Origin of the sequence: Burkholderia reimsis (genome assembly GCF_003294055.1) — a bacterium.
Taxonomy (GTDB): Bacteria; Pseudomonadota; Gammaproteobacteria; order Burkholderiales; family Burkholderiaceae; genus Burkholderia; species Burkholderia cepacia.
On the sequence record NZ_QMFZ01000003.1, the window covers coordinates 54,496 to 166,050 of the forward strand.

116 protein-coding genes, 5 tRNA genes and 1 pseudogene (2 of these 122 cut by a window edge) are annotated in these 111,555 nt (G+C 64.4%); 95 read left to right on the forward strand and 27 right to left on the reverse strand.

The window, feature by feature from the left end; translation table 11 throughout:
* From DPV79_RS05030 to nagZ, 19 genes are all read left to right on the forward strand, one after another.
* Positions 1–568 carry the 3' portion of a beta-ketoacyl-ACP synthase III gene (locus tag DPV79_RS05030; protein WP_042975163.1) on the forward strand. 422 nt of this gene lie to the left of the window's left edge, so only the last 568 of its 990 coding nucleotides appear in the window; the start codon falls outside the window, past its left edge; the stop codon is at positions 566–568.
* Between the two features lie 83 nt (positions 569–651).
* Complete coding sequence (fabD, locus tag DPV79_RS05035; protein ID WP_059695440.1) at positions 652–1,584, forward strand: ACP S-malonyltransferase; 933 nt, start codon at positions 652–654, stop codon at positions 1,582–1,584.
* A 36-nt stretch (positions 1,585–1,620) separates the two neighbouring features.
* Entirely contained in the window at positions 1,621–2,370 is a 750-nt protein-coding gene (gene fabG / locus DPV79_RS05040; protein ID WP_006476504.1) for a 3-oxoacyl-ACP reductase FabG, read from the forward strand.
* 144 nt (positions 2,371–2,514) lie between these two features.
* Entirely contained in the window at positions 2,515–2,754 is a 240-nt protein-coding gene (gene acpP, locus DPV79_RS05045; RefSeq protein ID WP_004197638.1) for an acyl carrier protein, read from the forward strand.
* Positions 2,755–2,921: 167 nt separating this feature from the next.
* Positions 2,922–4,154 (forward strand): beta-ketoacyl-ACP synthase II, encoded by a 1,233-nt coding sequence (fabF, locus tag DPV79_RS05050; RefSeq protein ID WP_113044925.1) that lies wholly within the window; start codon positions 2,922–2,924, stop codon positions 4,152–4,154.
* Positions 4,155–4,166: 12 nt separating this feature from the next.
* Entirely contained in the window at positions 4,167–4,631 is a 465-nt protein-coding gene (locus DPV79_RS05055) for a hypothetical protein (RefSeq protein WP_021159696.1), read from the forward strand.
* A 91-nt stretch (positions 4,632–4,722) separates the two neighbouring features.
* A complete protein-coding gene (gene rpoE, locus DPV79_RS05060) occupies positions 4,723–5,322 on the forward strand; it encodes an RNA polymerase sigma factor RpoE (protein WP_006490873.1) in 600 nt (199 codons plus the stop codon).
* 86 nt (positions 5,323–5,408) lie between these two features.
* Positions 5,409–6,026 carry a sigma-E factor negative regulatory protein gene (locus tag DPV79_RS05065; protein ID WP_027788009.1) on the forward strand — a complete coding sequence of 206 codons (618 nt, stop codon included), beginning with the start codon at positions 5,409–5,411 and terminating at the stop codon, positions 6,024–6,026.
* A gap of 5 nt (positions 6,027–6,031) precedes the next feature.
* The gene (locus DPV79_RS05070; RefSeq protein ID WP_021159694.1) at positions 6,032–7,084 is read left to right on the forward strand and encodes a MucB/RseB C-terminal domain-containing protein; all 1,053 of its coding nucleotides are present in this window, start codon (positions 6,032–6,034) and stop codon (positions 7,082–7,084) included.
* A gap of 16 nt (positions 7,085–7,100) precedes the next feature.
* Positions 7,101–8,603 (forward strand): DegQ family serine endoprotease, encoded by a 1,503-nt coding sequence (locus tag DPV79_RS05075; protein WP_113044926.1) that lies wholly within the window; start codon positions 7,101–7,103, stop codon positions 8,601–8,603.
* Between the two features lie 7 nt (positions 8,604–8,610).
* Entirely contained in the window at positions 8,611–8,847 is a 237-nt protein-coding gene (locus tag DPV79_RS05080; protein WP_027788006.1) for a glutaredoxin family protein, read from the forward strand.
* A gap of 199 nt (positions 8,848–9,046) precedes the next feature.
* The gene (gene lepA, locus DPV79_RS05085; protein ID WP_021159691.1) at positions 9,047–10,840 is read left to right on the forward strand and encodes a translation elongation factor 4; all 1,794 of its coding nucleotides are present in this window, start codon (positions 9,047–9,049) and stop codon (positions 10,838–10,840) included.
* A gap of 16 nt (positions 10,841–10,856) precedes the next feature.
* The gene (lepB, locus tag DPV79_RS05090; protein WP_027788005.1) at positions 10,857–11,750 is read left to right on the forward strand and encodes a signal peptidase I; all 894 of its coding nucleotides are present in this window, start codon (positions 10,857–10,859) and stop codon (positions 11,748–11,750) included.
* A gap of 153 nt (positions 11,751–11,903) precedes the next feature.
* Positions 11,904–13,142: a ribonuclease III gene (rnc, locus tag DPV79_RS05095; RefSeq protein ID WP_113044927.1), complete on the forward strand. Its 1,239-nt coding sequence runs from the start codon at positions 11,904–11,906 to the stop codon at positions 13,140–13,142.
* A gap of 60 nt (positions 13,143–13,202) precedes the next feature.
* Entirely contained in the window at positions 13,203–14,102 is a 900-nt protein-coding gene (gene era / locus DPV79_RS05100; RefSeq protein ID WP_027788003.1) for a GTPase Era, read from the forward strand.
* Complete coding sequence (recO, locus tag DPV79_RS05105; protein WP_021159687.1) at positions 14,089–14,925, forward strand: DNA repair protein RecO; 837 nt, start codon at positions 14,089–14,091, stop codon at positions 14,923–14,925. The genes era and recO overlap by 14 nt, the downstream gene beginning before the upstream one ends.
* Positions 14,922–15,698 (forward strand): pyridoxine 5'-phosphate synthase, encoded by a 777-nt coding sequence (pdxJ, locus tag DPV79_RS05110; RefSeq protein ID WP_113044928.1) that lies wholly within the window; start codon positions 14,922–14,924, stop codon positions 15,696–15,698. Before recO ends, pdxJ begins: the two co-directional genes overlap by 4 nt.
* Before the next feature lie 72 nt (positions 15,699–15,770).
* Entirely contained in the window at positions 15,771–16,199 is a 429-nt protein-coding gene (gene acpS, locus DPV79_RS05115) for a holo-ACP synthase (protein ID WP_059681836.1), read from the forward strand.
* Positions 16,200–16,215: 16 nt separating this feature from the next.
* Positions 16,216–17,244: a beta-N-acetylhexosaminidase gene (nagZ, locus tag DPV79_RS05120; RefSeq protein ID WP_021159684.1), complete on the forward strand. Its 1,029-nt coding sequence runs from the start codon at positions 16,216–16,218 to the stop codon at positions 17,242–17,244.
* A gap of 193 nt (positions 17,245–17,437) precedes the next feature.
* On the opposite strand, the gene DPV79_RS05125 is transcribed toward nagZ, so the two are convergent.
* The 3 genes from DPV79_RS05125 to earP form a co-directional block, all read right to left on the reverse strand.
* On the reverse strand, positions 17,438–18,823 hold the full coding sequence (locus DPV79_RS05125; protein WP_027788001.1) for a sigma-54-dependent transcriptional regulator: 1,386 nt from the start codon (positions 18,821–18,823) through the stop codon (positions 17,438–17,440).
* 269 nt (positions 18,824–19,092) lie between these two features.
* Positions 19,093–19,650, reverse strand: coding sequence for an elongation factor P (efp, locus tag DPV79_RS05130; RefSeq protein WP_011351421.1), 558 nt, complete (start codon positions 19,648–19,650; stop codon positions 19,093–19,095).
* A 128-nt stretch (positions 19,651–19,778) separates the two neighbouring features.
* Complete coding sequence (gene earP, locus DPV79_RS05135) at positions 19,779–20,963, reverse strand: elongation factor P maturation arginine rhamnosyltransferase EarP (RefSeq protein ID WP_113044929.1); 1,185 nt, start codon at positions 20,961–20,963, stop codon at positions 19,779–19,781.
* A gap of 76 nt (positions 20,964–21,039) precedes the next feature.
* On the opposite strand from earP, the gene uvrC reads away from it, so the two are divergent.
* From uvrC to DPV79_RS41970, 10 genes are all read left to right on the forward strand, one after another.
* Positions 21,040–23,085: an excinuclease ABC subunit UvrC gene (uvrC, locus tag DPV79_RS05140; RefSeq protein ID WP_113044930.1), complete on the forward strand. Its 2,046-nt coding sequence runs from the start codon at positions 21,040–21,042 to the stop codon at positions 23,083–23,085.
* A gap of 90 nt (positions 23,086–23,175) precedes the next feature.
* Positions 23,176–23,763: a CDP-diacylglycerol--glycerol-3-phosphate 3-phosphatidyltransferase gene (gene pgsA / locus DPV79_RS05145; protein WP_021163085.1), complete on the forward strand. Its 588-nt coding sequence runs from the start codon at positions 23,176–23,178 to the stop codon at positions 23,761–23,763.
* Between the two features lie 145 nt (positions 23,764–23,908).
* A tRNA-Gly gene (locus DPV79_RS05150) sits at positions 23,909–23,984 on the forward strand.
* A gap of 53 nt (positions 23,985–24,037) precedes the next feature.
* Positions 24,038–24,113 (forward strand) — tRNA-Gly (locus tag DPV79_RS05155).
* A gap of 51 nt (positions 24,114–24,164) precedes the next feature.
* Positions 24,165–24,240 (forward strand) — tRNA-Gly (locus DPV79_RS05160).
* A 100-nt stretch (positions 24,241–24,340) separates the two neighbouring features.
* A tRNA-Cys gene (locus DPV79_RS05165) sits at positions 24,341–24,414 on the forward strand.
* Between the two features lie 176 nt (positions 24,415–24,590).
* Positions 24,591–25,787, forward strand: a complete 1,197-nt coding sequence (locus tag DPV79_RS05170) for a site-specific integrase (protein ID WP_113044931.1) — start codon at positions 24,591–24,593, stop codon at positions 25,785–25,787.
* 13 nt (positions 25,788–25,800) lie between these two features.
* Positions 25,801–26,214, forward strand: a complete 414-nt coding sequence (locus DPV79_RS05175; RefSeq protein ID WP_113044932.1) for a very short patch repair endonuclease — start codon at positions 25,801–25,803, stop codon at positions 26,212–26,214.
* Between the two features lie 59 nt (positions 26,215–26,273).
* Positions 26,274–27,677 (forward strand): ATP-binding protein, encoded by a 1,404-nt coding sequence (locus DPV79_RS05180; protein WP_113044933.1) that lies wholly within the window; start codon positions 26,274–26,276, stop codon positions 27,675–27,677.
* Positions 27,674–28,651 (forward strand): O-methyltransferase, encoded by a 978-nt coding sequence (locus DPV79_RS41970; protein WP_133295614.1) that lies wholly within the window; start codon positions 27,674–27,676, stop codon positions 28,649–28,651. The genes DPV79_RS05180 and DPV79_RS41970 overlap by 4 nt, the downstream gene beginning before the upstream one ends.
* Here the strand turns inward: DPV79_RS41970 and DPV79_RS05185 are convergent, their stop codons facing one another.
* The 8 genes from DPV79_RS05185 to DPV79_RS05220 form a co-directional block, all read right to left on the reverse strand.
* Positions 28,652–29,767: a DNA cytosine methyltransferase gene (locus tag DPV79_RS05185; protein WP_113044934.1), complete on the reverse strand. Its 1,116-nt coding sequence runs from the start codon at positions 29,765–29,767 to the stop codon at positions 28,652–28,654.
* Between the two features lie 31 nt (positions 29,768–29,798).
* Positions 29,799–30,170, reverse strand: a complete 372-nt coding sequence (locus DPV79_RS05190) for a helix-turn-helix domain-containing protein (protein ID WP_113044935.1) — start codon at positions 30,168–30,170, stop codon at positions 29,799–29,801.
* A complete protein-coding gene (locus tag DPV79_RS41975; protein ID WP_133295615.1) occupies positions 30,167–30,769 on the reverse strand; it encodes a hypothetical protein in 603 nt (200 codons plus the stop codon). Before DPV79_RS41975 ends, DPV79_RS05190 begins: the two co-directional genes overlap by 4 nt.
* A gap of 2 nt (positions 30,770–30,771) precedes the next feature.
* Complete coding sequence (locus tag DPV79_RS05200; RefSeq protein WP_244321712.1) at positions 30,772–31,224, reverse strand: hypothetical protein; 453 nt, start codon at positions 31,222–31,224, stop codon at positions 30,772–30,774.
* Complete coding sequence (locus DPV79_RS05205; RefSeq protein WP_113044938.1) at positions 31,221–32,543, reverse strand: pyridoxal phosphate biosynthetic protein PdxJ; 1,323 nt, start codon at positions 32,541–32,543, stop codon at positions 31,221–31,223. Before DPV79_RS05205 ends, DPV79_RS05200 begins: the two co-directional genes overlap by 4 nt.
* Positions 32,543–32,905, reverse strand: a complete 363-nt coding sequence (locus tag DPV79_RS05210; protein ID WP_113045048.1) for a beta-hexosaminidase — start codon at positions 32,903–32,905, stop codon at positions 32,543–32,545. The genes DPV79_RS05205 and DPV79_RS05210 overlap by 1 nt, the downstream gene beginning before the upstream one ends.
* Before the next feature lie 50 nt (positions 32,906–32,955).
* On the reverse strand, positions 32,956–33,174 hold the full coding sequence (locus DPV79_RS05215; protein ID WP_113044939.1) for a hypothetical protein: 219 nt from the start codon (positions 33,172–33,174) through the stop codon (positions 32,956–32,958).
* A 455-nt stretch (positions 33,175–33,629) separates the two neighbouring features.
* Entirely contained in the window at positions 33,630–34,058 is a 429-nt protein-coding gene (locus tag DPV79_RS05220; RefSeq protein ID WP_113044940.1) for a transcriptional regulator, read from the reverse strand.
* A 109-nt stretch (positions 34,059–34,167) separates the two neighbouring features.
* Here DPV79_RS05220 and DPV79_RS05225 point away from each other — a divergent pair, with 109 nt between their 5' ends.
* The 39 genes from DPV79_RS05225 to DPV79_RS05410 all read left to right on the forward strand — a co-directional run bounded on the left by DPV79_RS05225 (position 34,168) and on the right by DPV79_RS05410 (position 66,431).
* Positions 34,168–34,356, forward strand: coding sequence for a hypothetical protein (locus DPV79_RS05225; protein WP_113045049.1), 189 nt, complete (start codon positions 34,168–34,170; stop codon positions 34,354–34,356).
* Between the two features lie 90 nt (positions 34,357–34,446).
* On the forward strand, positions 34,447–34,989 hold the full coding sequence (locus DPV79_RS05230; RefSeq protein ID WP_113044941.1) for a phage regulatory CII family protein: 543 nt from the start codon (positions 34,447–34,449) through the stop codon (positions 34,987–34,989).
* Positions 34,976–35,359 carry a hypothetical protein gene (locus DPV79_RS05235; RefSeq protein WP_113044942.1) on the forward strand — a complete coding sequence of 128 codons (384 nt, stop codon included), beginning with the start codon at positions 34,976–34,978 and terminating at the stop codon, positions 35,357–35,359. Before DPV79_RS05230 ends, DPV79_RS05235 begins: the two co-directional genes overlap by 14 nt.
* Before the next feature lie 260 nt (positions 35,360–35,619).
* On the forward strand, positions 35,620–38,127 hold the full coding sequence (locus DPV79_RS05240; protein WP_113044943.1) for a virulence-associated E family protein: 2,508 nt from the start codon (positions 35,620–35,622) through the stop codon (positions 38,125–38,127).
* A gap of 220 nt (positions 38,128–38,347) precedes the next feature.
* A complete protein-coding gene (locus tag DPV79_RS05245) occupies positions 38,348–39,121 on the forward strand; it encodes a zinc finger-like domain-containing protein (RefSeq protein WP_113044944.1) in 774 nt (257 codons plus the stop codon).
* A 247-nt stretch (positions 39,122–39,368) separates the two neighbouring features.
* Complete coding sequence (locus DPV79_RS05250; RefSeq protein WP_113044945.1) at positions 39,369–39,563, forward strand: hypothetical protein; 195 nt, start codon at positions 39,369–39,371, stop codon at positions 39,561–39,563.
* Positions 39,564–39,653: 90 nt separating this feature from the next.
* Complete coding sequence (locus tag DPV79_RS43030) at positions 39,654–40,184, forward strand: MarR family transcriptional regulator (RefSeq protein ID WP_208866706.1); 531 nt, start codon at positions 39,654–39,656, stop codon at positions 40,182–40,184.
* Complete coding sequence (locus DPV79_RS05255) at positions 40,129–42,171, forward strand: phage terminase large subunit family protein (RefSeq protein ID WP_341867598.1); 2,043 nt, start codon at positions 40,129–40,131, stop codon at positions 42,169–42,171. Before DPV79_RS43030 ends, DPV79_RS05255 begins: the two co-directional genes overlap by 56 nt.
* Positions 42,172–42,184: 13 nt before the next feature.
* A complete protein-coding gene (locus DPV79_RS05260; RefSeq protein ID WP_048248427.1) occupies positions 42,185–42,391 on the forward strand; it encodes a phage head-tail joining protein in 207 nt (68 codons plus the stop codon).
* Positions 42,388–43,881 (forward strand): phage portal protein, encoded by a 1,494-nt coding sequence (locus tag DPV79_RS05265; protein WP_113044947.1) that lies wholly within the window; start codon positions 42,388–42,390, stop codon positions 43,879–43,881. Before DPV79_RS05260 ends, DPV79_RS05265 begins: the two co-directional genes overlap by 4 nt.
* Positions 43,878–44,942, forward strand: a complete 1,065-nt coding sequence (locus DPV79_RS05270; protein ID WP_113044948.1) for a head maturation protease, ClpP-related — start codon at positions 43,878–43,880, stop codon at positions 44,940–44,942. The genes DPV79_RS05265 and DPV79_RS05270 overlap by 4 nt, the downstream gene beginning before the upstream one ends.
* Positions 44,943–44,972: 30 nt before the next feature.
* The gene (locus DPV79_RS05275; protein ID WP_113044949.1) at positions 44,973–45,953 is read left to right on the forward strand and encodes a major capsid protein; all 981 of its coding nucleotides are present in this window, start codon (positions 44,973–44,975) and stop codon (positions 45,951–45,953) included.
* A gap of 1 nt (position 45,954) precedes the next feature.
* Positions 45,955–46,242: a head-tail joining protein gene (locus DPV79_RS05280; RefSeq protein WP_034188730.1), complete on the forward strand. Its 288-nt coding sequence runs from the start codon at positions 45,955–45,957 to the stop codon at positions 46,240–46,242.
* Between the two features lie 2 nt (positions 46,243–46,244).
* Positions 46,245–46,775 (forward strand): phage tail protein, encoded by a 531-nt coding sequence (locus DPV79_RS05285; RefSeq protein WP_059554181.1) that lies wholly within the window; start codon positions 46,245–46,247, stop codon positions 46,773–46,775.
* Positions 46,765–47,289, forward strand: coding sequence for a hypothetical protein (locus DPV79_RS05290; protein WP_027787014.1), 525 nt, complete (start codon positions 46,765–46,767; stop codon positions 47,287–47,289). Before DPV79_RS05285 ends, DPV79_RS05290 begins: the two co-directional genes overlap by 11 nt.
* Positions 47,290–47,292: 3 nt before the next feature.
* Positions 47,293–47,973, forward strand: coding sequence for a phage baseplate assembly protein V (locus tag DPV79_RS05295; RefSeq protein ID WP_113044950.1), 681 nt, complete (start codon positions 47,293–47,295; stop codon positions 47,971–47,973).
* Between the two features lie 17 nt (positions 47,974–47,990).
* Positions 47,991–48,233, forward strand: coding sequence for a hypothetical protein (locus DPV79_RS05300; RefSeq protein ID WP_226127317.1), 243 nt, complete (start codon positions 47,991–47,993; stop codon positions 48,231–48,233).
* Positions 48,233–48,568, forward strand: coding sequence for a GPW/gp25 family protein (locus tag DPV79_RS05305; RefSeq protein ID WP_034195754.1), 336 nt, complete (start codon positions 48,233–48,235; stop codon positions 48,566–48,568). The genes DPV79_RS05300 and DPV79_RS05305 overlap by 1 nt, the downstream gene beginning before the upstream one ends.
* Complete coding sequence (locus DPV79_RS05310; RefSeq protein WP_113044951.1) at positions 48,565–49,461, forward strand: baseplate assembly protein; 897 nt, start codon at positions 48,565–48,567, stop codon at positions 49,459–49,461. Before DPV79_RS05305 ends, DPV79_RS05310 begins: the two co-directional genes overlap by 4 nt.
* Positions 49,451–50,029 carry a phage tail protein I gene (locus DPV79_RS05315; RefSeq protein WP_034195755.1) on the forward strand — a complete coding sequence of 193 codons (579 nt, stop codon included), beginning with the start codon at positions 49,451–49,453 and terminating at the stop codon, positions 50,027–50,029. The genes DPV79_RS05310 and DPV79_RS05315 overlap by 11 nt, the downstream gene beginning before the upstream one ends.
* Positions 50,017–52,014: a phage tail protein gene (locus DPV79_RS05320; RefSeq protein ID WP_113044952.1), complete on the forward strand. Its 1,998-nt coding sequence runs from the start codon at positions 50,017–50,019 to the stop codon at positions 52,012–52,014. Before DPV79_RS05315 ends, DPV79_RS05320 begins: the two co-directional genes overlap by 13 nt.
* A 15-nt stretch (positions 52,015–52,029) precedes the next feature.
* A complete protein-coding gene (locus DPV79_RS05325) occupies positions 52,030–52,809 on the forward strand; it encodes a tail fiber assembly protein (RefSeq protein WP_113044953.1) in 780 nt (259 codons plus the stop codon).
* Positions 52,810–52,893: 84 nt separating this feature from the next.
* A complete protein-coding gene (locus DPV79_RS05330) occupies positions 52,894–54,063 on the forward strand; it encodes a phage tail sheath subtilisin-like domain-containing protein (RefSeq protein WP_113044954.1) in 1,170 nt (389 codons plus the stop codon).
* A gap of 9 nt (positions 54,064–54,072) precedes the next feature.
* Positions 54,073–54,576, forward strand: a complete 504-nt coding sequence (locus tag DPV79_RS05335; protein WP_113044955.1) for a phage major tail tube protein — start codon at positions 54,073–54,075, stop codon at positions 54,574–54,576.
* Between the two features lie 96 nt (positions 54,577–54,672).
* Positions 54,673–54,975, forward strand: coding sequence for a phage tail assembly protein (locus DPV79_RS05340; protein WP_113044956.1), 303 nt, complete (start codon positions 54,673–54,675; stop codon positions 54,973–54,975).
* Positions 54,976–55,055: 80 nt separating this feature from the next.
* On the forward strand, positions 55,056–57,497 hold the full coding sequence (locus DPV79_RS05345) for a phage tail tape measure protein (protein WP_113044957.1): 2,442 nt from the start codon (positions 55,056–55,058) through the stop codon (positions 57,495–57,497).
* 10 nt (positions 57,498–57,507) lie between these two features.
* Complete coding sequence (locus DPV79_RS05350) at positions 57,508–58,386, forward strand: phage tail protein (protein ID WP_113044958.1); 879 nt, start codon at positions 57,508–57,510, stop codon at positions 58,384–58,386.
* Entirely contained in the window at positions 58,361–58,567 is a 207-nt protein-coding gene (locus DPV79_RS05355; protein WP_113045050.1) for a tail protein X, read from the forward strand. The genes DPV79_RS05350 and DPV79_RS05355 overlap by 26 nt, the downstream gene beginning before the upstream one ends.
* Before the next feature lie 9 nt (positions 58,568–58,576).
* A complete protein-coding gene (locus DPV79_RS05360; protein WP_113044959.1) occupies positions 58,577–59,626 on the forward strand; it encodes a phage late control D family protein in 1,050 nt (349 codons plus the stop codon).
* 76 nt (positions 59,627–59,702) lie between these two features.
* Positions 59,703–59,987 carry a phage holin family protein gene (locus DPV79_RS05365; RefSeq protein ID WP_113044960.1) on the forward strand — a complete coding sequence of 95 codons (285 nt, stop codon included), beginning with the start codon at positions 59,703–59,705 and terminating at the stop codon, positions 59,985–59,987.
* Positions 59,988–59,989: 2 nt separating this feature from the next.
* Complete coding sequence (locus tag DPV79_RS05370) at positions 59,990–60,484, forward strand: glycoside hydrolase family 24 protein (protein WP_113044961.1); 495 nt, start codon at positions 59,990–59,992, stop codon at positions 60,482–60,484.
* Positions 60,481–60,975: a DUF2514 family protein gene (locus DPV79_RS05375; protein ID WP_113044962.1), complete on the forward strand. Its 495-nt coding sequence runs from the start codon at positions 60,481–60,483 to the stop codon at positions 60,973–60,975. The genes DPV79_RS05370 and DPV79_RS05375 overlap by 4 nt, the downstream gene beginning before the upstream one ends.
* A gap of 170 nt (positions 60,976–61,145) precedes the next feature.
* Positions 61,146–61,931 carry a DNA adenine methylase gene (locus DPV79_RS05380; protein ID WP_034188709.1) on the forward strand — a complete coding sequence of 262 codons (786 nt, stop codon included), beginning with the start codon at positions 61,146–61,148 and terminating at the stop codon, positions 61,929–61,931.
* A 173-nt stretch (positions 61,932–62,104) separates the two neighbouring features.
* Complete coding sequence (locus tag DPV79_RS43825; protein WP_063802258.1) at positions 62,105–62,536, forward strand: PAAR domain-containing protein; 432 nt, start codon at positions 62,105–62,107, stop codon at positions 62,534–62,536.
* A 6-nt stretch (positions 62,537–62,542) separates the two neighbouring features.
* Positions 62,543–63,040, forward strand: coding sequence for a DUF4123 domain-containing protein (locus DPV79_RS05390; RefSeq protein WP_113044963.1), 498 nt, complete (start codon positions 62,543–62,545; stop codon positions 63,038–63,040).
* Positions 63,030–63,500, forward strand: coding sequence for a hypothetical protein (locus DPV79_RS05395; RefSeq protein WP_113044964.1), 471 nt, complete (start codon positions 63,030–63,032; stop codon positions 63,498–63,500). Before DPV79_RS05390 ends, DPV79_RS05395 begins: the two co-directional genes overlap by 11 nt.
* Positions 63,501–63,522: 22 nt before the next feature.
* A complete protein-coding gene (locus DPV79_RS05400) occupies positions 63,523–63,999 on the forward strand; it encodes a restriction endonuclease fold toxin 5 domain-containing protein (protein WP_425267347.1) in 477 nt (158 codons plus the stop codon).
* A gap of 12 nt (positions 64,000–64,011) precedes the next feature.
* A complete protein-coding gene (locus tag DPV79_RS43245) occupies positions 64,012–64,728 on the forward strand; it encodes an Imm52 family immunity protein (protein ID WP_027787037.1) in 717 nt (238 codons plus the stop codon).
* A gap of 224 nt (positions 64,729–64,952) precedes the next feature.
* Positions 64,953–66,431 (forward strand): sensor domain-containing diguanylate cyclase, encoded by a 1,479-nt coding sequence (locus DPV79_RS05410; RefSeq protein WP_113044965.1) that lies wholly within the window; start codon positions 64,953–64,955, stop codon positions 66,429–66,431.
* A gap of 195 nt (positions 66,432–66,626) precedes the next feature.
* On the opposite strand, the gene DPV79_RS05415 is transcribed toward DPV79_RS05410, so the two are convergent.
* Positions 66,627–67,973 (reverse strand): serine/threonine-protein kinase, encoded by a 1,347-nt coding sequence (locus DPV79_RS05415; protein WP_113044966.1) that lies wholly within the window; start codon positions 67,971–67,973, stop codon positions 66,627–66,629.
* Between the two features lie 254 nt (positions 67,974–68,227).
* On the opposite strand from DPV79_RS05415, the gene DPV79_RS42515 reads away from it, so the two are divergent.
* Both DPV79_RS42515 and DPV79_RS05420 read left to right on the forward strand, forming a co-directional pair.
* Positions 68,228–68,354 (forward strand) — tRNA-Ser (locus tag DPV79_RS42515).
* A gap of 170 nt (positions 68,355–68,524) precedes the next feature.
* Positions 68,525–68,968, forward strand: coding sequence for a GNAT family N-acetyltransferase (locus tag DPV79_RS05420; RefSeq protein ID WP_113044967.1), 444 nt, complete (start codon positions 68,525–68,527; stop codon positions 68,966–68,968).
* Between the two features lie 115 nt (positions 68,969–69,083).
* On the opposite strand, the gene DPV79_RS05425 is transcribed toward DPV79_RS05420, so the two are convergent.
* Together DPV79_RS05425 and DPV79_RS05430 are read right to left on the reverse strand one after the other, a co-directional pair.
* On the reverse strand, positions 69,084–69,632 hold the full coding sequence (locus tag DPV79_RS05425; protein ID WP_113044968.1) for a GNAT family N-acetyltransferase: 549 nt from the start codon (positions 69,630–69,632) through the stop codon (positions 69,084–69,086).
* A 58-nt stretch (positions 69,633–69,690) separates the two neighbouring features.
* Positions 69,691–70,311, reverse strand: coding sequence for a helix-turn-helix domain-containing protein (locus DPV79_RS05430; protein WP_060155987.1), 621 nt, complete (start codon positions 70,309–70,311; stop codon positions 69,691–69,693).
* Between the two features lie 165 nt (positions 70,312–70,476).
* On the opposite strand from DPV79_RS05430, the gene DPV79_RS05435 reads away from it, so the two are divergent.
* Both DPV79_RS05435 and map read left to right on the forward strand, forming a co-directional pair.
* Positions 70,477–70,713 carry a ParD-like family protein gene (locus DPV79_RS05435; RefSeq protein WP_021163089.1) on the forward strand — a complete coding sequence of 79 codons (237 nt, stop codon included), beginning with the start codon at positions 70,477–70,479 and terminating at the stop codon, positions 70,711–70,713.
* Positions 70,713–71,519, forward strand: a complete 807-nt coding sequence (map, locus tag DPV79_RS05440; RefSeq protein WP_059649281.1) for a type I methionyl aminopeptidase — start codon at positions 70,713–70,715, stop codon at positions 71,517–71,519. The genes DPV79_RS05435 and map overlap by 1 nt, the downstream gene beginning before the upstream one ends.
* Before the next feature lie 154 nt (positions 71,520–71,673).
* Here the strand turns inward: map and DPV79_RS05445 are convergent, their stop codons facing one another.
* Both DPV79_RS05445 and DPV79_RS05450 read right to left on the reverse strand, forming a co-directional pair.
* Positions 71,674–72,177 carry a GAF domain-containing protein gene (locus DPV79_RS05445; protein ID WP_021163091.1) on the reverse strand — a complete coding sequence of 168 codons (504 nt, stop codon included), beginning with the start codon at positions 72,175–72,177 and terminating at the stop codon, positions 71,674–71,676.
* A 102-nt stretch (positions 72,178–72,279) separates the two neighbouring features.
* Entirely contained in the window at positions 72,280–73,197 is a 918-nt protein-coding gene (locus DPV79_RS05450; RefSeq protein ID WP_021163092.1) for a LysR family transcriptional regulator, read from the reverse strand.
* Between the two features lie 109 nt (positions 73,198–73,306).
* Here DPV79_RS05450 and DPV79_RS05455 point away from each other — a divergent pair, with 109 nt between their 5' ends.
* Entirely contained in the window at positions 73,307–74,179 is an 873-nt protein-coding gene (locus tag DPV79_RS05455) for a pirin family protein (protein ID WP_027787992.1), read from the forward strand.
* 127 nt (positions 74,180–74,306) lie between these two features.
* A complete protein-coding gene (locus DPV79_RS05460; protein ID WP_021163094.1) occupies positions 74,307–74,792 on the forward strand; it encodes a GNAT family N-acetyltransferase in 486 nt (161 codons plus the stop codon).
* A gap of 22 nt (positions 74,793–74,814) precedes the next feature.
* Here DPV79_RS05460 and DPV79_RS05465 read toward each other — a convergent pair whose 3' ends face one another.
* The 3 genes from DPV79_RS05465 to DPV79_RS05475 are packed head-to-tail and all read right to left on the reverse strand — an operon-like array spanning position 74,815 to position 76,791.
* Entirely contained in the window at positions 74,815–75,684 is an 870-nt protein-coding gene (locus DPV79_RS05465; RefSeq protein ID WP_021163095.1) for a cytochrome c oxidase assembly protein, read from the reverse strand.
* Between the two features lie 10 nt (positions 75,685–75,694).
* Positions 75,695–76,141, reverse strand: coding sequence for a copper chaperone PCu(A)C (locus tag DPV79_RS05470; protein WP_027787990.1), 447 nt, complete (start codon positions 76,139–76,141; stop codon positions 75,695–75,697).
* A 14-nt stretch (positions 76,142–76,155) separates the two neighbouring features.
* Positions 76,156–76,791: an SCO family protein gene (locus tag DPV79_RS05475; RefSeq protein ID WP_021163097.1), complete on the reverse strand. Its 636-nt coding sequence runs from the start codon at positions 76,789–76,791 to the stop codon at positions 76,156–76,158.
* Between the two features lie 282 nt (positions 76,792–77,073).
* On the opposite strand from DPV79_RS05475, the gene otsB reads away from it, so the two are divergent.
* Together otsB and otsA are read left to right on the forward strand one after the other, a co-directional pair.
* Complete coding sequence (gene otsB / locus DPV79_RS05480; protein WP_111939660.1) at positions 77,074–77,826, forward strand: trehalose-phosphatase; 753 nt, start codon at positions 77,074–77,076, stop codon at positions 77,824–77,826.
* Positions 77,823–79,202: an alpha,alpha-trehalose-phosphate synthase (UDP-forming) gene (otsA, locus tag DPV79_RS05485; protein WP_059681850.1), complete on the forward strand. Its 1,380-nt coding sequence runs from the start codon at positions 77,823–77,825 to the stop codon at positions 79,200–79,202. Before otsB ends, otsA begins: the two co-directional genes overlap by 4 nt.
* Positions 79,203–79,280: 78 nt before the next feature.
* On the opposite strand, the gene DPV79_RS05490 is transcribed toward otsA, so the two are convergent.
* A complete protein-coding gene (locus DPV79_RS05490) occupies positions 79,281–81,113 on the reverse strand; it encodes an ABC transporter ATP-binding protein (protein WP_042977612.1) in 1,833 nt (610 codons plus the stop codon).
* 564 nt (positions 81,114–81,677) lie between these two features.
* On the opposite strand from DPV79_RS05490, the gene DPV79_RS05495 reads away from it, so the two are divergent.
* Together DPV79_RS05495 and DPV79_RS05505 are read left to right on the forward strand one after the other, a co-directional pair.
* On the forward strand, positions 81,678–82,742 hold the full coding sequence (locus tag DPV79_RS05495) for a glycosyltransferase family 4 protein (protein ID WP_027787985.1): 1,065 nt from the start codon (positions 81,678–81,680) through the stop codon (positions 82,740–82,742).
* A gap of 234 nt (positions 82,743–82,976) precedes the next feature.
* Positions 82,977–83,783, forward strand: a complete 807-nt coding sequence (locus DPV79_RS05505) for a hypothetical protein (protein WP_059486605.1) — start codon at positions 82,977–82,979, stop codon at positions 83,781–83,783.
* 253 nt (positions 83,784–84,036) lie between these two features.
* Here DPV79_RS05505 and gudD read toward each other — a convergent pair whose 3' ends face one another.
* Entirely contained in the window at positions 84,037–85,389 is a 1,353-nt protein-coding gene (gene gudD / locus DPV79_RS05510; RefSeq protein WP_048022991.1) for a glucarate dehydratase, read from the reverse strand.
* 359 nt (positions 85,390–85,748) lie between these two features.
* Here gudD and DPV79_RS05520 point away from each other — a divergent pair, with 359 nt between their 5' ends.
* Complete coding sequence (locus DPV79_RS05520; protein ID WP_021163105.1) at positions 85,749–86,510, forward strand: FadR/GntR family transcriptional regulator; 762 nt, start codon at positions 85,749–85,751, stop codon at positions 86,508–86,510.
* A 124-nt stretch (positions 86,511–86,634) separates the two neighbouring features.
* On the opposite strand, the gene DPV79_RS05525 is transcribed toward DPV79_RS05520, so the two are convergent.
* The 3 genes from DPV79_RS05525 to pdxY form a co-directional block, all read right to left on the reverse strand.
* Positions 86,635–87,783 (reverse strand): branched-chain amino acid ABC transporter substrate-binding protein, encoded by a 1,149-nt coding sequence (locus tag DPV79_RS05525; protein WP_113044970.1) that lies wholly within the window; start codon positions 87,781–87,783, stop codon positions 86,635–86,637.
* A 370-nt stretch (positions 87,784–88,153) separates the two neighbouring features.
* Positions 88,154–90,298, reverse strand: coding sequence for a phosphocholine-specific phospholipase C (locus tag DPV79_RS05535; RefSeq protein WP_113044971.1), 2,145 nt, complete (start codon positions 90,296–90,298; stop codon positions 88,154–88,156).
* 326 nt (positions 90,299–90,624) lie between these two features.
* Positions 90,625–91,485 (reverse strand): pyridoxal kinase PdxY, encoded by an 861-nt coding sequence (gene pdxY / locus DPV79_RS05540; RefSeq protein ID WP_042977705.1) that lies wholly within the window; start codon positions 91,483–91,485, stop codon positions 90,625–90,627.
* 173 nt (positions 91,486–91,658) lie between these two features.
* Here pdxY and DPV79_RS05545 point away from each other — a divergent pair, with 173 nt between their 5' ends.
* Positions 91,659–92,732, forward strand: coding sequence for an alpha/beta fold hydrolase (locus DPV79_RS05545; protein ID WP_113044972.1), 1,074 nt, complete (start codon positions 91,659–91,661; stop codon positions 92,730–92,732).
* A 36-nt stretch (positions 92,733–92,768) separates the two neighbouring features.
* Here DPV79_RS05545 and DPV79_RS05550 read toward each other — a convergent pair whose 3' ends face one another.
* Entirely contained in the window at positions 92,769–93,767 is a 999-nt protein-coding gene (locus DPV79_RS05550) for an LLM class flavin-dependent oxidoreductase (protein ID WP_048024384.1), read from the reverse strand.
* 639 nt (positions 93,768–94,406) lie between these two features.
* Here DPV79_RS05550 and hpnI point away from each other — a divergent pair.
* The 9 genes from hpnI to DPV79_RS05595 all read left to right on the forward strand — a co-directional run bounded on the left by hpnI (position 94,407) and on the right by DPV79_RS05595 (position 103,288).
* Entirely contained in the window at positions 94,407–95,582 is a 1,176-nt protein-coding gene (gene hpnI / locus DPV79_RS05555; protein ID WP_059486612.1) for a bacteriohopanetetrol glucosamine biosynthesis glycosyltransferase HpnI, read from the forward strand.
* Positions 95,583–95,718: 136 nt separating this feature from the next.
* On the forward strand, positions 95,719–97,161 hold the full coding sequence (gene hpnJ / locus DPV79_RS05560) for a hopanoid biosynthesis associated radical SAM protein HpnJ (RefSeq protein WP_309301883.1): 1,443 nt from the start codon (positions 95,719–95,721) through the stop codon (positions 97,159–97,161).
* A 3-nt stretch (positions 97,162–97,164) separates the two neighbouring features.
* Positions 97,165–98,049, forward strand: coding sequence for a hopanoid biosynthesis-associated protein HpnK (gene hpnK, locus DPV79_RS05565; protein WP_059681864.1), 885 nt, complete (start codon positions 97,165–97,167; stop codon positions 98,047–98,049).
* Positions 98,046–99,089 carry a lysylphosphatidylglycerol synthase domain-containing protein gene (locus tag DPV79_RS05570; protein ID WP_113044973.1) on the forward strand — a complete coding sequence of 348 codons (1,044 nt, stop codon included), beginning with the start codon at positions 98,046–98,048 and terminating at the stop codon, positions 99,087–99,089. Before hpnK ends, DPV79_RS05570 begins: the two co-directional genes overlap by 4 nt.
* A gap of 87 nt (positions 99,090–99,176) precedes the next feature.
* Positions 99,177–99,734 (forward strand): lipoprotein, encoded by a 558-nt coding sequence (locus DPV79_RS05575; protein ID WP_021163189.1) that lies wholly within the window; start codon positions 99,177–99,179, stop codon positions 99,732–99,734.
* A gap of 270 nt (positions 99,735–100,004) precedes the next feature.
* Positions 100,005–100,694, forward strand: coding sequence for an ABC transporter permease (locus DPV79_RS05580; RefSeq protein WP_021163190.1), 690 nt, complete (start codon positions 100,005–100,007; stop codon positions 100,692–100,694).
* Complete coding sequence (locus DPV79_RS05585) at positions 100,691–101,404, forward strand: ABC transporter permease (protein WP_113044974.1); 714 nt, start codon at positions 100,691–100,693, stop codon at positions 101,402–101,404. The genes DPV79_RS05580 and DPV79_RS05585 overlap by 4 nt, the downstream gene beginning before the upstream one ends.
* A gap of 20 nt (positions 101,405–101,424) precedes the next feature.
* Positions 101,425–102,225 (forward strand): ABC transporter ATP-binding protein, encoded by an 801-nt coding sequence (locus DPV79_RS05590; protein WP_021163192.1) that lies wholly within the window; start codon positions 101,425–101,427, stop codon positions 102,223–102,225.
* 22 nt (positions 102,226–102,247) lie between these two features.
* Positions 102,248–103,288: a GlxA family transcriptional regulator gene (locus DPV79_RS05595; RefSeq protein ID WP_027787973.1), complete on the forward strand. Its 1,041-nt coding sequence runs from the start codon at positions 102,248–102,250 to the stop codon at positions 103,286–103,288.
* Between the two features lie 700 nt (positions 103,289–103,988).
* Here the strand turns inward: DPV79_RS05595 and DPV79_RS05605 are convergent.
* A protein-coding gene (locus DPV79_RS05605; protein ID WP_113044975.1) for an IS5 family transposase occupies positions 103,989–104,806 on the reverse strand; the annotation gives its coding sequence in 2 pieces (ribosomal slippage) (positions 103,989–104,458 and positions 104,458–104,806; 819 coding nt in all).
* 139 nt (positions 104,807–104,945) lie between these two features.
* Positions 104,946–105,017: pseudogene (locus DPV79_RS43830) on the reverse strand (ion transporter); the annotation flags it as partial.
* Positions 105,018–105,265: 248 nt separating this feature from the next.
* Here DPV79_RS43830 and DPV79_RS05615 point away from each other — a divergent pair.
* The 6 genes in view from DPV79_RS05615 to astE are tightly spaced (at most 30 nt apart) and all read left to right on the forward strand, a layout consistent with a single transcriptional unit that may run on beyond the window.
* Entirely contained in the window at positions 105,266–106,498 is a 1,233-nt protein-coding gene (locus DPV79_RS05615) for an aspartate aminotransferase family protein (RefSeq protein WP_113044976.1), read from the forward strand.
* A 30-nt stretch (positions 106,499–106,528) separates the two neighbouring features.
* Entirely contained in the window at positions 106,529–107,581 is a 1,053-nt protein-coding gene (gene aruF / locus DPV79_RS05620; RefSeq protein WP_059498074.1) for an arginine/ornithine succinyltransferase subunit alpha, read from the forward strand.
* A complete protein-coding gene (gene astA, locus DPV79_RS05625) occupies positions 107,578–108,612 on the forward strand; it encodes an arginine N-succinyltransferase (protein ID WP_113044977.1) in 1,035 nt (344 codons plus the stop codon). Before aruF ends, astA begins: the two co-directional genes overlap by 4 nt.
* A gap of 7 nt (positions 108,613–108,619) precedes the next feature.
* A complete protein-coding gene (gene astD, locus DPV79_RS05630; protein WP_113044978.1) occupies positions 108,620–110,083 on the forward strand; it encodes a succinylglutamate-semialdehyde dehydrogenase in 1,464 nt (487 codons plus the stop codon).
* A 14-nt stretch (positions 110,084–110,097) separates the two neighbouring features.
* On the forward strand, positions 110,098–111,438 hold the full coding sequence (astB, locus tag DPV79_RS05635) for an N-succinylarginine dihydrolase (RefSeq protein WP_021163198.1): 1,341 nt from the start codon (positions 110,098–110,100) through the stop codon (positions 111,436–111,438).
* Positions 111,439–111,445: 7 nt separating this feature from the next.
* A protein-coding gene (gene astE, locus DPV79_RS05640) for a succinylglutamate desuccinylase (protein ID WP_208866708.1) crosses the window boundary here: on the forward strand, positions 111,446–111,555 show its 5' portion. It continues 934 nt past the right edge of the window; the window shows 110 of its 1,044 coding nt (coding positions 1–110); it begins with the start codon at positions 111,446–111,448; its stop codon lies off the right edge, out of view.

Below are 111,555 nucleotides of genomic sequence, written 5' to 3' on the forward strand. Positions count from 1 at the left end.
GCACCGCACCGCGCTCGTGGTGGGTGCGGAGACGTTCTCGCGCATTCTCGACTTCAAGGACCGCACGACCTGTGTGCTGTTCGGCGACGGCGCGGGCGCGGTGATCCTGTCCGCGTCGGAAGAGCCGGGCGTGCTCGGCAGCGCGCTGCACGCGGACGGCAGCTACTCGAACATCCTGTGCACGCCGGGCAACGTCAATCGCGGCGTGATCGACGGCAGCGCGTTCCTGCACATGGACGGGCAGGCCGTGTTCAAGCTCGCGGTCAACGTGCTCGAAAAGGTCGCGATCGAAGCGCTCGCGAAGGCGAATCTCGCGCCCGAGCAGATCGACTGGCTGATTCCGCACCAGGCCAACATCCGCATCATGACCAGCACCTGCCGCAAGCTCGGCCTGCCGCAGGAGCGCATGGTCGTGACGGTCGACCAGCACGGCAACACGTCGGCCGCGTCGATTCCGCTGGCGCTCGACGCCGCGGTGCGCGACGGTCGCATCCAGCGCGGCCAGCACGTGCTGATCGAAGGCGTCGGCGGCGGCTTCACCTGGGGCGCGTCGGTCTTCCGCTACTGATCCGCGGCGCGCGACGGCTGCGCGCGGATCCCACCGGCGCGCCATTCGTGCGCGCCGTCCGAATCGATTCAATTGGGGACGATATGAAATTTGCATTCGTATTTCCGGGGCAGGGCTCGCAGGCGGTCGGCATGCTCAACGCATTCGCCGATCTGGCCGTCGTGCGCGAGACGCTCCAGGAAGCGTCCGATGCACTCAATCAGGATCTCGGCAAGCTGATCGCCGAAGGCCCGGCCGAAGAGCTGAACCTCACCACCAACACGCAGCCCGTGATGCTGACCGCGGCCTACGCGTGCTATCGCGCGTGGCAGCAGGCGGGCGGCCCGGCGCCGTCGATCGTCGCCGGACACAGCCTCGGCGAATACACGGCGCTCGTCGCTGCCGGCGCGCTCGCGTTCAAGGATGCCGTGCCGCTCGTGCGTTTTCGCGCGCAGGCGATGCAGACGGCCGTGCCGGTCGGCCAGGGCGGCATGGCCGCGATCCTGGGTCTCGATGACGACACGGTGCGTGCGGTATGCGCGGAAGCCGCGGAAGCGGGTGTCGTCGAGGCAGTGAACTTCAATGCACCCGCGCAGGTCGTTATCGCAGGCAACAAGGCTGCGGTCGAAAAGGCCTGCGAGATCGCGAAGGCGAAGGGCGCGAAGCGCGCGCTGCCGCTGCCGGTGTCGGCGCCGTTCCATTCGTCGCTGCTCAAGCCGGCGTCGGATCAGTTGCGCGACTACCTCGCGAACGTCGACGTGAAGGCGCCGCAGATTCCGGTCGTCAACAACATCGACGTCGCCGTGGTCAGCGATCCGGCTGCGATCAAGGACGCACTGGTGCGCCAGGCCGCGGGCCCGGTGCGCTGGGTCGAGTGCGTGCAGCACATCGCAGGCACGGGCGTCACGCACGTGATCGAATGCGGTCCGGGCAAGGTGCTCGCCGGCCTGACGAAGCGCATCGACGGCAACCTGACGGGTGCGTCGGTGTTCGATCCGGCGTCGCTCGACGAAGCGCTCAAGCTGGTGACCGCCTGACGCGGCGCCTTTTCTCAAGAGACGGATATTCGATTCATGGACAAGACTCTCGATAAACAGGTTGCGATCGTTACCGGCGCATCGCGCGGCATCGGCCGTTCGATCGCGCTCGAACTCGCGCGCCTGGGCGCGACGGTGATCGGCACGGCGACGAGTGAGTCGGGCGCCGCTGCGATCACCGCGGCGTTCGCGGAAGCGGGCGTCACGGGTCGCGGTGCGGTGCTGAACGTCAACGACGCGGCAGCCGCCGAGGCGCTGATCGACGCGACCGTGAAGGAATTCGGCGCGCTGAACGTGCTCGTCAACAACGCGGGCATCACGCAGGACCAGCTCGCGATGCGGATGAAGGACGAGGACTGGGACGCGGTGATCGACACCAACCTGAAGTCGGTGTTCCGCCTGTCGCGCGCGGTGCTGCGCCCGATGATGAAGGCGCGTGGCGGCCGCATCATCAACATCACGTCGGTGGTCGGCTCGGCCGGTAACCCGGGTCAGGTCAACTATGCAGCGGCGAAGGCGGGTGTCGCGGGCATGACCCGTGCGCTCGCACGTGAAATCGGCAGCCGCGGCATCACCGTGAACTGTGTGGCGCCGGGCTTCATCGATACCGACATGACGAAGACGCTGCCGGAAGAACAGCAGGCCGCGCTCAAGACCCAGATTCCGCTCGGCCGCCTCGGCAGCCCGGAAGACATTGCCCACGCCGTCGCGTTCCTCGCATCGCCGCAGGCCGGTTACATCACCGGTACGACGCTGCACGTGAACGGCGGCATGTACATGTCGTAACGATTTTCGTTTACCATCCGCGCCGTATCCCGTTTTTCAGGCGGATCGGCGCTTGATCGACCATCAAGCCAACGCGCGTTTTGGCGTCAGCAAACCTGATAAAATGCGCGCACTTGTAAATCTGAACTTTCCCTCGGAGGGGTAATGGACAACATCGAACAACGTGTCAAGAAGATCGTCGCTGAACAACTGGGCGTCGCGGAAGCCGAGATCAAGAACGAAGCTTCGTTCGTGAACGACCTGGGCGCCGACTCGCTCGACACCGTCGAACTGGTGATGGCTCTCGAAGACGAGTTCGGCATGGAAATCCCGGACGAAGAAGCAGAGAAGATCACGACCGTTCAGCAAGCGATCGACTACGCTCGCGCAAACGTCAAGGCGTAACAGGCGCCTTTCGCGCTTGTCCGCCACGTCGCCGCGATCTTCGCGATTGACGCGCCATCCTGCCGGCCTCGCGCCGGACGGACTAACAGCCACAGGGCTCGCAGGGCTGGTTCCTGTGGCCACTGTGGCTTTTGTTTTTGTCATCCAATAATGGAAAAGAGGTTACCGTGAGCCGCCGTCGTGTTGTTGTTACAGGCCTGGGGCTGATTTCGCCTGTTGGCAATAATGTTGCCGACGGCTGGGCCAATCTCGTCGCCGGCAAGTCCGGCATTGCCACCGTCACGAAGTTCGACCCGTCGAACCTCGCCGTCCATTTCGCGGGCGAAGTGAAGGGGTTCAGCGCCGAGGAGTACATCCCGGCGAAGGAAGCCCGGAACATGGATACGTTCATCCATTACGGCATCGCCGCCGGTGTCCAGGCCATCAAGGACAGCGGGCTGGAAGTGAACGAAACCAATGCGGAGCGCATCGGCGTGCTGGTCGGTTCCGGCATCGGCGGCCTGCCGATGATCGAAGATACGCACCAGACCTACGTCGATCGCGGCGCGCGCCGGATTTCGCCGTTCTTCGTGCCGGGTTCGATCATCAACATGATCTCGGGTCACCTGAGCATCATGTTCGGCCTGAAGGGCCCGAACCTCGCGGCCGTCACGGCCTGCACGACCGGCCTGCACAGCATCGGCCTCGCGGCACGCCTGATCCAGGCCGGCGACGCCGACGTGATGGTCGCGGGCGGCGCCGAATCGACGGTGTCGCCGCTCGGCATCGGCGGTTTCGCGGCAGCGCGTGCGCTGTCGACCCGCAACGACGATCCGGCCACCGCGTCCCGACCGTGGGACAAGGACCGCGACGGCTTCGTGCTGGGCGAAGGTGCGGGCGTGATGGTGCTCGAGGAATACGAATCGGCGAAGGCACGCGGTGCGAAGATCTACGCGGAAGTCTCGGGTTTCGGCATGACGGGCGATGCGTACCACATGACCGCGCCGAACATGGACGGCCCGCGCCGCTGCATGGTCGCGGCACTGCGCGACGCCGGCGTGAACGCGGACGAGGTCCAGTACCTGAACGCGCATGGCACGTCGACGCCGCTGGGCGACAAGAACGAGTCCGACGCGGTGAAGGCGGCCTTCGGCGAGCATGCGTACAAGATCGTCGTGAACTCGACGAAGTCGATGACGGGCCACCTGCTGGGCGGCGCGGGCGGCCTCGAGTCGGTGTTCACGGTGCTCGCGCTGCACAACAACGTGTCGCCGCCGACCATCAACATCTTCAACCAGGACCCCGAGTGCGATCTCGATTACTGCGCGAATACCGCACGTGACATGAAGATCGACGTGGCCGTGAAGAACAACTTCGGCTTCGGCGGTACCAACGGCACGCTGGTGTTCAAGCGCGTCTGACGCCGCAGTCACTTGACGAGTCCATTCGATGCGCCGGCCGGGCGTCCGCAGCGCTTTGCGTTGCGGGCCTCGGCCGTGTCATATGTCGTGCTGGCCGCGTTCGTCGCGTCGGCTGCCGCGTCGGCCTACCTGTTCTGGGCGCCGCGCGCGGGCGCTGCCGCGGGCGCATGCGTGTCGGCCGTGACGGCCGCGCTGCTGGCCGTATGCGCCGCACGGGCCTGTGCCCGCCGGCTGCCGGCCGAGCTGCGAATCGACGCGTTCGGGGAAATCGCGGCGTTCGGCCGCACCGGGCGCCTGCTGGCCCGTGGCCGCGTGACGGGGCATGCGCACTGGAGCAGCCTGCTGCTGGTGCTGTCGGTCGGGCAGGGTGCCCGGCGAGCCCGGCCGCTGCTGATTCCGGCCGATGCGCTCGACGCCGCATCGTTCAGCGCGCTTTCCGTGCTGGCGAAGACGGCGGGCGCGGCGGGGCGGGCATGACGGCGGCGCGGTTACGTACCGTAACCAGCGTCCGGCGCGGGAACGTTACAATGACGCTCCGCGTTGCATCCCTAGTTAACGGATTTGTCAGGTGAGTGAAAAAGAAATCGATCAGGCTCTGGTCGAACGCGTACAGAAGGGCGACAAGGCGGCGTTCGAACTCCTGGTCTCCAAATACCACCGCAAGATCATTCGGCTGATCTCGCGCCTCGTGCGTGATCCCGCCGAGGTCGAGGATGTGGCCCAGGACGCGTTCATCAAGGCGTATCGTGCGCTGCCGCAATTCCGCGGCGAATCGGCGTTCTATACGTGGTTGTACCGAATTGCCGTCAACACGGCGAAGAACTACCTTGCGACGCAAGGCCGCCGGGCGCCGACCTCGACCGAGGCCGATGCGGAGGAAGCGGAAACTTTCTCCGACGCAGACCAACTAAGGGATATCAACACGCCTGAGTCGATGTTGATGAGCAAGCAGATTGCCGAGACGGTCAACGCTGCCATGGCTCTGCTGCCCGAGGAACTGCGCCAGGCAATTACGCTGCGCGAGATCGAGGGCCTGAGCTACGAAGAGATCGCGGAAATGATGGGCTGTCCGATCGGGACGGTCCGGTCGCGGATCTTCCGTGCACGCGAGGCAATTGCTGCCAAATTGCGTCCGCTGCTCGATACGCCCGAAGGCAAGCGCTGGTAAGCGCGACAGGCGGAGCGACGCGGGTCGGGGTCTAGTTACGGTTAGAGTCGTGAAGTCACGACGGGGTGTGCAAGATGGGGAGCATCATGGGGTCGGTCAATACGCAGTCGCAAGCGTGCTCGCGCGGCGAGCGCCTTTCCGCGCTGGTCGACGGCGAAATGTTCGATGGCCCGGACAACGGGCAGTTTCTGGCTGAGCTCAACCGCGCGGATCGCGCTGCGTGGGCCCATTACCACCTGATCGGCGATGCGCTGCGCTCGGACGAACTGGCGCTGTCGCCCGCGCTGAGCGTCGCGTTCACCGCGCGCATGTCGGCTGCGCTCGAAAGCGAGCCGCACCTGCTCGCGCCGGCGGCCGCGCCGGTCGCGCGCAAGCTGCTGTCGCTGCGCCGGCGCGTCGTGCCCGCGTTCGCGGTTGCCGCCGCGGCGGCCACGCTGACGTGGATCGTCGTCCCGCAAATGCAGACGGCCGGTGCCCCGGGCGCCGTCCAGGTCGCGTCGGCCGGTGCGCCGCAAGGCGGCAACCTGCAGCGCGTGACGGTTGCGCAGGCATCGGCCCAGCCGGGGCTGCAGGACGTCAACATAATCCGCGACGCCAGCCTCGACCAATACCTTGAAGCGCACCAGCAATTCGCGCAGCAGCCCGTCGTCACGGGTTCGATGCCGCTGATCCGCGCTGCCGTGACCACCACGCCAGGCCAATAAACCCGATGCGGACATTGCAGTTGAATCAAGCCATCTCCGGATGGAAGCGGCTGCCGGCCCTCCTGCTTTGCGCAGCCGCCCTGTTGTCCGTTCAATCCCTTCCCGCCAGCGCCCAGCAACCGGACGATCCCGTCGCGACCCGCAAGGGTGCCGCGGACTGGCTCGACCGCGTCCAGCAAGCGGCGCAGCAGCAGAGCTACGAAGGCACGTTCGTCTATCAGCGGGGCGGGTATGTGCAGTCGTCGCGCATTGCGCACGTCGCGTCCCGCGACGGCGAGTTCGAGCGCATCGAGACGCTCGACGGCAAGCCGCGCAAGCTGCTGCGCCACAACGACGAGCTGTACACGTTCGTACCCGAGCGCAAGCTGTGCGTGGTCGAGCGCCGTCAGACGCGCGACTCGTTCCCCGCGCTGCTCGGCGCGAGCGGCGAGCACGTGATGTCCGTCTACGACGCGAAGTCGCTCGGCAAGGATCGCGTCGCGGGGATCGACGCGCAGGTCGTCGAGCTCGTGCCGAAGGACGCATACCGCTTCACGTACAAGCTGTGGGCCGACGCGCGCACGGGGCTGCTGCTGCGTTCGCAGACGCTCGATGCGAACGATCATGTGCTCGAGCAGATCGCTTTCTCGCAATTGCAGACGGGCGGCGCAAGCGGCGACAAGGCCGCGATCGCGGCCGGCATGCGCAACCTGAGCGGCTGGACGGTCGTACGCCCGCCGGTCGCGACGGTCGACATGGAAGCGCAGGGCTGGCAACTCGCACCGAGTGTTGCCGGTTTCCAGAAGATTCGCGAAGTGCGTCGGCCGATGGCCGCGCGCGACGCGGGTGAGCCGCCGATTCCGGTCGATCAGGCCGTCTTCACCGACGGTCTCGCGACGATCTCGGTTTTCATCGAGCCGGCCGAAAAGAATACGCGCAAGGAAGGCGCGGGCAGCACCGGTGCAACGAACGTTCTCGTGAAGCGCCGCGGCGACTACTGGATCACCGTGCTCGGCGAAGTGCCGCCGGCTACGTTGCAGCAGTTCGCGTCTGCCATAGAATACAAGGCTTCCAAGTAACGCTACGGCTTCCGACATGATGAAACTCACGCTGCGCAAATGGCTCGCGGCGGCGGCGCTGTCTGCCTGCCTGCCGCTCGTGCCACATACCGCGGTCGCGGTGACGGCTCCCGCTGCCAGCCTGCCCGACTTCGCCGATCTGGTCGAAAAGGTCGGGCCGGCCGTCGTGAACATCCGGACCACCGCCAACGTACCGACGAGCAGCGGCCCGCGCGGGATGCTCCCGCCGGGCTTCGACAACGGCGACATGTCGGAATTCTTCCGGCGCTTCTTCGGCATTCCGCTGCCGCAGGCGCCCGGCAACGGTGGCGGCAATGGCGGCGGCAACCCGAAGAACGCGCCGGCGCCGGACAATCCGCCCGACACCGAACAGAATCGCGGCGTCGGCTCGGGTTTCATCGTGTCGGCCGACGGTTACGTGATGACCAATGCGCACGTCGTCGACGATGCGGACACCATCTACGTGACGCTGACCGACAAGCGCGAATTCAAGGCGAAGCTGATCGGCGTCGACGATCGCACGGACGTCGCGGTCGTCAAGATCCAGGCGTCGAACCTGCCGGTCGTCGCGATCGGCGATTCGAACAAGGTGCGTGTCGGCGAGTGGGTCGTCGCGATCGGTTCGCCGTTCGGCCTCGACAACACGGTGACGGCCGGCATCGTCAGCTCGAAGAGCCGCAACACGGGCGACTACCTGCCGTTCATCCAGACCGACGTCGCCGTGAACCCCGGCAACTCGGGCGGCCCGCTGATCAACATGCAGGGCGAGGTGATCGGCATCAACTCGCAGATCTACAGCCGTACCGGCGGCTTCATAGGCATCTCGTTCGCGATTCCGATCGACGAGGCGATGCGCGTGGCCGACCAGCTGAAGGCGACGGGCAAGGTCACGCGCGGCCGGATCGCGGTGGCGATCGGCGAAGTGACGAAGGACGTGGCCGATTCGATCGGGCTGCCGAAGGCGGAGGGCGCGCTCGTCAGCAGCGTCGAGCCGGGCGGCCCGGCCGACAAGGCGGGCATCCAGCCGGGCGACATTATCCTGAAGTTCAATGGCCGTTCGGTCGACACGGCGTCGGATCTGCCGCGCATGGTCGGCGACACGAAGCCGGGCACGAAGGCGACGGTCAGCGTGTGGCGCAAGGGTCAGGCACGCGATCTGCCGATCACGATCGCGGAAACGCCGGCCGAATCGACGGCGAAGGCCGAGCAGCGCAAGAACGCGCCGCAGAAGCCGCGCCAGGCCAACTCGCTCGGTCTGACGGTCAGCGACCTGACGGCGGAGCAGATGAAGACGCTGAAGCTGAAGAACGGCGTGCAGATCGACGGCGTCGACGGCCCGGCCGCGCGTGCGGGCCTGCAGCGCGGCGACATCGTGCTGCGTGTCGGCGACACCGACATCACGAACGCGAAGCAGTTCGCCGAAGTGACCGCGCAGCTCGATCCGCAAAAGGCGGTCGCGGTACTCGTGCGGCGCGGCGACAACACGCAGTTCGTGCCCGTGCGGCCGCGCCAGAAATAACGCGCCGATGTTCACGCTCTACGGCCGCGGCTGGTGCCACCTGTGCGACGACATGCGCGACGCACTGGCGCCGGTGGCGGCCGAATTCGGCGTTGCGGTCGATTACATCGACATCGATACCGATGCGGCACTCGTCGCCCGCTACGACGAGGACGTGCCCGTGCTGTTGCTGGACGGTGCGGAAGTGTGCCGCCACCGGTTCGACGCCGCGAAGGTGCACGACGCGCTCGCGGCCCGGCGCTGAAGCCGGGCTGCTGCCTTGCGGCGGCGCCTGGTACCGGGCTATGCCCGGCGGGTGGCCCCGGCAGGGTGCCGCGCGGGCCGGCGTTGGAAATACCGCCCGGCGAAGGCCTTTTCGGCTAAAATAAGCCGTTTTTTCACCGACTTACACAAGGCGTGCTCAGCGGTCGTCGAGCGCGCCTTTTTCGCTTGATCGGCACTGAATGGATCATATTCGCAATTTCTCGATCATCGCGCACATCGACCATGGCAAGTCGACGCTCGCGGATCGCATCATCCAGGTATGCGGCGGCCTCGCCGACCGTGAAATGGAAGCGCAGGTGCTCGACTCGATGGATATCGAGCGCGAGCGCGGCATCACGATCAAGGCGCAGACAGCCGCGCTGTCCTATCGCGCGCGCGACGGCAAGGTCTACAACCTGAACCTGATCGACACGCCGGGGCACGTCGACTTCTCGTACGAAGTCAGCCGTTCGCTGTCCGCGTGCGAAGGCGCGCTGCTGGTCGTCGATGCGAGCCAGGGCGTCGAGGCGCAGACGGTCGCGAACTGCTATACGGCGATCGAGCTCGGCGTCGAGGTCGTTCCCGTGCTGAACAAGATCGACCTGCCGGCCGCGAACCCCGAGAACGCGATCGAGGAGATCGAGGACGTGATCGGCATCGACGCGACCGACGCGACGCGCTGTAGCGCGAAGACGGGGCTCGGCGTCGAGGACGTCCTCGAAGCGCTGATCGCGAAGGTGCCGCCGCCGAAGGGCGATCCGGCCGCGCCGCTGCAGGCGCTGATCATCGACTCGTGGTTCGACAACTACGTCGGCGTCGTGATGCTGGTGCGCATCGTCAACGGCACGCTGCGTCCGAAGGACAAGATCAAGATGATGGCGACCGGCGCGCAGTATCCGGTCGAGCACGTCGGCGTGTTCACGCCGAAATCGCGCAATCTCGAATCGCTGTCGGCCGGGCAGGTCGGCTTCATCATCGCCGGCATCAAGGAACTGACGGCCGCGAAGGTCGGCGATACCGTCACGCATGCGACCAAGGCTGCCGCCGAGCCGCTGCCGGGCTTCAAGGAAGTGAAGCCGCAGGTGTTCGCGGGGCTGTATCCGGTTGAAGCGAACCAGTACGACGCGCTGCGCGAATCGCTCGAGAAGCTGAAGCTGAACGACGCGTCGCTGCAGTACGAGCCGGAAGTGTCGCAGGCGCTCGGTTTCGGTTTCCGCTGCGGCTTCCTCGGGCTGCTGCACATGGAAATCGTGCAGGAGCGGCTCGAGCGCGAGTTCGACATGGATCTCATCACGACCGCACCGACGGTCGTCTACGAGGTCGTGCAGAGCGACGGCTCGACGATCATGGTCGAGAACCCGGCGAAGATGCCGGAGCCCGGCCGCATTGCCGAGGTGCGCGAGCCGATCGTCACCGTGAACCTGTACATGCCGCAGGACTACGTGGGCTCGGTGATCACGCTGTGCGAGCAGAAGCGCGGCTCGCAGATCAACATGCAGTATCACGGCCGCCAGGTGCAGCTCACGTACGAGATCCCGATGGCCGAGATCGTGCTCGACTTCTTCGATCGCCTGAAGTCGGTGTCGCGCGGCTACGCGTCGATGGACTACGAGTTCAAGGAATACCGTTCGTCGGACGTCGTGAAGGTCGACATGCTGATCAACGGCGACAAGGTCGATGCGCTGTCGATCATCGTGCACCGCTCGCAGTCGCAATACCGCGGCCGCGAAGTGGCCGCGAAGATGCGCGAGATCATCCCGCGCCAGATGTACGACGTGGCGATCCAGGCCGCGATCGGCGCGCACATCGTCGCGCGCGAGAACATCAAGGCGCTGCGCAAGAACGTGCTTGCGAAGTGCTACGGCGGCGACATCACGCGAAAGAAGAAACTGCTCGAAAAGCAGAAGGAAGGCAAGAAACGGATGAAGCAGGTGGGTTCGGTCGAGATCCCGCAGGAAGCGTTCCTTGCGATCTTGCGCGTCGAAGACAAATAACAGGACTGTTCCTTTTATGAATTTTGCGCTGATTCTTTTTGTGCTCGTCATCTTGACGGGCGTAGCGTGGGTGCTGGACAAACTGGTGTTCCTGCCGCAGCGACGCAAGGCGGCCGACTCGGCGATCGAGGAGTTCGATCGCCAGCAGTCGCGCATCGACAAGCGTTTCGCGGATGAAAACGCGGTGCAGACGCGTTCGAAGCTGCGCGACGAAAAGCTGCGCCAGCCGTGGTGGCTCGAGTACACCGCGAGCTTCTTTCCGGTGATCCTGGCGGTGTTCGTCGTGCGTTCGTTCGTCGTCGAGCCGTTCAAGATTCCGTCGGGCTCGATGGTGCCGACGCTGCTCGTCGGCGACTTCATCCTCGTCAACAAGTTCGAATACGGGCTGCGCCTGCCGGTGACGAACACGAAGATCACGCAGGGCAGCCCGCTGTCGCGCGGCGACGTCGTCGTGTTCCGCTATCCGAAGGACGAGTCGGTCGACTACATCAAGCGCGTGATCGGCCTGCCGGGTGATACCGTCGCATACCAGGACAAGCAGCTCACGATCAACGGCCAGCCGGTGCCCGAAACGCCGCTGCCCGATTTCTTCGACGACGAGCGCCAGAATTACGCGAAGCAGTTCGAGGAAACGATCGGCAACAAGAAGAACGCGATCCTCAACAACCCGGCCGTGCCGCCGTTCGTGATGGGCGCATACGACTATCCGTTTCGCGACAACTGCACGTACAACAGCCGCGGCGTGATCTGCAAGGTGCCGCCCGGTCACTACTTCATGATGGGCGACAACCGCGACAACAGTGCGGACAGCCGCTACTGGGGTTTCGTGCCGGACCAGAACATCGTCGGCCGCGCGTTCTTCATCTGGATGAACTTCAGCGACCTCAAGCGCATCGGTTCCTTCAACTGATCGCATCCGGGTCACTCGCAATACGCGACGCACGGGCCGCGTCGCGTATTGCCGAACTACTTTAAGAACCGGCGGTAACACCGCCTCGTCACGCCTTTTCGCGTCCGGCCGTGCCGTTTCGGCCCGACCGGCGCCCGCGTTATACTCCTGCACATGCCCTTATCCCAGTTGGAAAGCCGGCTGCGCTACGAATTTCGCAATGCGGAATTGTTGCGCCAGGCTTTGACCCATCGCAGTCACAGTGCCACGCACAACGAACGGCTCGAGTTTCTCGGCGATTCCGTTCTGAATTGCGCGGTGGCTGCCCTTTTGTTCCAGCGTTTCAGCAAGCTGGACGAAGGCGATCTGTCGCGCGTACGCGCCAACCTCGTCAAACAGCAGTCGCTGTACGAAATTGCTCAGGCCCTGAATATCTCGGACGGCCTGCGGCTGGGCGAGGGCGAGTTGCGCAGCGGCGGGTTCCGCCGCCCGTCGATCCTCGCGGACGCGTTCGAAGCCATCATCGGGGCCGTGTTCCTCGATGGCGGCTTCGAAGCCGCCCAAGGGGTCATCAAGCGCCTCTATATCCCGATTCTCGACCACATCGATCCGCGCACGCTCGGCAAGGACGCGAAGACGCTGCTGCAGGAATACCTGCAGGGGCACAAGATCGCGCTGCCGACTTACACGGTGGTCGCCACGCATGGTGCGGCGCACAATCAGCAATTCGAAGTCGAATGCACGGTGCCGAAGCTCGACGTGAAGGTGTCGGGCTCCGGTGCGAGCCGGCGCGCGGCCGAGCAGGCCGCCGCGAAGAAGGCGCTCGACGAGGTGATGGCGGCCGCGCCGATGCTGGCCGCCAAGCCGAAGCGCTCGAAAAACGCGCGCGGGTCGAAGCATGTCGAACCCGAAATCGTGCCGGGCGTGAAGGGTGTGCAGGAAGCGCTCGACCTGCGCTCGCCGGAGCGCAAGGAACGCGCGGCGGCGCGCGAGGCGAGGGCGGCCGGTGCAGCGCCCGCGGCAACCGTGGCGACCGGTAATGAGCCGGCCGCGGCGCCGATGGCCGCGATTCGCGCGGCGCATGTCGACGCAGCTGCCGAGAAGGGTGAACGGGCGGCGAAGCCGGCGGTCGACAAGGCTGCCGAAAAGCCGGCAGAGAAGCCGGCCGAGCGACCCGACAAGGCCGCGGAGAAACCCGCCGAAGCCGTGCCCGCCGCACGCGGAGCCGACAAGCCGGCTGCCCAGGCCTCCGATCCGGCCCCCGCGTCCGCCGACAAGACTTCCGCCGGTACCGACTCCGCTTCGCGCACGGCTGCGCGCACGCGCGACACGGCGGCACCGGATTCCGAGACGCCGCCGGGCGGCGTGAGCCTCGCTGCCGCGCAGGCGCGCGTGGCCGATGCCGACCACTGAATTGCCCATCGATCGTGCCGCGCGCCGCGCGGCCGTTTCCGAACCTGTCTCCCAAACGATATGAACACTCCCGCTCCTACCGGTTTCCGTTGCGGCATGATCGCGATCGTGGGCCGCCCGAACGTCGGCAAGTCGACGTTGATGAACGCACTCGTCGGCCAGAAGATCAGCATCACGTCGCGCAAGGCGCAGACGACCCGCCACCGCATCACCGGCATCAATACGTTCGACGACGCGCAATTCGTGTTCGTCGACACGCCGGGCTTCCAGACCCGCCACAGCACCGCGCTGAACCGTTCGCTGAACCGCGCGGTCACGTCGACGCTCACGTCGGTCGACGTGATCCTGTTCGTGATCGAGGCCGGCCGTTTCGGGCCCGACGACCAGAAGGTGCTCGACCTGATCCCGCCCGGCATGCCGACGCTGCTGATCGCGAACAAGATCGACCGCGTGACCGACAAGGCGTCGCTGTTCCCGTTCATGCAGCAGATGAGCACGCTGCGCGAATTCACCGAGCTCGTGCCGCTGTCGGCGCAGCGTCCGGAAGACATCAAGCGCCTGCTGGACACGATCAAGCCGTACCTGCCGGAAGGCGAGCCGATTTACGGCGAGGACGAACTGACCGACCGCAGCTCGCGTTTCCTCGCCGCCGAAATCCTGCGTGAGAAGGTGTTCCGCTGGACCGGCGACGAACTGCCGTACACGAGCACCGTGCTGATCGACAAGTTCGAGGAGGAAGGGCGCCTGAAGCGCATCTTCGCGACGATCCTCGTCGAGCGCGATTCGCACAAGGCGATGGTGATCGGCAAGAAGGGCGAGAAGCTCAAGCAGATCAGCACCGAGGCGCGGATGGACATGGAGAAGCTGTTCGACGGCCCCGTGTACCTCGAGACCTTCGTGAAGGTGAAGAGCGGCTGGGCCGACAACGAGGCGGGGCTGCGTGCCTATGGGTACGAATGACGCACTGACGTCGACCGAAGACGCGGTGACGGCCGGCGCGAACGACGCGCCGTTGCCGGCACCGCCCGAACCGCCGCGCAAGGCGCGGCGCGCGACGTCTCGCACGTCCGATTTCCGCGTCGCCGAGCAGCCGGCGTTCGTGCTGCACAGTTATCCGTATCGTGAAACGAGCCTGATCGTCGACGTGCTGACGCGCGATCACGGCCGGCTCGCGCTCGTCGCGAAGGGCGCGAAGCGCCCGCACTCCGCGCTGCGCGGTGTACTGCAGACTTTCCAGCCGCTGCTGCTGTCGTGGTCGGGCAAATCCGAGGTGCGCACGCTGACGGGCGCCGAGTGGGTCGGCGGGATGCTGCCGCTCGGCGGCGACGGGCTGCTGTGCGGCTTCTACGCGAACGAGCTGCTCGTGAAATTCTGCGCGCGCGAGGATCCCCAGCCGCCGCTCTTCAACCACTACGTGCTGACCCTCACGCGCCTCGCCCACGGCGAGCCCGCGGTGCAGGTACTGCGCTCGTTCGAGCGCGTGCTGTTGCGCGAGACCGGCTACGCGATGGCGCTGAACCGCACGGTCGCGCGCCGCGCGGTCGAGCCTGACCGCCGCTACGTGTTCGATCCCGAGCGGGGCGTGCGCAACGCGGACGACGAAGTTCCGTCGCACTGGCCGGTCATTTCCGGGCAGACGTTGCTCGACATGGAGCAGGACGATTACCATCGAGCCCAGACGGTTGCGCAAAGCAAGACGCTGATGCGCTTCCTGCTGAACACCTATCTCGGCGGTACGCCGCTTGCCACGCGCCAGATCCTGATCGACCTGCAAAACCTATGAGCTTCTTCCTGACAACGCCCACCGCCATCGACCTCGGCGTGAACATCGACCACGTCGCGACGCTGCGCAATGCGCGCGGCACGACCTATCCCGATCCGATCCGCGCGGCGCTCGCCGCCGAGGAAGCCGGCGCCGACGCGATCACGCTGCATCTGCGCGAGGATCGCCGCCACATCGTCGATGCGGATGTGCGCAAGCTGCGCCCGCTGCTGAAGACGCGCATGAATCTCGAATGCGCGGTGACGGCCGAGATGCTCGATATCGCCTGCGAAGTGCACCCGCACGACGCGTGCCTCGTGCCCGAGAAGCGCGAGGAACTGACGACCGAAGGCGGGCTCGATGTCGCCGGCCGCTTCGAGGCCGTGCGTGCGGCGTGCAAGCAGCTTGCCGACGTGGGCGTGCGCGTGTCGCTGTTCATCGACCCGGACGAGACGCAGATCCGTGCCGCGCACGAAGCAGGCGCGCCGGTGATCGAGCTGCATACGGGCCGTTATGCCGAAGCGCACGACGAAGCCGAGCAGCAGCGCGAATACGAGCGCATCGTCGCGGGCGTACAGGCTGGTGCGCAGCTTGGCCTGAAGGTCAATGCCGGTCACGGGCTGCACTACACGAACGTGCAGCAGATCGCCGCGATCGACGGCATCGTCGAGCTGAACATCGGCCATGCGATCGTCGCGCACGCGATTTTCGCGGGCTGGGACAACGCGGTGCGCGAAATGAAGGCGATCATGGTCGCCGCACGCGTTGCCGCGCTGCATGGCGGCGCGCGTTGAAGATGAAAGGCCGCTGCGCATCGCACGTCATGCGTGACCCGGCTCAGCCGGGCCACACCGGCGCGTACTGACATGGCGATCTACGGCATCGGTACCGACATCGCGCAGGTGAGCCGCGTCGCGGCCGTGCTCGAACGCACGGGCGGCCGGTTTGCCGAGAAGGTGCTGGGCCCCGACGAGCTGCGCGTGTTCCATGCGCGCCGCGCCCGCTCCGAGGCGCGCGGCATCGCGTTCCTCGCGACGCGCTTTTCCGCGAAGGAAGCGTTCTCGAAGGCGATCGGGCTCGGCATGCACTGGCCGATGACGTGGCGTGCGCTGCAGACCCTCAATCACCCGAGCGGCGAGCCGTACGTGGTCGCGTCCGGCGAACTGGCCGAATGGCTTGCCGCTCGCGGCATCACGGCACGCGTGACGGTCAGCGACGAGCGCGACTACGCGGTGTCGTTCGTGATCGCCGAGACGGACGCCGCGCCTGCCCCTGTTTCCCGAACCTCCTCCTGACGGAATTCCCGATTCGATGAAAACGACTCCCGGCCCGGTCATGCTCGACGTCGTCGGCACGGCCCTGTCGCGCGACGATGCGCGGCGCCTCGCGCATCCGAATACCGGCGGCGTGATCCTGTTCGCGCGGCACTTCCAGAACCGTGCGCAACTGACCGCGCTGACCGACTCGATCCGCGCGGTGCGCGAAGACATCCTGATCGCAGTCGATCACGAAGGCGGGCGCGTGCAGCGTTTCCGCACCGACGGCTTCACCGTGCTGCCCGCGATGCGGCGCCTCGGCGAGCTGTGGGATCGCGACGTGCTGCTCGCGACGAAGGTCGCGACGGCCGTCGGCTATATCCTGGCCGCGGAATTGCGCGCATGCGGGATCGACATGAGTTTCACCCCCGTGCTCGACCTCGATTACGGGCACTCGAAAGTGATCGGCGATCGCGCGTTCCATCGCGATGCGCGCGTCGTCACGCTGCTCGCGAAGAGCCTGAACCATGGGCTGTCGCTCGCCGGGATGGCGAACTGCGGCAAGCATTTCCCGGGGCACGGTTTCGCGGAGGCCGACTCGCACGTCGCGCTGCCGACCGACGACCGCACGCTCGATGCAATCCTCAAGCAGGACGTCGCGCCTTACGACTGGCTCGGCTTGTCGCTGTCCGCGGTGATTCCCGCGCACGTGATCTACACGCAGGTCGACAAACGGCCGGCCGGTTTCTCGCGCGTGTGGCTGCAGGACATCCTGCGCGGGCGGCTCGGCTTCACCGGCGCGATCTTCAGCGACGACCTGTCGATGGAAGCCGCGCGCGAAGGCGGTACGCTCACGCAGGCGGCCGACGCCGCGCTCGCTGCCGGCTGCGACATGGTGCTCGTCTGCAACCAGCCGGACGCGGCCGAGGTCGTGCTGAACGGGTTGAAGGCGCGGGCAACGGACGAGTCGGTGCGACGCCTCAAGCGGATGCGCGCGCGCGGCAAGGCACCGAAGTGGGACAAGCTGATCGCGCAGCCCGAATACCTGCAGGCGCAGGCGTTGTTGAGCAGCGCACTGGCATGAGTGGGGAGGGGATGGCGCGACGTGTGCCATTCCCCGGTCGCCGAAACAAAAAGCCGCGCAACTGCGCGGCTTTTTCATGGGTTACTGCAAGTGCGAAACGGGTAGCGTCACGAGTCAAGCGGGCCGGGACGGTGATGCTCTTGGCGCAACTAACGGTCTGACTCCGCCAGTGCCTGCAAGCATCGACGCCCGCTCAGTTCACCTTCATTCGCTGCAGCTTGTTGTACAGCGTCTTCGGGCTGATGCCGAGCAGCGTGGCCGCGCGGTGGCGCGTACCGCCGACCGCATCGAGCGTCGCGCGGATCAGCAGATCCTCGACGTCGGACAGCGGCGTGCCGACCTTGATCTGCACGCTGCTGCCGTTCAGCGCGGCGCCGGCCGAGAAACTCGGCTCGCCCGCGCGCAGCGTCTCGATGAAATCACCCGATGCGTCGTACGCGAAGCGCACGCGTTCCTGCAGTTCGCGCACGTTGCCCGGCCATTCGTAGGACAGGCATTCGCGCACGAAGCCCGGTGCCGCGCGCTTGTCGGTCGTGCTGCGGCCGGTTGCGCGCGCTTCGCGGTTCAGCTCGTCGATCAGCGCGTCGCCGATCGCGAGTGCATCGCCGTCGCGCTCGCGCAGCGGCGGCATCGTGATCGACGCCGCGTCGAGGCGCAACCACAGATCCTCGCGCAGCGTACCGTTCGCGACCGCTTCGCGCGCCGGGCGGCGCGTGGTCGCGATCAGCCGGAAATCGCTCGTGATCGAACTCGTGCCGCCGATCCGCATGAAATTCTGCGAATCGAGTGCATGCAGCAGCGCTTCCTGCAGCACGAGCGGCAGCGCGGTGATTTCGTCGAGGAACAGCGTGCCGCCGCCGGCCTGCTCGAACAGGCCCGATTCGCGGCGCTCGGCGCCGTCGAACGCGCCGCGCTCATGGCCGAACAGTACGCTGTCGAGCGATGCGCCGTGCCGGCCGGCCTGCGCGATCGTCCTGCAGTCGAACGACACGAACGGCCCCTTGCGGCGCCGGCTCAGGTCGTGCAGCGTGCGCGCGGCCAGCTTCTTGCCGGTACCGGCTTCGCCGGAGAACAGGACGGCCGTTTCGGTGCGCGCGTTGTGCTCGATCATGTCGTACACGTGCTGCATCGCGTCGCTGCGGCCGACCAGTGCGCCGAAGCGGCCGAGATGGCGCAGCGATGCACGCAACGACTGCACTTCGTCGATCAGTTCGTAGGGGCGGGGGATCCGCGCGAGCAGGCTGCGCAGGCGCGGAATGTTGATCGGCTTCAGCAGGTAGTCCCAGATACCGTGACGCAGGCCCTCGATGGCGCTCTCGACCGTCGCATTGCCCGTCAGCACGATGACGGGCAGCGAGCCGTTCGGCTGTTGCTGCGGCAGGTGCTGGAGCAGGTCGAACCCGCTGCCGTCCGGCAGGTTCAGGTCGACGAGCACGACATCGGGAATCGAGCGGCCGAGCGCCGTGCGCGCTTCGGCGAGCGACGTGGCCGTGTCGACCGAGAAGCCGTCCGCGGCGAGCAGCGCGGTGAGGCCGGACAGACTGTTGGGATCGTCTTCGACAATCAGGGCGTGTGGCATGGTGGACGCGAGTCGAGTCAAGAGAGGCGGGCTGTCGGTCATCGGGGCCGCAGCCGCATGTCAGATTAAAAACTGATTTTATGCCCCGCTGAACGCGTAACGAGCATTATTTCTCCGGCGCTATAAAACAGTTACCGATGATACAAATTGAATATCTTTACCGGTGGATTTTGTGCTTTACATGAGCCTCGCCTGCGCTCGCTTGTTGGCGCCGGACAAACAAAAAGCGCCCCGAAGGGCGCTTTGTTCGATGCGGGCATCGCTGGCGATTACGCGCGGCTGCGGTATTCGTTCGTGCGCGTATCGATTTCGATCTTGTCGCCGGTGTTGCAGAACAGCGGCACTTGCAGTTCGAAGCCCGTTGCGAGCTTGGCGTTCTTCAGCACCTTGCCCGACGACGTGTCGCCCTTGACTGCCGGTTCCGTGTAGGTGATCTCGCGAACGAGGACCGTCGGCAGTTCGACCGAGATCGCCTTCTCGTTGTAGAACACGACTTCGCAAGCCATGCCGTCTTCGAGGTAGTTCAGCGCTTCGCCCATCATTTCGGCTTCGACTTCGAACTGGTTGTAGTCGGCGTCCATGAACACGTACATCGGGTCGGCGAAGTACGAATACGTCACTTCCTTGCGGTCGAGCACGACGACGTCGAACTTGTCGTCCGCCTTGTAGACCGCTTCCTGGCCTGCATTGGTCAGCAGGTTCTTCATCTTCATCTTGACGACGGCGGAGTTACGGCCCGACTTGTTGTATTCAGCCTTGGCGATGACCCATGCGTCGCTGCCGATCTGCACGACGTTGCCTACGCGGAGTTCCTGTGCGGTTTTCATAAAAAACTGTCCTGATCAAATCAAATAAATAGGTGCCTGAGCGTTGCACAACGGGTGAGGCGCCAAGCAGACGCGTTCCGGTGGGCGCCAAAAGCAAGCGCTTGCACGGTCGGCCGTCGGATAACCGCTTATTTTAACTGAGATTTTGCGTATTCCGCCAGCTTTCCCGTGAGATCGCCGACGGCCGCGAGCGCATCGGCCCAGCGGGCCGCGTTGGCGTCCAGTGCGGCGCGGTGCTGCCAGAAATCCGCCCAGTCGGGCGTGCCAACGCCGTTCCACGCATGCCAGAACCGCTCGAGCGCCGCGCGCGGCGCGTCGGCGAGGCCGGCCGACAGGTGCGCGAGCGCGGCGTCGAGCTTCGGCAGGTGCACGTCGTCGGCCTGCGGATAGATGTGCCACACGAACGGCTTGCGTGCCCACTGCGCGCGGACGAAAGAATCCTCGCCGCGCACGAAATTGATGTCGGCTACCCACAGCAATGGATCGTAGTCAGCCTGGGGGACGAACGCGAGCCCGTGAGCCGTCAGGTTGCCGCTGTGCGCATGCGTGCCCGCGTCGAACGACTCGACCCCGAAAAAACGCGCGACGGCAGGCGACACGCGGCCGGCCGGCACGAGCGCGACGACCGGCGACGGGCCGTCGCGCCACTGCGCGAGCAGCGCGTCGACGGCCGGATTCTCGTACGCGAACAGGCTGACGACCGTCGTGCCGGCGGCCGGCGGCGCGCCGCCGGTCGCGCGCCGCCACCATGCGTCGCGCGCCGCCGCGTCGGCTTCGAAGGCCGTGCGGCGCGAATCGAGGTCGTGCTCCTTCAGGACGCCGCCGGTGCCGGCCGACAGGCCGGGGAAGAAGAACGTCTTCAGCAGCGGGTAGCGCGGATGCGGCGACGGGCGCAGATGGAAGTCGGCGACCCAGTCCTCGGCGCTCAGGTATTCGAGGTTGATCCACACGGGGCGGCGCGCGCGGCGCGCCATCGCCGCGAGATACGCGCCGGGCAACTCGCACGCGAACGCTTCGATCACGATATCGGCGATCTCCAGCGCGTCGCCGACTTCCGCATGCCAGTGCTCGACCACGATCGTGTCGACCGTCTGCCGACCCGCGTCGGGATCGACCCCGGGCAGCAGGCGCGAGAACGTGCGCAAGTCGTCGATGAACAGGCGAACCTGCCAGCCGTGCTCGTGCGCGAGCTGGCGCGCGAGGCGCCAGCAGACGCCGATGTCGCCGAAATTGTCGATCACGGTGCAGAAGAGGTCGCAGGCGATCGGTTCGCCCGGCGCGGCGGGCAGGGGGGCAGCGGTGGTGCGTGGCATCGAAGCAGGCCGGTGAATGCTCTAAACTGGCGATTCTAATAGACCCGTTCCGCGTTACAAGGCGCCCGGATCACGCATGACATCCCCTGAAGCTTCCGATACCCCGTTCGAACCGAAGAAGATCCTTGCGCAGTTGCCGCACATGCCGGGCGTCTATCGCTATTACGACACGACGGGCGCCGTGCTCTATGTCGGCAAGGCACGCGACCTGAAGAAGCGCGTATCGAGCTATTTCACGAAGACGCAGCTGTCGCCGCGCATCGCGATGATGGTCACGCGCATCGCGCGCATCGAGACGACCGTCACGCGTTCGGAGGCCGAGGCGCTGCTGCTCGAGAACAACCTGATCAAGGCGCTCGCGCCGCGCTACAACATCCTGTTTCGCGACGACAAGTCGTATCCGTACCTGAAGCTCACCGCACACCGCTTTCCGCGCATGGCCTATTACCGCGGCTCGGTCGACAAGCAGAACCAGTATTTCGGGCCGTTCCCGAGCGCCTGGGCCGTGCGCGAGAGCATCCAGATCCTGCAGCGCGTGTTCCAGTTGCGCACCTGCGAGGATTCGGTCTTCAACAACCGCACGCGGCCGTGCCTGCTGCATCAGATCGGGCGCTGCACGGCGCCGTGCGTCGGCGCGATCTCCGACGAGGATTACGCGATCGACGTGTCGAACGCCGCGCGTTTCCTGCTCGGCCGGCAGTCCGAAGTGATGAAGGAGCTCGAGCAGAAGATGCACGCGTTCGCGTCCGAGCTGAAATTCGAGCAGGCGGCGGCCGTGCGCAACCAGATGAGCTCGCTCGCGACGGTGCTGCACCAGCAGGCGATCGAGGTCGGCAGCGACAGCGACGTCGACATCCTGGCGGTGGTCGCGCAGGGCGGGCGCGTGTGCGTGAACCTTGCGATGGTGCGCGGCGGCCGGCATCTCGGCGACAAGGCGTATTTCCCGACGCACGTCGAAAGTGCGCTGACGCTCGCCGAAGGCGGTCTCGGCGACGAGTCCGAACTGGCGGAGGCGGCCACCGTGCCTGCCGACGCACCGGCCGACGCATTACCCGACCTGCCCGCCGAAGAATCCGGCCGCGCGCGCGGCGACGCGGCGGCGTCGGTCGAGGCCGAAGTGCTCGATGCGTTCATCGCTCAGCACTATCTCGGCAATCGCGTGCCGCCCGTGCTGGTCGTGAGCCATGCGCCCGCGAGTCGCGACCTGCTCGAGTTGCTGTCCGAGCAGGCCGGCCACAAGGTGTCGCTGGTGCGGCAGCCGCAGGGGCAGCGGCGCGCGTGGCTGTCGATGGCCGAGCAGAATGCGCAGATCGCGCTCATGCGCCTGCTGTCCGAGCAGGGCTCGCAGCAGGCGCGCACGCGTGCGCTCGCGGAGACGCTCAGCTACGAATGCGACGATCTCGCGACGCTGCGGATCGAATGCTTCGACATCAGCCATACGATGGGCGAGGCGACGCAGGCGTCGTGCGTCGTCTACCACCATCACAAGATGCAGTCGGGCGAGTACCGCCGCTACAACATCACCGGGATCACGCCGGGCGACGACTACGCGGCGATGCGGCAGGTGCTCACGCGTCGCTACGAGAAGATGGTCGAGCAGGCGGCCCAGGCGGCGGCTGTCGACGAAGCGGCCGGCATCGACGGCGAGTCGACGCGCCAGGCCGAGGCGTCGAGCCTGCTGCCGAACATCGTGCTGATCGACGGCGGCAAGGGTCAGGTCGAAATCGCGCGCCAGGTGTTCACCGAGCTCGGCCTCGATACGTCGATGCTGGTCGGCGTCGCGAAGGGCGAGGGGCGCAAGGTCGGCCTCGAGACGCTCGTGTTCGCGGACGGCCGCACGCCGCTCGAACTCGGCAAGGAGAGCGCCGCGCTGATGCTCGTCGCACAGATTCGCGACGAGGCGCACCGCTTCGCGATCACCGGCATGCGCGCGAAGCGGGCGAAGGCGCGCCAGACGTCGCGGCTCGAGGAGCTCGAGGGCGTGGGCGCGAAGCGCCGGCAGCGGCTGCTCGCGCGGTTCGGCGGGTTGCGCGGCGTGGTGGCCGCGAGCGTCGAGGAACTCGCGAGCGTCGAGGGCATCTCGCACGCGCTCGCCGAGCAGATCTACAAGCAGCTTCACTGACGCGGCCGTGCGGCCGGCTGCCTCGCCAGCGTTCTTGTGGCAGGCCGGTCGACACGGCACAATTGCGAATCCTTTACTGTCCCGCATGCCATGCCGTTCAATTTCCCGATTTTCCTGACGTGGGTACGGATCGTGCTGATCCCGCTCGTCGTCGGCGTGTTCTATCTGCCGGACACGGTGATGGGCGGCGCGCACCGCAACCTCGCGGCAGCGGCGATCTTCATTCTCGCGGCGCTGACCGACTGGTTCGACGGGTTTCTAGCCCGCAAGTGGAACCAGACGTCGTCGTTCGGCGCCTTTCTCGATCCGGTCGCGGACAAGCTGATGGTGACGGCGGCGCTGCTGATCCTCGTGCAGATTTCGCGCGTCGACGCGGCGATCGCGCTCGTGATCGTCGGCCGCGAGATCGCGATTTCGGCGCTGCGCGAATGGATGGCACAGATCGGCGCGTCGAAGAGCGTCGCGGTGAACCAGCTCGGCAAGTTCAAGACCGCATGCCAGATGGTCGCGATTCCGATGCTGCTGTTCTACGGGCCGCTGCCGCTCGGCATCGCCACGATCGATACGCGCGTATGGGGCGAGTGGCTGATGTATCTGGCGGCGGTGCTGACGATCTGGTCGATGCTGTACTACATGAAGCTCGCGTGGCCGCAAATTCGCGAGCGCGGCGGCGCGTGATGCGTGTCACGCGTTCGGTCGAGCAGGATTTTTGGAAAAAGGGCTGGAAAAGCCCTTGACACACGAATGTGCCTTCGACATAATCTCGCTTCTCCGCTGCACGACGAAGTAAGTGTGTGACGGGGAAGCAGTAGCGCAGCAGCATGCGGGAGTAGCTCAGTTGGTAGAGCGCAACCTTGCCAAGGTTGAGGTCGCGAGTTCGAGACTCGTCTCCCGCTCCAGATTTTTTCTGGCAGCGTGTAGTACGGCAAAGCGCTGCAGATGCAGGACACATGCGGGAGTAGCTCAGTTGGTAGAGCGCAACCTTGCCAAGGTTGAGGTCGCGAGTTCGAGACTCGTCTCCCGCTCCAGATTTTTCTGGCAGCGTGTGGTACGGAAAAGCGCTGCAGGTGCAGGACAATGCGGGAGTAGCTCAGTTGGTAGAGCGCAACCTTGCCAAGGTTGAGGTCGCGAGTTCGAGACTCGTCTCCCGCTCCAAGTAATGGGGAAGCCACGCTTCCCTTTTTATTTGATGGACCTCCGGTCCTCGAATAAAAAATCTGTCGCTTGCCTCACGGCATCCGGACAGTCCGCTTTTGGCGCGATAGCAAAGCGGTTATGCAGCGGCCTGCAAAGCCGTTTAGGCCGGTTCGACTCCGGCTCGCGCCTCCAAGTAAGAAGAGAAAAAGCCCTGAGAAATCAGGGCTTTTTCTTTTTTCGGCTCTACTTTCATTCTTGTAAGAAAGTCGCCTAGAGTGGTACAAAGTCGCCTCTAACCACTCAAGAAACACGCGCAACCACGCCTAAGTCGGCTCTTTGGCCGTATAGGCGAGTTGGCGCACCAGCACATGGCGACCAAGCGACTACGACCCTCCGGAACGTGGGAATACATCATCCGACGTTCGAAGCTTCTCCCAAAGCCACTTTCCCTGACGTTCCAGTCCGAAGAAGAGGGTGATGCGTATGCCGCTCGCCTTGAGCAGCTACTCGATGCCGGTATCGTGCCGGCGGATGTCGTGGAGCAACGCGGTGGGATTGCAACAACGCTGGACGCCGTCCGGGAGTATTTGCGCCGCGTGTCGGTGCCTGATTCCGATGTCCAAGTGCTCAATACGCTGCTCGGAGGCCGACTCCCATCGAAGGCGCTCTCCACCGTAGACTACGATTGGGCGGAACGATGGGTGACAGCTATGAAACGCGAGCATCATCTGTCGCCATCAACGATTCGCCACAATGTCGGGGCACTCGCTCGTTGTTTCGATTGGGTAGTTAGGTCGGGCACCCCGATGCTTGCCATCAATCCACTTCGATTGCTACCGAAGCGCTACGCGACTTATACCGATGAGGATCGGCTTGCGGTTGAGGTGCAGGACCTCGCTGCAAAGGACGATATCCATCGTGATCGTCGGCCAAGTCCGGAAGAACTCGATGAAATTCGGCGCGTCATGGCCGGAGGGAAGCCGATGGGGCGCGAAAGGGCTCTGGAACTGCCGTATCGGCCTGCGCTTGTGTTCTTGTTCGAGCTGGCGATCGAATCTGCGATGCGCATGCGGGAGATGTACACACTAGATGTCAGGCAGTTCGACGTTATGCACCGGACGGCCGCCCTGGAGCGGACCAAAAACGGAAGCAAGCGCGCGGTTCCCCTTACGACGGTTGCAATCGACGCCTTCGAGCGCTATGCCGCAGCAGTAAACGATCTCGATCCGGCAATGTGTGGGTTCTCGTTTGGTAAGGGTAGACTATTTCCGTGGATGGATGAGATCGAAGATTCGATGCGCGCGAAGGGAATCACGCTGCTGAATCGAAAGGTACTACAGCGTGTGACGGTTCGGTTGTCGGGCCAATTCGGCCGAATATTCGATGCGGCTGGATGTCCGGACCTTGTTTTCCACGACCTTCGCCATGAGGCAACCTCGCGGCTTTACGAGCGCACGACGTTGTCGGATCTTCAAATTGCAAAGATCACCGGGCACAAGGACCCCAAAATGCTGATGCGATACGCAAACTTGCGTGGGTCCGATCTGGCCGCTCGCCTTTGGTGATATTTTCTGAGCAATGGTCGACCACGTCAGCAAAACCAAGCGATCTGAAATGATGCGGCTCGTACGCCGAAATGGGTCGAGCGCTGAACTAGTCGTGAGAAGGCTCGTCTGGACCATGGGTTACCGGTATCGGTTGAACGTCAAGCGCCTACCCGGTTCCCCAGACCTAGTCTTCCCAGGGCGGCGCAAAGTGATTTTTGTCCATGGATGTTTCTGGCACGGCCATCCGCATTGCTCGAAATCTCGCCTGCCTAAGACAAATATTCCTTATTGGGAAGAAAAAATACGGATGAACCGCGCTCGCGATGAGCGAGTGGCCGCGGAACTCGCGCGGGACGGGTGGGGTGTACTTGTCATATGGCAATGCGAGCAGCGCGATCCGGAGGCGCTGGCGAAGAAGGTAGAGGCTTTTCTCCGGCCAGAATAGTTGTTACATTCTGTAACGCGCAGGGGCGCGCTTAGAAAACATAGAGAGATGATATTGCTATGACAATACGAACCGCCACTTTCGATCCGGCAAAGCGGTTTTTTGTTGAAATGCTGACGCGCGACATTGAGTTGCAGGATGCGATTCTCGATTTGCTTGACAACTGTGTAGATGGGGCGATGAGATTGAACGATGGGCAATCGGTCGACGGCCTCAGACCATACGAGCGGTACGAAGCTCGTATTAGCTTCGATGCATCCCATTTTTCAATTTCCGACAACTGTGGCGGAATCTCCATGGCGCTCGCTGAGAGGCAGGCCTTTCGCTTGGGGCGCCCAGGTGACCGTGAAAACGAAGATCTTCCTACGGTCGGCGTCTACGGCATCGGAATGAAAAGAGCCATCTTCAAAATGGGTGAGGAAGCCACCGTGCGCAGCCGCACTCACGATGGAGAGCAGTTTTGCGTCGAAATTACACCGGCCTGGCTCCGGGATGACAAGAGTTGGAATCTTCCGATTATTGAAGAATCTGGTAAATTGGATGCACCCGGGACATCCATTGTTGTGCGTCAACTAAGGGATGGCATTGCGCGACTATTTTCGAACGAAACAGATTTTGAAGGTGCTCTGAAGAAAGCTATTGCGGCGTATTATGGATATATAATAGAGAAAGGATTTTCTGTATATGTAAATAATGAAGAAATTCAACCCAATCAAGTGTCTTTAATGTTTAACAGAGAGACCTTTGATACGGAAACGCCCGGTATGGCACCTTATGCATATCGATCGGAGATCGACGGTGTTACTGTCCAACTTGCGATCGGAATGTATCGAGCGCTCCCGGACGAGGAGGAAGAAAATGATGCCTTGGAAGGTAAGCCAACGAAGGAGTTGGCTGGCTGGACCATCATTTGTAATGACCGAGTCGTCCTCTACGCTGATAAATCTCGCGTGACGGGCTGGGGAGATGCGGGTGTCCCTCAATACCATACGCAATTTGTATCGATCTCGGGTATCGTGGTATTTAAGAGTAATGACGCTAGCAAGCTACCCTTGACCACCACCAAGAGAGGGATTGACGGTAATTCGGAGTTGTATCTCGGCGTAAAAGAATACATGCGAGAGGGGTTGAAATTATTTACGGATTTTACTTACAAATGGAAGCGTGCTAGTCCGGAGCGCACCGCTCTTAAAACAGCCACTGAAGCCATTAGCATTCAAGATATCGCGACATTGGTGCCGGAATCGCGTTGGAATGCCGTTCGTCGTGGTGGAGGTGGGGAGAGATTTAAGCCTACGTTGCCGATGCCGAAAGAGGATGATCCGTCACGGCAAATTCGATTCAGCAAACGTGTGAGCGAAATTCGCAAAGTGAGTGAATATCTTTTTGGCGATGAGGATGTTCCCGCTGGCGATGTTGGTGCGAAATGCTTTGACGAAATGATGAAGAAGGCGAAAGTATGAGTGCGGGCGGATCCATACCTTACCATCTGCGCCAAAATAAGGCGATCGAGAGAAATTTGTTTATTGATCTCTTGTCGAGAGTTGGTCGATATCGGAACATATCCGACTACGCATATGTGGGATTCGGTGGTCCGTTCCTCGAAGATTTTAAATATTTGCACTCGACTCTGCGCCTGACTGACATGACATCGATCGAGATCGATATTAATGTCTTTAATCGACAAAAATTCAATAAGCCGATTTCTTGTGTAAAGCTCGTTAATCAGTCGAGTAGCGAATTTTTGACCGATCACAGTTTCATAAAGCCGAGCGTCGTCTGGTTCGATTATGCTCGCCCCTCCGATCTGGGTTTGCAATTGGCGGAGACGCAGAATCTCGTGGCTAAACTCGGCGAAGGTGATATATTTAAAATTACGCTCAACGCGACGCCCGAAACTCTTGGTAGTCCGCCGCGTGGGGAAGACCTTCGAGAGTTTCGTCGCGATAAAGCGTCGATTCGTTTAGGGCAATATGGGCCGGTTGAGATTACGGTCGATGATGTTACTAACGCAAACTATCCGAAACTCCTTCTTGCAGCCCTTAAAAGTGCTGCCCGTCAAGGAGTGCAAGGCAATCGGAGAGTGTATGTACAGCCGCTGTCTTCGTTCCTATATAGAGATGGACAGCAAATGCTTACGGCAACAGGAATTCTCTTATCGCCGACCGACAAGGATAAATTTTTGCGCGAAACAAGATTGGAGCATTGGAAGTTTCATGATTTCGAATGGGATGTGCCTAGATCCATCAGCGTACCCGAGATGTCCGTGAAGGAGCGCCTCGCTGTCGAATCATATTTGCCCGAGTCGCCGAGCAAATCGATCATTGACCAGATGGGCTATCATATTGGAAATGACGAAGACGAGGCGCTCGGGCTGATGGAGAATTTTTCCGAGTTCTATCGGATGTTCCCGTGGTACTCAAAGGTTGTGATGTGACTAAGAGCGGAGTGCGGTGAGGACCTGCTCAGCGACTACAGGACTAACGCTGTTGCCGATTTGGCGGAAACTATGCCATTTGGTAGGGTGGAATGTGAACCAGTCGGGAAAGCCCTGTAGTCGCGCTGCCTCGCGCGGAGTAATTACTCGTGGTGCCAAGTAATGAATCGGGCGAATCGCCTGAAAGCTGCCTTTGTCTTTACCAGTGCCGGCCCTCAGTGTGGGGCAAAATCCATTCGCCGACAAACGTATTGCTTTCGATACCTTATCGGCTTGTCCCGGCTCAAGCGCATCAAACCGGGAGACTACATGCGGTAGATGGTGTGTGCCAAGAAAACCCGAAACTTCACCGTATTTGAAAAAACGTTCAAGTGAATGTGGGTCGCCGACACCCTTTGGAATTCGTGCGAGTAGAGTCGAGACGTAATCGCTCCTGCGCCCGGGCGTGAGCCGCTGCCAGCTTTCCGATTCGCTTTGCCAATTAGGATCGACGTCGACCATCAAGCCTGAGAGCGCTTGGGCAACCACAACGTGCTTGGTGCTTGCATGAGGTTTAAAATCATTGACAGTTAATGTGCGACCAAACCGCTCTCGATCATAGCCTATGAAAAAGTAGCGCGTGCGTGTTGTAGGTGCACCGTACTCATTAGCTTTTACAAGAACTGGGCCGATCATTTCGTAATGTTGACGTACTTTGGCGAACGCGTTTTCGCGAATAGCGTCATACCGATCATCCATGATGCCAGGGACGTTTTCGGCAATAAAAAAGCGCGGCCGGCATTCACTGACCAATCGAAAAAAATGATCGAAGAGGTTGTTGCGTGGGTCTGCAATGTCGCGACGCCCCATCGAGCTAAAGCCCTGACACGGTGGGCCGCCAATAAGGCCGTCGAGCTGACCGGGAACGAGCTTGGCAAGCGCTAGGAGCTGATCGCCGGACAGCGACGCGACATCGATGGCAGCATGAACGGAAGTTGGGAAATTTCGCGCGTGAGTCGCGATCGCATGCTGGTCAAGCTCTATAGCAGCGGCGACGCGGAAGCCAGCAAGTGATGCTCCAAGGCTCAGCCCGCCGGCACCAGCGAAAAGATCGATTACGACAGGACGGTCATTCATTTTATTATCGAAGTATACAGTTTGCGGTATTTTAGACGAAGCTGACCGGCGCGGCTCGCTTAGGTTGGCTGCTTGGCGCAGGCTGGGGTTGATCAGGCAGGCGCGGCAGTGGTCTGGCGGGGCGGCCCCGTTTGTGTTCTGGGGCGCTTTGCAATTGGCGAGTAATCGCCGCGTGCGCCCGCCGGTCAGTTTCTGCGGCGTCCGGGCTCACGCGCCCTTCCAGCCGTTCGAGCGTTTGCTTGTGTGCCTGCTCCCGCAGAAACGCGACGACATCGTCTTCGAGGAACACCCATGCACGACCGATCCGCGCGCCGACGATGTCACCTTGCTGCGCGAGCTTCATCGCCGTGGTGCGATCGACCTTGAGGAAATCCGCGCATTCTTGTAGATCGAACGTTCTCACGCAATGCCCCCTGCGGCTCGATCGGCGCGTTCGATCTCGGCGAGGATCAGTGCAGCGGCTTTCACGAGATCGCGACGTGGCGTGGTCGGTTTGAACGAGCGCTGTGCCCATGAGCTTGGCCAGTAGTATGCGGCTGTATCAAGATCCCAACCGGCGGCAGACAGAGCATACGCGACCGCTGCTTCAGGCAATTCGCCTGCTGTGTATTGATCGTCACTGGTTGGCCTCCGGCGTTCTACGGCAATTTGTCGGTTGCGCTCAACGAGCACATCGCGGGCAGCGGCGGTCCGTGTTACTACAGCGTGCGGTTCCGTGCGGTCGGGATAGATTCTGCGTAGCGATCGCGTGATTTGCTCGATCGCGTGGCGCGTCGGGCGGCTAGATTCACCGTAAATTCGCAACGCCCCCTGGCGCGCGGATTCAATTGCCCCGTGGAGTCGTGCAGCCCGGACGTCTAGCGCAGCAAGTGCCCACGATGCAACGTCGTCGGTCGAGCGCGGCCGAGCGTCCGAATAGTGCTCAGTCAGGTACGCTCGTAAGCGTGCCGTCGACGCATTTTTCGTCAGCGTATCGGCGCAGTGCATTTGGGTACCTGTCATTGTCATTCTCCTGTGGAGGTAGCGGGCAGAGCGCGGGCGAGTTGCATCAAGCCGGTTTCCAGCGTGATCCCGGCGGTTGCTGCCCAGGTGCGCGCGTCCTGCGCGGTTTTGTGGCGAGCGAACGACCCGATCTCGTCGGCCATCAGGTCCAGCAACTCGACGTCGGCCGCGTGCGAAATTTCGGTGATCAACGAGCGGATCTCGATGCGAAGGGCGTCGAATCGCGCGAGCCTGCCTTGGCGGGCGTCCGCCAAGGCTTCGTTCATCTGGATAGGTTTGCGCCGCGCGAGCGGCGCTTCGTCTTTCTGGATCGCTTTCGCGGGCGTCAGCCCGTCGTTGTGCGACTGCATCGAAGCGCCGTTGACGCTTGCCAGTGCGATAGCCGGGCGCTTCTTCGCGTGTTCCCGCTTTCGCGGCAGCGGACGTGGGGTAGAAAGGGCCGGGTGCGGGGTCATTGGGCGACCTCCTGCAAGGCAGCATGCTTGGCCGCAAGCTCGGGCGTCCAGTCGGGATCGGGCATGGTGTACAGCTTATCGAGCCATTGGTTGACGGATGCTGCTGCCTTCGATTTGGCCCGCCCGCCGTGGTGCATCAGGCGAGTCAGATCGGACGCGGCCGAGCGAATAGCTTGCATGCGGGTCGGGAATATCGCCGGCGTATCCCGCATCGACGGGTAGTGGTCGCCGAACCCGTACGTCGGTGCGATGTTCATTTCGAACGAATAGATCCACGCGCCTTCTTCGGGTTGCGCGATGTAGATGCTGGCGGGGATCAGACCTGAACCAGTCGCCTTCGGTGCGTGAAGCTTCTCGCAGTCCTCAAACACGCCGTTCGGGTTTGGCGTGTGAATCGCAGGCGTTCTCGCGCGCTCCGGAAGATCGAGCAGGTCTTCCATGCCGATCAGTGCGCGATGGACGCCCTCGATCGTGCCGAGCGAAAGTTTTCCGAAGCCGGGATCGTGCAAGACAGACTGCAGGGCCTGAAAAAGTTGCTTTGCCCGCGCGTCGTTGATCTTCGCTGTTTTGGGGGCCGCCGGCTCGGAAGCCTTTGTGTCGCCGGTGAGGTGCTTCTTCGTGACCTTCGCCTTGCCAGCTTCCTTGGCTTTCGACAGACCTGACTGGATGCGTTCGAGCGCCTTGTCGCCGCCGTGCGCGCGGATCTCTTCGATCGCGAGGGTGCCTGCGATCGTGCCGCTGCGGACAAGGTCGTGGAGCTCGGCCGGGGCTTTCTCCAGGAGCGCGGCGTCGCGAATCGACTGCTCGGAAATATTGAGTCGGGCGCAGATCGTTTTGGTGTCGAGTCCGTGAATGTCACGCAGTTCGGCGATCGACATCGCGAGATCGAGCGGCGACGACGGCTTTGATACGTTGCTCACGTAGCCGTCGACCACCATTTCCGATCGTTTCACATCACGCGAATCACGGACAACGATCGGAATTTTTCCGAGGTCTTTCCCGGCCTTGATCGCTGCTCCGGCCGCGAGGTAGCGATGCTGGCCCTTGTAGACGTAGAAATAATCCTTGCCGTCGACCTTGCGCGCATAGCAGTGCAGCGGGGAGCCTTTGTCGTACCCGTTCTGCATCATGAGGGCGGTCAATTCCTTGACCCACTGCGGATCGACCGGACGGACGTTGTCGCGAGGGTCGTAACGCAGCGCTTCATACGGCGTCATCCACAGGTCGGCGGAAGTCGCGCCGGCCGCGGCCGCCGCCGCCTTCGTGTTCCCGGTCTGGATAGGCGCGGTCAGGTCGAGCTGTTGCGTGCAGTCGCCCATTACGCAACCTCTTGCGTTGCCGCCGCCCGCGTCTTGCCCCGCTTTTTCGCTTTATCGATCGCCTTCGACGCCTCGACATCCGCTGCGCGCTTGGCGTCGCGCAGGCGCTTGATTGCGTCGGCGCAGTTGCCTTCGTCCGGAATCGAGATCTGCCTGTGGGCGATCTCTGTGCCGTCGAGGATCAAATATTCCGTATGCACGCTGTCCGGCAGTGGGCGGCGTCCGACTACGTACTTGCCGATCAGAATCGGGGTCGACGGGCGACGTGCGTTCCGGTCGTATCGCGTGATGGTGTGAAGTGAGAGGGTATCTCGACGTTCGACATCGAAGAGAGGTTCGGCTTTGACTTTAATGCGCGGCATGACGGTCTCCATGACGCCGGGGCCGCTCGCCCCGGCAATGTCGGGGCGATTTAGACGGTGACGTGGTAGGCGGTCGTCGGAGCGACGACAGGATCGTCCTGGAACACGTTCACGACGACAAACAGCAGAGCGGCGACGACCGTCCAGCGGAAGATCTTCGATTTTTCAAAGTTGCTTTGGCGAGCGGGTTCGGACGGCGTGACGCGGAGCGTGCATTCCTCACGAAGCCATTCGTGGCGGTCGGTGGACTGATGGTCGAGCATTTTCATGGGCTTCTCCGAAGGCTGCGCAAGCGGCAGCGATGAAGCCGAATGTTAGGCATTCCTTTGTCGCTGTGCAATAGGAATGCCTAACTATTTTTTCGTAACGTTGCCCTTTGCTCGTGAGTGGGCCCGGGAGAATGCCGTGAACCTTGCTGAAAGGTGTTGTATTCCTCCGACCAAATACTGTATGTTCATACAGTAGTTAAGCGAAAAGATTGCCGAGGGAGGTTGTTGCGGGGATATGTCAACAGGGGAATTGCGCTGCAAACCGGGCGATGTGGCGATCGTCAGTCGATGCCGAAACCGGTCGCGTATCGGCATGCTAGTACGGGTCATCGGCCCGCATGGCAGCGATGACTTCGATTGGGATGTTGAGATTCTTGGTGGCCCGATCAGAGGGCGCGGGATACGTTCAGGGTGCGTCGGAACGCACCGCAGAGCCGCTGTATTCGACTGGAACCTTACCCCTCTTCCGGGTCAGGTGCATTCAGATCGAGAAGGTCATCGGACTGCTGTCCGCGTAGATCTTCAAACACCCTGAGGGTTTCGAGCAGCGCGATAAATGCTGTCGGTGGCAATCCAACCTTGTCTGCTTTGGCGAGTGCGTCGACCAGCGTCTGAGCATGCGCGCCGAGCATCTCCTGTCTTTGTGGGGCCGGCGCATTGGCTCGACGCACCATCTGACCTTCCCCAGTGGCGAGCCACCACGGGTCAACGTTCAGGAATTCGGCCGCGAGCAGCAAGTTCGCGCCCTCCATCTTTTTGGTTTTCCCGCTTAACCAATCGCTGACCGAGGGCGCTCGCACTCGGCATGCTCGCGCCAGATCTGCTGCCTTTTTCTCAGGCGGCAACTTCATTGCCTGTTCCAGGCGTTCGGCTAGTGTCGTCATTAGGAAAGCCTAACTGAATGGGCATAAGGAATGCCTTGCTTTTCATGTAAGGAGCGCCTAACATGGCGGCATGAATACGCTCCCGAATCGAGACCCGCACGCGTGCGCCGTGATCGATGCATTCGGCGGAACGGCCGCGACTGCCCAACTGTGCGAAGTCCGGATGCCGTCCGTATCCGAATGGCGTCGGAACGGCATTCCGCGCGCGCGTTTGTTGTTCTTGAAGCTCGCGCGTCCTGACCTGTTTGCTTCTCTGGGCGCGCACGACAACTCGTCGTCGCCCCCCATCGACGCGTGACCGCCGTAGTTACGCACCTCATGAGCTGGATCTTAGTTGCGACGGTGTGCGCGCGACAGGATGAAAGTCACTCTCTACCAATCTCCCGCTATGACCTGCCGATACGACAGTACCGAATGGCTGGACGTGCTTTATACGTCCGTTCGCAACACACCCGGCGGTGTCGCCGACGCGGCGAACCACCTCACGATCAGGCGCGGTAAGAACATCACGCCGGAATCGCTTCGCCTTCGCTTGCGTGGTGTCGGCGACAGTCGCTTGTCGATGGAAATGTTCGAGTTGCTGATCGAGTGGATGCAGGAAAAGGCAGACGGCGAGGCGTACGCGCTCGACGCGCTTCATGCATTGAATTCGCGATTCGGTTTGGTGGCCGAACACGTCGACGACCACGCCGCAGACGACGCCAGCGAACCCGGCACGCTGCGTCTCGTTTCGACTGCGCTGCACCTGCAGGCGCACGTCGGTCTTGTTGCGGATGACGTGACACGCGCGCTGGCGGATCAGCGGATCGACGATCAACACGCCGAGAAGATCATCGCGACCGGCCGCAAGGGCCAGCGTCTGTTCCAGCGTTTGATTCACGCTGCTCGCAACCTCGCCGCGCGTCGACGCCGTCGTCATGGAGCGGTTTAAGCCCGGCATGGGGTGCTGTCGTCCCGACCGTGAGCATATCGGCCTTTGCTGCTCGCCTGAGCAGCAATTGGCATGCGCTGTCACGACGCTCGCATCCCGTTTCGAATGTGCCCCCGCTGAAGCGGGGCGCTTGCTATCCGAACTGATCGCCACCTTGCCCGATCGTCTCGCTCCGATTCTCGCGGAAGCAAACGCGGCCGGGTGCGTGCGCTTGTTCATCGAGCGAGCTGCGCGCGCATGCGCGGCGCTCGCAACCAAGGCGGAACGTCACGCGTTCCGTGACCAGCTCACCAATCGTCTCTGCGCGCTGGACCTTGCCGCGTTCGACGATCTCATGTCGGCGGAGTGGCGTCGACTGCGCGGCAAATAATCGGAGACCCCTGTGAACGTGAACGGAATCAGTAGCGCATTGCGACGCGGCGCATCGCAGTACAGCCGCTCGCCGAGCGGGCGCCAGTGCTATGCCGCAGGTCGCGCAGCGTGGCGAAGCTTTTCTCACGCGGTCGAGCGCGACCGCCGTCTCGTCGAGCTGGAGGCGGCTCGGCGTGCGAGCTAATAGCGCGTAGCTCAACGAATTGTGATCTGGCCGCGACATGCGGCCAAAGTAACTTTGATCGAGGGAATTTTTGTATGGCGACACTGGACCAGATTATTCAGCAATTGCGTGCTGCGGGGCATCCCGACCTGCCCGCCGGGCATCCCATCGCGGACGGCAAACATCACCGATACGGGCCGCGCAAGAAATACTGGTATCAGCTTCGCGAAGTCATCAGCAAGGGCGCAGTAATCGGCTATGGCGGTACGTTCGGCCATTTCTCGGGCGACGATCCGGGCACCGAGCGATTCGAGTGGAGCGGCGCACCGCTGAGCGAGGAAGTGCTCGCGGAGACGCGTCGCCGGCAGGACGCCGCCGACCGTGAGCAGGCGGAGCGTGACGCGCGTCAGGCGAAGCTCGCCGCGAACCGCGCACGAGATCAGTGGAACCGCGCGGCAGAGCATGGCGAGTCGACCTATCTTGAACGCAAGCGCATCACGGCCGAAGGCGTGCGTTTCGACGCGGACGGCACGATCTTCGTGCCGATGTATCAGTACGGCGATGACGCTCGGCTCGTCGGTCTGCAGAAGATTACGCCGGACGGCGCGAAGCGCTTCAACAAAGGCATGGAAAAGAAGGGCGCGTCGTATCTGCTCGGCGAGGTCGGCGCAGACGATCAGATCGTGCTAGTCGCCGAAGGCTACGCGACCGCGCGCTCGATCCGCATGGCGATCGACGAGGCGTTCGCAGTCAATGTCTGCTTCGACGCGGGCGGCATCCTCCCGGCCGTGCGCTACCTGCGTGCGACGTATCCGGATGTGCACGTGCTGGTCTGCGCCGACGACGATTGGAAGATCGAGCAGCGCATGCGCGACTGGCTCGCCGACGAGTTCGCTTTTCGGGGTGAACTGGTGTTTGGCGCCGAACCGGTGCGGATCGAGGCGAAGAACACCTGGTACATGGTCGCAGTGTCACGCCGTCGTGACGACAATGGCGTGCCGTATGTCGAGGTGAGCTACGGAAACGACGTGATGCCGTTGCGCCGTAAGCGTTTCGAGAACACGGGCCTGAAGCGTGCGTACGAGGCGGCAGCGACGGTCGCTGACGTCAGCGTCGTCTATCCAGCATTCGCCAATCGCGGCGAGCGCAAGCTGACCGATTTCAACGACCTGCACGTCGAAGAGGGCTTCGAGGCTGTCCAGGCGCAGGTGCAGGCGGCGATCTTGCGCGTCATCGCGCCAGCGAACGAAGAGATCCGACCGGCGACGGTTGCGGTGTCGACCGCGGACGACACGCCGACGAAATCCGCCGCGACGTCCGCTGCCGCGAAACAGCCGGAATGGGATGGCCGCGAGGCAGAGAACGGCGCGCACACGTGGGAGCAGGATCTCGCGCGTTCGGACAAGGGCACGCTGCTGCCGACGCTCGGCAACGTGCACATGATCTTGGCGAATCACAAAGCGTGGCAAGGCGTCATCGAGCAGGACGACTTCGGTGGCCGCGTGATGAAGCGCAAGGCACCGCCGTTCCGGCAAGGCGTGAAGGGCGAGTGGACTGACATGGACGATCAGCGCTGCGCGCTTTGGTTGTCGCAGCGCTACGGCCTCTCGGTGCGCACCGATATCGTGATGAACGCCGTTCTGTTGGTGGCGGACGAGAAGCACTTCCATGACGTGCGCGAATACCTCGAAGGGCTCAAATGGGACGGCGTGTCGCGAGTGCGATCGATGCCGTCGACCTACCTGCGTGTCGCCGACAGCGAGTATGTGCAGCTCGCGTTCATGAAATGGATGATCGCCGCCGTCGCGCGCGTGATGGAGCCGGGCTGCAAGGTCGACAACGTCCTGATCCTCGAAGGCAAGCAGGGGCATCGCAAATCGACGGCGCTGAAGGTGCTGGCCGGCGCTTCGTGGTTCACGGATACGCCAATCCAGATCGGCAACAAAGACACATACGCGGTGCTGGCCGGGAAGTGGGTGATCGAGCTGGCCGAGCTGGACTCGTTGAACAAGGCCGACTCGTCGGCGGTGAAGAGCTTCTTCGCGACGGCCGTCGACCGGTTCCGCAACTTCTACGGCAAGCGGGCGACCGACGTCCCGCGTCAGTGCGTGTTCGCCGGCTCGGTCAACTTCGACACGTACCTGAAAGACGAATCGGGCAACCGGCGTTACTGGCCGCTGCGTGTCGGCGGGCTGGTCGACATCGACGGCATTGTGTCCGTTCGTGATCAGCTCTGGGCGGAAGCCGTGCACCTGTATCGCTCGGGCGTCGTGTGGCACGTCGAAGAGCATGAGCGCCCGCTGTTCGAGATCGAGCAGGCGGAGCGCTACGAAGGCGACGTGTACGAGGACAAGATCGCCAAGGCCCTGGAATTCGTCTCGCGCACGACGATGGAAGAAATCCTCGCGGACATCCTGAAGCTCGATACGTCGAAATGGACGCTGGCAGAGCAGCGACGCATCGGCAAGGCGTTGAAGTCGCTTGGGTGGGTGCGCAAGCGCGAGTCGACCGGATCGCGGGGTTGGTACTACGTGAAGGAAGAGCAAGAGCCGGAAGCGGAGCGCGAACTGGTCGCAGCGGGTGATGACGACAGTCCGCTGTGATCGCGTGGCGCGCTGTGCCTGCACGGTAAGCGCGCCACATGCCCCGTCTTGGCGCGCTGTGGACGTCCCATGTCCCAACGTCCCAAGGCGCGGTCTCGGGCGCGGGTGCAGGGGCGCGACATGCGCGACGTGAGCGGCGCATGTCGCATGTCGCAGGCGCGCACCCCTGCAAGCCTTTTCCCTTGGGACATTGAGACATTAGGACGAGTAGGAGAGAGTCATGATCGATTTGAAAGAGCGGGTGGGCGTTGCGATGAGCGTTCGTGGTCAGTTCACCGACCCGATTGCCGATCCTAAAGTTACTTTGGGCGCGCTCGCCTTTGCGAATGATCTCGGGAGCTTGCTGGCCCGAATCAAGGCCGGGCCGCTGCCGACGCCTGCGATGGTGCGACGTGCAACGTTGCTGTTGGCGCAGATGATCCGGACGTCGGGCCGATTCAAGCGTGCGCGGTTCACGGGCCTGTCACGCGACGAGCGCCGCGATCAACGTGCCGGGCACGCCGTCGAGCGATCGAAGGTCGACATCATCGAGCGCTTCGCGCTGCGATTGCTGGATGAGTGGGTGAACGATCAATGTGTCGAGTGCGAAGGGCGTGGCGTCGTGCGTCGTGCGCGTGCCGTTACGACATCAACGCACGCGTGTGATGTATGCGGGGGCAGCGGGAAGGTGTGTGTATCGGAGGAGCGTATCCCGTTCTTCGAAGGGCGTAACGGCCCGCTGGTCTTTCGGGAATACGAACCGTGCGACGACTGCGGCGGGATGGGGCGGTTCGCCGCGTCGCCGGTGTCGGATGCAAAGGGCCGGCACATCTGCCCCGACTGTTCCGGTTCCGGCAAGCGGCAAGTCGACGACGCTGGCCGGGCGCACGCACTTGGTGTATCGCTCGACGAGTATCGCAAGAACTGGTCGTGGCGCTTTCACGACATGCTCGCCCTGCTGGATACGGTAGATGGATCGGTGTACGACACATTGCGTCGGCAATTGCGAGGATGAAACGTATTCCATTTCAAGAGCGGATCGCGTAAACTTTGCACATCCTTTACCGCGTCACTGGATAAATGAGCGACCGCATACTCGTGTCGCAACCTTCGCCCGACAGGCGTACTGAATCGCGGGAGCGCCGCGACCAACAACGATAACTGTCTGTCGGGATCTGTTGGGAGGGCGTTCGCCCTTACGAAATGAATATCGAAGCCCTGAGTGCGAAAGCCCTCAGGGCTTTTTGCATTGGGGCGCTGAAATGCGAATCGAGTCGACGAGCGCCGGGCCGAGCGAGGTCTGGTCGACGTGGGATGAAGATCGAAGCATGGGGCGCGTTACCGCGCGGTGCTTCGTGTTTGACGATGCGATGGACCGTGTCGTGTGGGCGATGGACCGAGCAGGCGACGGCATGACCGCCGATGTCGCGATCGGTGCGGGACTGTCTACTTTTTGAGCAGGCGGGGACCCTCTGGGCATCGCCAGACGCGGGGGCTCGCACCCGCGTTTTTTCTCTACTGGCGAGTCTCCATAGGGGGTCATATTCATGCCGACTCAGCAGCAGATCGCTGACCATCTCGACCTTGACCAGTCGGCCGTTTCGCGGTTCGTCGACAAGGTCCAGCTCGAGTATCGCGCGGCGTCGATCGACGAGATCCGCATCGCCTACATTCGGCACTTGCGCGAGGTCGCGGCCGGCCGCTCCAGTGAGACCGGGATCGATCTCGTCGCCGAGCGTGCGATGACGGAGCGCGTCGATCGCGAGATCAAGCTGCTGACGCTGGCCGAGAAGAAGGGGCAGCTCGTCAATGCGGCGCAGCTCGAGCAGGCGTACGGCCTGATGGTCGGCGCATTTCAAACGGAGCTGCTGTCGCTGTCCGACAAGCTGGTGCAGGAGCTGCGCACGCTATACGGCGTCGAGGTGGACGTCGAATGGTTGAACGAGCACATATATGGATGCCTTGAGCAGCTTTCTGAATACGACCCAGACAGTCCACGCGGTGATTCGCCGGATCGCGACGATGCTGCGTCCGCCGGAGCGGATTGGGACGACGGATTGGGCGCGCAAACATCGTAGGTTGAGCGCGAAGGGTTCTGCCAGCCCCGGCCGGTATAACCCGAACATCACGCCGTGGGTGTTCGGCATGCACGAAGCGCTGGACGATCCGACCGTGCAGAAGATCGTGTGCATGAAGTCGGCGCAGGTCGCGTGGACAGATGGCGTGCTGCTGAACTACATCGGCAAGCGGATCGACGTTGATCCGTGCCCGATGATCGTCATGTTCCCGAAAGAGAAGACGGCGAAGAAGTTCAACCTGGAGAAGTTCGAGCCGATGGTCGAGGTGACGCCTCGCCTGTCGGCGAAATTGCCGGTTCATGCGGCCCGCGACAAAAACAACTTGTGGGATCACAAGACGTTCGCGCGCGGCTTCCTGAAGTTCATCACGTCGAACGCGCCGGACGAAGTGAAGTCGACGCCGGCCCCGGTCGTCGCGGTCGAGGAGCCGGACGACGCGAATACGAACGTGCGCGAGCAGGGCGATTCGATCACGCTGCTGGAGGAACGGAACAAGAGCTATTCGGCCCGGCGACGCAAGATGATCTTGGGCGGCACGCCGACCATCGACGGCCTGTCGCGCATCCAGCAGGCATACGCGGCATCGGATCAGCGCGTGTATCTGGTGCCGTGCCCTGATTGTGACGAGGAGCATGAGCTGGCGTGGGAAAACGTCACGTGGAGCGAGGGCGCCGAAGTCGTACATGAGGTCTACGGACGCGCACAACCGGAGACGGCGCGTTACACCTGCCCGCATTGCGGCTCTTTGTGGGACGACGCGACGCGTATTCGCGCTGTCCGTCGCGGGCGATGGGTCGCGACGGCCCCGTTTCACGGCGTTGCCGGCTTCCGCATCAACGAGCTGGTGTCGCCGTTCCCCGGCTCGAACATGGCCGAGCTGGTCAAGAAGTGGCTGACGGCCGACAAGGCGCTGCGCGAGGGCGACGATACGAAGATGCGTTCGTTCGTGAACAACTCGCAGGGCCGGGCGTACAAGTACAAGACCGATCTGCCCGAGCTGGACGTGCTCGCGCAACGTGCGCTGCCGTACGCGGAGCTGACGGTGCCGCTCGGCGGTTTGGTGTTGACGCTTGGCGTCGACGTGCAGCACGACCGGCTCGCGATCGTCCTGCGTGCATGGGGGCGCGGCGAGGAAAGCTGGCTCGTCGCATGGGGCGAGATCTACGGCAATGTGACGGAGCAGCAGCAAGATCCGATGACAGGCGGCGTATGGGGCGCGTTGACGATGCTGTTGTCGCACGCGTACCGGCATGAGAATGGCTGGCTGCTGCGCGTACGTGCAACGTCGATCGACTCGTCAGACGGCGCTACGTCAGACGCGGTTTACAAGTATGTGCGCGCTGCGCAGCACGCCGGTTACAACGTCATGGCCGTCAAGGGCAGCAGCAACGTCGACGCGGAGATCTTCAGCGTACCGAAGGCGTCGATCGACTCGACGCGCAACAACAGCAAGGCTGCGAAGTACGGGCTGCGCCCATATATGGTCGGCGTCAGCCGCGCGAAGGATCTGATCCTCGAAAACCGGCTGAAGCTCGAAGGTGACGGGCCGGGCCGGATGCACTGGTATAGCGGCGTGCGCAGCGACTACCTGTCGCAGCTCACTGCAGAGGTCAAGGTGCCGGGGCCACGTGGCGGCAAGCGCGTGTGGAAGAAGATCAGCCCGCGCAACGAGGCACTGGACTGCGAAGGGTACGCGCTGCACGCGGCCCGTAGTGTGAAGGTGCACCTGATGAAGGAAGCAGACTGGCAAGTCGCGCAGCATCGTGCGTCGCAGGTCTCGTTGTTCGATGCGGTTCCGGTGCTGGAGGATTTGCCTTCGGTAATGCCGGCCGAGGTGCCGCCTGATCAGCCGGACGTGTCCCAAGTTATTGAGACTCCGCGGCCATCGCCGCCTACAGTAAAACCCGCCGAAACCCCACCCCCGAGTGGGGTTTCGCGCATTCAGGGCCGCCGTGTTGGTCGGTCGACGTACCTGAAGCGCCGCTAAACGAGGGAATCGCATGGCATACACAAAGCAGGATCTGGAGCGCATCCAGTCCGCAATCGCGAAGGGTGAGCTGGAAGTCCAGTATGCCGACCGGCGCGTGAAATATCGCTCGATCGGCGAGCTTCGCGAAGCGCGTACGGAGATCATTCGCGCTCTGAACGGCGCGGCCGGACGCTCGTCGATCGTCCGGATTCGTCACGCCGGCAAGGGGGTGCGATGAAGTCGGGCTTTCCGTCACTTGCGCGGCGTGGATTCGTGGTGCCGACGCGGCTGAAGGCGGCGGCGTACGAGTCGGCGAGCACGACGGGCGCGCGGGCGAAGTCGTGGCGGGCGTCGGGCGCGGGACCGAATGCAGCGGCGGCACAAAACCTGCCGCTGTTGCGCTCGCGTGCTCGCGACGCGATCCGCAACGATCCGTGGGCGAAGACGGCGATCGCGCGACTCGTATCGAACACGATCGGGAACGGCATCCAAGCGCACCCGCAGCATCCGAACGATGCGGTGCGCAAGATGCAAAAGCAACTTTGGGAGGATAGCTGCGAGGAGATCGACGCGGACGATCTGTTCGATATGGCAGGTGTACAGACGCTCGCAGCGCGTGCGTTCTTCGGCGACGGCGAGGTGCTGGTGCGTCGTCAATTGCGCAGTCCTCGCGAAGGCTTGGCGGTCCCGATGCAGATCCGGCTTCTCGAAGGCGATCTGCTTCCGATGGAGAAGAACGAGATTGTGCCGGGCGGGGGCGAGATCGTGAACGGCGTCGAGTTCAACACGGACGGTCGACGCGTTGCGTATCACCTGCTGCAGCGTCATCCCGGCGAGTACGGGCGTGCATCGACTGCCAACATGCAGACCGTACGTGTGCCGGCCGACGAGATCGCGCACGTTTTTCTCGCGCTGCGGCCCGGCCAGGTGCGCGGGGTTCCGGAGCTGTCGACGGTGCTGCTGCGGCTCAAGTCGCTGGACAACTTCGACGATGCGGTGCTGTTCCGGCAGGAGGTCAGCAACCTCTTCGCCGGGTTCATCACGAAGCCGCCGGCCGAGCCGGGTTTTCCGGGAGATCCGGTGACGGGCGGTGAAATGCAATACGACGTCGACGGCTTCTCGCCGGTCGTGTCGCTCGAACCGGGGAGCATGCAGGAGCTGGCTCCGGGTGAAAGCGTCACGTTTGCAGAGCCGCCGGGCGCAGGGACCGACTACGGGCCGTTCATGCGTCAGCAACTGATGGCGGCTGCGGCTTCGGTCGGCATGCCGTACGAAGTCATGACGGGCGATCTGCGCGACGTGAGCGATCGCGTACTGCGGGTGATCTTGAACGAGTTCCGTCGTTCGATCGAGCAGATCCAGTGGAACGTGTTCATCCACCAGTTTTGCCGGAAGGTCTGGCGTTGGTGGGTCGACGCTTGCGCGCTGTCGGGCGCGATGACGATGCCGGACTACTACCGACGCCGTCGCGACTATCTGCGGGTGCGGTGGGTGCCACAGGGCTGGCCGTATATCCATCCGGTGCAGGACGTCACGGCGAAGCGAATGGAGATCCGCTCCGGTCTGGCGAGTCGGACGGGGGCGGTGTTGTCGCGTGGTGATGATCCGGAGCAGGTCGACCGGGAGAACGCGGACGATCTCGCACGCGAGCGTCGGCTCGGGATTCGATATGACACGCTCGATCCGGTTGACGGAGCGGGCGATCTTTCTAATGGGGATGGCGAATGAAAGGGAAGAAGCGGTGGTGGGACATCCGCGCGCAAGCGAACGCGGCGGGCGGGAGCGAGGTCGAGATCCGGATTTACGGCGACATCGGATTCTGGGGCACCGATGCCGATCTGTTTGCCGCGAAGCTCGACGAGGTGGCGGCAACCGCGACATCGATCGTCGTCGCGATCAATTCGATGGGTGGCGACGTGTTCGACGCGTTCGCTATCTATAACGCGGTGCGTCGGTATGCCGGCAAGGTGAAGGGGCGCGTCGACGGCGTCGCCGCGTCGGCAGCGTCGTTGATCCTGATGGCTTGCGACACGATCGAGATGCCGTCGAACGCGCGGCTGATGATTCACAACCCGCACACGGTCGCGGCCGGCGAGGCGGGCGATCTGCGCAAGCTCGCTGATCTGCTGGAAAGCATGTCGGACAGCATGTTGGCGGCCTACGTCGAGCGCAGCGGCCGGACCGAAGACGAGGTCCGCGCGATCATGGACGCCGAGACTTGGCTCACGGCCGCGCAAGCGAAGGAGCAAGGCTTCTGCGATGCGATCGTAGACCCGATCCGCATCGCCGCATACGCGGGCGCTGCGCGGCTCGCTGCGCGCTACGCGGCGGTGCCGGCCGAAATCGTGGCGGTGCTGGAGGGCGACGGCGAGGCGCCGCCGGTCAATCCGCCGGCCGATCCTTCGTCGCAGCCGCCGGCAGCACCGGACGTCACGGCGCTGGCGGCGCATGTGTACGCGACGTGTCGCGACGCTCGCATCGAGCATTGCGCCGAAGGCATCGTGCTGGCGACCGGCCTGCGCGATCGAGCGACCGTCGACGCGGCGATCCGCAGCGCGCAGGACATCGCCGGGATCTGTCTGGCCGCAAGCCTGACCGAGCTGACGGCCGGCTTTGTCTCGGACGGCCTGTCGCCCGATCAGGTGCGCGCACGGCTGTTCGAGCGCATGACGGCCTCGCAGAAGCCGATCAACCATCGTGCTGCCCCGGTTGCGTCGCAAGACGCGCCCGTGGTCGCGAATGCGCCGCGCGCGGCGTCCATCTACGCGGCTCGCAAGAGCGGAAAGTAACTTTGACGTAACCCGAGGAGGGGAAAACTCATGTCGAACTGGAAGGTACAGGCCGCTCTGACGGCCGAATTTCTCGTGTCGGAGGGCAATGGCCAGATCTCGCGCGAGCACATCGTCGTCAAGGCCGGCCCGGCGCTGCCGGCCGGGCAGGTGCTCGGCGTGACCAGTACCGGCGAATACGCGCCTTACGACAACGCCGCGAACGACGGTTCGCCGGCAGGCGTTGTCGTTGGCAGCAAGCGCAAGATGATCCCGTTCAATACGGTGCATCTGCCGCAGCGCGCAGTGATCAAGGCGGACGAGATCCAGAATTTGCGCGCATTCGGTTCCGAGACCGAGCTGGAGGCGCTGCAGACCGTCGTGAATCGCCGGCTCGCGAAGATGCGCCGCCAGCTCGACGCGACGCACGAATTCCATCGTATCGGCGCGATCAAGGGCGCTGTTCTGGATGCGGACGGCAAGACGGTGCTGATCGACCTGCTCCAGTATTTCGGCATCGAGCAGACGGTGATCCCGTTCGACCTGGGCAAGGCCGACACCGAGATCCGCGTGAAGTGCGTCGAGGTACAGGACGCGATCGAAGATGCGCTCGGCGCGACGACGTACACGGGCGTGCGCGTACTCTGCGGCCGGTCGTTCTGGAACAAACTGATCGTCGCGAAGACCGTGAAGGAGACGTACCTTGCGACCGCGATGGCGGCGTCGCTGCGTGGCGACGCGCGCGATGCGTTCGACTTCGGCGGTTGCACGTTCGAGCGCTATCGGGGCCGCGTCGGCGATGTTGGCTACGTCGCGGACGACGAAGCGCACGCGATTCCCGAAGGTGTGCCGGACCTGTTCATCACGCGCTTCGCGCCGGCCGACTACGTCGAGGCAGTCAACACGACGGGCATTCCGTACTACGCGAAGCAGGAGCTGATGGACTTTGGCAAGGGCGTCGAGATCGAGGCGCAGTCGAACCCGATCCACCTGTGCACGCGCCCGAAGGCGCTGGTCAAGCTCAAGGCGTGACATGGCGTTCCGGGATCTGATGGTCGACGTCGATACGGCCGTGAAGCGAGACCTGTCGGACGAGGTCAAGATCGATGGCAAGCCGCTGCAAGGCATGTTCAAGGCGCCGTGGCTCGGCCCTGATCTCGGAACGCAACGCACGCAGCTCGTTGCGCCGATCCTCGACATCACGGACGACGACGCGGCACGCGTGCGTGAGGGCAGCATCGTCGAAGCGGGTGGCGAGCGGTTCCGTGTCTTCGAGATTCACCCGACCGGCACGGGCTGGACAATCCTGATTCTGAGGTGATGATGGATCTGCTGAAGGTCGAGATCGACGTACGGGGGGCGCTCGAAGCGCTCGCGGGCCTGCCGCCTGCAGCAATGCAGGCGGCATGGCGTCGGACGCTGCGCAAGACAGGCGCGTGGATTCGGAGTCAGACGGCGAAAGAGGTCAGCGGCGCGACGGGCATTCAGCAGAAGCTGCTGCGGCAGCGGATGTACTTCTTCATGCGCTCGCTCGACACGGGCAAGGTGTGGCTCGGGTTGAACCCGCTCGAGGCGCATCGGCTCGGCGCGGTTCGGCGCACGAAGAAGGGGATGCGTGCCGGCAAATCGCTGTTCGAGGGCGCGTGGCGCAAGACCAAGGCGCAGCCGGACGGCGCGATCTACCGTCGCACCGGAAAGGCGCGAACGCCGTTCGAAGTGGTGACGGTCGAATGGTCGCAGACCGGCGATCCGGCATTTCGACGCGCTGCGCGTGTGTGCGAGGCGCGGCTGATGACGGTGCTGCGGCAAGAGGTCAACTACGAAATCCAGAAGGCGGCGAATCGTGCTCGATAACCTGAAACAACTTCACGACGGCATCGAGGCCGGCCTGCGCGCGCGCTTGCCCGATCTCGAACGTATCCACGCGTACCCGAAGATCGGCAAGTCAATCGAAACGCCGTTCGTCGCGGTCGAGCTGGCGGAGCTGGAGCCGGGGCACGACGACGGAACGGGCCGGGTGCCGCTGATCGCGCGCATGCAGGCTCGCGTGATCGTTGACCCGCTGGTGGAGGATGCCGAGGTCCAGGTGCGCGAGTTGTCCGCGCGCGTGCTGCAAACGGTGCACGGGGCGACGTGGGGGCTGCCCATGACGCCCGGCAAACAGGTCGGGTCTGCCGGTGAAGATCCGTTCCGGCCCGAACTGGACACGTATCTCGTTTGGCTCGTCGAGTGGGTGCACGAATTCGACCTAGGCGATGCATACGAACCGCCGACGAAGGGGCGTGCGGTGTTGTGGGGTGTCGATCCGGAGACCGGGCCGGGGCACGAAGACCATTACTGGAATCCGGTGGAGCAGGGAGCGGGGTGACGTGTGAGCGACTTCGAGCTTGGCGAGATGGATCGCCGCATGGCGTGCCTGACGCAGTCTGCGGTCGTGGAGGCGATCACGTACGATCCGCCGCGCGTGAAAGTGCGTGTCGGCGATTGGGTCAGCGACTGGCTCAAATGGCAGGCCGGTGCCGCCGGCAAGGTTCGGCATTGGCGTCCGCCGTCCGTTGACGAGGAGGTTGCCCTGTGGGCACCGTCCGGCGATCTCGCGGGTGCGTTCGTCGCGCCCGGCTACTACACAGAGCAGCACGGCGGGTCTGGACGGTCGAGTCCCGACGAGACGGCGATCGATTACCCGGACGGTGCGTACGAGCAGTACAACCATGCGGGCCATGAATACGTGCTGTCAGTGCCTGCCGGTGGTCGGATCGTGTTCCGCATCGGCGGGACTGAGTTCGAGCTGAAGGCGGACGGCGCGACGCTGCGCAGTGCGAAGCTGCTGGCGGACGTTCCGGATTCGACGTTCACGGGTAACACGACGACCGAGAATCTGCTCACGTTCAACGGTGGCATGCAGGGCAAGCCGGGCGAGGGCGGGGGTGTCGCGATGAAGATCGAGGGCAGTGCGGACTATACCGGTGACGTTACGGCGGGAGGTAAGTCGCTCACGAAGCACAGGCACCGTGAGCAGGGCGACGGCGAGCTGGTCGGCCCGCCAGTGTGAGCACAGCAAAGTAACTTTTGACCCCGCCCGTGCGGGGTTTTTCGTTTGTGGGGGTGGTGATGGCGAAAGACGCACAGCAAGGCGGGGCGGTGGCACCCGTGACATTCATCGATACCGAGTTCCGCAGCCGCGTGATCGTGTTTCCGGACGGCTCGCACGTTGCCGTGCTGGCCGGCAAAACGGAAGTGACGGAGCCTGAGCATATCGCGTATCTCGAATCGCGCGGGTGCTTCAAGCGCATTCCGACGAAGGCGCAGTGATGGTCGCGCTGGTCGGTATGTGTCGCCGTACGGGCCGACTGATCGGCGGTCTGGATCATCTTGTGCAGAGCATCGCGGACATTCTCAGCACGCGCAAGGGAACCCGCCGCGAGCGACCCGATTACGGCTCGGATCTCCCTGCGATGGTTGACCTGCCCGTCACGCGCGGATGGATCTCGGCCGCGCAGGCGGAAGCCGCGCGCGCGATCGGTCGATGGGAGCCGCGCATTGCGCTGGATAGCGTGAAGGCGCTCTCTGTCGTGGACGGCAAAGTAACTTTTCGGATCGCCGGCCAATACAACGGCGACGATGTTGTATTCGAGGTGACGATATGACAGTGATCGATCTGTCGGCGCTTGATCCACCAGATCTCGTCGAAACGCTCGACTTCGAGGAGGTGTACCAGCGCAAGCTCGAACACTTCAAGAGCATCTATCCGGATTGGACGGCTGCGCTCGAATCCGATCCGGTCGTCAAGTTGATCGAGCTGGCGGCGTATGACGACATACGGTTTCGGGCACGTGTCAACGATGCAGCCCGAGCCGTGTTGCTGGCGTACTCGACGGGCGCGGATCTTGAACACCTCGCGGTGCTCTGGAATTTGCAGCGGGAGACAGTCGATCCCGGTGATCCGGAGGCGCATCCACCTGTTCCCGCGACAGTCGAGCGCGACGAGCGGCTGCGGTTGCGTACGCAGATGGGTATCGAGCGTTCGTCAACGGCGGGGCCATTCGGTGCATATCGGTCGATGGCGATGGATGCATCGCCGGACGTCGCCGATGTGCGCGTCGATCGACCGGAGGGCGGTGTCGTTCGCGTCGTGGTGAAGTCGTACTCGAACGGTGGCGTTGCCGGTGCTGCGCTGCTCGACACGGTCCGCCGAGCGCTCTCTCCCGAAGATCGTCGGCCGCTCAATGACACGCTGCTCGTTGTGCCGGCCCGGCCGGTCGAATACTCGATCGTTGCCGACGTGTACATCGGGCGCGGGCCAGATCCGGACGTCGTGCTTGCCGCGCGACGGCAGGATCTCGATATCGCAGTCGCTGCAGGCGAAGCGCTACGGGTTGGCATGCCTCGCTCGGCCGTAACCGGGGCGCTGCATCCCAAAGCGTCGGGTGTCGTGCGTGTCGATCTGAAGGCCCCTATGGCTGACGTGGTGTGTGCGATCGATCAGTTCGCCCGGTGTACATCGATCGTGCTGAATCCGAAGGTGAACGATGACGACTGAAGCACTACTGCCGACGAACCAGACGAGTCTAGAGGCCGCGCTCGCGCAGGTGATGCGGCCGTCTGTCGATCCGAACGTGATCCGCACGCTCTGGGATGCGGATCGCTGCCCGGCCGCTTTCCTGCCGTGGCTCGCGTGGTCGCTCGCAGTCGACGGATGGGAGCTGGCGGAGTCCGAAGAGGCGCGACGCGCGCTGATCAAGTCGTCTCTGGCGATCTATCAAAAGAAGGGCACGCCGTGGGCGATCCGCGAGATCGTTCGTCGTCTCGGGTTCGGCGAGATCGACATTCAGGAGGGGCGACAGATCAAGCGGCGAGACGGTTCGGCGAAGCGCGACGGTCGATATCTGCACGGCGGATCGACTGCATGGGCCGAGTACATCGTGAAGCTGCGGCGGCCGGTGACGCGAGATCAGGGCGAGAACCTGAAGCGGGCGATCGAGCGTTATGCGCCGGCTCGTAGCCGGCTCGCGTGGCTCGATTTTTCTGAGGTTGCGATCCGACACAACGGTGTCGCGACGCGCAATGGTCAATTTACGCGAGGGGTGATCGGTACATGGCCAATCTGAAAGAAGAAAGTAAGTGGGAGGACGGGGTCTACCAGTTCGAAACGTCGGACCCCGTACAGGGTGGTCCTGATGGGATCGACAACGTGCCGACAAAGCAACTTGCGAATCGGACGCGGCACCTCAAAGACCGGGCGGACGGCAACGACAAGCGTGTCGGCGAAGTCAGTGCGCAAGTTGATGCACTCGGCAAGCGAACCGAAGCACTCGGTAACGACAAGCTGCCGTACACGGGCGGCACGTTGAAGGGTGTGCTTCGGGGGAAGGTTGGCGCAATCACGCCGAACAACGCAAACAACGCTGGATTCGGATTCGAGAACGATCCGGATACGGGCATGTTTTCGCCGAGCGACGGATACCTTCAGATCGGCGCACAAGGTGTTTCGCACCTGGAGATTCAGGGCAATAACTGCTTTGTTGGGCCGGCCGCCGCGAATGGTTGGCTTGCGCTGATCGCGGGCGGTGCCGAGCGGATGCGTATCACTCGCGAGGGGCGCGTGCTTTTGGGGACGACGGCTGACAACGGGCGTGAAGGCTTTCAAGTCGCGTATCGGACGTCGTTTGCGAATGGCGTCCGTTCTAGCGGGATGGACCTTGACGACACACTCGGGGGGCAGTACCGAGCGACGTCGGCGAACTACGGTGTCATGCTGCGCAACGACGACCGAGACTGCTACTTGCTTCAGACCAAGAAAGGCGACCCGCTCGGACCGTGGAACGATTACCGGCCGATCTTGTGGAATCTCGATAGCGGCTTTTTGCGGCTCGACGACACGGGACGCGGAACGTCAATCGGCGGGTCGGTCGAAATGCGTGGAGACCTTACGTTGAAGCCTTCGTGGGGCGAAGGCCGACTACGCTTCGGGGCTACTGATGGCTACTTCTACGCGAACGCAGACAATGTAGGCTGGTATTCGGCGACGAAAGGATCGTTTCAGTATTTCTATGGCAATCGAACATTTCGAATTGACGGAGCACCGGTCTTTCACACGGGCAATCTGACGCCGCTCGACCTGAACAACGGAGGGACGCTCAAAGGTGCGCTCTGGCTTGCCGCCGGCGCTCGGATTTTCCTCTCGGAAGGTACGCCGCAGAATCCGTCGTTGGCTTTCGACAAGGACGGTACTCCCGATACGGGTCTCTATCACATCGCTGACGGCGCTTTCGGCGTCACGTGTAACGGTATCGTCACCGCGCGATTCACTGCCGACAAGGGCACGATCTTTGATCGACCGGTGCAGGTGCCTACGCCCGCCGCTGGAGACAAGTCGGGCAGCGTCGCATCGACGGCGTTTGTCGTCGATGCGATCGCGTCGGCGTCGATCGGCCAGATCATTTTCGAGGTGCGAAACAGTGTGCGGGCGGGCTGCCTGAAGCTGGACGGAGCGTTACTCAAGCGAGCCGATTATCCGCAGCTCTGGGCGTACGCTCAGGCAAGCGGTGCGCTCGCAACGGAGAAGGATTGGGCCGCTGGTTGGTGGGGGTGCTTCTCGATCGGCGACGGGGAGACGACGTTCCGCATCCCCGAGTTTCGCGGCGAAGGTGTCCGGTGTGCTGACGGCGGGCGGGGTGTTGATTCTGGTCGCGGTGTCGGTTCGTGGCAGGACAGCCAAAACCGCTCCCACTCGCACGGCGCCTCGTCAGGTGCCGCTGGAGATCACACACATACCGCTTGGACTGATGCGGCTGGCTGGCACGGACACAACATTACGCAGCAGCCTCACTCGCACGGGTTTGGTCTCGGGTCGAACGGTGCGTATTCGACGAGCACCGGGCGCGGGTACGGTATGGACAACGGTCGTGCGAACAACTTGGGAACGGATGGTGCAACGATCCCTATCGGCATCGACGGAAATGGACAGCATACGCACGCAGTCGGTATCGGCGGTGTTGGGGGTCACTCGCATGCAATCAGCGTTGCGGCTGACGGGGGCACCGAAGCGCGCATGCGCAACATCGCAGTGCTGGCCATGATTCGCGCATATTAACTCGTGAGGTAGAACATGCTTTGCAATCAATACGACAGTTTGACCGGGCAGTACATCGTGAGCTTTCTTGCCGATGTCGATCCGATGAATTCCAGCCGCTATCTGGTTCCCGCGTTCTGCACGCTCGAGCCGTTGCCCGAACGTGCCCCGCGCACCTGGCCGTTCTGGCGTGATGAAAAATGGGAAATGCTGCCGGACTATCGCGGGGTGCGCCTCTACCGCACTGAGTCCGGTGCGGCGGCGGAAATTACTGCGGCAGGGGTGACGCCTGACGATGCGGGATTGACGGAAAAGCCGCGCCCTACCGATGCGCACGTGTGGCGGGAAGGGGCGTGGGTTGTCGACGAGAAGATCGTCGCGGACCGTGCGCGCGAGTCAGCGATGAACGACTTCTTCGCGCGGCTGGAAAAGGCCCGTCAGCAGAATCGCGGCAAGGCGGACGCTCGGATGACGGGGCGACTGTCGGATCTCGAAGAGGCGACGTTCGACGCATGGGCCGATTATCAGGTCGCGCTGGTGAACGTCGTCGAGTCGCCGACATTCCCGGCGCAGTTTGCGTGGCCGGCCGAACCTGATCCGGATGCGATTCTCGCGGCGGTTGAGGCCGAGCGTGCAGCGAAAGCGAAGCGCGAAGCGGAGGAGGCCGCGCAGCGTGCGGCTGCGGAGAAGCAGGCCGAAGAGGATCGCGCTGCGGCCGAGGCGGAAATGCAGCATCGAGCGGAGGAGGCGGCAACAAACGACGCCGCCCCCGAGCCGGAGCAACCGAAGGCATCCGATACGCCCGTCAAAAAGTAACTTTGCCGACGCCGCATGTGTTGCCGGCGTCGTTTCGTTTCAAGCCGCTCCGACGAGCGGCTTTTTTTATTTCCGGAGATCCGCATGGCAGCGACTTCCTTTTTTCACGGCATCACGACGACGATCGTCGACAGCGGTCCGCGCACGATTGCGGTGCCGTCGTCGTCGGTGGTCGGTATGACCGACGCGTACACGCCCGGTCCCGATCTGGCGCAGCCGAACGTCCCGGTGCAACTGACGAGCTACGGCGAGGCGGTGCGTGCGTTCGGCGAGAACAGCGCGATCGCGCGGGCAGCTCGCGCGATCTATGCGCAGAGCAGCGCGGTTGTGATCGCAGTGGGGGTGCCGGCAGCGGCCGATGCGGCGCAGCTCACGTCGGCGATTATCGGTGGTGTGTCGGCTGGCGGTGCACGCACGGGTATGCAGGCGCTGCTCGACGCGAAGTCGCGCTTCAACGCACAACCGCGACTGCTGATCGCACCTGGGCATACGTCCAAGCAACCGGTCGCGACGGCGGCCGACTCGCTCGCCGGCAAGCTGCGCGCGATGGCCGTGATCGATGGCCCGAACGTCGACGACGAGGCAGCGATCGCGTACGCGAAGAACTTCGGCAGCAAGCGCCTGTACATGGTCGACCCCGGCGCGAAGGCGTGGAACAACGCGACGAACGGCGAGATCTCGTTGCCCGCGTCGACGTACGCGGCGGGGCTGTTCTGTCAGACCGACGCGAAGATCGGTTTCTGGGCGTCGCCGTCGAACAAGGAGATCGTCGAGATCACGGGCACGGGCCGGCCGATCGAATACCTCGACGGCGACGAGACGTGCCGCGCGAACCTGCTCAACAACGCGAACATCACGACGATCATTCGCGACGGCGGGTATCGCCTCTGGGGGAACCGTACGCTGTCGGCCGATCCGAAATGGAAGTTTGTCACGCGCGTGCGGACGCTCGACATCGTCATGGATGCCGTGCAGGCCGGTCACAAGTGGGCGGTCGATCGCGGCATTACTGCGACGTACGTCAGCGACGTGACAGAAGGGCTGCACGCGTTCATGCGTGATCTGAAGCGTCAGGGCGCAGTGATCAACTTCGAGGTATATCCGGACCCGTTGCTGAACACGGCGAGCCAGCTCGAAGACGGCAAGGTGTACTGGAACATCCGATTTACGGACGTCCCGCCGGCCGAAAACCCGATTTTCCGCTTCGAGGTCACGAATCAGTGGCTGACCGAAGTATTGGATAACCAGATCTAAGGGGGAAAGATGATTCCGGAAACTCTGTACAACTGCACCGCACACGTCGACGGCCGCGGATACGCAGGTCGTGCAACGAGCGTGACGCCGCCGAAGCTGAAGATCAAGACGGACGACTTCCGCGCGGGCGGGATGGACGGGACGGTCAAGGTGGATCAGGGCATGGAAGCGCTCGACGCGGCGTTCGCAATGTCGACGATGGAATACGAAGTGCTGCGCTTCTTCGGGCTGGTCGATCAGGGAGCGTTCAACGCCGTTTTTCGCGCAGTGTTCATGGACCGCAGTGGCAAGACGAAGAACGTCGCCGTGTATATGCGCGGGATGCTGCATGAAGTCGATCCGGGAGAATGGAAGCCGGGCGACAAGTACGAGGCGAAATTCAACGTGTCGTGCGACTACTACAAGCTGGAGATCGCGGGCCAGATTGTGCACGAGATCGACATCTTCGCGTGCAAGCGCGTGATCAACGGTGTCGATCAGCTCGCGGAAGTTCGTAAGGGACTCGGCATGTAAGTGCCTCGCGCTCGTCATTCGACGGACACGCAGCAAAGCTACTTTATTCAATCAATGGCGAGCCGATGGCTCGCCATTTTCTTTTCAGGAATCGCAATGGAAAAGATCACGGTCAAGCTCACTTATCCGATCAAGCTCAATGGCGTCGAGTGCGACAGCTTCACGCTGCGCCGGCCGAAGGTGCGTGACATGCGCGGTGCGCAGAAGCTCGCGCCGAACGATGCCGAGCAACAGGAGCTGATCTTGTTCGCCAATCTCGCCGACGTGTCGCCCGATGACATCGAAGACATGGACATGGCCGATTACGAGCGCGTGCAGGACGCCTACTACTCCTTTCGATCCGTACGCGAAGCTGGACCGAAAGACGCTCAAGGCGCTGGCAAATCGGCTGGTGCGTGAATACGGCATGTCGCCGACGTCGATCGATGAGATGACGGTCGACGACATGCTCTGGTGGTTGACGGATTGAGAGGGCCGGGATGGCGAAAGACTTAGCACTTGGCATCGTGATCGGCGGGGCCGTCTCGGCGACGTTCGGCAAGGCGATCACCGACACGTCGTCGAAGATCGACGCGATGAAGAAGCGGGCGAACGACTCGCGGCTCTGGCAGCGCCAGATCGGCGAGACGATGCGCCTGCAGGACGAGTTCCGTCGCCTTCATTTGGCGGGCGACAGCGCGGCGGACGGCATTCGCCGCAAGCTCGACAGCAATCTGAAATCGCTGCGAGACGCCGGCATCGAGGTCGGCCGGCTCGATCGTGCGTATGCACAGCTCGGACGAACCGCTCGCGGGCTGGATCTGAAGGTGGCAGGCCGCGAGCGGCTCGCGGCTGGCCAAGAGGCTGGTCGTGGCGTGATCGGCGATGCGATGAAGCTGACGGCAGCCGTCGCGGTGCCGGCGACGATCTCGGCGAACTATCAGGCGATCATTCGCGACATTGCGATCAAGGCCGGCATTGCGCGCACGCAGGAAGAGGCCGCGATGGCGACGCGGATCAGGCGTGACGCCGGGGCGAACGGTATCGGCCGCAACGAGCTGGCGGACGCCGTCAACCAGATGGTCGCAGGCGGCATGGATCTGGATCGCGCGCTCAACTTCGCGCCGCTGGTCGCGAAGTTCTCCATCGGCCAAGGCGCGACGACGGTCGAAACCGCGAAGATGATCCAAGCGCTGCAGCAGAACGCGGAGATCGTCGACCCGAAGCAGATGTCGAAGGCGCTCGAAGCGATCGCGTATCTCGGTAAAGAAGGGTCGTTCGAGTCGGTCGACATGGCGCGTTGGTTCCCGGTGCTGCTCGCCGAGATGAAGAAGATCGGCATCACGGGGCAGGACTCGGTGACGCAGCTCGGGGCAATGCTCCAGGTGCAGATGAAGACCGCCGGCAGCTCGGACGAGGCCGCGAACAACCTGAAAAACTGGTTCTCGAAGATCGGCTCGGGCGAGACCGAACGCAACTATGCGAAGGCCGGTGTCGATTATCAGGCCAAGATGCGCGAGGCGATCGGCAAGGGCTGGTCGACGCTGGAGGCGTCTTTCGTACTCGCCCGCGCGTACATCGAGCGTGTCGACCCTGCCAAGGCGAAGCAGCTCGCAGCTGCGGCGAAGCAGTTCAATTCGGAGATGGACCCCGCCAAGCGTCAGGCGCAGATGGCCGCGTTCGCCGAGACGATGAAGACCGGCGACCTGTTCAACGACATGCAGGTCAAGGCGGCACTGACGGCGTACATGCAAAACGCCGAGCTGTATTCGAACCTGAAGCGCAACGCGCAGCAGGCGAGCGGCGAGATCCAGAAGGATCTGGAGGCACGTCGCGAGACGTCCAAACAGATCTGGAGCGAGGTCGGGCAGCGATGGGACGACGCGATGCGCAGCATTGGCGACGCCCTGCGGCCGATCACGGATCGCGTTGGCGAGGCGGCAAAGGGGGCCGGGAGCGGTATCCAGTCCGCAGCAGACAGCGCTCCGAAGGCGACGGCCGCTGTCGTCGGCATCGCCGGCACGGTGCTCGCAGTACGTGGAGCAAAGGCACTTTGGGGCATCGGTCGCGGCTTGTTCGATATCGCGCGCGGGACGGTGCTGGCGCGAGATGGTCGAGGGGGTGCAGGGCGTGCCGGTGGTGCGGGGGGCGTCGTCGGGCGCGCACTGGATGCAGTCGGTGGGGCTGCGAGCGCCGCTGGTGGCGTCCAGCGCGTGTTTGTCGTGAACATGCCCGGTGGGGGCGTCGATGCGGGCGGGCTTGGCGATCTGATGGGCGGTGGGCGTGCAGGTCGAGCCGCGCGTCGCGCGGCAGCTCGGGCGGGGCGGCTCGGGAGGATCGGGCGGGTCGTCAACGCGGGACGTGCGCTCTTCGGTCGGGTTGCGCCGTGGGCAGGAAAGCTGGCCGTCGCGGGGACCGTCCTGAAGTTCGGCCTTGCGGCTCGCGAAGCGTACGCCGTCGCGTCGAGCACCGATACGAACGATCGGAAGGCCACACGGTTCGCTGGCATCGCCGGCAGTCTCGCGGGTGGCGTGATCGGCGCGAAGGTCGGGGCGACGATCGGGGCGCTCGGCGGGCCGATCGGATCGGCCGTCGTCGGCGTACTTGGCGGGGCACTCGGGACGTTTGTAGGCGACAAGGCACTGAGCGCCATCGCGAGCAAGTTCTTGGGACAGAAACCCGACGAGACGCCCGCGAACGCCGAAGCAGCCGCCAAGGCGGCGAAAGCAGCAGAGACTCCGGCGGCAGATGCCCGCTTCGGGCCGCGTATCGATCAGACGAACACGTTCGCGCCGGTCTTCAACGTGAAGATCGAGGCGAGCGATACCGACATGGCCAACAAGTTTCTCCAACAGGTCAGTCCGCAGCTGACGCGGATGATGGAGGAGCAGCAGCGCAAGGCGAACAGTCGTACGGCAATGTTCGACGCGCCGCATATGTAAGGGAGGCGTCATGGATGTGTTTCGACAGATCTCGGGAGCAGCAACGCAGACGGGGATCGCGACGGAGCGCGTGCGGCAGATGGTTCGTATATTCGATCGAAACCGCGCGGCGAGCATGGCGACGGTCGACATGCTGCAACGTCTCGCGACCGGCAATCTGAGCAGCGCGGCCGAGCTGCTGACAGGCGCGACGAGCGCGCTGTCGGTGGCGTCGGACCTGTTTCCGCAGGTCGGCGCTGTCGTGCGTAGCTTCAACGCGACGCAGGCGTCGATCGGCTCGATTCTGAAAGCCGTCGACGGATCGAATTTCCCCCTTGTGCGGGCTGCCGCCGACAGCGTCAAGTCTGCATTGGGCGGGGCGTGGAATCAGTTCAACGCGGCGGTGGGTCTGAAGGACTCGGCGGTGATGGACTTGATCAAGTCGACGGGCGTCGGCTCGATGCTGTCGGGTCTGATCGACGGGGCGTCGTCGAGCACGCCGCACCTGATGTCGATGACGACGGATGCCGGCGACGCGTTCCACTTCAATCTGTCGACAGCAGCTCACGACAAGCTGCGACGGGCGACGCGATATCGCGTGGCGTCTCAGGAGCGCCTGAATCGTCAGGAGGCGCTGCAGCCGGTCAGCGAAGGGGGCGAGACGATCACGCTGTCGGGCGTCGTGTTCCCATCGCTCGGGGCCGGGACGAAGCAGATCAGCCGGCTGCGTGCGATCGGCGGACGAATGAAGCCCGTGCAGCTCACGACGGGCGACGGCGAAGTGCTCGGCCGCTGGCTGTTGCAGGCGGTCGAGGAGGAGCAGGACGCGCTGCTCGCGGACGGCTTGCCGCGCAAACAAACATTCTCGGTGGAGTTCGGCCGCTATGGCGAAGACTTTAAGAACGTCTGACGGCGACGTGCTCGACACGCTTTGCTATCGCTTCTACGGAGCGCTGCCGGGAACGGTCGAGGCTGTGTACGAAGCGAATCCGGGGCTGGCGAATCAACCGCAGCCGTTCCCGGCCGGCATCGAGATCCTGATGCCGGATCTCGATGCGCCACGTGTCGAGTCGGTCCAGCTCTGGACATAGTGAGGTGCGATGGAAGCGATTTTTCAGGTCGTCGCGAACGGCTCGGACGTGACGAAGGTTATTCAGGATCGCGTGCTTGAGATCCGGTCGATGGACAAACCCGGTCTAGACGCCGACGAGTGCACGATCACGCTCGACGATCGCGACGGCCGCATCGAGTTTCCACCGAAAGGCGCGACGTTGAAGGTGTCGATCGGGTGGGAAGGGCAAGGGCTGTCGATGCTCGGCGAGTACGCCGTCGACGAGGTTGGATTGCGCGGGCCGCCGGCCAGCGTCGTGATCCGGGGCAAGCCTGCGAACATGCGCGCGACGTCGAAAACGCAGCGATACGGGAGCTGGTCGAACGCGAAGCTGGCCGACATCGTCGGCGACGTCGCGCGTCGTAACAAATGGGCAGCCGCATGTGACGTCGACATTGTCGTGCCGCGTATCGACCAGTTCGGTGAAAGCGATTTGCACTTCATCACGCGCGTGGCTCGCCAGTACGGTGCGACGGCGACGGTCAAGGCCGGCAAGCTGATCGTCTTGCCGCGCGGCGGCGGCAAGAGCGCGAGCGGCAAGCCGCTGTCGATCGTCACTCTCACGCCGGGCGACCTGCTCGATTACGACATCAATTTCCCGGACCGAGCGAGCTTCGCGGCCGTGCGCACGAAGGTGCATGACCGCAAGTCCGGGAAGAAGGTCGATCTGACGATCCCGAACCCGGATGCGCCGCCAGGTGCGTCCGCGGTGCATACCGAGCGCCATGCGTTCGCGAGTCCGGAAGCCGCGAAAGCGGGCGCGACATCGCGAATGGCGACGCTCAACCGGCACACGTCGACGAGCCGGCTGACGATGCGCGGCCGCGCAGATCTGTCGGCGGAAAAGACGATCGCGCTGAAGGGGTTCAAGACCGGAGTAGACGGTGAGTTTCTGGTCGAGTCGGTCGAGCACACGTTCGCATCGCGCGGGTGGATCACGGTCGTGACTTTGAACGGAGGGAACAAGGGGAAAGCGAAGGTCGGGCACAAGAAGAAGTCGGGCAAGAAAATCACTCTGGTGGTGCCGGCGCCGCAGTAACGCGTCACGCACTGAATTTGCAGGCCGCTCACGGGCAACCGGGGCGGCCTTTCTTTTTATCGGGCAAGGGGAACCGATGCAAGACCACGAAAAAACGATTCTGGAGCTGATCGTCATGGGCGGATTGATTGGCATCGCGAAGGTGTTGGTGGGCGAGGAGCAACTGACGTTTCGGCTCGTCGCCGGCCGGGCCGTATTGGGATCGGCGACGTCGATGGTGGCCGGGCTCGCGCTGCTGCAGATTCCAGATCTGCCGCCGATCGCGCTGCTTGGTCTGGGGAGTGCGCTCGGCATTGTGGGGTCGCAGTACCTCGAAGTGCTGCTGCGCCGGAATGCAAAACGTGTGTTTGGGGGGAAGTGACGATGGCGCGAATCAGTGTTGTCGCAGCAGGCGGAAAGAACCGGGTGGCGTTTCTCGACGCCATCGCTGTAAGCGAGATCGGCTCGCCGCTGCTCGCGAAGTCGGACGATGGTTACAACGTCCTGGTCGGTGCGACGGCCTCGCGCCCGCTCCTGTTTGCGAGCTATGCCGCACATCCGAACGTGCTCAATCGCCAGATCCGCGTGCCGTCGACAGCGGCGGGCCGCTACCAGATCCTCACGCGCTGGTGGCGGATCTATCAGGCGCAGATGAAGCTGCCCGACTTCGGGCCGGTGTCGCAGGATCGGTACGCGCTGCAGCAGCTCCGCGAGCACGGTGCATTGCCGTTGATCGATGCCGGACGATTTCATGAGGCGGTGGCGAAGGTATCGAACGTATGGGCCAGTCTGCCGGGGGCGGGATACGGCCAGCACGAAAACGACATCGAGAAATTGCTCGCGGCGTATCGCGCGGCCGGCGGGGAGGTGATCGCATGACGTGGATCGACCCGCGCATTTGGCTGCTCGTCGTTGCCGGCGTCATTGCCGGCGCTGCCTGCGGCTACTTCGAGGGACATCGTGATGCCGACCAATCCGCGAAGGTGGCGGATCAGGCGCGGCAGATCGATGACCTGACGAACGAACGTAACGAATTTCGCCGCCGGTTGGCGGCACAACAGGAGATCGCAACCGATGCTGCGAAAGAACGTGATCAGGCAACCGCTGATGCTGCTGTTGCCGGTGCTGCTGCTGACGGGCTGCGCAGGCAAGTCGCCGCACTCGTCGCCGACGTCCGGCGTGCCGGCGCTGCGGCCGGAAGCCCGGCAACCGGCGACGCCCTCGATCTGCTTGCCGACGTGTTCGGCCGGGCTGACGAGCGCGCGGGAGAGTTGGCAAAGATCGCTGACGAGCGAGGCATCGCCGGTCGGCAATGCGAGCGCAGTTATGACGCGTTGATCGGCGACGCGCAAAGCAACTTGCCGCAGTAGCGCGGCGATCGGGGCCGGGCGGCCTCGAAAGAAACAGGGCGACCGGAGGACGTGCAGCAACACGTCTCCCGGTCGCCTTTCCACTGTGTACGCCAGTGAATCGGCCAAGGCCCTGCTACCTACCGGTAGGCGGGCCGGATTCTACACCAAGTTTAAAAACGGCTTTCACAATGGCAAATCCCATCATTCCTTGGATCGGCGGTAAGCGCCGTCTTGCAGATCACCTGATCCCGCGTTTCCCGGCGCACGACTGCTATGTCGAAGTGTTCGCGGGCGGGGCCGCGTTGTACTTCATGCGTCCGCCGGCGAAGGTCGAGGTGGTCAACGACATCAACGGTGAACTGATCAATTTGTATCGTGTCGTGCAGCATCATGTCGATGAGTTCGTGCGGCAGTTCAATTGGGCGTTTACGAGTCGCGAGCTGTTTGGTTGGTTGAAGCATACGATCCCGGAAACGCTCACCGATATCCAGCGTGCTGCACGCTTCTACTACCTGCAAAAAAGTTGCTTTGGTGGGAAGCTCGAAGGGCAGACTTTCGGATCGAAGACGCTGGCTGCGCCGGGATTGAATCCCATTCGACTGAAGGAGGAGCTATCCGTCGCGCATCAGCGGTTGGCGAACGCCTTCATCGAGCGCTTGGATTGGGCTGCGTGCATTGATCGATACGATCGGCCGCACACGCTGTTCTATCTCGATCCGCCGTATTACGAGACGCAGGGGTATGGCGTGCCGTTCCCGTTCGCGGAGTACGAAAAGATGGCCGAGCGGCTACGTCGTCTCAAAGGTCGCGCGATTGTGAGTCTCAACGATCACCCGGACATTCGACGCGTGTTCGAAGGGTTTTACATCGAGACCGTGCCGATCCAGTACACGGTTGGTGTCGAGGCCGTCGACCGTAACGAGCTGATCATTTTCAGTTGGGATGACGCGGCGCAGCCGGTTGGTCTGTTCTAGCGGATGGCTCGCTCGCAGGACAGTTCCTGCGGCATACCCGGCAATTTTGCGGGGTTTTGGGCGCGGGGGCGAGTTGGTTAAATGTCACATTTGGTCAAGTCGCCTTCCGACTCTCGACATCGGTCTCTTGCTCGGGTCATAGTCGGATCATTAGAAACCGAGAGGGCCTGCATGTGAAGCGGAACTATCTCCGAGTCGGAGACCAATCGACCAGCGGCGGGGTGGTCGTCGACGCTATCCCGACAATGAGTTGCGACGGGGTTGGACTCACCTACGTAGGTGCCAAAGTAACTTGTCCAGCGTGCAAGCGTGTCGGCGTCATCGTTGCAGAGGGGCCGCGTTGGCCGGGTAACTTGATGGGACACGAAGCTGCGCTGGAGGGCGATAAGGTCGCTTGCGGGTGCAGTCCGCTCCCAACCATGATTGCATCGCAGTCAGAGATGTTTCAGTCCTTCGAGTCGGATGCACTCGTCAAAATGGGTTTTTCCGCGACAGGAGGTCCGGTCGCGCTCGAGCTCGCTGCCCCGAAGCCATCCCAGGGATTCTGTCTCTCGTGCATGGTTGCTGCTGCCAAGAACGCGGCTGCGATGGTCGTTCGCGGGTGAGCGTCGATGAGCATTCAAGATATCTATTCAGCGGTGCAAGGGCGGGCGAGCCTTCCGGTTCGTCTGTTCGCACTTGTGGATGGTCTGTTGTATTCGGAGCTGGGCGGTTCCGAGCCGCGCCGGACGCGCGACGCGGCAATTGCGCTGCTTGATGCAACACCAGACGCCTCGCTCGCGGACGCCGGCCCGTGGCTATTCGACTTCGCGGCTGTCGACGGCGATTGCCGGCGTGTGCTTGGGCAGTTAGCGCAGGGCGAATATGGGGTGAGCTGGATTATCAGCGCGTATCAACCGCACCAGCTTGCGGCAGAACTTCGCGACCGGCTCGACGGCATATTGCCGGATGGCCGGTCGGTAATGCTTCGCTATTACGACGCCCGTGTGATGCGGCATTTCGCACCTGCCCTTAGTCCGACCGAGCGGACGACATTTTTCTCACCGACCTTCGACTGGTTGATCGAGATCGACGGGCAGCTCTTCAGGGCGCATCCCCATGCCGCTTAACCTTACTCCCGCCCACGTGTCTGCACTCGCCGAGGGCGAGGCTCGCAATTTCGTTGACGGCGTGCGCCGTGATCTGCTCAAGGCGGATCCTGCTTTGACGCGGGATATCGATCTTCATAACCGGCTCTGGGATGCATATCGCGCCGCTCGATCTCTCGGGATTCAGGATAGCGAGCATCTGGTTCAGTTCTTGAAAATCGAGGCGTATTCGCCGCACTTTTACGAGAAGCCGGCTGCGAAGGCATGGCTGACGAAACCCGGCCGTAGCGCCGATGAGCGTTTTCACGTCTACGTCCAAGAGATCACTTGGCGATCACAACATCCCGATAGCTTGAAAGGAGTTCCGCATGGCGGCACCGTTAATCCCTCTAGTGACAGCCGCAGCAGCGGAAGCGGGGCCGGTATTGTCGGCTATTGGAAGCGCTTTATTGGGGGGCGTGGCAGTAGCGGGGATCGGTAGCCTTCGGGGTGACGTCAGCAAGATGGACGAGCAGGCGAAGGCAAAAACGGAATCGCGGACAATGTCCGATTCCACTGCGCCTTGCAAGAAGTGCCCGCCCGAACAGACGGGCAAGCTTGTGCGGAGCCGACACGGCGCTAACTGGCCGGCGTACCGATATCAGGCGCGCGTAACCGGCTTTGCGTTCGATACGGAGAGCTGCCAGTGGAGCGACGAGTGGGAGTGGCTTGGAATCGATTTTGACGGGTTCAAGCCGCAAGAGTGCTTGCTGCAAGAGGCCAAGGGGAACTATGACCAGTTCCTTGATGGATCTATTCCGAAGTCCGAACAGTTCTTCAAGGGCTTTCGCCATATGCGCGATCAGGCGATCAAGCGCGCGATGCGGGTCAAGGCGAATCCGCCTACGCGGCTACGGTACTATTTCCAAGGGCCGTTGACCTATAGGCGGATGTCGGTATGGTTTAAGACCATGTCGATCGAGTCGGAGTATTTTCCGTAAATTCCTACCATCATGAAAATTGATTCTTTCATCAAGGCCGGCGGGATCGAGGTGTTCGCTTTCTCGCAAACACTCGCGAAGGTTGGTGCGATTGTTGATGTAATGGCGGCAGCGGCTCCGGAACTGTCGCGTCCGAATTGGCGAATGCAGGGCGACACGCTCGAAGAGGCGCAGGCGGGGGAGGTGTACGCGACCGATGGCCAGCCCAGTAGCACGGCGGTCGCGGCGCTGGAGAATGAATACCGGGGCGAAGAAACGTCCTCGCTCGGGATATGGGATGGCAGCGCCGACGATTCCATCGGCGCATCGATTGAGGTCTTCGCGTGCGGCGGGCATTTCCCCGATACGGTATCAATTGACGCTCGCGGAGCGTTCATCGAACACAAAGACACTGTGGCGAGTATTGTGGGCGCGACCGCACAGGAGTTTTTGCCGGCCGTGATCTCGGCAGCGCCTGACGGTTACTCGGACAAGCAGGCGTTTCAAGACCGCCCCGGTGTGGGTTGGATGATCTATCTGCCCGTGGAGCTGACCATTCAACAGATCCCCGAAGCGCAGGAGATCGTTCCCGTGTTGTCGGCAGATCGGAAGATGCGACTCGGGACGATCCTTGTCAGCATCAAGGGTGAGGTGTTCTCGGCCGACAATGAGGAGCACCTGGCCGTGGCGCACAATATCGAGGCGCGACTCATTTCTATGGATCTACTGCCGCTTCTTGCCGAGATCTGAGGGCAGCTAAGGTCCGTCAATCCCTGCCAATTGAATCGGGTGACGTCTTGTCATAGATCGGACATAAAGTTACTGTTGCCGCTCAGGTTTACCGATAGCTCTGTCTCCCTTGCGCGATGTTCGCCTTTCGATCAATTTCGCTCTGCGCTTGCAAATGTGCTTATCCGATTTAGTATGCGGAAACCACGCGCCGGCGCGCGCACACTTTTGCGGCGAGGAGATCCATGCATCCCGGGAAGGCAGCCCCTTACGCCATTGTGGCAGTCGGCATTGTGATTGCCTGCGCGCTGATGGGCCTGTGCGTGCTACAGCTATTCCAGAGCCGCCACGACGCCCTGGAGCGGGCTAGCGAAACCTCGCGCAATCTCGGTCTGCTGGCCGAGCGCGATATCGAGCGCAACTTCGAACTCTACGACCTATCCTTACAGGCGCTGATTCACGGCTTGCAGCGGCCTGACGTGATGGCAGCAGCGCCCGCGCTGCGACGCGGCGTGCTGTTCGACCATGCAATGAATGCGCCCTTTATTGGTGCGCAGCTGGTGCTCGATGCCAAGGGCAACATCATCCTCGATTCGTCCAACGACGTGCCCCGCAAGGGAAATTTCTCCGACCGTAAGTACTTCACCGTCCATCGCGATCGTCCTGATGTTGGTCTCTATGTCAGCGATCCGTTCGCATCGCGCCTGCGCAGCGGCATGCTCGTCATTACGTTGTCGCGGCGGATCTCAAACTCGGACGGATCGTTCGCGGGTATTGCACTGATCGCGCTCAACCTCGAATACTTCCATCGGCTGTTTGCCGGCCTATCGCTCGGGCAGCATGGTTCGATGTCGCTGATCGGCAAGGACGGCATTATGGTGATGCGTCAGCCGTACAAGGACGGTATCGTCGGCCGCGACATCAGCAAGGCCGCGACTTTCCTGCGGTTCAAGTCCGCACCAGAAGGGGTGTTCTCGGAGACCGCCTCAATCGACGGCGTGCGCCGGCTCTACTACTTCAAGCACCTGCCCAAGTTGCCGCTGATCATCATGGTGGCGGAAGCCGAGCAGGACATCTATGCCGCGTGGCGGCACCGCGCCGTAACAATCGGCGCATTAGTAGCCACCTTCGGCGCTGCTTTCATCGCGCTGTCGATCTTGCTCAGTGGGCAACTGCGGCGTCGCATGCGTGCTGAGTCAGAGCTGGTGCTGCTTGCACGCACCGACGGGCTCACCGGCCTGAACAATCGCCGCAGCTTCGGGGAGGTGTTGAACCGGGAGTGGGGTCGCGCCAGGCGCGCGCATTCCGTCTTTTCACTGCTGTTCGTCGACGTCGACCGCTTTAAGGCTTACAACGATACTTACGGCCATCAGGCAGGGGATGATGCGCTGGCTGCGGTCGCCCGCTGTATCGGCGAGAGCATCCGACGCCCGGTCGATACTGCGGCTCGCTATGGCGGGGAGGAATTCGTCGTGCTGCTCCCGGACACGCCGCAGACCGGAGCCGTGCAGATCGCCGAACGGATTCGTGCGGCGATCGACGATCTGGCACTTGAGCACGCTGGTAGCGAATATGGGCGCGTGACGGCCAGTATTGGTTTGGCGACGTGGACGCCGGATCAAGGCTGTGAGCCAAGCGCGCTGATCAAGGAGGCAGACGAGGCGCTGTACTACGCGAAGTTAACCGGGAGGAACAAGGTCGCTACGTCCAACGTAGCAGCTTGATGGAGCGAATTGGCAGGTACAAGAATACGAAAGCCCGCTGCGAGCGGGCTTTTTTGCGTGCTACAAATTTGCTACAGCAAGGGGCGAGAGCCTTGCTGGATAAGCCTTGAGCTTATCATTCCATCCCCTGAACTACGGGGTTGTTGCCTCCGCTTGCCGCGATACTAACCCAGATGGTGAGGCACAGTGTCCGGATTAACTTGCATCTGCATTTTTTGCTGCGTAAAGGAAGCGACGTATTGCATCGCAGCGACATTGAGACGGTTCGATGTTTTGGATGAAGTAGTGGTGATTCCTCTGCATAACATTAGCAACCAACGCCCCTAGTGTCTCATGATTCACGGACGTGATCATCGCGATGCAGGTGTCCATCGCGGCGAACCTATTCATGCGTTCCGCACCATCGATCGCAATTTCTAAGGCAAAAGCACGTGTCCTGTCGGGGACTCCGGCTGCGTCAAATATTCGCTTCATATTGTCGGCAATCGTTTCGGCAAATGACCAGCCGTACTGCCCGCCTTCGACCATTTGTTTGTAGACTTCGAGGAATGTGGGCAACTGTTCAATCAGCACCCCTTGGCTGATCGCCATCATGAACGGTTGGCCCAACTCCGAGCATATTCGCGCCTTGTCCGCATCCTCCAGAACCGTTAGCGTGTTGACAAACTCGATTATCTGATCTGGGTGGAACTTGTTCTCAGTTCTCAGGGTTGTTTGAATCGTATCGAGTAGCTGGTTTGCTTTTCCTATTGCCCCTCCGCGTCCCAACACAACATCAAATGCGAAGCTTAACGCCTGTTTGAGGTCTGCGAGGGTGGAGAAGCGCCTAGACTTGTTCTGCTGACTGGAACGTTCGATCACATAGAACAATGCTGGATGGATGCCATCGTCCGACATGTATGTAGGATCGCGGCCTGTTAGCAAGACATAAAAGGTCTTGCCCAGCATAAAAATGTCACTTGTTGCATCGGCATGCTTGAATCCTCCGTTATAAAATTCGGGAGGCAAGTATCCAAATGTGCCATATGCGATGTGGCTTTCGGTAAATCGAGTGAGTGAATCTATTTCTGCGCCTAGACCTAAATCTGAAACAACTATGCTTGCGCCTTCGCGAAGAAAATTCTGAGGCTTGATGTCTCGATGGTAGATATTGTTGGCGTGAAGTTCGTTGATGCCATCTATCATTAGATTGAAAACTTGTTCGGCCGCTGAATAGTTGATTCCTAATGAGCCATTGAGCGCGAGCAAATCTCCATCGCGATAGAACTTCATTACAAAATATGGTGGAAAATGTTCCACGTTTGCCCAATATACTTGAGCTATCCGAGAATTTCCGGAAAACGAAGCCAAAATGCGTACTTCACGACGAAAGCGGTGAAGGGTTTGCTCATCGTCTCCGCGGCAGTATTTAAGTGCGAGCTCGCCTATCAAGTGCCCGTGCGTGTCGCCAACAATGAGCACCTTGCCCATGCCGCCAGAATCGCTCAGGACGCGGACAACTCTCCACCTGCCGTCGATTACGTCACCCTGATAAAAATCCATAAAGTTCCCCGGAAGCAGTATTCTGAGATAGGTTTTTGGGCCTGTAGCAGCTTGAATGCATCAGCTGGCGCAGCAGTACAGTGGCATTATGCATCGATCAAAGCGCTTCTTCGTAACGGCGCTGTGCGCGAACGGGACTGCTGCGTCACGCAATGGTCGTAGGAGCCGCAGGCGGGGTTAGCGGCTGGGATATCAGCAGTGACGAGCAGTTCAAATAGTGTACCGCCTGCCGAATCGCAGCATTGTCAGGTGGAGACGCGGTCGTTCATGCTTTTGAGGCGGCTAATTCGGGTGGTCAATTTCTTTAAATGATTGATTTTATGTAATTTGTGGCGGCCTGCAAAGCCGTTTAGGCCGGTTCGACTCCGGCTCGCGCCTCCAGGTAGGAAAAGAAAAGCCCCGCTTCGGCGGGGCTTTTCTTTTTTCCGCGCCCGTTGCGGAGATGGCTCGTGAGACGGGCGGGATGGATGCGGTAGCATGACGCGACCCGCGGGCGTTTGGGCCCCGCGCGAAACGTCGAGGCTGTCGATGCAGAAACCTGGTGAGGCGGATTGAACACCCCGGAGCCCGAAACGAGGGACGCGCGGCTTTCCGATTGCGCCGCAATCGCGAGGCTGTTGCGCCAGCTCGGATATGACGTCTCGCCCGCGCTGATCCATGAAAAATTGCTGTCGCTGGCCGACAAGCCGAGTGACCGGGTCTGCGTGGCGATTCTGAATGGCGAGATTGTCGGCAGTATCAGCCTGCACATCCTTCCGCTCTTTCACGCACCCGGGAATCTCGGGCGCATCACGAGTTTGGTCGTCGACCAGCGTCACCGGGGATGCGGAATCGGCGGTGCGCTGATGGCGGACGCGCAACGTTGGTTCGAGCGCGGCCGATGTGTGAAGCTGGAGGTGACGAGTGGTGACCAACGTCCGGACGCCCACCGTTTTTACGCGCATCACGGTTTCGCGCGCGACGGGCAGCGTCTTTCCAGGAAAATGCGCACGTAGCGTGTGTTTGAAAACCAAAGCCCGCTGCGAGCGGGCTTTTTGATTTCGGCAGATGCAGCGGGATTCTCGAGCGGGCTTCGGCCATGCGATGCCGCTCGTCCGTCGCGACATCCGCTCAGCCGTCCACCGGTTGCGCAGGCGTGTCGAGCGTCAACTGATAGAACGCCGCATCGAGCCAGCGGCCGAACTTGAAGCCCGCTTCCTTGATCGTGCCCGAATGCACGAATCCCAGCTTCGCATGCAGTGCAATGCTCCCCGCGTTGGCCGCATCGATGCAGCCAACCAGCACGTGTACTTCCGCTTCCCGCGCGCGCTGGACGACTTCGCGCAGCAGCACTTCGCCAAGCCCGCGGCCGCGCTGGTCGCGATGCACGTACACGCTGTGTTCGACCGTGTACTTGTAGGCGGGAAACGCGCGGAACGTGCCCCAGCTCGCGAAGCCGAGCAGCGTGCCCGACGCGTCGACCGCGCCGATGACCGGGAAGCCGCCTGCGCGTTTCGCCGCGAACCACGCGACCATTGCTTCCGGCGGGCGCGGCTTGTAGTCGTACAGCGCGGTCGAGTTCGCGATCGCGTCGTTCAGGATCTCGAGGATGGCCGGCGCATGCTCGGCCTCGCTGCAATCGATCAGGCGCACGTCGTCGCGCTGTTTCGGGGAATTCATACGGACTCCTGTGGGCAGTAAGTGGGTCGCGCGCACGGCTGCTGCGACGACGCGTTCATCAGGGGTTGCGCACGCCGGCGGCGGATGCGTCGCAGATCACGACGACATAACGCGCGGCGTGCGGCGACGGATTGCTGAAAATCAGCGGCTGGTCGAGCCGCATGGCCAGGCAGTCGCCTTCGTGGAGTTCGTGAAGCGTTTCGCCGAACGTGACGTCGACGCGGCCGCTGATGATCCACACCTGCTGATGCAACGCGCTTTCGCGTCCGCCACTGTCGTACGCGACGCGCGCACCGGGCGGGAAATCCACCTCGACGAGCTGGATCGGCGACGGCCAGCCAGCCGGGGAGAGGTTGCGGCGCACATAACCGGACGCCGGATCCCGCCATTCGGCCTGCTGCGTGCGGCGTGCCAGCGGCTGCGCGGGCGCGTCGTCCTGGTCGCCGCCGAACAGCCCGGCCAGCGACACGCCGAGACCGGCTGCCAGCTTGTCGAGCACGACGGCCGTCGGGCTGGCCGATGCACGTTCGATGAGCGAGATCATCGAACGGCTGACGCCGGAGCGCGCAGCCAGCGCATCGAGCGTGTAGCCTCGCACGGTGCGCAGGTCGCGCACGCGCCGGGCGATGCGTTCGTTGATGCCGGTGTCGTCGGCAGCGGCGGTGACGGATTCTTTCATGATGGATTTATTTTCCAGCAAACTGGAATTCGATGTCAACGCCGGTGTCAACGCCGGTGACGGGCCGGCAGCCGGCCGACGGCTCGACCGAATCCGCATGGCTTGCCCGCGAGCCGACCGCAGCGTAATATACGAATCGACTACGTTTCGTTTAATTGGGGATATATGGGCATCATCAAGATTTCCGAGCACATGCACGAGCGGCTGCGCTCGACCAGCACGGCGCTGAGCCGCTCGATCAACGCACAGGCCGAGCACTGGCTGCGCGTCGGGATGCTGGCGGAACTCAATCCGGCGCTGTCCTACGGCGACATCTGCCGGATGCTGATCGAGGCCGAAGCACGGGGCGGCGACGCGGGGCCGGCGGAACCGGTCGAACACGGCATCGAGCAGGTGGCGTAATGGCGAAGCGAGAAATCCCGATCCGCGGCATGGCGGAAATCGCGAAGTCGCGCGAAGCCGCGAAGCTGGCGTCGCAGGTACTGACGATGATCACCGAGCACGTGAAGCCGGGCGTCTCCACCGACGAACTGGACGCACGCTGCCGCGAATACATCGTCGACGTGCTCGGCGCGATCCCGGCGAACATCGGCTACCACGGTTATCCGAAGACGCTGTGCACGTCGGTCAACCACGTGGTGTGTCACGGTATCCCGACGTCGCGGCCGTTGCGCGACGGCGACATCGTGAACCTCGACATCGCGGTGATCAAGGACGGCTGGTTTGGCGATACGAGCCGCATGTATTTCGTCGGCGAACCGAACGAACTCGCGCGGCGCCTCGTCGCGACGACCTATGAGGCGATGCATGCGGGCATCCGCGCGGTACGCCCGGGTGCCACGCTCGGCGACGTCGGCTACGCGATCCAGCAGGTCGCGCATCGCGAAGGATTCAGCGTGGTTCGCGAGTACTGCGGGCACGGCATCGGCGACGTCTATCACGACGAGCCGCAGGTGCTTCACTACGGCCGCCCGGGCACGGGCGTACCGCTGCGGCCGGGGATGATCTTCACGATCGAGCCGATGCTCAACGCGGGCAAGCGCGACACGCGCATGCTGGCGGACGGTTGGACGGTCGTCACGAAGGACCATTCGCTGTCGGCCCAATGGGAGCACATGGTCGTGGTGACGGAAACGGGCTTCGAGGTGCTGACCGAGGATGTGAAGCCGCAAGCGTCCCCGGCGCTGTCCGGCACGCACGCTGCCTGACGCGTAAAGTGCGCCGCGAAGGGCGGTGCGGCGGCACAGTGAAACGGGCTCCTTTGCGGAGCCCGTTTCGTTCGAGGTCATGCGGCGCGATTCATGCGCGAACGCGGCGACCTGCTGCGCGCCGCGCGGTGGATGAACGCGGCTCAGCCGCCGCTCAACCGCGCGCCTTCTGCCAGGCGGATTCGACGAATACGCGGCAGAGCGCCTCCATCCCCTGGCGGTCTTCTTCGTCGAAGCGCGCGGCGACCGGGCTGTCGACGTCCCACACGCCGATCAGCGTGCCGTCGCCGGCCACCAGCGGCACGACGATTTCCGATTCCGACGCGGCGTCGCACGCGATATGGCCGGGGAAGTCGTGCACGTCGCGCACGACCTGCGTCTCGCGCGTCTGCGCAGCCGTGCCGCACACGCCCTTGCCGAGCGCGATCCGCACGCAGGCGGGCTTGCCCTGGAACGGCCCGACCACGAGCTCCGTCCCGTCGAAGAAGTAGAAGCCGGCCCAGTTGAGGCGGTCGAGCGAGTGGTAGACCAGCGCGGCGAAGTTGGCCGCGTTCGCGGTCAGGTCGCGTTCGGATTCGACGAGCGCGCGTGCTTGCTCGACGAGCGTCGCGTATTGATCGGCCTTGGAGGCGTTGGGGTCGTTGGACAGCGTGAACATGGCGGGAAAGCGATCAGGGTTGTGGAATGCGCGATGCGCGTACCGCAGTCTACGGCACGCGCGCACGGTTTGCAGCGCGCGGTTGCGCGTGACGCGGCAAGCTCAGTCGGGTTCGAGTTCGGCAAACCGCGCGGCCAGAAAATCGAGCAGCGCGCGTACCGCAGGCAGCAACCCCCGGCGCGACGCGAACACCGCATGCACGATCTCGCGGCGCGGTGCCCAGTCGGGCAGCACGGTTACCAGCGCGCCGCGCGCGACCTCGTCGCGCACCATCATCGTCGGCAGCTGCACGATGCCGACACCCGCGACGGCCGCCGCGCGCAACGCGAGCATGCCGCCGGTCACAAAGCGCGGCAGGTGGTGGATTTCCGCATGCGCGCCGTCGGGCCCGCGCAGCCGCCACACGTGCGTGGACTGCGGGACGCCGTGATCGAGGCTCGGCAGGCGCGCGAGATCGGCGGGAACGGCCGGTGCGCCATGCTCGCGCAGCAGCGCGGGGCTCGCGACGAGGCACTGGCCGCGCTCGGCCAGCACGCGCAGCGCGAGATCGCTGTCCTCGAGCGGCGGCGGGCGTACGCGGATCGCGACGTCGATCCCTTCGCCGACCACGTCGACGCGCCGGTTGGTCGCTTCCAGATGAATCTCGACGCGCGGACACGCGACCATGAACGCGGCGATCATCTCGCCGACGAGCGAATCGAGCAGCACGATCGGGCAACTGACGCGCACGATGCCACGCGGCTCCTCGTGCAGCAGCGCGATCGCCTCGTCGGCCGCATCGGCCTCGACGAGCATCGCGCGGCAATGCGCGTAGTAGGTCTGGCCGACGTCGGTAACGGTGAAGCGGCGCGTCGAGCGCTGGATCAGCCGCATCCCGAGCCGCGCCTCGAGCAGCGCGATGCGGCGGCTCAGCTTCGATTTCGGCATGTCCAGCGCACGCCCGGCCGGTGCGAAGCCGCCGTGTTCGACGACCTGCACGAAATAATAGAGATCGTTCAGATCCCGCGCTTTATCGTTCATGAAATGGAACGCTGAGTGCGATTTTGGCAGTCTACCGGATCGATCGTTCCACCTCTATATTCCTGTCCAGGATGCGAAACACGTGTTTCGCCGCAATTCGGAGAAGGCAATGAAGAAGATCCAGGGTGTGTACAGTGCGCCGCGCGGCCATTGGGTCGGCGACGGTTTCCCGGTGCGTTCGATGTTCAGCTACCAGTCTCACGGCGCGCATCTGAGCCCGTTCCTGCTGCTCGACTACGCCGGCCCGGCCACGTTCGAGCCGGGCTCGGCCTCGGCGCCGCGCGGTGTCGGCCAGCATCCGCACCGCGGGTTCGAGACGGTGACGATCGTCTATGACGGCGAGGTCGCGCACCGCGACTCGACCGGCGCGGGCGGCGTGATCGGCCCGGGTGACGTGCAGTGGATGACGGCCGCGAGCGGGATCCTGCACGAGGAATTCCACTCGGAAGGGTTCACGAAGCGTGGCGGCCCGCTCGAGATGGTCCAGCTGTGGGTGAACCTGCCCGCCAGGGACAAGATGGGGGCGCCCGGCTACCAGACGCTGCTGGATGCCGACATCCCCGTGGTCGAACTGCCGGACGGCGCGGGGCGTGCGCGGATCATCGCGGGCGAGCTCGACGGGCGGCGCGGCCCGGCCCGCACGCATACGCCTATCGACGTATGGGACGTGCGGCTCGTGGCCGGCGGCCATGCGCGGTTCCCGGTCGCCGAAGGGCGCACGCTCGCGGTGGTCGTGCTGAGCGGTACCGTGCAGGTGAACGGCGAGACGGTCGCCCGCGAAGCGCAGTTCGTGCAGCTCGGCCGCGACGGCAGCGACGTCGAGATCGAAGCGAACGGCGACGCGAAGCTGCTGATCCTGAGCGGCGAACCGATCGACGAGCCGGTCGTCGGGTATGGGCCGTTCGTGATGAACTCGCAAGCGGAGATCCGCACCGCGATCGAGGACTTCAACAACGGCCGCTTCGGCCAGATGCCGGCATGACGGACAGGCCCCGCGCAATGCGGGGCCTTTTTTTCGGGCGCGGGCAGCCGATCGCGCGGCGCGTGCGCTTCGGGGCATAATCGACGATTGCCGCGCGCCGGCCGGCGCGCCCGAATCAGGACCGCACATGAACGCATCCGCCGCATCCCCGAGCGCCGCCGATCTCGACTGGCGCTGGAAATCCTTCGACGCGCTGACGGCGCGCGAAGTCTATTCGATCCTCGAAGCCCGCAGCGCCGTGTTCGTCGTCGAGCAGAATTGCGTGTATCGCGACATCGACGACGCGGACCAGGCCGCCTGGCACCTGGCCGCATTCGATCCGGCAGGGCGCCTCGCCGGCTATCTGCGCGTGCTGTTGCCGGATGCGCAGAACACCGATGTCCGCATCGGCCGTGTGCTGACGACCGCCGCGTTTCGCGGCGCCGGCCTGGGCAACGGGCTGCTGTCGCGCGCGCTCGAGCATATTCGCGCGCAGTGGCCGGATACGCCGGTGAGCCTGCATGCGCAGGCCCACTTGCAGCGTTTTTACGGGGCATTCGGCTTCACGCCGAGTTCGGACGTGCACGACGAGGACGGCATCCCGCACGTGTGGATGAGCAGCGCGCGCGCGTAATGCGCGCCGCGCCGCGCGGCAGTCAGTGCGCGGCGCGTGCGACCGACGGCGCGTCCGCGCGTTGCGCGGCCCGTTCGCCGATCAGGCGGCCGCGGGCGGACAGCCGCAGCCAGTGCCGCAGCGCGATCAGCGCGCCGATCACGCTCATCATCGAGCCGGGAATCCACAGCAGCAGGCCGCCGATCTGCTGGTCGCGCAGCGGGCTCAGCCACGTGAACGCGCGGCCGCAGATCGAATAGATCGGATACAGCTCGTGCGGCGTGAAGAAGATCAGTGCGCCGAGTGCGATCTGCGGCGGGATCGCCGCGACGACGATCAGGATCCGGCGGCCCGGCGACAGCCGCGCGGGCGGCGCGGGGCGCGGATCGACGACGAGCCACCAGAACAGCAGCCCGTCGATCACCATGCTCCAGTTCATCACGCGATAGAGACGCCAGTCGAGCATCGCGATGAAATGGATCGGCGACAGCAGCCAGAAATAGATCAGCCCGACGAACAGCACGACCGCGACGACGGGATGGAACACCACGTCGAGCGTCGCGCGCACGGGCGCCCACGCGAGGGCGGGGCGCACGAAGCGCTGCCGCCAGCGAAACGGGATGCCCGCGCGAATCGCCGCGCCCGGATAGGACAGCGCGATGAAGAACGGCCCGAGGTGGTGCAGCACGAGGTGCTGCGCGCGGTGCAGGAAGAACTCGTGCTCGAAGAAATAGTCGAGCCGCGTATGCAGCGCGATGTAGAGCGCCGTCAGCCCGAACCAGAACGAGAACTGCCGCAGCGGCGACACCTTCGCCTTCTTCACGCCGCGCGCGAACAGCACGGCAGCGGTGAGCACCGCGATCACCACGGTCGGTGACGGTTCCCACGGATCGAGCCAGTACAGGAGGTTCATCGCGCGCGCATCACTTCGCCTGGGCCGGCGATTTCACGGCGAACGGCGCATCGACCGTTTCGCCGTCGGAGAATTTCAGGCGCAGGTGCACGGTGTCGCCCGGCTTGATCGCGTGCTTCGGCTCCTCGAGCATGAAGTGGTAGCCGCCCGGTGCGATGTCGACCTTGCCGCGCGCGGGGACCGTCAGCTTGTCGACCATTTCCATCTTCTGCGTCGAGCCGTTCGAGACGGTCTGGTGCAGCATCGCCATCCCGTAGTCGGGGCTGTCGACGTCGACGAGATCGACCGGCTTGTCGCCCGTGTTCACGATCGTCACGTAGCCGCCGGCCGGCAGCTTGTTCGGCAGCCAGCGCACCCATGCGTTCTGCGCGGTGATCGCACCGGCGGCATAGGCGTGGGTGCCGGCGCACAGCGCGGCGAGGAGGGCGAGCGTCTTGAGTGTCGTCTTCGTCTTCATGTCGTGAGAGGAATTCAGGTGGTGGAGGCGGTGTCGATGATCCGGCGCACATCGGCGGCGATGGCGTCGGGCGAGTCGCGGTCGGTCGCAAGCAGGCGGGCGCGGCCGGTTGCGTCGAAGATGTAGACGGCCGAGCTGTGCGTGACTTCGTAGCCGCCGGACGGATCGCGCTGCTCCATCTGGTATGCGACGCGATAGCGCTTCGCGAGCGATTCTATCTGGCGGTCGGTGCCGGTCAGGCCGCGCGCATGCGCGGCGTCGAACGCGGCGACATACGATTGCATCGCCTGCGGCGTGTCGCGTGCAGGATCGACCGAGACGAACAGGATGCGCACGTCGTTGGCCTGCGGGCCGAGCTTCGCCAGTACTTCCATCAGCCGTGCCATCGTTTCGGGGCAGACATCGGGGCAGTGCGTGTAGCCGAAGTAGACGAGCGCGACCTGGCCGTGGAACGCATCGGCGTCGACGGGATGGCCGTCGCCGCCCGTCAGCGTGAACGACAGGTCGGGCAGGTGGCCGGTGACGTTGGTCAGGTTCCAGCGCGGCTCGTCGTGCGTGCACGCGGCGAGCGCCACGGCGGCGGCGAAGGCCGCGGCCGTGCGGATGAAGCGGGAGAAGCGCCGGTGCGGCGCTGGGCGGGCAGACGACATCCTGGGGCTCGATCGGACGGAAAGGTGACCGGCCGGCGCGATGCCATGCGTCGCGCGGCAGGCGGTTGCGACTGTAGCGCAATTCGCGCGCCCGCGTCCTTTCGAAACCCGTACGGGGCGGGCGAGCGGGGCAATATGTCGCAGTTGACGCAATCGGCGGCGCGCGGCTGGCGATGCGCCGGTTTCGCCCATCTCGGTGCGCAGGCGCGGTAAGATGCGCACAATTCCATTCGCGCAGCGGCGGTGCGGCGTTTGCCGGCCGGCCCTCAGACTATCGAATCGATGCAATCCGTTCCGGCTTCCCTGTCCCTGACCGATACCGCGTTCTTCTTCGACTTCGACGGCACGCTCGTCGAACTGGCGCCGACGCCCGACAGCATTCACGTTCCGCCGTCGCTGCTGACGCTGCTCGACGAGCTGCGGCGCCGCTCGCACGGTGCGGTCGCGATCGTGTCCGGGCGCGGTATCGACAACCTCGACACGTTCCTCAAGATGCCCGGCCTGCCGATCGCCGGCCTGCACGGCGCGGAGCGCCGCGATGCGAACGGCGACACGCAGCGCATCGGCTTCAACGACGAACGCCTGCTGCGCATCGAGCGCGAGCTGGCGGCCGTCGTCGACCGTCATCCGGGCATGCTGCTCGAAATCAAGGGCGCGGCCGTTGCGCTGCACTACCGCAACGCGCCCGAGCGCGAGGCGGCTGCGCGCGCGGCCGCCGAGCGCCTCGTCGCCGACTATGCCGATGCGTATGTGCTGCAGCCCGGCAAGATGGTGTTCGAGATCAAGCCGAAGGGGGTCGACAAGGGGCGCGCGCTGGCCGCGTTCCTCGACGAGCCGCCGTTCGCGGGCCGCGTGCCGCTGTTCGCGGGCGACGACCTGACCGACGAGAAGGGCTTCGCGGTGGTCAACGCGCGCGGCGGCCTGTCGATCAAGGTCGGCGCGGGCGAGACGTCCGCCCGCATGCGGCTCGATTCGGTCGACGCGCTGCATGAGCAGATCGCGCACTGGCTCGGTGCGGGGCAGCCGCACGCATGAGTCGCCTCATCATCGTTTCAAACCGCGTCGCACCGATTTCGGAAGGCGAACCGGCGGCAGGCGGCCTCGCGATCGGTGTCTACGATGCGCTGAAGGAGACGGGCGGCATGTGGTTCGGCTGGAGCGGCGAGGTCGTCGCATCCGGTGCGCCGCAGATTCGCGTCGAGGAGCACGGGCCGGTCACGTTCGCGACCATCGGCCTGTCGCGGCGCGACTACGACCAGTATTACCGCGGCTTCTCGAACGCGACGCTGTGGCCCGCGTTTCACTACCGCACCGACCTGATCCAGTACGACCGTCACGAGTTCGAAGGCTACAGCCGCGTGAACGTGTGGCTCGCGCAGCAGCTCGTGCCGCTGCTGCAGGACGACGACGTGATCTGGGTGCACGACTATCACCTGATCCCGTTCGCGCGCGCGCTGCGCGCGGCCGGCGTGAAGAACCGCATCGGCTTCTTCCTGCACATCCCGTTTCCCGCCGCGCAGGTGCTCGTCAACGTGCCGCCGCATCGCGACCTGGTCGAGTCGCTGTGCGCGTTCGACCTGCTCGGCTTCCAGACCGAACCCGACCTGCGCGCATTCTGCGATTACGTCGAATCCGAAGCGGACGGCGTGATCGAGCGCGACGGCCGCCTGGTGACGGTGCGCGCATTCGGCCGGACGCTGCGCGCGGCCGCGTATCCGATTGGCGTGCATCCGGACGAGATCGCGGCGCTCGCGCAGGCCGGCGAGCACGGCAAGGCGGTGCGCACGCTCGCGGCGTCGCTGCGGGGCCGCAAGCTGATCATGAGCGTCGACCGGCTCGATTACTCGAAGGGACTCGTCGAGCGCTTCCGCGCGTTCGAGAAGCTGCTCGAGCACGAGCCGTCGCATCGCAATCGCGTGTCGTTCCTGCAGATCGCGCCGTCGACCCGAGCGGAGCTGCGCGCGTACCAGGACATCCGCCTGCAGCTCGAAGGAGAGTCGGGGCGCATCAACGGACGCTTCGCCGAGCTCGACTGGGCACCGATCCTCTATATCCATCGCCAGTACGACCGCCAGCTGCTCGCGGCGCTGTACCGGCTCGCGCGGGTCGGCTACGTGACACCGTTGCGCGACGGGATGAACCTCGTCGCGAAGGAGTACGTATCCGCGCAGGATCCGGACGATCCGGGCGTGCTCGTGCTGTCGCGCTTCGCGGGCGCCGCGCGCGAGCTGACGGGGGCGCTGATCGTCAATCCGATCGATATCGACGGGATGGCCGATGCGTTGTCGCAGGCGCTGACGATGCCGCTCGCCGAGCGGCGCGCGCGTTATACGGACATGATCGCGCAGCTTCGCGAGAACAACGTGTCGGTGTGGCGCGACAACTTCCTGCGCGATCTGCAGCACGTGTAACCGACGCGTCCCGCCGGAAATGAAAAAGCCGCAGTGCGAGCAGCACTGCGGCTTTTTTGCTGGCTGCGGGCCGGTGCGTCAGGCCACGCGTTCGCCGGTCGGCGTGCTGCCGTCGGGCGCCGCGTGATGGCGGCCGTGCTGCTTCGCGAGCAGGTCGCGGTACAGGCCGGGGCGATTGCGCAGCACGTCGGGCGGCCCGTCGTCGATGACCTTGCCGTTGTTCATCACGATGATCCGGTCGAAGTTGCGCAGCGTCGACAGGCGGTGCGCGATCGCGATCACCGTGCGACCGACCATCAGGCGGTCGAGCGCGCTCTGGATCGCTTCCTCGGATGCGCTGTCGAGCGCGGACGTCGCTTCGTCGAGCAGCAGGATCGGCGCGTTCTTCAGGATCGCGCGCGCGATCGCGATGCGCTGGCGCTGGCCGCCCGACAGCTTGACGCCGCGGTCGCCGACGATCGTGTCATAGCCTTCCGGCATCGCTTCGATGAACTCCGCGCAGCGCGCGTCGCGCGCGGCCGCGAGCACTTCGTCGCGGGTCGCTTCGGGGCGGCCGTACGCGATGTTGTCGTAGATCGTCCGGTGCAGCAGCGAGATGTCCTGCGGCACGAGCGCGATCGCGTGGCGCAGGCTGTCCTGCGTGATCGACTTCACGTCCTGGCCGTCCACCTGCACGACGCCGTCCTGCGTGTCGTAGAAGCGCTGCAGCAGCGCGAGCACGGTCGACTTGCCGGCGCCCGACTTGCCGATCAGGCCGACGCGCTGGCCCGGCTCGATATGGAGATCGAAGTGGTCGAGGATCGCGCGGCGGTGCGGATACGCGAACGTCACGCGCTCGAAGTCGACGCGGCCGCCCTTGGCCGACAGCGGCTGGGCGTCCGAGCGATCAGGCATCCCGTGCGGCTCGAGCAACGTCTTGACGGCTTCGGACAGGCGCGCGACGTGCTGGGTGACGTCGACGAGCGCGACCGCGAGGTCGCGCGTGCCGTGCAGGATCGTGAAGCCGAGCGAGCTGACGAGCACGATGTCGCCCGACGTCGCGCGGCCCTGGTCCCACAGCCACAGCGCCCAGCCGAGCAGGCCGGCGGACAGCATCGCGGTGATCACCGCGTGCAGCAGGCGCAGCTTTTCGAGATAGAGCAGGCTTTGCTGGCGCGCATCCATCTCGGCCTTGACCGTTGCGCCGAAGCGCTTCTGTTCGCGCAGCGTCATCCCGAACGCACGCACGAGGCCCATGTTGCCGATCACGTCGACGAGTTCGCCGTCGACCGCGGCGGCCTTCGCCGCGAACGCATGGTGGCGGGCCGAGCCGCGCCCGGCGAGCTTGAACAGGATCACGGACAGCACGGCCGAACAGCCGAGCAGGCCGGCGGCCATCATCGGATTGACGACGATGATCATCAGGATCGCGCCCATCACCGCGATGCACGGCGGCAGCACGTTCCACGCCATCGTGTTCTCCGACGTGTAGACGGCGTTCGACGTGGCCGTGATGCGGCTCGCGAGCGTGCCCGGCTGCTTTTCGGAGTAGTAGGTCGGCGAATGGCCGATCAGGTACTGGAACAGGTCGCGCCGCAGGTCGCCGGTGACCGCGACGAACGTATGCGCGGCGACCCAGCCGCCGACGCGCCACAGCAGGTTGTCGGCCGCGATCAGCCCGACGAGCAGCGCGAATGCGCTCCACAGCGGGCCGGGGTGATGACGCCCGGTCGCCAGCACGTCGATCAGGTGCTTGATCGCGTATTGCGAGCCGAGCGCGCAGCCGACGGCGGCCAGCACGCTGCAGAGCACGATCAGGTGGGCAACGGGATGCAGGCGGATGTAGCGGAACAGGAACGCGATCGGCCGGTGCGCGTAGCTCGACAGCTTCGCGTTGTGGGCGTTGCGCTGGGCAGGGGTGAGAGATTCCAAAATATGCGTGCGGTGATTCGGTGATTGAGCGTTGCGGCGGGATCGCTTGCCGGCGTTCGCCCGGACTGAATAATCCGGCATTGTAAACAAGGCCGTGCGCTGCGCTGCGCGAATCTTGCCTCGGCCAGGGGTGCTCGATCGATTTTGAGATAAAATCCGGCATCCCGTCCTGTCTCATGTGCCGGAATCACGCTGCCGGCAGTCACGGGGGCAAGGAATGCCAAAAGGGCCTTCCACTCTAGAACGGACGCCCAAGTCCGCGGGTTGCAAAGTGTTGCACCTTTGTAACAAAGTAAAGTGTTTGAAATGTTGTGCGCCGTATCGGGATTAACCCTAGATAATCGGCTCCGGGTTCGATTCCAGGTTTTTTACGAACCCCTGTCAACGGGTCTTCGTTTCAAACGTTCTATGCCTGTCGCGTCGCCGACGCTCCTTGAGCAGCGCGGGTTTGACGCCCCCGGCAGGCTGATTCGTCCGACTTTTCGGACGAAATGCATCCAGCCCGGATCGCCGGCAGGTTGCCGACCCATACCTGGTTTTTAGCCGATTTTTTAGGAGTTACGCATGCGAATCGCCCAAATCGCTCCGTTGCACGAAGCGGTGCCCCCGAAACTGTACGGTGGTACCGAGCGAGTGGTGTCCTACCTCACCGAAGCACTTGTCGAGATGGGGCATGACGTTACGCTCTTCGCGAGCGGCGATTCGCAAACCTCCGCGAAGCTCGAAGCGTGCTGGCCGCAGGCGCTGCGCCTCGACCCGACGATCCGTGACGTGATGGCCCCGCACATGCTGCTCCTCGAGCAGGTGCGCCGCCGCGCGGAAGAGTTCGACGTCCTGCACTGCCACATCGACTACTACCCGTTCTCGCTGTTCTCGCGCCAGCCGGTCCCGCATCTGACGACGATGCACGGCCGTCTCGACCTGCCGGAACTGCAGCCGATCTTCAATGCATTCAGCGACGTGCCGGTCGTGTCGATCTCCGACAACCAGCGCATCCCGCTGCCGCAGGCGAACTGGCTGTCGACCGTTTACCACGGCCTGCCGGAAAACCTGCTGACGCCGATCCCGAACGTGAAGCCGAGCTACCTCGCGTTCCTCGGCCGCATCTCGCCGGAGAAGCGCGTCGACACGGCGATCCGCATCGCCGAGCAGGCCGGCCTGCCGATCAAGATCGCCGCGAAGCTCGACAAGGCTGACCGCGCGTACTACGAAGAGAAGATCAAGCCGCTGTTCGCGCTGCCGCACGTCGAGTACATCGGCGAAATCAGCGAAGCCGAAAAGACGGAATTCCTGGGCAACGCGCACGCGCTGCTGTTCCCGATCGACTGGCCGGAGCCCTTCGGCCTGGTGATGATCGAGGCAATGGCCTGCGGCACGCCGGTGATCGCGTTCAAGCGCGGCTCGGTGCCGGAAGTGATCGACAACGGCGTGTCGGGCTTCGTCGTCGAAGACGAACTGTCGGCCGTCGCGGCGCTCAAGCGCCTCGATACGCTGCCGCGCGAGAAGGTCCGCGCCGCGTTCGAAGCACGCTTCTCGTCGAAGGTGATGGCGCAGAACTACGTGAAGGGCTACGAGGAACTGCTGCGCCAGAAGCGTCGCACGGTGCTCCGCGAAGTCAACGCAGGCTGATTGCGGGCCGCCGCCTGGCGGCGCGCGGCTCGCCAACGACGCCCCGTCCGGGTTTCCGGCGGGGCGTTGTCACATCCGCGGCGCGGATCTGTTGTATTCTCGCCGCGCCCGACGCCGCGAACGGCCCTCGAAGCGGCCCGCCATGGCATCCAGCCGTCTGTCCAGACGGTAATGTCCCTATAATGGCCGTGCCGTGAAATCCGGCCCCGCACGAATATCCAGAGGAGAGCAGTCTTGGCGAGAACGAAATCCACGCGCGCAGCGCCGGCCCCCGGCGCCGGTGTGATCTTCGCGTTGCGTGCGATCGGTCTCGTGCTGCTCGCGCGCTGGCTGTTCTCGATGTCCCAGATGGGCTATCGCTCGTCGCTGTCCGCGATGGTGTCGTCGCCCTGGGCGTTCGTCTACCTCCTGCTGATCTTCCTGCTGCTCGCGCTGCCGGGTGCCGTCGCGCGCGCCGAGCGGCCGTTCCATCCGCTGCCGCAGTGGCTGCGCCAGGCGCTGCGCGTCTTCGCGCTGATCGGTTTCCTGTTCGCGGTCTGGTCGATCGGCATGTTCGTCTGGGTGGATGGCTGGCGCCTCGCGCTGCATGCCGTGACGGCGACCAACGGCTGGCTCGTTGCCGCCCCGGCGCTTTATGCGGCGATCGTCTGGATCTGCCGCCCGCGGCCGCTGTGGCGGACCAACGTGGCGGCCCGCCGCTTCGCGGTCGGCCGTTATGCGATTTCGCTCGACGTGCTGACGCGCACCGCGATCGTCTGGATGGAAAGCCGCAAGGTCGGCCAGTACGACGCGCGCGAACTGTCGGTGCGCTGGCCCGGCCGTGCGGCGCCTGCCGCCGGCGAAGGGGCGACGGGCGGACAGCCTTCGGTCGTGCCGCCGCGCCGCGGCGGCCTGTTCAATCGACCGAAGGTCGAGCTGCTGTGGGATTCGCCGGCGGCCGTCGGCCATAACCGGCAGATCGTCATGCGCGCGCCGCTCGCGACCGAAGGCGACCGCGTCGCGGTGCTCGCGCTCGACGCCGCGCTCAAGCAGATCGTCTGACAAGTCCCGCGCACGGCGTGCGGGCGCGGGGGATGGGGGCGGACGGTCAGGAATGGCCGGATAGGTGTGGCCGGCCAAATCCGGCCAGGCCCGGCCGAGTCCCGATAGGGCCGGCCGGATTCCCATCGCCATCCCGATCCGGATCCTGTTCGATTCGAGCAGCGTTTTCCGCCAGACACCCGCCAGCCGCGCCTCGCCGCTCGTCTTGAGCCCGGCCCGGCCGGGCGATTCAGCCGCCCGGTCCGTTTCGCGCTCAGCGCACGAGGCAGGGGCGCTTGTTGTTGAAAGTCCAACCCGGAATCAGGTACTGCATCGCCGCCGCGTCGTCGCGGGCACCGAGCCCGTGCTGCTTGTACAACTCGTGCGCGACCGCTACGGCATCCATGTCGATATCGATGCCGAGGCCCGGGCGCTTCGGCACGTCTACCAGCCCGTTTTCGATCTTCAGCGGCTCGCGCGTCAGGCGCTCGCCGTCCTGCCAGATCCAGTGCGTGTCGATCGCGGTGACCTGGCCCGGTGCGGCGGCCGCGACATGCGTGAACATCGCGAGCGACACGTCGAAGTGGTTGTTCGAGTGCGAGCCCCACGTGAGGCCCCAGTCGCGACACATCTGCGCGACGCGCACCGAACCCTGCATCGTCCAGAAATGCGGATCGGCGAGCGGAATGTCGACGGCCTGCAACTGCACCGCGTGGCCCATTTGCCGCCAGTCGGTCGCAATCATGTTGGTTGCCGTCGGCAGCCCCGTCGCGCGGCGGAATTCGGCCATCACCTCGCGGCCCGAGTAGCCGTTCTCGGCGCCGCACGGATCTTCCGCGTAGGCGAGCACGTGATGCTGGTCGCGACACAGCCGCACGGCCTCGTCGAGCGACCATGCGCCGTTCGGGTCGAGCGTCACGCGCGCGTCGGGGAAGCGCTCGGCGAGCGCCGTCACGGCCTCGATCTCGCTCGCACCTTCGAATACGCCGCCCTTCAGCTTGAAGTCGTTGAAGCCGTAGCGCGCATGCGCGGCTTCGGCGAGCCGCACGACGGCCTCGGGCGTCAGCGCGGCTGCGTCACGCACACGCGTCCAGTCGTCGGTCGCGCCGCTGCCGTCGCGGTAGGGCAGCGCGGTCTTCGTTCGATCGCCGACGTAGAACAGGTAGCCGAGCATTTCGACGCGCTCGCGCTGCTGGCCCTCGCCGAGCAGCGCGGCGACCGGCACGCCGAGATGCTGGCCCAGCAGGTCGAGCAGCGCAGCCTCGAGCGCGGTGACCGCGTGGATCGTCGTGCGCAGGTCGAAGGTCTGCAGACCGCGGCCGCTCGCGTCGCGGTCGGCGAAGGTGCGCCGCACGTCGTTGAGCACCGCATGGTAATTGCCGACCGGCTGGCCGACGACGAGCGCACGCGCATCGTCGAGCGTGCGGCGGATGCTTTCGCCGCCGGGCACTTCGCCGACGCCGGTCCGGCCCGCGCTGTCCTTCAGGATCACGAGGTTGCGGGTGAAGAACGGGCCGTGTGCGCCGCTCAGGTTGAGCAGCATGCTGTCGTGGCCGGCGACCGGAATCGCTTGCAGGTCGACGATGCGCGGCGTGTCGTGGGAGGGCGAGGCAGTGACGGCGTTCATGGGCGGCGATGGCAGAAGGGTGGGCAATGCCGTGCGGCAAAAGCTTTGCCGCGCGCGGCAGGAGGTGCGATCATTCGACAACCGACGTGCGCGGCGCGCAAGCCCCCGCAGGTCGACGCAACCCGGAACGGGGTGGGAGCGACAACCTGACCAGCGGAGCGCAGAACGCGAAAGCTGGCTGATCGTAAGGCATGGGACCAGGCAGTGCCGGCGTGCGCGCTTGAGTCGACAGGAGATCCGTGTTTTGATCATCAGTCGTCGGATGACTTGTGACGCAGTATAATGAATCGTCGGCTTTCGCTCAAACCCCGCGTAAACCCTCGGCTCACATTACGATCATTCAAAAAGGAACCGGCCTCATGTCCGTGCCTACGCTTCCCGCAGCGCCGCGCCGTCGCGCACGCAGCCTCGCACAAGATGTCGTCGACGCGCTGACCGCGCAGATCGAAAACGGCACGCTGCGTCCCGGCGACAAGCTGCCGACCGAAACCGAAGTCATGGCGGCGCAGGGCGTGAGCCGTACGGTCGTGCGCGAGGCCATCTCGCGGATGCAGGCGAGCGGCCTCATCGAGACGCGCCACGGCATCGGCAGCTTCGTGCTGGAGCCGTCGCGCCGCCAGACGCTCGGGATCGACCCGGCGACGATCACGACGCTGCGCGACGTGCTCGCGGTGCTGGAACTGCGCATCAGCCTCGAGAGCGAATGCGCGAGCCTCGCCGCGCAGCGCGCGAACGATACCGACCTGGTCGCGCTGCGGCGCGCGCTCGACGCGATCGCAACGGGGGCGGGCGGCGGCCGCGACACGGCGCAGCTCGATTTCCAGTTCCACCTGCAGATCGCGCAATCCACCGGCAACCGCTATTTCGTCGACATCATGACGCAGCTCGGCACGTCGATCATCCCACGTACGCGCGTGAATTCGGCCCGCTTTGCCGGTGACGATCTGGAGCGGTACGTCGGCCGGCTGAACCACGAACACGAGGACATCTACGAGGCGATCGCGCGCCACGATCCGGAGGCCGCGCGCGCCGCGATGCGCACGCACCTCACCAACAGCCGCGAGCGGCTGCGCCGCGCGCACGAGGCGGCCGAGGCCGAGCGCGACACGCAGGCCGGCTGATGCGCCGGGCGGCGCGTCCGCCCGGTCGAATCGCATCAACATCAGTCGTCATACGAGATCGATATCCGTTCACCGATCTCCGCGGCCGGGCGGCCTGTCCGCCGCCGGCCGCCGGCACCGCCGATCAGCCTCCCTTCGTCGTGATCGTCTTCCACGCGCCGCTCTTCACCTGGTACAGCGTCGACATCCCGCTCTTCAGCGAACCGTCGCTCGCGAACGAGATGCGGCCGGTGACGCCTTCGAAGTCGATCTTCTTCAGCGCCGGACGGTAGACCTTCGGGTCGGTCGAGCCGGCCGCCTGCATCGCCTTGATCGCCGCCCACGCGGCGTCGTAGCCGAACTGCGCGTACGACAGCACGTCGACGCCGAAGCGCTTCTTGAAACGCGCCTCGAAATCCTTCCCCTGCGGCAGCTCGTCGAGCGGCTGGCCGTATTCCCATGCCATCGCGCCTTCGGCGGCCGGGCCCGCGATCTTGATGAACTCGTTGTCCTTCACGCCGCCGCCGCCGACGAACTGCGCGTTCAGCCCGAGCTGGCGCATCTGCTTGATGAAGTTCGCGGCGAGCGAATCGAGGCCGCCGAAGAAGATCAGGTCCGGATTCTTGCCCTTCAGGCTCGTGATCTGCGCGCGGAAGTCGACTGCCTGGTTGTTGGTGAACTCGCGGCCGATGATCGTGCCGCCCGCGGCCTTCACCGCCTTCTCGAATTCGTCGGCCTCACCCTGGCCGAACGCGGTGCGGTCGTCGATGATCGCGATGCGCTTCGCCTTCGTCACCTCGACCGCGTACTTGCCGGCGTTGCCGGCGTTCTGGCCGTCGGTCGCGATCACCATGAACATGTTCGCGAGTCCGCGCGACGTGAGCGTCGGGTTGGTCGCGGCCGGGTCGATCACCGGAATGCCGGCCTTGTCGTAGACCACCGACGCCGGGATCGTCGTCCCCGAGTTGAAGTGGCCGACCACGACCGACACGTTCTGGTCGACCAGCGCCTGCGCGGCCTGCACGCCGATGCGCGGGTCGGCCTGGTCGTCCTGCACGACGAGATTGAAGTGGGCGGGCTTGCCGGCGATCTGCACCTTCTGCGCGGCCGCATCGTCGAGCGCGAGCTGCACGCCGTTTTGCAGATCCTTGCCGTAGCCGGCGTTCACGCCCGTGAGCGGCGCGGCGAAGCCGACCTTCACGTCGGTTGCGTCGGCAGCCTGGGCGGCCTGTTGCGAGAGGAGGGCAAGCGCGGATGCAATGGACACCGACAGCAGGGAATGACGGAATTTCATGTTGTTCCTCTTGTTCGACACCGGCGAGTGGGTACCGCGCGCGCCTGGGCGGGCCGGGCGCGTGCGACGGGCGGGCGGTTCGACCGCTTCTCGGAATCGGGCGGGGAGGTCGGCATCGTGACCCTCGGAAACATCTCCCGTCAGGCTCCGCGAAGAGCCCCGATTGCTTCGATATATAGGTCGCCGATATGCGCGGGTCTTGGAAATTTGTCGCGCATTCGATGCGGATTTGCGCATAGCTTCCGCGCGAGCGGCGGCGGCCGGTATCGGGAGTTTCCCGTCGCGAACGGAACGGGCGCAGAGAAAGGGGAGCGGTGCGGGGCAAAAACGCGGCGCGGCCCGCCGGGGCCGCGCCGCGCGTGGGGTGACGTCAGTCGGACAGGGCGTCCGACGCGGCTTCGGCGTCGTCGTGCGACGCGGTCGTGCGGATCAGCGGATCGCTGGTGCTCGGGCGCCCCGTCTCGACGTGGCCCGCGAAGCGGCGCAGGAAGCCGAGCAGCCGGCCGTCGCTGACGGTCAGGTCGTACCAGCCGTGGCTGCCGCGCAGATCCCAGTAGTCGTCGATCTGCTGGCCCGGCGCGAGATCGAACGTGCGCGCGCGGCCGTGGCCGTATGCGTTCGTGACCTTGAGCCGCACCGCCTTGTGGCCGCGGTTCATCAGGCGCAGCGTGATGTTGCCGTTCGCGACGTCATAGCCGTAGATCACCTCGGGGTTCACGTTCGCGCTGCCGACGCCGGTCGCGAACGGGCCGCGGAAATGGCAGTAGAAGCCGTTCGGGCCGTACACGTCGAGGTCGTACAGGCCGAGCGACGCCGCGGCGCTCCACGTGTCGGCGATCCGCTTGCCGGCTTCGACGGTGTACGCCCACGGGCCGTCGAGGCGGTTGCGTGACTGCACCTGGAACGCGGCGCCTGCCCGGCCCGTGTTCGCGAAGGTCAGCCGGAACTGGCCGTTGACCGATTCGACGCGGCCGTGCACGAACAGCTCGTAAGGCAGCGCGCGCGCCGGCCGCAGTCCGGCCTCCTGCTTCGGCAGCTTCTGCAGCACCGGCGGCACGGGGATGTAGTCGGGGTGGCGCAGGCGGTCGGGCGGCGCGTAGCCGCTCGTATCCGGCAGCGTCGGCCAGCCGGCGTCGGCCGTCGCGAAATCGAACGCGGCGGTCAGGTCGCCGCACACCGCGCGACGCCACGGCGACACGTTGGCCGCCTTGACCGGGTATTGCGCGCCGAAACGCGCCTCGATGAATTGCAGCAGCGACGTGTGATCGAAGGTCTGCGAGCAGACCCAGCCGCCTTTCGTCCACGGCGACACGACGAGCATTGGCACGCGCGGCCCGAGCCCGTACGGGCCGGCCATGTGCGATGCGTCGCCGGGGAATACCTCGTTGGTCGTCGCGACCGTCGACAGCCCGTTGTCGCGCGACTGCGGCGCGAACGGCGGCTGCACGTGGTCGAAGAAGCCGTCGTTTTCGTCGTACGTGATGAAGAGCGCGGTCTTGCTCCATACGTCCGGATTCGACACGAGCGCCTTCAGCACCTGCTCGATGTACCACGCACCGTAGTTCGCCGGCCAGTTCGGGTGCTCGGAATACGCTTCCGGCGCGCAGATCCACGACACCTGCGGCAGCGTGCCGTTCTTCACGTCCTGCTGCAGGACGTCGAACAGCGTGCCGCCGGCGCTGATGTTGGTGCCGGTGCGCGCCTTGTCGTACAGCGGCGTGCCGGGCAACGCGGTGCGGTACTGGTTGAAGTAGAGCAGCGAGTTGTCGCCGTAGTTGCCGATGTACGGGTTCTGCGTCCAGCCCCACGAGCCGTTCGCGTCGAGCCCCGTGCCGATGTCCTGGTAGATCTTCCACGACACGCCGGCCTGTTCGAGCACCTCCGGATAGGTCGTCCAGCCGTAGCCCTTTTCCTCGTTGCCGAGCACCGGGCCGCCGCCCGTGCCGTCGTTGCCGACGTAGCCCGTCCACATGTAGTAGCGGTTCGGGTCGGTCGAGCTCGGGATCGCGCAGTGGTACGCGTCGCAGATCGTGAACGCGTCGGCGAGCTGGTAGTGGAACGGGATGTCGTCGCGCTTCAGGTACGCCATCGTCGTGGTGCCCTTGTTCGGCACCCACTGGTCGTAGCGGCCCTTGTTCCATGCCGCGTGCATGTCCTGCCAGCCGTGCGGCAGGTCCTGCAGGAACTGCAGGCCGAGCTTGTCCGCGCCCGGATGGAACGGCAGCAGCTCGGCCGGGCCGACCGGCTGATGGAACACCGACTTGCCGTTCGCGAGGCGCAGCGGGCGCGGGTCGCCGAAGCCTCGGACACCGCGCATCGTGCCGAAGTAGTGGTCGAACGAGCGGTTCTCCTGCATCAGGATCACGATGTGTTCGATATCGCGGATGGTGCCGGTGCGGCGGTTCGCGGGAATCGCGAGCGCATCGCGGATCACGGGCGGGAACAGGTTCAGCGCGGCGGCGCCGGCGGTGCCGGCAGCGACGCGCAGGAAGTCACGACGGTTCGATCGGGTCATGGTCGTTATCGTGGGGTAAAGAGGGAGCCGATTGGCGGGACCAGCGGGAACGGCGCACACCGGGTCGCAGGATGCGGCTGCGTTGGTGCGTGCCGCCGCGAGCATAGCGAGGAATCGGTGTCATTCATGTGAAGTCCGGAAACGTTTGCATCCGCATCGAAGCGATATCGACGCAGCGTCGGGGCATATCGCGAACGGTCGTGGTGACGCAGGGGGAGAGCGGGAAAGCGGGACAACAGGAAAGCAGGAAAGCAGGAAAGCAGGACAACGGGACAATGAGAAAGCGCGGAATGCACGCCGCTGAAGCGGTGGGCGATGCCGCTACGTCAGGCGTCCGTCACCCACGCGCCGAACCATTCGCTCGGGCGTGCGATCTCGTCCTGCGCGGCGACGAGCTCGAGCTCGTAGCGGCGCGCATCGTAGGTCGCCTTCACAACCGCATGCACGGCTGCGAGCGTGTGCTCGAACGCGGCGCGCACGGAGTCGCCGCGCAGCCGGCATGCGACGAAGATCGCGCTGGTCAGGTCGCCGACGCCGACCGGATGGCGCGGAAACGCGTACAGCGGGCGCTGGCCGATCCATGCCTCGGTTTCGGTGACGGCGAGCATGTTGAAGCGATCGGCCGGGCTGTTGCGGTCGTGCAGGTGCTTGACGAGGATGATTTGCGGGCCGCGCCGGATCAGTGCGCGGCACGCTTCGACGGCTTCGGCGACGGTTTCGATGCGCCGCCCGGCCAGCTTCTGCAGTTCGGTGTGGTTCGGCGACATGCCGTCGGCGAGCGCCGGCATTTCCTGGACCATGAATTCCTCGACGCCGGGTTCGGGCCGGATGCCGCCCGTCTGGCCCATCGCCGGATCGCAGAAGTACCACGCGTTCGGGTTCATCGCCTTCACCGAGCGGACGATCTCGACGGCCGCGCGCGCCTGCGGCGGCGAGCCGAGGAAGCCGGACAGCACGGCGTCGCAGCGCTTGAGCGCGCCGATCGCGGCGATGCCGTCGACGAGCTGCTCCATCTTCGCGGCATCGATCGCGCTGCCCGCCCAATGGCCGTACTGCATGTGATTCGACAACTGGACGGTATTGAGCGGCCAGACGTTGACGCCGAGGCGCTGCATCGGGAACACGGCCGCACTGTTGCCGGCATGGCCGTAGATGACGTGCGACTGAATGCTGAGGACGTTTTTCATGGGAATCGCCTGCACGCGTTTCAGGGTCACGTCACACGATACCCGAGTTCGTCGCGCGCGCGGAAGTCGCGCGGCCCCGGAGTGTTGCGCGCCGTCGTCAGCGCGACCGCGTAGAATCGCGGGGCGCGAGGCGGCCCGGCTGCCCGCGTGCGTCTCCAATCACCGTGATCGCCATGCTTTCGATTCGCAAGATGTTGTATGCCGTGCGCGCCGTCGTGCTCGGCGCGGGTGTCGCCGCCGCGTGCGCCATGCCTGTCGCGGCGGCCGCCGCATCGGCCGCCGCATCGGCCGCCGGCAACGACGGGCCCGTGTACGGCCCGCGCCTGGAAGGGTTCACCTATCCGGCACCCGTGCATGTGTATACGTTCGTGTCGCAACGCGAAACGCTCGAGATGGCCTATCTCGACGTGCCGCCGGCGCACCCGAACGGCCGCACCGTCGTGCTGTTGCACGGAAAGAACTTCTGCGCGGCGACCTGGGAGGACACGATCGGCGTGCTGAGCCGGGCCGGCTATCGCGTGATCGCACCGGACCAGATCGGCTTCTGCAAGTCGTCGAAGCCCGATCGCTACCAGTACAGCTTCCAGCAACTGGCGCGCAACACGCACGCGCTGCTCGAATCGGTGGGGGTGAAGTCGGCGACGATCGTCGGCCACTCGACGGGCGGGATGCTCGCGATGCGCTACGCGCTGATGTATCCGAAGGCGACCGAGCAGCTCGTGCTCGTGAACCCGATCGGCCTCGAGGACTGGAAGGCGCTCGGCGTGCCGCCGCTGCCGGTCGACTACTGGTATGCGCGCGAGCAGAAGACCACGGCCGACAGCATTCGCCGCTATGAGCAGGGCACGTACTACGCCGGCAAGTGGTCGCCGTCGTACGAGCGCTGGGTGCAGATGCTGGCCGGGATGTACCGTGGCACCGGCCGCGACGCGGTCGCCTGGAACTCCGCGCTGATCTACGACATGATCCTCACGCAGCCGGTGGTCTACGAACTCGGCGCGATCCGCGTGCCGACGCTGCTGATGATCGGCGACAAGGATACGACCGCGATCGGCAAGGACGTGTCGCCGCCCGACGTGCATGCGAAGCTCGGCCGCTACCCGGAACTCGCGAAGCGGACGCAGGCCGCGATCCCCGGCGCGCAGCTCGTCGAATTCCCGGCGCTCGGGCACGCGCCACAGATCCAGGATCCGGACGCGTTTCACAAGGCGCTGCTCGACGGGCTGGAGGCCGCGCACCCGCAGTGACGCGGGGGCGGCTGCGGGCGGCTCGGGCGTGTGCCGTCAGCGCACCTCGCTCGCGAGCTCGTCGCGGATCTGCGCGGTCAGTTCGAACGAACGCAGCCGTGCCGCGTGATCGTAGATCTGCGCGGTGACGATCAGCTCGTCGGCCCCCGTCTGCGCGATGCGGTCGCGCAGCTTGTCGCGCACGGTGTCGCGCGAGCCGACCGCCGCGAACGACAGCGAATGCGCGACGGTCGCGAGCTCGAGTTCGTTGGCCTCGAGCACGTCGACGGGCGGCGGCAGCTTGCCCGGCGTGCCGCGCCGCAGATTGATGAACTGCTGCTGCAGCGACGTGAACAGGCGCCGCGCCTCGTCGTCGGTATCGGCGACGAACACGTTGACGCCGACCATCGCATGCGGCTTCGGCCACGCGGCCGACGGCCGGTACTGCGCACGATAGATCTCGAGCGCGCGCATCAGGTAATCCGGCGCGAAGTGCGACGCGAACGCGAACGGCAGCCCGAGCATCGCCGCCAGCTGCGCGCTGAACAGACTCGAACCGAGCAGCCACACGGGCACGTCGAGCCCCGCGCCGGGCACCGCGCGCACGCGCTGGCCGGGCACCGGCTCCGCGAAGTAGCGCTGCAGCTCGGCGACATCGTCCGGAAACGAATCGGCGCTGCCGATCAGGTCGCGGCGCAGCGCGCGCGACGTGGTCTGGTCGGTGCCGGGCGCGCGGCCGAGGCCGAGGTCGATGCGCCCCGGATACAGCGACGCGAGCGTGCCGAACTGCTCGGCGATCACGAGCGGTGCGTGGTTCGGCAGCATGATGCCGCCCGACCCGACGCGGATCGTCTGCGTCGCGCCCGCGACATGGCCGATCACGACGGCGGTGGCCGCGCTCGCGATGCCCGGCATGTTGTGATGCTCGGCCAGCCAGTAGCGCTGGTAGCCCCACCGTTCCGCGTGCTGCGCGAGATCGACGGTGTTGCGGAACGCCTGGGAGGCGTCGGCGCCGGCCGGAATGGGGGCGAGATCGAGTACGGAAAACGGAGTCATCGGTTGGCCTTCGAACAAGGGGGCTGGGTGATGCGCTTACGCAACAAATGCCAGGGATTTTGCCAAAGGGTTCCGGAACGTGCTGGGAGCGGTGCGATACCCATGCGCGTTTCAGGGGTGCAGCGCCGAATCCGGTGATCGTTGCAAAAATCAATCCAATCGGCGATTAATTACCAATCTTTACGGCGATTGGATGTGAATCCGCATCGACGTACAAATTTGCACGAAACGATTGATTTTCAAGACTGCAATACGCCTGCAAACCGCTTACGCTAACGTGAACGCGGGTGCGCTCAAATGGTTCGCCGACTGCGCAGCTTTGCCGGAAATGCACAAGTCCGTTTCTCGTAGCGCCGAGCGCGGGGTGCCGCAGACTGCTAAAATCCGGCGCCTGCCCATGTTGTGCCGAAGGTAGCCATACGAGTCTTCCCGCATCTCGCCCGGGTTTCCCGCGGAGGTGCACCACGCGAAGCCGGGCATGGCCACACCCGAAGGATGGGTCGAGCCTCCCTCATATACAGACGCTGCTGGAACAAGGAGTCGGGTCGTGCCCGCGTTCGTCGTTGTCGGAATACCGAATCACGCTCAATCGCGTTCAAGCGTTCTCCATGGCGTTCAGGTCGCCGGGAGGCGTCGCGCATGACGGCAACCGCAACGATGCTCGACTGGCTCCTGATCGTCTTCACGCTGGCCGCGGCCGGTTATGCGCTCGTCGCCGCGTTCGCGCCGCGGCCGCGGACGCCGCGCACGGCCGCGCGCGACGGCTTCGAGCCGGTCAGCGTGCTCAAGCCGCTGTGCGGCGCGGAGCCGCACCTGTACGAAAACCTCGCGACGTTCTGCGAGCAGCGCCATCCGCGTTACGAAGTACTGTTTGGCGTCGCGTCGGCGGCCGATCCGGCCGTCGCCGTGGTCGAACGGTTGCGCGCCGATTACCCCGAGTGCGACATCACGCTCGTGATCGATGCGCGCGTGCACGGCAAGAACCTGAAGGTCAGCAACCTGATCAACCTCGCCGAACGCGCGAAATACGGCCGCATCGTGATCGCGGACAGCGACATCGCGGTGACGCCCGATTATCTGGAGCGCGTGACGGCACCGCTCGCCGACGTGTCGGTCGGCGTCGTCACGTGCCTGTATCATGCGCGCAGCGTCGGCGGGTTCTGGACGCGAATCGGCGCGCAGTTCGTCGACGCCTGGTTCGCGCCGTCGGTCCGGATCACGCATCTCGGCCGCTCGAGCCGCTTCGGCTTCGGCGCGACGCTCGCGCTGACGCGCGACACGCTCGACCGGATCGGCGGTTTTCCCGCGCTGAAGGACGAACTGGCCGACGATTTCTGGCTGGCCGAGCTGCCGCGCCGCCTCGGGCGCCGCACCGTGCTGTCGGAGGTCGAGGTCGCGACCGACGTGATCGAGCCGTCGTTCGGGCCGCTGTGGCACCGCGAGACGCGCTGGCTGCGCACGATCCGTTCGCTGAACCCGGCCGGTTTCGCGTTCCTGTTCATTACGTTCACCGTGCCGTGGCTCGCGATCGGCGCGGCGCTCGCGCTGCGCCTCGACGGAACCTTCGCCGGCTCGCTGGCGGGCGGGGCGGCCGTGGTGGGCGCGTTCGGGCGGCTCGTGCTGCACGCGCGCGGCGAGGACGGCTGGCGCGCATTCTGGCGCGACTTGCCGCTCGTCGCGGTGCGCGACACGCTGCTCGCGCTCGAGTGGCTCGCGGCCGTGTTCGGCACGCATGTCGTGTGGCGCGGCGCGAGGATGACGGTCGTCGGCGGCGAGCGCGCGACGGCGGCCGTGGAAGCAGTGGACGGCCGCTAGGGCCGTTCCGGTCGAACCCGGCCCGAGGGCCGACACGCGCTGCGCGGCGAGGCCGCGCGGCGCGACATGACAGAGAGGCGGGCGCCGGCAAGGCGGCCCGCGGTTTTTTGACTGAATCGTTGTAACGAAACGAACTATGCAGGCTACCGGAGCATTCATGAAAACGCTGTTCTTGCAGGCCCCTTCGTATGACGGCTTCGACGGCGGAGCCGGCTCGCGCTATCAGGCGAAGCGCGAAATCCGTTCCTTCTGGTACCCGACGTGGCTCGCGCAGCCGGCCGCGCTCGTGCCGGGCAGCCGCGTCGTCGACGCGCCGGCCGACGGCCTGTCGGTCGAGGAAACGCTGAAGATCGCCAACGACTACGATCTCGTGATCATCCACACGAGCACGCCGTCGTTCCCGACCGACGCGATGTTCGCGCAGGATCTCAAGAAGATGAAGCCGTCGATGCTGGTCGGCATGGTGGGCGCGAAGGTGATGGTCGATCCGCACAACTCGCTCACGGCGAGCGAGGCGATCGACTTCGTGTGCCGCGAGGAATTCGACTACACCTGCAAGGAAATCGCCGAAGGCAAGCCGTTCCCCGAGATCAAGGGCTTGAGCTGGCGCGCGAAGGACGGCTCGATCGAGCACAACGAAGCGCGTCCGATCCTCGAGAACATGGACGAACTGCCGTTCGTCGCGCCCGTCTACAAGCGCGACCTGAAGATCGACAACTACTTCATCGGCTACCTGAACTACCCGTACGTGTCGATCTACACGGGCCGCGGCTGCAAGTCGCGCTGCACGTTCTGCCTGTGGCCGCAGACGGTCAGCGGCCATCGCTACCGCACGCGCTCGGTCGAGAACGTGCTCGCGGAAGCGAAGTGGATCCGCGACAACATGCCGGAAGTGAAGGAACTGATGTTCGACGACGACACCTTCACCGACGACCTGCCGCGCGCCGAAGCGATCGCCATCGGCCTGGGCAAGCTCGGCATGACGTGGTCGTGCAACGCGAAGGCGAACGTGCCGTACAAGTCGCTCAAGATCATGAAGGAAAACGGCCTGCGCCTGCTGCTGGTCGGCTTCGAATCCGGCGACGACCAGATCCTCGTGAACATCAAGAAGGGCGTGCGCACCGATTTCGCGCGCCGCTTCAGCGCGGACTGCAAGAAGCTCGGCATCAAGATCCACGGCACCTTCATCCTCGGCCTGCCGGGCGAGACGCAGGAGACCATCAAGAAGACGATCGAGTACGCGAAGGAAATCAATCCGCACACGATCCAGGTCTCGCTCGCCGCGCCGTATCCGGGCACGACGCTCTACAAGCAGGCCGTGGAAAACGGCTGGATGGAAGAGAACAAGACCATCAACCTGGTGAGCAAGGAAGGTGTGCAGCTCGCGGCGATCGGCTACGCGCACCTGTCGCGCGACGAGATCTACCACCACCTCGAGCAGTTCTATCGCCAGTTCTACTTCCGTCCGTCGAAGATCTGGGAGATCGTGCGCGAGATGCTGACGAGCTGGGACATGATGAAGCGCCGCCTGCGCGAGGGCGTCGAGTTCTTCCGCTTCCTGCGCGCGCACGAGGCGTAAACCGTGGCGACGCAGCGGGCGGCGCGGGCGCTGATCTTTACCGCGGACGACTTCGGGCTGCACCCGCGCGTCAACGCGGCAGTCGAACGCGCGCACCGCGACGGCGTGCTGAACGCCGCGAGCCTGATGGTCGGCGCGAGCGCCGCACCGGATGCGATCGAGCGTGCGCGGCGCCTGCCGTCGCTCGCGGTCGGTCTGCATCTCGTGCTCGCGGACGGGCCGGCCACGCTGCCCGCGCACGAGATTCCCGCGCTCGTCGGCCCCGATGGGCGGTTCGGCGACGCGATGGCGAAGGACGGCTGCCGCTTCTTCTTCCTGCCGCACGTGCGGGCGCAGCTGCGCCGCGAGATTCGCGCGCAGTTCGACGCGTTCGCGGCGAGCGGCCTGCCGCTCGACCACGTGAACGCGCACAAGCATTTCCACCTGCATCCGACCGTGCTGTCGCTGATCATCGAGATCGGCCGCGACTACGGGTTGCGCGCGGTGCGGCTGCCGTACGAGACGAGCGCGCCCGCGCTGCTCAAGCCGTGGATCGCGCTCGTGCGCGCGCGGCTCGACCGGGCGGGGCTCGCGCACAACGACTACGTGGTCGGGATCGAGCATACGGGCGCGATGGACGAGGCCGTGCTGCTCGACGCGCTGGCCAAGCTGCCGCCGGGCGTCGGCGAGATCTACTGCCATCCGGCCGAGGCCGGCGACGGCCCGATCACGCCGACGATGGCCGGCTACCGTCCGGTGGACGAACTCGATGCGCTGCTGTCGCCGCGCGTCGCGGCCGCGCTGAAGGCCGCGGGCGTCGCGACCGGCGGCTTTGCCGACGTGTTCGGCCAGCCCGCGGCGCGGCGCGGCGGGCAGGCGTCGCGTGCACCGGGAGCGCAGCCGTCATGATCAAGTGGATCAAATGGCTCGGCTGGCCGCTCGGCATCGGCATCCTGCTGGCGCTGGGGCTGCACGAAGGCATCGGCGACGTGTCGCAGATGCTCGCGCGCGCCGGTTACGCGCTACTGTGGCTCGTACCGTTCCACGCGCTGCCGCTGCTGCTCGACGCCTACGCGTGGCACCTGCTGCTCGACAGGCGCTCGTCGCTGCCGTTCCTCTGGTGGATCGCGACCGTGCGCGAAGCGGTGAACCGGCTGCTGCCGGTGGTCGGGATCGGCGGCGAGCTGGTCGGCATCCGGCTCGCGCGCTGGCAGGTGCCCGACGCGAGCCGCGTGACGGCGTCGGTGATCGTCGAGGTGCTCGTGACGATCGTCGTTCAGTACGCGTTTGCCGCGCTCGGCCTCGTGCTGCTGCTCGCGACGACGGACAACATGGGCGGCGGCACGATCGGCCTCGCGCTGCTGCTGACGCTGCCGCTGCCGGTGCTCGGCGTCGTGCTGATGCGCCGCGGCGGGATCTTCCATGCGATCGAGCGTTTCGCGGGCCGCCTGCTCGGCGATTCGCACCGGCTGCTGCAGGGCGTCGACGGCAAGCGGCTCGATGCCGACATCGATGCGCTGATGTCGCGCACGGGCCTGTTGTTCAGCGCGTTCTTCTGGCAGCTGGCCGGCTACGTGCTCGGCGCGCTCGAGATCTACTGGGCGCTCGCGCTGCTCGGCCATCCGGTGTCGATCGGCGGCGCGATCGCGATCGAGGCGATGACGCAGGCCGTGCGCCATGCGGCGTTCATGGTGCCGGGCGGCCTCGGCGTGCAGGAGGCGACCGTCGTGCTGCTCGCGCAGATGTTCGGCGTCGACCGCGAGACGGCGCTGTCGCTCGCGCTGGTCAAGCGTGGCCGCGAGGTGCTGTTCGGCTGCCTCGCGCTCGGTTCGTGGCAGCTTGCCGAACTCGTGCGCACGCGCCGCAGCATCGGTGCGCCGCCGGCCGCGCCGCGCGCGCCGCACGCGACGGGCCGCGTGGCCGAAACCGAAACCGAAACGATGCATTGACCACGAGACGGGCCGCGCGCCCGTCTCGCGCTTTTGGCGTCGCGCGGGTATCCTTGCCGCGTGTTTTCTCGACGCGCATTTCTTCCGATGAATTTCCGTTTCCGGCTGCTCCCCGTGACGATGCTGGCCGCCGCGCTGGCGCTGACCGGCTGCGACGACAAGCAAGGCAACCTCGACGTGCAACGTATCAGGGACTTTTTCAACGCGATCAAGCCCGCGCCGCTGCTGCTGAAGGGGCTGAAGGCCGGCGAATCGACCGAGGCCGACGTGCGCGGCACGATGGGCAAGCCCGAGACCGAGCGCGACTTCACCGACGGCTCGAAGCGTCTCGAATACCCGCGCGGCCCGATGGGCAACCAGACGTGGTTCGTCGACCTCGATGCGAACGGCCGCTACACGGGCGCGACGCAGGTGCTGACCGCCGAGAATTTCGCGAAGGTGCGCCCGGGAATGAACGAGGACGAGGTGCGGCGCCTGCTCGGCAAGCCCGGCGACATCGCGCAGTATCCGCTCAAGCCCGAGACGGTCTGGAGCTGGCGCTGGCTCGAGGACGGCGTCAACACCGACGCGTTCTTCAACGTCCATTTCGGCCCGGACGGGCTCGTCTACACGACTTCGCGCTCCGACATCCTGAAGGGGCGGTAAGCCCGACCGTCTTCGGCGCTATATCGAAAAAGCGACCGGAAAATTGCAAAAAGTCCGCTTCCCCGGCCGTTATCCGGTTGTCAGGGAGCGGCTTTTTTCCTTTTGAAACAGCGGTGTAGGTCGCGGTTGAAAATGATGGGGCGGATTGTTGCGACGCAGCAATCACGTGCCGGGTGATTTGAGGCAATCAATTTCGCTTGCGACTATCCGCGTCAGCCCGGCGCGGGACAGGCAGACGCGTCGGCATCCATTCCAACTCTGGAGACGCGCGTGTTCCTTTACGGCTTTGGTCCTGTCCTCTGGGCCGGCACCGTGCAGACCATTGAGCTGTCGGTGCTGTCGCTCGCTACTGCGGTGGCGCTGGGGCTGATCGGCGCGGTGGCGAAGCTGTCGCACAACCGGGTGCTGCGAGCGATCGCGACCGGTTATACGACGCTGATCCGCTCGGTGCCCGATCTCGTCCTGATGCTGCTGCTGTTCTACAGCATCCAGATCTGGCTGAACCAGTTCACCGACTTCGTCGGCTGGGACCAGATCGACATCGACCCGTTCGTGGCCGGCGTGCTCACGCTCGGCTTCATCTATGGCGCGTACTTCACCGAGACGTTTCGCGGCGCGTTCCTGTCGGTGCCGCGCGGCCAGCTCGAAGCCGGTGCGGCTTACGGGATGAGCGGGATGCGCGTGTTCGTGCGGATCATGTTTCCGCAGATGATGCGTTTTGCGCTGCCGGGCATCGGCAACAACTGGCAGGTGCTCGTGAAGGCCACCGCGCTGGTGTCGATCATCGGTCTCGCGGACGTCGTGAAGGCCGCGCAGGACGCCGGCAAGAGCACGTTCAACATGTTCTTCTTCATCCTCGTCGCGGCGCTGATCTATCTCGCGATCACGACCGTTTCCAACCTCGTGCTGATCCAGCTCGAGAAGCGTTATTCCATGGGCGTGCGGCACGCAGAACTATGATCGAGATCCTCCAGGAATTCGGCCAGGCGTTCCTTTACTGGGACGGCCAGCGCCTCTCCGGCCTCGCGGTGACGCTGTGGCTGCTCGTCGCGTCGATTTCGCTCGGCTTCGTGTGCGCGGTGCCGCTCGCGGTCGCGCGCGTGTCGAAGAACAGGTGGGTGTCGACGCCGGTGCGGTTCTACACGTACGTGTTCCGCGGCACGCCGCTCTACGTGCAGTTGCTGCTGCTGTACACGGGCATGTACAGCCTCGAGTTCGTGCGTTCGCATTCGCTGCTCGACGTGTTCTTCCGCAGCGGCTTCAACTGCGCGATTCTCGCGTTCGCGCTGAACACCTGCGCGTACACGACCGAGATCTTCGCGGGTGCGATCCGCGCGATTCCGCACGGCGAGGTCGAGGCGGCTCGGGCATACGGGATGTCGCCGTTCACGATGTACCGCCGCGTGATCCTGCCGTCGGCGCTGCGCCGCGCGCTGCCGCTGTACAGCAACGAGGTGATCCTGATGCTGCACGCGACCACCGTCGCGTTCACGGCGACCGTGCCGGACATCCTGAAGGTCGCACGCGATGCGAATTCCGCGACCTACATGGCGTTCCAGTCGTTCGGAATCGCCGCGCTGATCTATCTTGCGGTATCGTTCGCACTCGTCGCGGCGTTTCGCCGCGCGGAGCGCCACTGGCTCGCGTATCTCGCGGCCGCCCGTCATTGATTCACTTCGAGGAGAGCCAGTTGGCCGAGATCACTCAAACGAGCGCGTCCGCTTCCACCAAGCTTGCCGCGGTCGACATTCACAAGCGCTACGGCGACAACGAGGTGCTCAAGGGCGTATCGCTGAACGCGAAGGCCGGCGACGTCATCAGCATCATCGGCGCGAGCGGCTCGGGCAAGAGCACGTTCCTGCGCTGCATCAATTTTCTCGAGCGGCCGAATGCGGGGCAGATCGTCGTCGACGGCGAGACCGTGCGCACGAAGACCGACCGCGCCGGTGCGCTCGAAGTCGCCGATCACAAGCAGCTTCAGCGCATCCGCACGAAGCTCGCGATGGTGTTCCAGCACTTCAACCTCTGGGCGCACATGAACGTGCTCGAGAACGTGATGGAAGCGCCGGTGCACGTGCTCGGAATTTCGAAGAAGGAAGCCGAGGAGCGCGCGCGCGAGTACCTGGAGAAGGTCGGTTTGCCGCCGCGCGTCGAGAAGCAGTATCCGTCACATCTTTCCGGTGGCCAGCAGCAGCGCGTGGCGATTGCGCGCGCGCTGGCGATGCATCCGGACGTGATGCTGTTCGACGAACCGACGTCGGCGCTCGACCCGGAACTGGTGGGTGAAGTGCTGAAGGTGATGCAGAAGCTCGCCGAGGAAGGCCGCACGATGATCGTCGTCACGCACGAGATGGGCTTCGCGCGCAACGTGTCGAACCACGTGATGTTCCTGCATCAGGGGCGGACCGAGGAAGAGGGCGATCCGAAGGAAGTGCTGGTACGCCCGCAGAGCGAGCGGCTGAAGCAGTTCCTGTCGGGCAGTCTCAAGTAACGCGACAGGGCGGGTTTCATACGTGGTACCGGTGTCTCGTCCCGCAGGCGCCACCCGCACGATGCAGGTGGCGATCGTTGCATTGCCGCCCGTGTCGATGTCGGGCGTGGGTCCGATCGTCGATGCGCTGAACCTCGCGAACGAGATCGACGGGCGGCTGCTGTATCGCTGGCAGGTGTGTTCGTGGGACGGGCGGCCTGTACCGCTTGCCGGCGGTGCGCAGTGGCATGCCGATGCGGCGTTCAACGATGCGATCGCGTGCGACTGGGTCATCGTCGTGTCGGAGCGGTTTCAGCAGTTTGCCGACTATCGGTTGTTTCTCGCGAGTCTCGCGCGGGTCGGGCAGCGCACGCCGCTCGTGACCGGAATTCATCATGGCGTGTGGTGGCTGGCGATGGCCGGGCAGCTTTCCGGGTACCGGGTGAGCGTGAACTGGGAGACGTATCAGCAGTTCGCCGAACAGTTCGAGCGGTCGATCGTCACGCAGCAGATCTTCGAGATCGACCGGGACCGCGCGACGTGCGCGGGTGGGCAGGCTACCGTGGATTTCATGCTGGCCATGATTGGCCGGGAACATGGGGCGGACCTCGCGGAGCGGATTGCCGACGCACTCGGGGTCGGGACTTTGCGGAGCGGCGAAGAGCGGCAGCGGATTCCTTTTGTGACTGCGCCGGGCGAGCGGCATCCTCGGTTGAACGATGCGTTGCTGCTCATGGAAGCCAATGTCGAGGATCCGTTGACGACCGACGAGATCGCCGAACTCGTCGGCGTTTCACGCCGGCAACTCGAGCGGCTCTTTCGGCAGTATCTCGGGGCGATGCCCTCGAAGTATTACCTCAACCTCCGGTTGCTCAAGGCCCGGACTCAGTTGCAGCGGACCAGCAAGTCGGTTGTGCAGGTTAGCCTCGCCTGTGGGTTTTCTTCTGCTGCGCACTTTTCCAACGCGTATCGCGAAAGGTTCGGGGTCACGCCTCGGGAGGATCGGCGAGCGTGGCTCGAGAAGCAGACCGGCGGGGGCAGTGAACCGCGGGGTGGGGCGCTCGTCGAGCGCGGGAAGGATTGATTTCTGGTTTTTTGCAGTGTGCTTGTCTTTGTCGTCGTGAAGCACCTGTGATCTCGTCGGTCTATTAGCGTCGCCCCTGCGCGGGGCGGCGGTTACTTTTCTTTGTCTTGCCAAAGAAAAGTAACCAAAAGAAAGGCGCCCGGAAAACGCATGACTTCCCGGTGCCGTGGTCCCCGGAGTGGACACCGCCTAAGTGTCCGCGCCAGTCAGGAGACCGGAGTGGTTCGAGCAATGGTTCTGACTCCACTCCCTACCCAACAGAGCGGTATACCGCCCGCCAGCTCCATCCTCGCTTCGCTCGGCTGCAAGGTACCTCCCGTCGCGTTTCATGCGCTTGCTGCTTTTGCCAGCGCTGATCAGCAAATCGATACTCTTTACTCACACCATTCGTACCTGTCGGACTGCTTGTCATCGGTACTTGTTTGATAACGACCGTGGCCGTGTGTTTTCGTGATTGATTGCTGCGTCCCTTTTTCCTGCGAACGCGCGTGTCCATGATTTGCTGAATTTGGGGTACTTGCGCGCGCGATTGCCGGGAGGATTGACCCTATGCGCTACTGGAGGGGGTGTACCTGTCGGCCGAGCGAAGCGAGGGCGGAGCTGGCGGGTGGTATACCGCTCTGTTGGGCAGGGAGTGGTGTCAGAACCATTGCTCGAACCACTCCGTGTTCCTGACTGGCGCGGACACTTAGAGACGGTTTCATAAAGACTGCTGAGCCCGCTGCAAAGTGTTCCAGCAGATCATGGAGCAACCGAGTTTGAGGAACGCTTCATGAATGTCGGCACGCCGTTCGAATCGGATACGGAGACGTCGAAAGTGGTGCATCCAGGCATGCGTGCGCTCAACGACCCATCGAACCTTCCCAAGCCCGCTGCCGTGTGGTTGTCCGCGTCGGGCAATGCTGGTGGGAATGCCTCGCTCGTGCAGGATGCGCCGGTACTTGTCGTGATCGTAGCCTCGATCCGCATAGACGCGTTTGGGCCGGCTCAGTGGCCGACCGCGAACGCCTTTGATCGGCGCGATCGCCTCGATCAGGGGGATCAGTTGCGTGACGCCATTGCGGTTGGCTCCGGTCAAGATTGCCGCGATCGGCGTGCCGTTGGCGTCGGTGGCGAGGTGGTGTTTGGAACCGGGTCGCGCTCGATCGGTGGGGTTCGGGCCAGTTTTTCGCCCGCCCCAACCGCTCGAATCGACGAGGAGTCGACGACCACACGTGAGAAGTCGATCTGGTTTGCCGCGCGTAGTTTGGTCAGCAGCAACGCGTGCAATGCATCCCACACGCCAGCCTCTTGCCAGTCCCGCAGTCGTCGCCAGCAACTCACGCCCGAGCCACATCCCATTTCCGCGGGAAGATCGCGCCAGCGAATGCCGGTCTTCAGCACGAACAGAATGCCCGTCAGCGCTGCGCGATTCGGCACGGGCTTGCGGCCCGGGTACTTGAACCGACGGGGCTTGGCAGGCGGTAGAAGTGGCTCGATGAGTTTCCACAACTCGTCGTCAATGATCGGCTTGCCCATCTTCCTGATCCCGTTGTCACGACGGCTCAGGTTAACAGGTCAAGAGAAAAGTTAACAGTAGCTACGCGTCTTTTTGAAACCGTCTCTTAGGCGGTGTCCACTCCGGGGACCACGGCACCGGGAAGTCATGCGTTTTCCGGGCGCCTTTCTTTTGGTTACTTTTCTTTGGCAAGACAAAGAAAAGTGACCGCCGCCCCGCGCAGGGGCGACGCTAATAGACCGACAAGATCACAGGTGCTTCACGATCACAGGTGCTTCACGACGACAAAGGCAAGCACACGCCCCCCAAGCCGCAAAACCAGCGACGCTTCCACGAAACCACCCGCCCGGAGAGAGAGGGCAAAATAAAGCGCACTATCCGCTTCCGATAGAACCCGTCGCAATTCCGCAAGACGCTTGCGTCACCCTTACCTAAACTTGATCCTGTTGAACCCTCTTACGAAACCGAAAGGAACGACCATGACGACCTCGACCGTGACCCGCCAGACATTCGACGAAGTGATGGTGCCGGTATTTTCTCCCGCGCCGTTCGTGCCGGATCGCGCAGAGGGCTCCCGCGTGTGGGACACGGCCGGCCGCGAGTACATCGATTTCGCGTGCGGCATCGCGGTGACGTCGCTCGGCCACGGCCACCCGGAACTGCTGAAAGTCCTGGACGAACAAAGCCGCAAGCTCTGGCACATCGGCAACGGCTACACGAACGAGCCGGTGCTGCGCCTCGCAAAGCGCCTCGAATCGCTGACCTTCGCCGACCGCGCGTTCTTCGCGAACTCGGGCGCGGAAGCGAACGAAGCCGCCCTGAAACTCGCGCGCCGCGTCGCGTTCGACCGCCACGGCGCCGACAAGGCGGAAATCATCTCGTTCGTGCAGTCGTTCCACGGCCGCACGTTCTTCACGGTCAGCGTCGGCGGCCAGCCGAAGTACTCGGAAGGCTTCGGCCCCGTGCCGGCCGGCATCACGCACATGCCGTACAACGACATCGAAGCCGCGAAAGCCGCGATCGGCCCGCAAACCTGCGCAGTGATCGTCGAGCCCGTGCAAGGCGAAGGCGGCGTGATCCCGGCCGATCCGGCATTCCTGAAGGCACTGCGCGAAGCCTGTGACGCGCACGACGCACTGCTGATCTTCGACGAAGTGCAAACGGGCGTCGGCCGCACGGGCCAGTTCTACGCGTACATGGACACGGGCGTCACGCCGGACATCCTCACGACCGCCAAGGCGCTCGGCAACGGCTTCCCGATCGGCGCGATGCTGACGACCAACGAACTGGCCGCGCACTTCAAGGTCGGCGTGCACGGCACGACGTACGGCGGCAACCCGCTCGCATCGGCGATCGCCGACAAGGTCGTCGAACTGATCGGCGACCCGGCACTGCTCGAAGGCGTGCGCGAACGCAGCGTGCGCCTGAAAGGCGCGCTCGAGCGCATCAACGCACGCTTCGGCATCTTCAAGGACGTGCGCGGCAAGGGCCTGCTCGTCGGCGCGGAACTCACCGCCGCATTCGATGGCCGCGCGAAGGACTTCGTCACCGCGGCAGCAGAAAACGGCCTGATCATGCTGATCGCCGGCCCGAACGTGCTGCGCTTCGTCCCGTCGCTGGTGATCCCGTTCGACCTGCTCGACGAAGGCGTCAAGCGCTTCGAGAAGGCCGTCGAACAAGTGCTCGCCGCCCAGGAAGCCACCGCGCGCTGATCGGCGCACCCATCGCAGACAGGAACGACGATGCTATTTGTTCGCCCCGGCAAACTCACGGATCTCGACGCGCTCGCGCACATGGCGCGCACCGCGCAACCGGTCCTGCACTCGCTGCCGCACGACCGCGCGGCGCTCGAAGCGCGCGTGGCGCTCTCGGAGGATTCGTTTCGCGCGGACGTCGACTTCGCCGGCGAGGAGTTCTACCTCTTCGTGCTCGAGGATTCGTCGACGGGCAAGTTGCTCGGCACGGCGAGCATCGTGGCCGCGGCCGGTTACTCGGAACCGTTCTACGCGTTCCGCAACGACGCCCTGATCCACGCGTCGCGCGAGCTGCATGTGAACCGCAAGATCCACGCGCTCACGATGTCGCACGAGCTGACCGGCAAGAGCCGGCTCGCGGGCTTCTACGTCGATCCGTCGCTGCGCGGCGACGCGGCCGCGCACCTGATCTCGCGCGCCCGGATGATGTACATCGCCGCGAACCGCCGCCGCTTCACGCCGGAAGTGTTCACGCTGCTGCTCGGCGTGAGCGACGACACGGGCGCGTCGCCGTTCTGGGAAGCGGTGGGCCGCAAGTTCTTCGGCCGCAACTTCACCGACGTCGACATCGCGTCGGGCGGCCGCAGCCGCACCTTCATCGCGGAAGTGATGCCGGCGTATCCGCTCTACGTGCCGCTGCTGCCGGAAGCCGCGCAGCGCGTGCTCGGCGAGCCGAACGAATCGGCGCTGCTCGCCTACGACATCCATCTCGAGGAAGGCTTCGAGCCCGACCGCTTCGTCGACATCTTCGACGCGGGCCCGGTGCTCACCGCGCAGGTCGACCGCACCGCGTGCGTGAAGCACGGCACGGAGCGCGTCGTGCGCGAAGCCGCGCACCAGCAGGGCGACGTTGCGTACATGGTGTCGACGGGCAGCGGCGAATCGTTCCGCTGCGTGCTGGCCGACCTGCCGGGCGATGCGGCTGACGCACCGCTCGCCGGCGACGTGCGCGCGGCGCTCGATGTGAAGGATGGCGATGTCGTGCGCTGCGTGCCACTGCACCGCCGCGACGATGAAGATTTGAAGGGAGACGCAGCATGATCGTCGTTCGGGTCGTACAAACGGGCGACGTCGACGCGCTCGTGTCGCTCGCGAAGGAAACCGGGCCGGGCCTGACCACGTTCAAGCCCGACCGCGACGCGCTCGCCGCGCGCATCGAGCGCACGCGCCGCACGCTCGAGGGCGAGGCAGCGCCCGGCGAGGCCGGCTACTTCTTCGTGATGGAAGAATCGAAGACGGGCGACATCGCGGGCGTATGCGGGATCGAGTCGCAGGTCGGCCTCGAACAGCCGTTCTACAACTACCGCGTGAGCACGGTCGTGCACGCGAGCCAGGAGCTCGGCGTGTGGACGCGCATGCACGCGCTGAACATCTCGCACGACCTGACCGGCTACGCGGAAGTGTGCTCGCTGTTCCTGAGCCCGCGTTATCGCACGGGCGGCGTGGGCGGCCTGCTGTCGCGCTCGCGCTTCATGTTCATCGCGCAGTTCCGCGAACGCTTCCCGGAACGCATCTGCGCGGAACTGCGCGGCCACTTCGACGAAGACGGCACGTCGCCGTTCTGGCGCGCCGTCGGTTCGCACTTCTACCAGATCGATTTCAACGCGGCCGACTACCTGAGCTCGCACGGCCGCAAGTCGTTCCTCGCGGAACTGATGCCGCGCTACCCGGTGTACGTCGACCTGCTGCCGCAGGATGCGCAGGACGCGGTCGGCCTCACGCACCGCGACACGCTGCCGGCCCGCAAGATGCTCGAGGCGGAAGGGCTGCGCTACCAGAACCACGTCGACATCTTCGACGCGGGCCCGGTGCTCGAATGCCACGTGAACGACCTGCGCACGGTGCGCGAGAGCGTCGTCGTGCCGGTCGCGATCGGCGTGCCCGACGCGCAGGGCGACCATCCGCCGACGTCACTCGTGTCGAACACGGCGCTCACCGATTTCCGCGTCGGCGTCGCGCCGGGCGTGGTCGCGAACGGCTCGTTCGTGCTGTCGGCCGACGATGCCGCCGCGCTCGACGTGAAGGCCGGCGATCCGGTCCGCGTGCTGCCGCTCAAAGTCAAACAGGGATAAACGAATCATGACGGAACTCTTCATCGACGGCGCCTGGGTCGCAGGCTCGGGCCCCGTGTTCGCTTCGCGCAACCCGGGCACCGACGAGATCGCATGGCAGGGCGAAAGCGCGTCGGCGGCCGACGTCGACCGTGCGGTCGCGAGCGCGCGTCGCGCATTCGCCGGCTGGTCGGCGCTCGACTTCGAATCGCGCTGCGCGATCGTCAAGCGTTTCGCCGCATTGCTCAACGAACGCAAGGAAGCGATCGCGACCGCGATCGGCCGCGAGACGGGCAAGCCGCTGTGGGAAGCGCGCACCGAAGTCGCATCGATGGCCGCGAAGGTCGGCATTTCGATCCAGGCCTACCAGGAACGCACGGGCGAAAAGCGCCAGGACATGGCCGACGGCGTCGCGGTGCTGCGCCACCGCCCGCACGGTGTCGTCGCGGTGTTCGGCCCGTACAACTTCCCCGGCCACTTGCCGAACGGCCATATCGTGCCCGCGCTGATCGCCGGCAATGCGGTCGTGTTCAAGCCGTCGGAGCTCGCGCCGGGCGTCGCGCGCGCGACGGTCGAGGTGTGGCAGGAAGCCGGGCTGCCGGCCGGCGTGCTGAACCTCGTGCAGGGCGAGAAGGACACGGGCATCGCGCTCGCGAATCACCGGCAGATCGACGGGCTGTTCTTCACCGGCAGCTCGGACACCGGCACGCTGCTGCACCGGCAGTTCGGCGGCCGTCCGGAGATCGTGCTCGCGCTCGAGATGGGCGGCAACAATCCGCTCGTGATCGGCGAAGTCGAGGACATCGACGCGGCCGTCCATCACACGATCCAGTCGGCGTTCCTGTCGGCTGGCCAGCGCTGCACGTGCGCACGCCGCATCTTCGTGCCGCAGGGCGCGTTCGGCGACCGCTTCCTCGCGCGTTTCGCCGACGTGACGTCGAAGATCACGGCCGACGTGTTCGACGCCGATCCGCAGCCGTTCATGGGGGCGGTGATCTCGGCGCGCGCGGCCGCGAAGCTCGTCGACGCGCAGTCGCGCCTGATCGAGCAGGGCGCGAAGCCGATCATCGCGATGACGCAGCGCGATCCGCGCCTGGGCTTCGTGAACGCGGCGATCGTCGACGTGACGGGTGTGGCGAACCTCCCCGACGAAGAACACTTCGGCCCGCTCGCGCAGATCGTCCGCTACGCGACGTTCGACGAAGCGATCGAGCGCGCGAACGACACGGCATTCGGCCTGTCCGCCGGGCTGCTCGCCGACGATGCGAACGCATGGGACCACTTCCGCCGCGCGATCCGTGCGGGGATCGTCAACTGGAACCGTCCGACCAACGGCGCATCGTCCGCCGCGCCGTTCGGCGGCACCGGCCGCTCGGGCAACCATCGCCCGAGCGCGTACTACGCGGCCGACTATTGCGCGTATCCGATGGCGTCGGTGGAAAGCACGCAACTGACTTTGCCCGCGAGCCTGTCGCCGGGCCTGCACTTCTGATCGAGGGAACGACGATGAACGCACAAGAAGCCAATTTCGACGGGCTCGTCGGCCCGACCCACAACTACGCCGGCCTGTCGTTCGGCAACGTGGCGTCGCTCAACAACGAGAAGTCGGCCGCGAACCCGAAGGCCGCCGCGAAGCAGGGGCTGCGCAAGATGAAGCAGCTCGCGGATCTCGGCTTCGCGCAAGGCGTGCTGCCGCCGCAGGAGCGGCCGTCGCTGCGCCTGTTGCGCGAGCTCGGCTTCTCGGGCAAGGACGCGGACGTGATCGCGAAGGCCGCGAAGCAGGCGCCCGAACTGCTCGCCGCCGCGAGCTCGGCGTCGGCGATGTGGACCGCGAACGCGGCCACCGTCAGCCCATCGGCCGACACGAGCGACGGCCGCGTGCACTTCACGCCGGCGAACCTCTGCAGCAAGCTGCATCGCGCGATCGAACACGAAGCGACGCGCCGCACGCTGTCGACGCTGTTCGCCGATCCCGCGCACTTCGCGGTGCACGAAGCGCTGACCGGCACGCCGGCACTCGGCGACGAAGGCGCGGCGAACCACACGCGCTTCTGTGCCGAATACGGCAAGCCGGGCATCGAGTTCTTCGTGTACGGCCGCGCGGAATATCGCCGCGGCCCCGAGCCGAAGCGCTTCCCGGCACGCCAGACCTTCGAGGCGAGCCGCGCGGTCGCGCATCGCCACGGGCTCGCCGAGGAGGCGACGGTGTATGCGCAGCAGGACCCGGACGTGATCGACGCGGGCGTGTTCCACAACGACGTGATCTCGGTCGGCAACCGCGACACGCTGTTCACGCACGAGCGCGCGTTCGTCAACAAGCAGGCGATCTACGACACGCTGACCGCCGCGCTCGACGCACGCGGCGCGCGCCTGAACGTGATCGAGGTGCCCGAGGCGGCCGTGAGCGTGAACGACGCGGTCACGTCGTATCTGTTCAACAGCCAGCTGCTGTCGCGCGCGGACGGCTCGCAGGTGCTCGTCGTGCCGCAGGAATGCCGCGAGAACGGGAACGTCGCGGCCTATCTCGACGAACTCGCGGCCGGCAACGGCCCGATTCACGACGTGCTCGTGTTCGACCTGCGCGAAAGCATGAAGAACGGCGGCGGCCCGGCGTGCCTGCGCCTGCGTGTCGTGCTCAACGACGCGGAACGCGCGGCCGTCACGTCGAACGTGTGGATCAACGACACGCTTTTCACGTCGCTCGACACGTGGATCGACCGGCACTATCGCGATCGCCTCGCACCGGAAGACCTCGCCGATCCGGCGCTGCTCGACGAATCGCGCACGGCGCTCGACGAGCTCACGCAGATCCTGCGCGTCGGTTCGCTGTATGACTTCCAGCGCTGAGGCACGGATGCCGGCCAACGTGCTGCTCGACGACTTCCTCGCATTCACGCTGGCCGGTAGCGCGCCGTCCGTGACGGACGGCATCTGCGCGGCCGGCGCCGTGCGCTGGTCATGGCG

What these genes read in the sequence shown, in the direction of transcription:
- DPV79_RS05365 (WP_113044960.1), top strand. Translation starts at nt 59,703, where the DNA reads ATGCAAGACCACGAAAAAACGATTCTGGAGCTGATCGTCATGGGCGGA.
- DPV79_RS05335 (WP_113044955.1), top strand. Translation starts at nt 54,073, where the DNA reads ATGATTCCGGAAACTCTGTACAACTGCACCGCACACGTCGACGGCCGC.
- DPV79_RS05325 (WP_113044953.1), top strand. Translation starts at nt 52,030, where the DNA reads ATGCTTTGCAATCAATACGACAGTTTGACCGGGCAGTACATCGTGAGC.
- DPV79_RS05535 (WP_113044971.1), bottom strand. Translation starts at nt 90,298, where the DNA reads ATGACCCGATCGAACCGTCGTGACTTCCTGCGCGTCGCTGCCGGCACC.
- DPV79_RS05280 (WP_034188730.1), top strand. Translation starts at nt 45,955, where the DNA reads ATGGCGTTCCGGGATCTGATGGTCGACGTCGATACGGCCGTGAAGCGA.
- DPV79_RS05400 (WP_425267347.1), top strand. Translation starts at nt 63,523, where the DNA reads ATGGACGAGCAGGCGAAGGCAAAAACGGAATCGCGGACAATGTCCGAT.
- nagZ (WP_021159684.1), top strand. Translation starts at nt 16,216, where the DNA reads ATGAAAACGACTCCCGGCCCGGTCATGCTCGACGTCGTCGGCACGGCC.
- DPV79_RS05575 (WP_021163189.1), top strand. Translation starts at nt 99,177, where the DNA reads ATGAATTTCCGTTTCCGGCTGCTCCCCGTGACGATGCTGGCCGCCGCG.
- DPV79_RS05245 (WP_113044944.1), top strand. Translation starts at nt 38,348, where the DNA reads ATGATCGATTTGAAAGAGCGGGTGGGCGTTGCGATGAGCGTTCGTGGT.
- DPV79_RS05525 (WP_113044970.1), bottom strand. Translation starts at nt 87,783, where the DNA reads ATGAAATTCCGTCATTCCCTGCTGTCGGTGTCCATTGCATCCGCGCTT.
- DPV79_RS05180 (WP_113044933.1), top strand. Translation starts at nt 26,274, where the DNA reads ATGACAATACGAACCGCCACTTTCGATCCGGCAAAGCGGTTTTTTGTT.
- DPV79_RS05125 (WP_027788001.1), bottom strand. Translation starts at nt 18,823, where the DNA reads ATGCCACACGCCCTGATTGTCGAAGACGATCCCAACAGTCTGTCCGGC.
- DPV79_RS05215 (WP_113044939.1), bottom strand. Translation starts at nt 33,174, where the DNA reads ATGAAAATGCTCGACCATCAGTCCACCGACCGCCACGAATGGCTTCGT.
- pgsA (WP_021163085.1), top strand. Translation starts at nt 23,176, where the DNA reads ATGCCGTTCAATTTCCCGATTTTCCTGACGTGGGTACGGATCGTGCTG.
- astB (WP_021163198.1), top strand. Translation starts at nt 110,098, where the DNA reads ATGAACGCACAAGAAGCCAATTTCGACGGGCTCGTCGGCCCGACCCAC.
- rnc (WP_113044927.1), top strand. Translation starts at nt 11,904, where the DNA reads ATGCCCTTATCCCAGTTGGAAAGCCGGCTGCGCTACGAATTTCGCAAT.
- DPV79_RS05170 (WP_113044931.1), top strand. Translation starts at nt 24,591, where the DNA reads ATGGCGACCAAGCGACTACGACCCTCCGGAACGTGGGAATACATCATC.
- acpS (WP_059681836.1), top strand. Translation starts at nt 15,771, where the DNA reads ATGGCGATCTACGGCATCGGTACCGACATCGCGCAGGTGAGCCGCGTC.
- DPV79_RS05450 (WP_021163092.1), bottom strand. Translation starts at nt 73,197, where the DNA reads ATGAACGATAAAGCGCGGGATCTGAACGATCTCTATTATTTCGTGCAG.
- DPV79_RS05315 (WP_034195755.1), top strand. Translation starts at nt 49,451, where the DNA reads ATGACGACTGAAGCACTACTGCCGACGAACCAGACGAGTCTAGAGGCC.
- gudD (WP_048022991.1), bottom strand. Translation starts at nt 85,389, where the DNA reads ATGAACGCCGTCACTGCCTCGCCCTCCCACGACACGCCGCGCATCGTC.
- DPV79_RS05275 (WP_113044949.1), top strand. Translation starts at nt 44,973, where the DNA reads ATGTCGAACTGGAAGGTACAGGCCGCTCTGACGGCCGAATTTCTCGTG.
- DPV79_RS05395 (WP_113044964.1), top strand. Translation starts at nt 63,030, where the DNA reads ATGCCGCTTAACCTTACTCCCGCCCACGTGTCTGCACTCGCCGAGGGC.
- DPV79_RS05330 (WP_113044954.1), top strand. Translation starts at nt 52,894, where the DNA reads ATGGCAGCGACTTCCTTTTTTCACGGCATCACGACGACGATCGTCGAC.
- DPV79_RS41970 (WP_133295614.1), top strand. Translation starts at nt 27,674, where the DNA reads ATGAGTGCGGGCGGATCCATACCTTACCATCTGCGCCAAAATAAGGCG.
- hpnI (WP_059486612.1), top strand. Translation starts at nt 94,407, where the DNA reads ATGACGGCAACCGCAACGATGCTCGACTGGCTCCTGATCGTCTTCACG.
- DPV79_RS05375 (WP_113044962.1), top strand. Translation starts at nt 60,481, where the DNA reads ATGACGTGGATCGACCCGCGCATTTGGCTGCTCGTCGTTGCCGGCGTC.
- DPV79_RS05415 (WP_113044966.1), bottom strand. Translation starts at nt 67,973, where the DNA reads ATGGATTTTTATCAGGGTGACGTAATCGACGGCAGGTGGAGAGTTGTC.
- DPV79_RS05410 (WP_113044965.1), top strand. Translation starts at nt 64,953, where the DNA reads ATGCATCCCGGGAAGGCAGCCCCTTACGCCATTGTGGCAGTCGGCATT.
- DPV79_RS05285 (WP_059554181.1), top strand. Translation starts at nt 46,245, where the DNA reads ATGGATCTGCTGAAGGTCGAGATCGACGTACGGGGGGCGCTCGAAGCG.
- acpP (WP_004197638.1), top strand. Translation starts at nt 2,515, where the DNA reads ATGGACAACATCGAACAACGTGTCAAGAAGATCGTCGCTGAACAACTG.
- DPV79_RS05080 (WP_027788006.1), top strand. Translation starts at nt 8,611, where the DNA reads ATGTTCACGCTCTACGGCCGCGGCTGGTGCCACCTGTGCGACGACATG.
- hpnJ (WP_309301883.1), top strand. Translation starts at nt 95,719, where the DNA reads ATGCAGGCTACCGGAGCATTCATGAAAACGCTGTTCTTGCAGGCCCCT.
- DPV79_RS05270 (WP_113044948.1), top strand. Translation starts at nt 43,878, where the DNA reads ATGAAAGGGAAGAAGCGGTGGTGGGACATCCGCGCGCAAGCGAACGCG.
- pdxY (WP_042977705.1), bottom strand. Translation starts at nt 91,485, where the DNA reads ATGAAAAACGTCCTCAGCATTCAGTCGCACGTCATCTACGGCCATGCC.
- era (WP_027788003.1), top strand. Translation starts at nt 13,203, where the DNA reads ATGAACACTCCCGCTCCTACCGGTTTCCGTTGCGGCATGATCGCGATC.
- recO (WP_021159687.1), top strand. Translation starts at nt 14,089, where the DNA reads ATGGGTACGAATGACGCACTGACGTCGACCGAAGACGCGGTGACGGCC.
- otsA (WP_059681850.1), top strand. Translation starts at nt 77,823, where the DNA reads ATGAGTCGCCTCATCATCGTTTCAAACCGCGTCGCACCGATTTCGGAA.
- efp (WP_011351421.1), bottom strand. Translation starts at nt 19,650, where the DNA reads ATGAAAACCGCACAGGAACTCCGCGTAGGCAACGTCGTGCAGATCGGC.
- DPV79_RS05075 (WP_113044926.1), top strand. Translation starts at nt 7,101, where the DNA reads ATGATGAAACTCACGCTGCGCAAATGGCTCGCGGCGGCGGCGCTGTCT.
- DPV79_RS05255 (WP_341867598.1), top strand. Translation starts at nt 40,129, where the DNA reads ATGCTGCGTCCGCCGGAGCGGATTGGGACGACGGATTGGGCGCGCAAA.
- DPV79_RS05390 (WP_113044963.1), top strand. Translation starts at nt 62,543, where the DNA reads ATGAGCATTCAAGATATCTATTCAGCGGTGCAAGGGCGGGCGAGCCTT.
- DPV79_RS05585 (WP_113044974.1), top strand. Translation starts at nt 100,691, where the DNA reads ATGATCGAGATCCTCCAGGAATTCGGCCAGGCGTTCCTTTACTGGGAC.
- DPV79_RS05545 (WP_113044972.1), top strand. Translation starts at nt 91,659, where the DNA reads ATGCTTTCGATTCGCAAGATGTTGTATGCCGTGCGCGCCGTCGTGCTC.
- DPV79_RS05465 (WP_021163095.1), bottom strand. Translation starts at nt 75,684, where the DNA reads ATGAACCTCCTGTACTGGCTCGATCCGTGGGAACCGTCACCGACCGTG.
- DPV79_RS05220 (WP_113044940.1), bottom strand. Translation starts at nt 34,058, where the DNA reads ATGACGACACTAGCCGAACGCCTGGAACAGGCAATGAAGTTGCCGCCT.
- DPV79_RS41975 (WP_133295615.1), bottom strand. Translation starts at nt 30,769, where the DNA reads ATGACAGGTACCCAAATGCACTGCGCCGATACGCTGACGAAAAATGCG.
- DPV79_RS05355 (WP_113045050.1), top strand. Translation starts at nt 58,361, where the DNA reads ATGGCGAAGACTTTAAGAACGTCTGACGGCGACGTGCTCGACACGCTT.
- uvrC (WP_113044930.1), top strand. Translation starts at nt 21,040, where the DNA reads ATGACATCCCCTGAAGCTTCCGATACCCCGTTCGAACCGAAGAAGATC.
- DPV79_RS05615 (WP_113044976.1), top strand. Translation starts at nt 105,266, where the DNA reads ATGACGACCTCGACCGTGACCCGCCAGACATTCGACGAAGTGATGGTG.
- DPV79_RS05520 (WP_021163105.1), top strand. Translation starts at nt 85,749, where the DNA reads ATGTCCGTGCCTACGCTTCCCGCAGCGCCGCGCCGTCGCGCACGCAGC.
- astA (WP_113044977.1), top strand. Translation starts at nt 107,578, where the DNA reads ATGATCGTCGTTCGGGTCGTACAAACGGGCGACGTCGACGCGCTCGTG.
- fabG (WP_006476504.1), top strand. Translation starts at nt 1,621, where the DNA reads ATGGACAAGACTCTCGATAAACAGGTTGCGATCGTTACCGGCGCATCG.
- DPV79_RS05360 (WP_113044959.1), top strand. Translation starts at nt 58,577, where the DNA reads ATGGAAGCGATTTTTCAGGTCGTCGCGAACGGCTCGGACGTGACGAAG.
- DPV79_RS05345 (WP_113044957.1), top strand. Translation starts at nt 55,056, where the DNA reads ATGGCGAAAGACTTAGCACTTGGCATCGTGATCGGCGGGGCCGTCTCG.
- DPV79_RS05065 (WP_027788009.1), top strand. Translation starts at nt 5,409, where the DNA reads ATGGGGTCGGTCAATACGCAGTCGCAAGCGTGCTCGCGCGGCGAGCGC.
- lepA (WP_021159691.1), top strand. Translation starts at nt 9,047, where the DNA reads ATGGATCATATTCGCAATTTCTCGATCATCGCGCACATCGACCATGGC.
- DPV79_RS05425 (WP_113044968.1), bottom strand. Translation starts at nt 69,632, where the DNA reads ATGAATTCCCCGAAACAGCGCGACGACGTGCGCCTGATCGATTGCAGC.
- astD (WP_113044978.1), top strand. Translation starts at nt 108,620, where the DNA reads ATGACGGAACTCTTCATCGACGGCGCCTGGGTCGCAGGCTCGGGCCCC.
- DPV79_RS05205 (WP_113044938.1), bottom strand. Translation starts at nt 32,543, where the DNA reads ATGGGCGACTGCACGCAACAGCTCGACCTGACCGCGCCTATCCAGACC.
- DPV79_RS05380 (WP_034188709.1), top strand. Translation starts at nt 61,146, where the DNA reads ATGGCAAATCCCATCATTCCTTGGATCGGCGGTAAGCGCCGTCTTGCA.
- map (WP_059649281.1), top strand. Translation starts at nt 70,713, where the DNA reads ATGGCGAAGCGAGAAATCCCGATCCGCGGCATGGCGGAAATCGCGAAG.
- DPV79_RS05475 (WP_021163097.1), bottom strand. Translation starts at nt 76,791, where the DNA reads ATGTCGTCTGCCCGCCCAGCGCCGCACCGGCGCTTCTCCCGCTTCATC.
- aruF (WP_059498074.1), top strand. Translation starts at nt 106,529, where the DNA reads ATGCTATTTGTTCGCCCCGGCAAACTCACGGATCTCGACGCGCTCGCG.
- DPV79_RS05460 (WP_021163094.1), top strand. Translation starts at nt 74,307, where the DNA reads ATGAACGCATCCGCCGCATCCCCGAGCGCCGCCGATCTCGACTGGCGC.
- DPV79_RS05470 (WP_027787990.1), bottom strand. Translation starts at nt 76,141, where the DNA reads ATGAAGACGAAGACGACACTCAAGACGCTCGCCCTCCTCGCCGCGCTG.
- DPV79_RS05210 (WP_113045048.1), bottom strand. Translation starts at nt 32,905, where the DNA reads ATGCCGCGCATTAAAGTCAAAGCCGAACCTCTCTTCGATGTCGAACGT.
- DPV79_RS05200 (WP_244321712.1), bottom strand. Translation starts at nt 31,224, where the DNA reads ATGACCCCGCACCCGGCCCTTTCTACCCCACGTCCGCTGCCGCGAAAG.
- DPV79_RS05260 (WP_048248427.1), top strand. Translation starts at nt 42,185, where the DNA reads ATGGCATACACAAAGCAGGATCTGGAGCGCATCCAGTCCGCAATCGCG.
- DPV79_RS05305 (WP_034195754.1), top strand. Translation starts at nt 48,233, where the DNA reads ATGGTCGCGCTGGTCGGTATGTGTCGCCGTACGGGCCGACTGATCGGC.
- DPV79_RS05340 (WP_113044956.1), top strand. Translation starts at nt 54,673, where the DNA reads ATGGAAAAGATCACGGTCAAGCTCACTTATCCGATCAAGCTCAATGGC.
- DPV79_RS05435 (WP_021163089.1), top strand. Translation starts at nt 70,477, where the DNA reads ATGGGCATCATCAAGATTTCCGAGCACATGCACGAGCGGCTGCGCTCG.
- DPV79_RS05235 (WP_113044942.1), top strand. Translation starts at nt 34,976, where the DNA reads ATGGAGCGGTTTAAGCCCGGCATGGGGTGCTGTCGTCCCGACCGTGAG.
- DPV79_RS05240 (WP_113044943.1), top strand. Translation starts at nt 35,620, where the DNA reads ATGGCGACACTGGACCAGATTATTCAGCAATTGCGTGCTGCGGGGCAT.
- DPV79_RS05550 (WP_048024384.1), bottom strand. Translation starts at nt 93,767, where the DNA reads ATGACTCCGTTTTCCGTACTCGATCTCGCCCCCATTCCGGCCGGCGCC.
- DPV79_RS05320 (WP_113044952.1), top strand. Translation starts at nt 50,017, where the DNA reads ATGGCCAATCTGAAAGAAGAAAGTAAGTGGGAGGACGGGGTCTACCAG.
- DPV79_RS05455 (WP_027787992.1), top strand. Translation starts at nt 73,307, where the DNA reads ATGAAGAAGATCCAGGGTGTGTACAGTGCGCCGCGCGGCCATTGGGTC.
- DPV79_RS05445 (WP_021163091.1), bottom strand. Translation starts at nt 72,177, where the DNA reads ATGTTCACGCTGTCCAACGACCCCAACGCCTCCAAGGCCGATCAATAC.
- DPV79_RS05185 (WP_113044934.1), bottom strand. Translation starts at nt 29,767, where the DNA reads ATGAATGACCGTCCTGTCGTAATCGATCTTTTCGCTGGTGCCGGCGGG.
- DPV79_RS05370 (WP_113044961.1), top strand. Translation starts at nt 59,990, where the DNA reads ATGGCGCGAATCAGTGTTGTCGCAGCAGGCGGAAAGAACCGGGTGGCG.
- lepB (WP_027788005.1), top strand. Translation starts at nt 10,857, where the DNA reads ATGAATTTTGCGCTGATTCTTTTTGTGCTCGTCATCTTGACGGGCGTA.
- pdxJ (WP_113044928.1), top strand. Translation starts at nt 14,922, where the DNA reads ATGAGCTTCTTCCTGACAACGCCCACCGCCATCGACCTCGGCGTGAAC.
- DPV79_RS05265 (WP_113044947.1), top strand. Translation starts at nt 42,388, where the DNA reads ATGAAGTCGGGCTTTCCGTCACTTGCGCGGCGTGGATTCGTGGTGCCG.
- DPV79_RS43245 (WP_027787037.1), top strand. Translation starts at nt 64,012, where the DNA reads ATGAAAATTGATTCTTTCATCAAGGCCGGCGGGATCGAGGTGTTCGCT.
- DPV79_RS43030 (WP_208866706.1), top strand. Translation starts at nt 39,654, where the DNA reads ATGCCGACTCAGCAGCAGATCGCTGACCATCTCGACCTTGACCAGTCG.
- DPV79_RS05430 (WP_060155987.1), bottom strand. Translation starts at nt 70,311, where the DNA reads ATGAAAGAATCCGTCACCGCCGCTGCCGACGACACCGGCATCAACGAA.
- DPV79_RS05070 (WP_021159694.1), top strand. Translation starts at nt 6,032, where the DNA reads ATGCGGACATTGCAGTTGAATCAAGCCATCTCCGGATGGAAGCGGCTG.
- DPV79_RS05495 (WP_027787985.1), top strand. Translation starts at nt 81,678, where the DNA reads ATGCGAATCGCCCAAATCGCTCCGTTGCACGAAGCGGTGCCCCCGAAA.
- DPV79_RS05250 (WP_113044945.1), top strand. Translation starts at nt 39,369, where the DNA reads ATGCGAATCGAGTCGACGAGCGCCGGGCCGAGCGAGGTCTGGTCGACG.
- DPV79_RS05310 (WP_113044951.1), top strand. Translation starts at nt 48,565, where the DNA reads ATGACAGTGATCGATCTGTCGGCGCTTGATCCACCAGATCTCGTCGAA.
- otsB (WP_111939660.1), top strand. Translation starts at nt 77,074, where the DNA reads ATGCAATCCGTTCCGGCTTCCCTGTCCCTGACCGATACCGCGTTCTTC.
- earP (WP_113044929.1), bottom strand. Translation starts at nt 20,963, where the DNA reads ATGCCACGCACCACCGCTGCCCCCCTGCCCGCCGCGCCGGGCGAACCG.
- DPV79_RS05175 (WP_113044932.1), top strand. Translation starts at nt 25,801, where the DNA reads ATGGTCGACCACGTCAGCAAAACCAAGCGATCTGAAATGATGCGGCTC.
- DPV79_RS05230 (WP_113044941.1), top strand. Translation starts at nt 34,447, where the DNA reads ATGACCTGCCGATACGACAGTACCGAATGGCTGGACGTGCTTTATACG.
- DPV79_RS05350 (WP_113044958.1), top strand. Translation starts at nt 57,508, where the DNA reads ATGGATGTGTTTCGACAGATCTCGGGAGCAGCAACGCAGACGGGGATC.
- fabD (WP_059695440.1), top strand. Translation starts at nt 652, where the DNA reads ATGAAATTTGCATTCGTATTTCCGGGGCAGGGCTCGCAGGCGGTCGGC.
- DPV79_RS05570 (WP_113044973.1), top strand. Translation starts at nt 98,046, where the DNA reads ATGATCAAGTGGATCAAATGGCTCGGCTGGCCGCTCGGCATCGGCATC.